Source organism: Nocardioides daejeonensis (assembly GCF_003194585.1).
Taxonomy (GTDB): Bacteria; Actinomycetota; Actinomycetes; order Propionibacteriales; family Nocardioidaceae; genus Nocardioides; species Nocardioides daejeonensis.
Genome location: NZ_QHKZ01000002.1, coordinates 171332 through 284901 on the forward strand (window position 1 = coordinate 171332; position 113570 = coordinate 284901).

113 protein-coding genes and 3 tRNA genes (2 of these 116 running past the window's edge) are annotated in these 113570 nt (G+C 69.6%); 37 read left to right on the forward strand and 79 right to left on the reverse strand.

Translation table 11 applies throughout. From position 1 onward, the window contains the following. The 8 genes from hisF to DNK54_RS05510 form a co-directional block, all read right to left on the reverse strand. Positions 1 to 250, reverse strand: partial view of an imidazole glycerol phosphate synthase subunit HisF gene (gene hisF / locus DNK54_RS05480; RefSeq protein ID WP_110205966.1) — the beginning only. The gene continues 527 nt to the left of window position 1, outside the view; the window shows 250 of its 777 coding nt (coding positions 1-250); its start codon is at positions 248 to 250; its stop codon lies off the left edge, out of view. Next, positions 247 to 984 (reverse strand): bifunctional 1-(5-phosphoribosyl)-5-((5-phosphoribosylamino)methylideneamino)imidazole-4-carboxamide isomerase/phosphoribosylanthranilate isomerase PriA, encoded by a 738-nt coding sequence (gene priA, locus DNK54_RS05485; protein WP_110205967.1) that lies wholly within the window; start codon positions 982 to 984, stop codon positions 247 to 249. The genes hisF and priA overlap by 4 nt, the downstream gene beginning before the upstream one ends. A gap of 14 nt (positions 985 to 998) precedes the next feature. Continuing rightward, positions 999 to 1628 carry an imidazole glycerol phosphate synthase subunit HisH gene (gene hisH / locus DNK54_RS05490; RefSeq protein WP_110205968.1) on the reverse strand — a complete coding sequence of 210 codons (630 nt, stop codon included), beginning with the start codon at positions 1626 to 1628 and terminating at the stop codon, positions 999 to 1001. Continuing rightward, on the reverse strand, positions 1625 to 2257 hold the full coding sequence (gene hisB, locus DNK54_RS05495) for an imidazoleglycerol-phosphate dehydratase HisB (RefSeq protein WP_110205969.1): 633 nt from the start codon (positions 2255 to 2257) through the stop codon (positions 1625 to 1627). Before hisB ends, hisH begins: the two co-directional genes overlap by 4 nt. Continuing rightward, positions 2254 to 3369 carry a histidinol-phosphate transaminase gene (locus tag DNK54_RS05500; RefSeq protein ID WP_110205970.1) on the reverse strand — a complete coding sequence of 372 codons (1116 nt, stop codon included), beginning with the start codon at positions 3367 to 3369 and terminating at the stop codon, positions 2254 to 2256. Before DNK54_RS05500 ends, hisB begins: the two co-directional genes overlap by 4 nt. After that, positions 3366 to 4679 carry a histidinol dehydrogenase gene (hisD, locus tag DNK54_RS05505; RefSeq protein ID WP_110205971.1) on the reverse strand — a complete coding sequence of 438 codons (1314 nt, stop codon included), beginning with the start codon at positions 4677 to 4679 and terminating at the stop codon, positions 3366 to 3368. Before hisD ends, DNK54_RS05500 begins: the two co-directional genes overlap by 4 nt. Before the next feature lie 244 nt (positions 4680 to 4923). Further along, positions 4924 to 5058: a hypothetical protein gene (locus DNK54_RS21655; protein ID WP_275426248.1), complete on the reverse strand. Its 135-nt coding sequence runs from the start codon at positions 5056 to 5058 to the stop codon at positions 4924 to 4926. 12 nt (positions 5059 to 5070) lie between these two features. Beyond that, complete coding sequence (locus tag DNK54_RS05510; protein WP_162602316.1) at positions 5071 to 5385, reverse strand: helix-turn-helix domain-containing protein; 315 nt, start codon at positions 5383 to 5385, stop codon at positions 5071 to 5073. A 205-nt stretch (positions 5386 to 5590) separates the two neighbouring features. Between DNK54_RS05510 and DNK54_RS05515 the strand changes: the two genes are divergently transcribed. Continuing rightward, positions 5591 to 6349 carry an MBL fold metallo-hydrolase gene (locus DNK54_RS05515; protein ID WP_110205973.1) on the forward strand — a complete coding sequence of 253 codons (759 nt, stop codon included), beginning with the start codon at positions 5591 to 5593 and terminating at the stop codon, positions 6347 to 6349. Between the two features lie 10 nt (positions 6350 to 6359). After that, positions 6360 to 7211: a DUF3097 domain-containing protein gene (locus tag DNK54_RS05520; protein WP_239459936.1), complete on the forward strand. Its 852-nt coding sequence runs from the start codon at positions 6360 to 6362 to the stop codon at positions 7209 to 7211. Positions 7212 to 7215: 4 nt separating this feature from the next. Here DNK54_RS05520 and DNK54_RS05525 read toward each other — a convergent pair whose 3' ends face one another. The 3 genes from DNK54_RS05525 to DNK54_RS05535 all read right to left on the reverse strand — a co-directional run bounded on the left by DNK54_RS05525 (position 7216) and on the right by DNK54_RS05535 (position 10747). After that, entirely contained in the window at positions 7216 to 7599 is a 384-nt protein-coding gene (locus tag DNK54_RS05525; protein ID WP_110205975.1) for a TM2 domain-containing protein, read from the reverse strand. Between the two features lie 21 nt (positions 7600 to 7620). After that, the gene (gene hemW / locus DNK54_RS05530) at positions 7621 to 8832 is read right to left on the reverse strand and encodes a radical SAM family heme chaperone HemW (protein WP_110205976.1); all 1212 of its coding nucleotides are present in this window, start codon (positions 8830 to 8832) and stop codon (positions 7621 to 7623) included. A 64-nt stretch (positions 8833 to 8896) separates the two neighbouring features. After that, positions 8897 to 10747, reverse strand: coding sequence for an AMP-dependent synthetase/ligase (locus DNK54_RS05535; protein ID WP_239459937.1), 1851 nt, complete (start codon positions 10745 to 10747; stop codon positions 8897 to 8899). Between the two features lie 267 nt (positions 10748 to 11014). Between DNK54_RS05535 and DNK54_RS05540 the strand changes: the two genes are divergently transcribed. After that, on the forward strand, positions 11015 to 12631 hold the full coding sequence (locus tag DNK54_RS05540) for an ABC transporter substrate-binding protein (protein WP_110205978.1): 1617 nt from the start codon (positions 11015 to 11017) through the stop codon (positions 12629 to 12631). A gap of 283 nt (positions 12632 to 12914) precedes the next feature. Here DNK54_RS05540 and DNK54_RS05545 read toward each other — a convergent pair whose 3' ends face one another. Both DNK54_RS05545 and DNK54_RS05550 read right to left on the reverse strand, forming a co-directional pair. Beyond that, a complete protein-coding gene (locus tag DNK54_RS05545) occupies positions 12915 to 15089 on the reverse strand; it encodes an arylsulfatase (RefSeq protein WP_110205979.1) in 2175 nt (724 codons plus the stop codon). After that, complete coding sequence (locus DNK54_RS05550) at positions 15086 to 16363, reverse strand: MBL fold metallo-hydrolase (RefSeq protein WP_110205980.1); 1278 nt, start codon at positions 16361 to 16363, stop codon at positions 15086 to 15088. Before DNK54_RS05550 ends, DNK54_RS05545 begins: the two co-directional genes overlap by 4 nt. A gap of 97 nt (positions 16364 to 16460) precedes the next feature. Between DNK54_RS05550 and DNK54_RS05555 the strand changes: the two genes are divergently transcribed. Further along, entirely contained in the window at positions 16461 to 17096 is a 636-nt protein-coding gene (locus tag DNK54_RS05555) for a TetR/AcrR family transcriptional regulator (protein ID WP_110205981.1), read from the forward strand. Positions 17097 to 17108: 12 nt separating this feature from the next. On the opposite strand, the gene lepA is transcribed toward DNK54_RS05555, so the two are convergent. Next, entirely contained in the window at positions 17109 to 18992 is a 1884-nt protein-coding gene (gene lepA, locus DNK54_RS05560) for a translation elongation factor 4 (RefSeq protein ID WP_110205982.1), read from the reverse strand. A gap of 164 nt (positions 18993 to 19156) precedes the next feature. Between lepA and DNK54_RS05565 the strand changes: the two genes are divergently transcribed. From DNK54_RS05565 to rpsT, 3 genes are all read left to right on the forward strand, one after another. Beyond that, complete coding sequence (locus tag DNK54_RS05565) at positions 19157 to 19651, forward strand: DUF4189 domain-containing protein (protein WP_110205983.1); 495 nt, start codon at positions 19157 to 19159, stop codon at positions 19649 to 19651. A gap of 82 nt (positions 19652 to 19733) precedes the next feature. Continuing rightward, entirely contained in the window at positions 19734 to 20672 is a 939-nt protein-coding gene (locus tag DNK54_RS05570) for a phosphotransferase family protein (RefSeq protein ID WP_239459938.1), read from the forward strand. Positions 20673 to 20829: 157 nt separating this feature from the next. Then, the gene (gene rpsT, locus DNK54_RS05575) at positions 20830 to 21090 is read left to right on the forward strand and encodes a 30S ribosomal protein S20 (protein ID WP_110205984.1); all 261 of its coding nucleotides are present in this window, start codon (positions 20830 to 20832) and stop codon (positions 21088 to 21090) included. 61 nt (positions 21091 to 21151) lie between these two features. On the opposite strand, the gene holA is transcribed toward rpsT, so the two are convergent. From holA to DNK54_RS05630, 11 genes are all read right to left on the reverse strand, one after another. Then, positions 21152 to 22138 (reverse strand): DNA polymerase III subunit delta, encoded by a 987-nt coding sequence (gene holA / locus DNK54_RS05580; RefSeq protein ID WP_110205985.1) that lies wholly within the window; start codon positions 22136 to 22138, stop codon positions 21152 to 21154. A 10-nt stretch (positions 22139 to 22148) separates the two neighbouring features. Next, a complete protein-coding gene (locus DNK54_RS05585; RefSeq protein ID WP_110205986.1) occupies positions 22149 to 23411 on the reverse strand; it encodes an MFS transporter in 1263 nt (420 codons plus the stop codon). A gap of 7 nt (positions 23412 to 23418) precedes the next feature. Then, positions 23419 to 23631, reverse strand: coding sequence for a hypothetical protein (locus tag DNK54_RS05590; RefSeq protein ID WP_110205987.1), 213 nt, complete (start codon positions 23629 to 23631; stop codon positions 23419 to 23421). Positions 23632 to 23717: 86 nt separating this feature from the next. Then, a complete protein-coding gene (gene mutM / locus DNK54_RS05595; RefSeq protein ID WP_110205988.1) occupies positions 23718 to 24602 on the reverse strand; it encodes a bifunctional DNA-formamidopyrimidine glycosylase/DNA-(apurinic or apyrimidinic site) lyase in 885 nt (294 codons plus the stop codon). Between the two features lie 3 nt (positions 24603 to 24605). Further along, positions 24606 to 25406 (reverse strand): ribonuclease III, encoded by an 801-nt coding sequence (rnc, locus tag DNK54_RS05600; protein ID WP_204164438.1) that lies wholly within the window; start codon positions 25404 to 25406, stop codon positions 24606 to 24608. Further along, positions 25327 to 25512 carry a 50S ribosomal protein L32 gene (rpmF, locus tag DNK54_RS05605; RefSeq protein WP_110205989.1) on the reverse strand — a complete coding sequence of 62 codons (186 nt, stop codon included), beginning with the start codon at positions 25510 to 25512 and terminating at the stop codon, positions 25327 to 25329. The genes rnc and rpmF overlap by 80 nt, the downstream gene beginning before the upstream one ends. A 51-nt stretch (positions 25513 to 25563) precedes the next feature. After that, entirely contained in the window at positions 25564 to 26127 is a 564-nt protein-coding gene (locus DNK54_RS05610) for a YceD family protein (protein WP_239459939.1), read from the reverse strand. Between the two features lie 73 nt (positions 26128 to 26200). Continuing rightward, on the reverse strand, positions 26201 to 26698 hold the full coding sequence (coaD, locus tag DNK54_RS05615; RefSeq protein WP_110205990.1) for a pantetheine-phosphate adenylyltransferase: 498 nt from the start codon (positions 26696 to 26698) through the stop codon (positions 26201 to 26203). 8 nt (positions 26699 to 26706) lie between these two features. Continuing rightward, a complete protein-coding gene (gene rsmD / locus DNK54_RS05620; RefSeq protein WP_110205991.1) occupies positions 26707 to 27291 on the reverse strand; it encodes a 16S rRNA (guanine(966)-N(2))-methyltransferase RsmD in 585 nt (194 codons plus the stop codon). A gap of 13 nt (positions 27292 to 27304) precedes the next feature. Next, positions 27305 to 29557 (reverse strand): ATP-dependent DNA helicase RecG, encoded by a 2253-nt coding sequence (locus DNK54_RS05625; protein ID WP_239459940.1) that lies wholly within the window; start codon positions 29555 to 29557, stop codon positions 27305 to 27307. Between the two features lie 11 nt (positions 29558 to 29568). After that, a complete protein-coding gene (locus tag DNK54_RS05630; protein ID WP_239459941.1) occupies positions 29569 to 31239 on the reverse strand; it encodes a DAK2 domain-containing protein in 1671 nt (556 codons plus the stop codon). Positions 31240 to 31468: 229 nt separating this feature from the next. On the opposite strand from DNK54_RS05630, the gene rpmB reads away from it, so the two are divergent. Beyond that, on the forward strand, positions 31469 to 31654 hold the full coding sequence (gene rpmB / locus DNK54_RS05635) for a 50S ribosomal protein L28 (protein ID WP_110205992.1): 186 nt from the start codon (positions 31469 to 31471) through the stop codon (positions 31652 to 31654). 134 nt (positions 31655 to 31788) lie between these two features. Here the strand turns inward: rpmB and DNK54_RS05640 are convergent, their stop codons facing one another. Next, positions 31789 to 32760, reverse strand: coding sequence for a thiamine-phosphate kinase (locus DNK54_RS05640; protein WP_110205993.1), 972 nt, complete (start codon positions 32758 to 32760; stop codon positions 31789 to 31791). A 130-nt stretch (positions 32761 to 32890) separates the two neighbouring features. Between DNK54_RS05640 and DNK54_RS05645 the strand changes: the two genes are divergently transcribed. Next, positions 32891 to 33127 (forward strand): Lrp/AsnC family transcriptional regulator, encoded by a 237-nt coding sequence (locus tag DNK54_RS05645; RefSeq protein ID WP_110205994.1) that lies wholly within the window; start codon positions 32891 to 32893, stop codon positions 33125 to 33127. Positions 33128 to 33190: 63 nt separating this feature from the next. Further along, positions 33191 to 33628: a DUF3515 domain-containing protein gene (locus DNK54_RS05650; RefSeq protein WP_162602317.1), complete on the forward strand. Its 438-nt coding sequence runs from the start codon at positions 33191 to 33193 to the stop codon at positions 33626 to 33628. A 1-nt stretch (position 33629) separates the two neighbouring features. Here DNK54_RS05650 and DNK54_RS21420 read toward each other — a convergent pair whose 3' ends face one another. After that, the gene (locus DNK54_RS21420; protein WP_239459942.1) at positions 33630 to 34274 is read right to left on the reverse strand and encodes an aggregation-promoting factor C-terminal-like domain-containing protein; all 645 of its coding nucleotides are present in this window, start codon (positions 34272 to 34274) and stop codon (positions 33630 to 33632) included. 32 nt (positions 34275 to 34306) lie between these two features. Between DNK54_RS21420 and DNK54_RS05660 the strand changes: the two genes are divergently transcribed. Continuing rightward, a complete protein-coding gene (locus tag DNK54_RS05660; RefSeq protein ID WP_162602318.1) occupies positions 34307 to 35020 on the forward strand; it encodes an enoyl-CoA hydratase/isomerase family protein in 714 nt (237 codons plus the stop codon). Positions 35021 to 35078: 58 nt separating this feature from the next. Continuing rightward, positions 35079 to 36218: a GGDEF domain-containing protein gene (locus tag DNK54_RS05665; protein ID WP_110205997.1), complete on the forward strand. Its 1140-nt coding sequence runs from the start codon at positions 35079 to 35081 to the stop codon at positions 36216 to 36218. 12 nt (positions 36219 to 36230) lie between these two features. On the opposite strand, the gene DNK54_RS05670 is transcribed toward DNK54_RS05665, so the two are convergent. Then, positions 36231 to 37355: a D-alanine--D-alanine ligase family protein gene (locus tag DNK54_RS05670; protein WP_110205998.1), complete on the reverse strand. Its 1125-nt coding sequence runs from the start codon at positions 37353 to 37355 to the stop codon at positions 36231 to 36233. A gap of 21 nt (positions 37356 to 37376) precedes the next feature. Continuing rightward, positions 37377 to 37919, reverse strand: coding sequence for an orotate phosphoribosyltransferase (pyrE, locus tag DNK54_RS05675; RefSeq protein ID WP_239459943.1), 543 nt, complete (start codon positions 37917 to 37919; stop codon positions 37377 to 37379). Between the two features lie 112 nt (positions 37920 to 38031). Here pyrE and DNK54_RS05680 point away from each other — a divergent pair, with 112 nt between their 5' ends. Further along, positions 38032 to 38514, forward strand: a complete 483-nt coding sequence (locus DNK54_RS05680) for a hypothetical protein (protein ID WP_110205999.1) — start codon at positions 38032 to 38034, stop codon at positions 38512 to 38514. After that, the gene (locus DNK54_RS05685; RefSeq protein ID WP_110206000.1) at positions 38515 to 41037 is read left to right on the forward strand and encodes a helix-turn-helix transcriptional regulator; all 2523 of its coding nucleotides are present in this window, start codon (positions 38515 to 38517) and stop codon (positions 41035 to 41037) included. On the opposite strand, the gene DNK54_RS05690 is transcribed toward DNK54_RS05685, so the two are convergent. The 6 genes from DNK54_RS05690 to DNK54_RS05715 all read right to left on the reverse strand — a co-directional run bounded on the left by DNK54_RS05690 (position 40984) and on the right by DNK54_RS05715 (position 48019). Continuing rightward, complete coding sequence (locus tag DNK54_RS05690; RefSeq protein ID WP_110206001.1) at positions 40984 to 43413, reverse strand: helix-turn-helix transcriptional regulator; 2430 nt, start codon at positions 43411 to 43413, stop codon at positions 40984 to 40986. The two genes, DNK54_RS05685 and DNK54_RS05690, sit on opposite strands and share 54 nt — an antisense overlap. An 85-nt stretch (positions 43414 to 43498) precedes the next feature. Next, entirely contained in the window at positions 43499 to 44629 is a 1131-nt protein-coding gene (locus DNK54_RS05695; RefSeq protein WP_110206002.1) for a hypothetical protein, read from the reverse strand. Next, positions 44626 to 45045, reverse strand: a complete 420-nt coding sequence (locus tag DNK54_RS05700) for a hypothetical protein (protein ID WP_110206003.1) — start codon at positions 45043 to 45045, stop codon at positions 44626 to 44628. The genes DNK54_RS05695 and DNK54_RS05700 overlap by 4 nt, the downstream gene beginning before the upstream one ends. A 49-nt stretch (positions 45046 to 45094) precedes the next feature. Then, positions 45095 to 46177, reverse strand: a complete 1083-nt coding sequence (locus DNK54_RS05705; protein WP_110206004.1) for a trans-sulfuration enzyme family protein — start codon at positions 46175 to 46177, stop codon at positions 45095 to 45097. 67 nt (positions 46178 to 46244) lie between these two features. Next, the gene (locus DNK54_RS05710; RefSeq protein ID WP_110206005.1) at positions 46245 to 47246 is read right to left on the reverse strand and encodes an NAD(P)H-dependent glycerol-3-phosphate dehydrogenase; all 1002 of its coding nucleotides are present in this window, start codon (positions 47244 to 47246) and stop codon (positions 46245 to 46247) included. Next, positions 47243 to 48019: a lysophospholipid acyltransferase family protein gene (locus DNK54_RS05715; RefSeq protein ID WP_110206006.1), complete on the reverse strand. Its 777-nt coding sequence runs from the start codon at positions 48017 to 48019 to the stop codon at positions 47243 to 47245. The genes DNK54_RS05710 and DNK54_RS05715 overlap by 4 nt, the downstream gene beginning before the upstream one ends. Before the next feature lie 74 nt (positions 48020 to 48093). Between DNK54_RS05715 and cofC the strand changes: the two genes are divergently transcribed. Continuing rightward, positions 48094 to 48711 (forward strand): 2-phospho-L-lactate guanylyltransferase, encoded by a 618-nt coding sequence (gene cofC / locus DNK54_RS05720; RefSeq protein WP_239459986.1) that lies wholly within the window; start codon positions 48094 to 48096, stop codon positions 48709 to 48711. Between the two features lie 73 nt (positions 48712 to 48784). On the opposite strand, the gene DNK54_RS05725 is transcribed toward cofC, so the two are convergent. The 3 genes from DNK54_RS05725 to leuC all read right to left on the reverse strand — a co-directional run bounded on the left by DNK54_RS05725 (position 48785) and on the right by leuC (position 51724). Then, on the reverse strand, positions 48785 to 49468 hold the full coding sequence (locus DNK54_RS05725) for an HU family DNA-binding protein (protein ID WP_110206008.1): 684 nt from the start codon (positions 49466 to 49468) through the stop codon (positions 48785 to 48787). Positions 49469 to 49681: 213 nt separating this feature from the next. Beyond that, complete coding sequence (gene leuD / locus DNK54_RS05730; RefSeq protein ID WP_110206009.1) at positions 49682 to 50281, reverse strand: 3-isopropylmalate dehydratase small subunit; 600 nt, start codon at positions 50279 to 50281, stop codon at positions 49682 to 49684. 30 nt (positions 50282 to 50311) lie between these two features. After that, positions 50312 to 51724, reverse strand: a complete 1413-nt coding sequence (gene leuC / locus DNK54_RS05735; protein WP_110206010.1) for a 3-isopropylmalate dehydratase large subunit — start codon at positions 51722 to 51724, stop codon at positions 50312 to 50314. A gap of 89 nt (positions 51725 to 51813) precedes the next feature. Here leuC and DNK54_RS05740 point away from each other — a divergent pair, with 89 nt between their 5' ends. Further along, the gene (locus DNK54_RS05740; RefSeq protein ID WP_110206011.1) at positions 51814 to 52536 is read left to right on the forward strand and encodes an IclR family transcriptional regulator; all 723 of its coding nucleotides are present in this window, start codon (positions 51814 to 51816) and stop codon (positions 52534 to 52536) included. Positions 52537 to 52657: 121 nt separating this feature from the next. Here DNK54_RS05740 and DNK54_RS05745 read toward each other — a convergent pair whose 3' ends face one another. From DNK54_RS05745 to DNK54_RS05760, 4 genes are all read right to left on the reverse strand, one after another. Further along, positions 52658 to 53140, reverse strand: a complete 483-nt coding sequence (locus DNK54_RS05745; RefSeq protein WP_110206012.1) for a methylated-DNA--[protein]-cysteine S-methyltransferase — start codon at positions 53138 to 53140, stop codon at positions 52658 to 52660. After that, a complete protein-coding gene (locus DNK54_RS05750; protein WP_110206013.1) occupies positions 53128 to 54639 on the reverse strand; it encodes an AlkA N-terminal domain-containing protein in 1512 nt (503 codons plus the stop codon). The genes DNK54_RS05745 and DNK54_RS05750 overlap by 13 nt, the downstream gene beginning before the upstream one ends. 61 nt (positions 54640 to 54700) lie before the next feature. Beyond that, positions 54701 to 55381, reverse strand: coding sequence for a response regulator (locus DNK54_RS05755; RefSeq protein WP_239459944.1), 681 nt, complete (start codon positions 55379 to 55381; stop codon positions 54701 to 54703). Further along, positions 55378 to 57015: a sensor histidine kinase gene (locus tag DNK54_RS05760; protein ID WP_110206014.1), complete on the reverse strand. Its 1638-nt coding sequence runs from the start codon at positions 57013 to 57015 to the stop codon at positions 55378 to 55380. Before DNK54_RS05760 ends, DNK54_RS05755 begins: the two co-directional genes overlap by 4 nt. A 93-nt stretch (positions 57016 to 57108) precedes the next feature. Between DNK54_RS05760 and DNK54_RS05765 the strand changes: the two genes are divergently transcribed. The 4 genes from DNK54_RS05765 to DNK54_RS05780 are packed head-to-tail and all read left to right on the forward strand — an operon-like array spanning position 57109 to position 60531. Then, positions 57109 to 58110, forward strand: a complete 1002-nt coding sequence (locus DNK54_RS05765; protein ID WP_110206015.1) for a Bug family tripartite tricarboxylate transporter substrate binding protein — start codon at positions 57109 to 57111, stop codon at positions 58108 to 58110. Beyond that, positions 58107 to 58634, forward strand: coding sequence for a tripartite tricarboxylate transporter TctB family protein (locus DNK54_RS05770; RefSeq protein WP_204164440.1), 528 nt, complete (start codon positions 58107 to 58109; stop codon positions 58632 to 58634). The genes DNK54_RS05765 and DNK54_RS05770 overlap by 4 nt, the downstream gene beginning before the upstream one ends. Further along, entirely contained in the window at positions 58634 to 60139 is a 1506-nt protein-coding gene (locus DNK54_RS05775) for a tripartite tricarboxylate transporter permease (protein WP_110206016.1), read from the forward strand. The genes DNK54_RS05770 and DNK54_RS05775 overlap by 1 nt, the downstream gene beginning before the upstream one ends. Further along, entirely contained in the window at positions 60136 to 60531 is a 396-nt protein-coding gene (locus DNK54_RS05780; RefSeq protein ID WP_110206017.1) for a universal stress protein, read from the forward strand. The genes DNK54_RS05775 and DNK54_RS05780 overlap by 4 nt, the downstream gene beginning before the upstream one ends. A 60-nt stretch (positions 60532 to 60591) precedes the next feature. On the opposite strand, the gene DNK54_RS05785 is transcribed toward DNK54_RS05780, so the two are convergent. The 8 genes from DNK54_RS05785 to DNK54_RS05820 form a co-directional block, all read right to left on the reverse strand. Then, on the reverse strand, positions 60592 to 61809 hold the full coding sequence (locus DNK54_RS05785; protein WP_110206018.1) for a methyl-accepting chemotaxis protein: 1218 nt from the start codon (positions 61807 to 61809) through the stop codon (positions 60592 to 60594). After that, positions 61806 to 62354: a PAS domain-containing protein gene (locus DNK54_RS05790; protein WP_110206019.1), complete on the reverse strand. Its 549-nt coding sequence runs from the start codon at positions 62352 to 62354 to the stop codon at positions 61806 to 61808. The genes DNK54_RS05785 and DNK54_RS05790 overlap by 4 nt, the downstream gene beginning before the upstream one ends. A gap of 258 nt (positions 62355 to 62612) precedes the next feature. Beyond that, positions 62613 to 62685, reverse strand: a tRNA-Glu gene (locus tag DNK54_RS05795). Between the two features lie 116 nt (positions 62686 to 62801). After that, positions 62802 to 62877, reverse strand: a tRNA-Glu gene (locus DNK54_RS05800). A gap of 34 nt (positions 62878 to 62911) precedes the next feature. Next, positions 62912 to 62983 (reverse strand) — tRNA-Gln (locus DNK54_RS05805). A 36-nt stretch (positions 62984 to 63019) separates the two neighbouring features. Further along, positions 63020 to 63964 carry a CPBP family intramembrane glutamic endopeptidase gene (locus DNK54_RS05810; protein WP_110206020.1) on the reverse strand — a complete coding sequence of 315 codons (945 nt, stop codon included), beginning with the start codon at positions 63962 to 63964 and terminating at the stop codon, positions 63020 to 63022. Then, entirely contained in the window at positions 63964 to 65406 is a 1443-nt protein-coding gene (gene gltX, locus DNK54_RS05815; protein WP_239459987.1) for a glutamate--tRNA ligase, read from the reverse strand. Before gltX ends, DNK54_RS05810 begins: the two co-directional genes overlap by 1 nt. Positions 65407 to 65489: 83 nt before the next feature. After that, positions 65490 to 66299 (reverse strand): fumarylacetoacetate hydrolase family protein, encoded by an 810-nt coding sequence (locus DNK54_RS05820; RefSeq protein WP_110206022.1) that lies wholly within the window; start codon positions 66297 to 66299, stop codon positions 65490 to 65492. A gap of 95 nt (positions 66300 to 66394) precedes the next feature. Here DNK54_RS05820 and DNK54_RS05825 point away from each other — a divergent pair, with 95 nt between their 5' ends. Continuing rightward, positions 66395 to 67210 carry a 3-methyladenine DNA glycosylase gene (locus DNK54_RS05825; protein WP_110206023.1) on the forward strand — a complete coding sequence of 272 codons (816 nt, stop codon included), beginning with the start codon at positions 66395 to 66397 and terminating at the stop codon, positions 67208 to 67210. Between the two features lie 73 nt (positions 67211 to 67283). Beyond that, the gene (locus DNK54_RS05830) at positions 67284 to 68489 is read left to right on the forward strand and encodes an MFS transporter (RefSeq protein WP_110206024.1); all 1206 of its coding nucleotides are present in this window, start codon (positions 67284 to 67286) and stop codon (positions 68487 to 68489) included. Positions 68490 to 68504: 15 nt separating this feature from the next. On the opposite strand, the gene DNK54_RS05835 is transcribed toward DNK54_RS05830, so the two are convergent. Both DNK54_RS05835 and DNK54_RS05840 read right to left on the reverse strand, forming a co-directional pair. Beyond that, on the reverse strand, positions 68505 to 69020 hold the full coding sequence (locus DNK54_RS05835; protein ID WP_204164441.1) for a Dps family protein: 516 nt from the start codon (positions 69018 to 69020) through the stop codon (positions 68505 to 68507). A gap of 117 nt (positions 69021 to 69137) precedes the next feature. Beyond that, a complete protein-coding gene (locus DNK54_RS05840; RefSeq protein ID WP_110206026.1) occupies positions 69138 to 69695 on the reverse strand; it encodes a TetR/AcrR family transcriptional regulator C-terminal domain-containing protein in 558 nt (185 codons plus the stop codon). A 94-nt stretch (positions 69696 to 69789) separates the two neighbouring features. Between DNK54_RS05840 and DNK54_RS05845 the strand changes: the two genes are divergently transcribed. Genes DNK54_RS05845 through DNK54_RS05860 form a run of 4 tightly spaced genes read left to right on the forward strand, consistent with a single transcriptional unit; the run spans position 69790 to position 72762 of the window. Continuing rightward, positions 69790 to 70422, forward strand: a complete 633-nt coding sequence (locus DNK54_RS05845) for a biotin transporter BioY (RefSeq protein WP_110206027.1) — start codon at positions 69790 to 69792, stop codon at positions 70420 to 70422. Continuing rightward, complete coding sequence (locus tag DNK54_RS05850; protein ID WP_110206028.1) at positions 70419 to 71114, forward strand: energy-coupling factor ABC transporter ATP-binding protein; 696 nt, start codon at positions 70419 to 70421, stop codon at positions 71112 to 71114. Before DNK54_RS05845 ends, DNK54_RS05850 begins: the two co-directional genes overlap by 4 nt. After that, a complete protein-coding gene (locus DNK54_RS05855; protein ID WP_110206029.1) occupies positions 71111 to 71755 on the forward strand; it encodes a CbiQ family ECF transporter T component in 645 nt (214 codons plus the stop codon). Before DNK54_RS05850 ends, DNK54_RS05855 begins: the two co-directional genes overlap by 4 nt. Before the next feature lie 59 nt (positions 71756 to 71814). Next, complete coding sequence (locus tag DNK54_RS05860; RefSeq protein WP_162602319.1) at positions 71815 to 72762, forward strand: hypothetical protein; 948 nt, start codon at positions 71815 to 71817, stop codon at positions 72760 to 72762. Here the strand turns inward: DNK54_RS05860 and cimA are convergent, their stop codons facing one another. The 5 genes from cimA to DNK54_RS21665 all read right to left on the reverse strand — a co-directional run bounded on the left by cimA (position 72763) and on the right by DNK54_RS21665 (position 78724). Then, entirely contained in the window at positions 72763 to 74370 is a 1608-nt protein-coding gene (cimA, locus tag DNK54_RS05865) for a citramalate synthase (protein ID WP_110206031.1), read from the reverse strand. A gap of 190 nt (positions 74371 to 74560) precedes the next feature. Beyond that, positions 74561 to 76252, reverse strand: coding sequence for a protein kinase domain-containing protein (locus DNK54_RS21660; protein WP_110206032.1), 1692 nt, complete (start codon positions 76250 to 76252; stop codon positions 74561 to 74563). Positions 76253 to 76287: 35 nt separating this feature from the next. Then, a complete protein-coding gene (locus DNK54_RS05875; protein WP_110206443.1) occupies positions 76288 to 77367 on the reverse strand; it encodes a branched-chain amino acid aminotransferase in 1080 nt (359 codons plus the stop codon). 134 nt (positions 77368 to 77501) lie between these two features. Continuing rightward, positions 77502 to 78587 (reverse strand): 3-isopropylmalate dehydrogenase, encoded by a 1086-nt coding sequence (locus DNK54_RS05880; protein ID WP_110206033.1) that lies wholly within the window; start codon positions 78585 to 78587, stop codon positions 77502 to 77504. Positions 78588 to 78598: 11 nt separating this feature from the next. Beyond that, positions 78599 to 78724 (reverse strand): hypothetical protein, encoded by a 126-nt coding sequence (locus DNK54_RS21665; RefSeq protein ID WP_275426249.1) that lies wholly within the window; start codon positions 78722 to 78724, stop codon positions 78599 to 78601. Between the two features lie 385 nt (positions 78725 to 79109). Between DNK54_RS21665 and DNK54_RS05885 the strand changes: the two genes are divergently transcribed. Then, positions 79110 to 79679: an O-methyltransferase gene (locus DNK54_RS05885; RefSeq protein WP_110206034.1), complete on the forward strand. Its 570-nt coding sequence runs from the start codon at positions 79110 to 79112 to the stop codon at positions 79677 to 79679. Here the strand turns inward: DNK54_RS05885 and yczE are convergent. From yczE to DNK54_RS05905, 4 genes are all read right to left on the reverse strand, one after another. Continuing rightward, entirely contained in the window at positions 79618 to 80328 is a 711-nt protein-coding gene (gene yczE, locus DNK54_RS05890) for a membrane protein YczE (protein ID WP_239459945.1), read from the reverse strand. The genes DNK54_RS05885 and yczE overlap by 62 nt on opposite strands. Before the next feature lie 311 nt (positions 80329 to 80639). Further along, complete coding sequence (locus DNK54_RS05895) at positions 80640 to 81833, reverse strand: glycoside hydrolase family 16 protein (RefSeq protein ID WP_110206036.1); 1194 nt, start codon at positions 81831 to 81833, stop codon at positions 80640 to 80642. Between the two features lie 186 nt (positions 81834 to 82019). Beyond that, complete coding sequence (gene serA / locus DNK54_RS05900) at positions 82020 to 83606, reverse strand: phosphoglycerate dehydrogenase (protein ID WP_110206037.1); 1587 nt, start codon at positions 83604 to 83606, stop codon at positions 82020 to 82022. 96 nt (positions 83607 to 83702) lie between these two features. Beyond that, a complete protein-coding gene (locus DNK54_RS05905; protein WP_239459946.1) occupies positions 83703 to 83978 on the reverse strand; it encodes a helix-turn-helix domain-containing protein in 276 nt (91 codons plus the stop codon). 119 nt (positions 83979 to 84097) lie between these two features. Here DNK54_RS05905 and DNK54_RS05910 point away from each other — a divergent pair, with 119 nt between their 5' ends. Further along, positions 84098 to 84418, forward strand: a complete 321-nt coding sequence (locus DNK54_RS05910) for a DUF6907 domain-containing protein (protein ID WP_110206039.1) — start codon at positions 84098 to 84100, stop codon at positions 84416 to 84418. Positions 84419 to 84560: 142 nt separating this feature from the next. On the opposite strand, the gene argG is transcribed toward DNK54_RS05910, so the two are convergent. Next, entirely contained in the window at positions 84561 to 85991 is a 1431-nt protein-coding gene (gene argG, locus DNK54_RS05915) for an argininosuccinate synthase (RefSeq protein ID WP_110206040.1), read from the reverse strand. A gap of 87 nt (positions 85992 to 86078) precedes the next feature. On the opposite strand from argG, the gene DNK54_RS05920 reads away from it, so the two are divergent. Beyond that, positions 86079 to 86999: a hypothetical protein gene (locus DNK54_RS05920; RefSeq protein WP_110206041.1), complete on the forward strand. Its 921-nt coding sequence runs from the start codon at positions 86079 to 86081 to the stop codon at positions 86997 to 86999. A gap of 4 nt (positions 87000 to 87003) precedes the next feature. Here DNK54_RS05920 and efeB read toward each other — a convergent pair whose 3' ends face one another. The 3 genes from efeB to efeU are packed head-to-tail and all read right to left on the reverse strand — an operon-like array spanning position 87004 to position 90340. Next, complete coding sequence (gene efeB, locus DNK54_RS05925) at positions 87004 to 88266, reverse strand: iron uptake transporter deferrochelatase/peroxidase subunit (protein ID WP_110206042.1); 1263 nt, start codon at positions 88264 to 88266, stop codon at positions 87004 to 87006. Further along, a complete protein-coding gene (gene efeO, locus DNK54_RS05930; protein WP_239459948.1) occupies positions 88263 to 89447 on the reverse strand; it encodes an iron uptake system protein EfeO in 1185 nt (394 codons plus the stop codon). Before efeO ends, efeB begins: the two co-directional genes overlap by 4 nt. A gap of 8 nt (positions 89448 to 89455) precedes the next feature. After that, the gene (gene efeU, locus DNK54_RS05935; protein ID WP_110206044.1) at positions 89456 to 90340 is read right to left on the reverse strand and encodes an iron uptake transporter permease EfeU; all 885 of its coding nucleotides are present in this window, start codon (positions 90338 to 90340) and stop codon (positions 89456 to 89458) included. 152 nt (positions 90341 to 90492) lie between these two features. Here efeU and DNK54_RS05940 point away from each other — a divergent pair, with 152 nt between their 5' ends. Together DNK54_RS05940 and DNK54_RS05945 are read left to right on the forward strand one after the other, a co-directional pair. Beyond that, entirely contained in the window at positions 90493 to 91404 is a 912-nt protein-coding gene (locus DNK54_RS05940) for an ABC transporter ATP-binding protein (protein WP_110206045.1), read from the forward strand. Further along, positions 91401 to 92204, forward strand: a complete 804-nt coding sequence (locus DNK54_RS05945) for an ABC transporter permease (protein WP_110206046.1) — start codon at positions 91401 to 91403, stop codon at positions 92202 to 92204. The genes DNK54_RS05940 and DNK54_RS05945 overlap by 4 nt, the downstream gene beginning before the upstream one ends. Here DNK54_RS05945 and DNK54_RS05950 read toward each other — a convergent pair whose 3' ends face one another. Then, positions 92205 to 92915 carry a DsbA family oxidoreductase gene (locus tag DNK54_RS05950; protein WP_110206047.1) on the reverse strand — a complete coding sequence of 237 codons (711 nt, stop codon included), beginning with the start codon at positions 92913 to 92915 and terminating at the stop codon, positions 92205 to 92207. A 230-nt stretch (positions 92916 to 93145) separates the two neighbouring features. On the opposite strand from DNK54_RS05950, the gene DNK54_RS05955 reads away from it, so the two are divergent. Next, entirely contained in the window at positions 93146 to 94741 is a 1596-nt protein-coding gene (locus tag DNK54_RS05955; protein WP_110206048.1) for an ABC-F family ATP-binding cassette domain-containing protein, read from the forward strand. Between the two features lie 103 nt (positions 94742 to 94844). On the opposite strand, the gene DNK54_RS05960 is transcribed toward DNK54_RS05955, so the two are convergent. From DNK54_RS05960 to ilvD, 10 genes are all read right to left on the reverse strand, one after another. Beyond that, positions 94845 to 95576: a hypothetical protein gene (locus DNK54_RS05960; RefSeq protein ID WP_162602320.1), complete on the reverse strand. Its 732-nt coding sequence runs from the start codon at positions 95574 to 95576 to the stop codon at positions 94845 to 94847. A gap of 827 nt (positions 95577 to 96403) precedes the next feature. Next, entirely contained in the window at positions 96404 to 97429 is a 1026-nt protein-coding gene (gene ilvC, locus DNK54_RS05965; protein ID WP_110206050.1) for a ketol-acid reductoisomerase, read from the reverse strand. A 90-nt stretch (positions 97430 to 97519) separates the two neighbouring features. Continuing rightward, positions 97520 to 98062 carry an acetolactate synthase small subunit gene (gene ilvN, locus DNK54_RS05970; RefSeq protein ID WP_110206051.1) on the reverse strand — a complete coding sequence of 181 codons (543 nt, stop codon included), beginning with the start codon at positions 98060 to 98062 and terminating at the stop codon, positions 97520 to 97522. A gap of 4 nt (positions 98063 to 98066) precedes the next feature. Beyond that, positions 98067 to 99821, reverse strand: coding sequence for an acetolactate synthase large subunit (locus tag DNK54_RS05975; protein ID WP_110206052.1), 1755 nt, complete (start codon positions 99819 to 99821; stop codon positions 98067 to 98069). 225 nt (positions 99822 to 100046) lie between these two features. Next, entirely contained in the window at positions 100047 to 100721 is a 675-nt protein-coding gene (locus tag DNK54_RS05980; RefSeq protein WP_110206053.1) for a 4a-hydroxytetrahydrobiopterin dehydratase, read from the reverse strand. Between the two features lie 38 nt (positions 100722 to 100759). Then, positions 100760 to 101464: a GNAT family N-acetyltransferase gene (locus DNK54_RS05985; protein ID WP_239459949.1), complete on the reverse strand. Its 705-nt coding sequence runs from the start codon at positions 101462 to 101464 to the stop codon at positions 100760 to 100762. Between the two features lie 10 nt (positions 101465 to 101474). Further along, positions 101475 to 102494: a S66 family peptidase gene (locus DNK54_RS05990; protein WP_110206055.1), complete on the reverse strand. Its 1020-nt coding sequence runs from the start codon at positions 102492 to 102494 to the stop codon at positions 101475 to 101477. Beyond that, on the reverse strand, positions 102491 to 102922 hold the full coding sequence (locus DNK54_RS05995; protein WP_110206056.1) for a VOC family protein: 432 nt from the start codon (positions 102920 to 102922) through the stop codon (positions 102491 to 102493). Before DNK54_RS05995 ends, DNK54_RS05990 begins: the two co-directional genes overlap by 4 nt. Before the next feature lie 18 nt (positions 102923 to 102940). Continuing rightward, positions 102941 to 104194 carry a kynureninase gene (locus DNK54_RS06000; RefSeq protein ID WP_110206057.1) on the reverse strand — a complete coding sequence of 418 codons (1254 nt, stop codon included), beginning with the start codon at positions 104192 to 104194 and terminating at the stop codon, positions 102941 to 102943. Between the two features lie 98 nt (positions 104195 to 104292). Next, the gene (gene ilvD, locus DNK54_RS06005; protein ID WP_110206058.1) at positions 104293 to 105972 is read right to left on the reverse strand and encodes a dihydroxy-acid dehydratase; all 1680 of its coding nucleotides are present in this window, start codon (positions 105970 to 105972) and stop codon (positions 104293 to 104295) included. A 123-nt stretch (positions 105973 to 106095) separates the two neighbouring features. Between ilvD and DNK54_RS06010 the strand changes: the two genes are divergently transcribed. From DNK54_RS06010 to DNK54_RS06030, 5 genes are all read left to right on the forward strand, one after another. After that, a complete protein-coding gene (locus DNK54_RS06010; RefSeq protein WP_239459950.1) occupies positions 106096 to 106986 on the forward strand; it encodes an EamA family transporter in 891 nt (296 codons plus the stop codon). 1 nt (position 106987) lies between these two features. Next, positions 106988 to 107251 (forward strand): hypothetical protein, encoded by a 264-nt coding sequence (locus DNK54_RS06015; RefSeq protein ID WP_162602321.1) that lies wholly within the window; start codon positions 106988 to 106990, stop codon positions 107249 to 107251. Positions 107252 to 107296: 45 nt separating this feature from the next. Next, positions 107297 to 108235, forward strand: a complete 939-nt coding sequence (locus DNK54_RS06020; RefSeq protein WP_110206060.1) for an alpha/beta fold hydrolase — start codon at positions 107297 to 107299, stop codon at positions 108233 to 108235. Beyond that, positions 108235 to 109356: a PQQ-dependent sugar dehydrogenase gene (locus DNK54_RS06025; RefSeq protein WP_110206061.1), complete on the forward strand. Its 1122-nt coding sequence runs from the start codon at positions 108235 to 108237 to the stop codon at positions 109354 to 109356. Before DNK54_RS06020 ends, DNK54_RS06025 begins: the two co-directional genes overlap by 1 nt. Before the next feature lie 172 nt (positions 109357 to 109528). Further along, positions 109529 to 110470: a type IV toxin-antitoxin system AbiEi family antitoxin gene (locus tag DNK54_RS06030; RefSeq protein WP_162602322.1), complete on the forward strand. Its 942-nt coding sequence runs from the start codon at positions 109529 to 109531 to the stop codon at positions 110468 to 110470. Between the two features lie 337 nt (positions 110471 to 110807). On the opposite strand, the gene DNK54_RS06035 is transcribed toward DNK54_RS06030, so the two are convergent. The 3 genes in view from DNK54_RS06035 to DNK54_RS06045 are tightly spaced (at most 8 nt apart) and all read right to left on the reverse strand, a layout consistent with a single transcriptional unit that may run on beyond the window. After that, the gene (locus tag DNK54_RS06035) at positions 110808 to 111608 is read right to left on the reverse strand and encodes an ECF transporter S component (protein WP_420846368.1); all 801 of its coding nucleotides are present in this window, start codon (positions 111606 to 111608) and stop codon (positions 110808 to 110810) included. A gap of 8 nt (positions 111609 to 111616) precedes the next feature. Then, positions 111617 to 113215: an ATP-binding cassette domain-containing protein gene (locus tag DNK54_RS06040; protein ID WP_110206064.1), complete on the reverse strand. Its 1599-nt coding sequence runs from the start codon at positions 113213 to 113215 to the stop codon at positions 111617 to 111619. Next, positions 113212 to 113570, reverse strand: partial view of an energy-coupling factor transporter transmembrane component T gene (locus DNK54_RS06045; RefSeq protein WP_110206065.1) — the final stretch only. 793 nt of this gene lie beyond the right edge of the window; 359 of the gene's 1152 nt are visible here — the last part of the coding sequence; its start codon lies beyond the right edge, outside the window; the stop codon is at positions 113212 to 113214. The genes DNK54_RS06040 and DNK54_RS06045 overlap by 4 nt, the downstream gene beginning before the upstream one ends.

Below are 113570 nucleotides of genomic sequence, written 5' to 3' on the forward strand. Positions count from 1 at the left end.
CGCCGCCACCCACCGTGAGCGGGATGAAGACCTCCTCCGCGGTGCGCGAGACGATCTCCATCGTCGTGGCCCGGCCCTCGTGGGAGGCCGAGATGTCGAGGAAGGTCAGCTCGTCGGCGCCCTCCGCGTCATAGATGCGGGCGAGTTCGACCGGATCGCCGGCGTCGCGGAGCTCCTTGAAGTTGATCCCCTTGACCACCCGACCGCCATCGACGTCGAGGCACGGGATCACCCGGGTCGCGAGGCTCATCGCTCGCCCGTCCGGGTGAGCGCGAGCGCATCCTCCAGCGTGAAGCGGCCCTCGTAGAGGGCCGTACCCGCAATGGCACCCTCGACGCCGACCGGCACCAGCTCCATGAGCGCTCGGATGTCGTCGAGGGTGGTGACGCCGCCACTGGCGATGACCGGGCGATCGGTGCGGGCGCAGACGTCGCGCAGCAGCTCGACGTTGGGGCCCTGCAGCATGCCGTCCTTGTTGACGTCCGTGACGACGTACCGAGCGCAGCCCTCGGCATCGAGCCGGGAGAGCGTCTCGTAGAGGTCGCCGCCGTCCCGCGTCCAGCCGCGGGCCGACAAAGTGGTGCCGCGCACGTCGAGGCCGATAGCGATCCGGTCGCCGTACGCCGCGATGGCCCGCGCGCACCACTCCGGGTTCTCGATGGCAGCGGTGCCGATGTTGACGCGCCGGCAGCCGGTCGCCAGGGCGGCCTGGAGGGACTCGTCGTCACGGATGCCGCCGCTCATCTCGACCTGGATGTCGAGGCGGCCGACGATCTCGGTCTTGACCTCGGCGTTGCTGCCGTGGCCGAAGGCGCCGTCGAGGTCGACGAGGTGCAGCCATTCGGCGCCGGCCTCCTGCCAGCGCAGGGCCGCCTCGACCGGGTCGCCGAAGACCTTCTCGGATCCGTCGATGCCCTGGACGAGCTGGACGGCTCGCCCTCCCTTGATGTCGACGGCGGGCAGCAGTTGCAGATAGTCAGTCATGTGGCCTCCGAGCCTCAGAGCGAGTCGACCCAGTTGCGCAGCAGCGCAGCACCGGCGTCGCCGGACTTCTCCGGGTGGAACTGGGTGGCGGTCAGCGGGCCGTTCTCGACGGCGGCGACGAAGCGGTCGCCGCCGTGCTCCGCCCAGGTGACCAGGGGCGCGCGCGTGCGGTCGTTGGTGACGAGCGTCCACTCGCGCACGCCGTAGGAGTGCACGAAGTAGAAGCGCTCCCGCTCAACGCCGGCGAAGAGGCTGGTGCCCTCGGGCACCTCGAGCGTGTTCCAGCCCATGTGCGGCACCACCGGCGCCTGGAGGCGCTCGACGACACCTGGCCACTCGTCGCAGCCCGTCGTCTCGACACCGTGCTCGACGCCCCGGGCGAAGAGCACCTGCATCCCCACGCAGATCCCGAGCACCGGACGCCCGCCGGCGAGCCTCCTGCCGATGATCTCCGGGCCCTTGACGCCTTGGAGTCCCTCCATACAGGCCGCGAAGGCACCCACTCCCGGCACCAGCAGGCCGTCGGCGTCCAGTGCCTGCTGCTTGTCGGCGGTGAGGGTGACCTCCGCGCCGGCCCGTTCCAGCGCGCGTACGGCGGAGCGTAGGTTGCCCGACCCGTAGTCGAGCACCACGACGTTCTTCATGAGTTCAGCGTGCCCTTGGTGGACGGCACTCCGGTCTCCCGCGGGTCGAAGGCGATCGCGTCGCGGAAGGCGCGGGCGAACGCCTTGAACTGCGTCTCGACGATGTGGTGCGGCTCCCGACCGGCCAGTACGCGTACGTGCAGTGCGATGTGGGCGTGGAAGGCGATCGTCTCGAAGACGTGCTTGGTGAGCGATCCGAGGTAGCCGACGCCCCCGGCCCCACCACCGAGCGTCACGTAGATCTGGCCTTCCGGCTCGCCGGTGTGCACGCAGTAGGGGCGACCGGAGATATCGACGACGGCCTGCACGAGCGCCTCGTCGAGCGGCACCGTGGCGTCGCCGAAGCGGCGGGTGCCCTTCTTGTCTCCGAGCGCCTCGCGCAGCGCCTCGCCGAGCACGATGGCGGTGTCCTCCACGGTGTGGTGGGCGTCGATGTGCACGTCGCCCTCGGCCCGCACCACGAGATCGATCAGCGCATGCCGAGCGAACGAGTTGAGCATGTGGTCGTAGAAGCCCACTCCGGTGGAGATCTCGGCCCGACCGGATCCGTCGAGGTCGACCTCGACGTGGATCGTCGACTCCTTGGTCTCCCGGTCCAGCGTCGCAGTACGGCGGCCCTGCTCGCTCACGCCGCTCCTCCTTCTTCTTCGGCGGCCCGGACCTCGGTCAGGGCCTGCTTGAACGCGTTCATCTCCTCCGGCGTGCCGATCGACACGCGGAGCCAACCTTCGGGTCCGGTCTCCCGGATCAGTACCCCGCGGTCCACCAACCGCTGCCAGATGCGGTGCCGGTCGGCGAAGCGGCCGAAGAGCACGAAGTTGGCATCCGATTCAGCCACCTCCAGGCCCTGTTCGCGCAGCCAGGACACGGTCCGGTCCCGCTCGACGCGCAGGTCGTCGACCCTGCCCAGGAGCTCCGGTGCGTGACGCAACGCCGCCAGAGCTGTTGCCTGGGTGACCGCGGAGAGGTGATAGGGCAGCCGCACCACCCGCAGCGCGTCCACGATCTCGGGTGCCGCCGCCAGATACCCGAGGCGGGCGCCGGCCAGTGCGAACGCCTTGCTCATGGTGCGCGTGACCACCAGGTTGCGGTGCCGCGGCAACGCCTCAAGCGCGCTGGGTACCCCCGCGCGCCGGAACTCCCCGTAGGCCTCGTCGATGACGACCACGCCGTTTCCGGCCGCCTCGCAGAGGAGGGAGACGGCCTCGACGGGCAGCGCCGTGCCGGTGGGGTTGTTGGGGCTGGGCAGCAACACCACGGCGGGCGCGACCTCCCGGACCAGCTTCTCGGCGGCAACGAGGTCGAGGCTGAAGTCGCTCTCCCGGTGCCCGGCCACCCACGCGGTGATGGAGTTGCGGGCGTACTCGGGATACATCGAATAGGTCGGCGCGAAGGAGACCGCCCGCCGCCCCGGGCCGCCGAAGGCCTGGAGCAGTTGCATCATCACCTCGTTGGAGCCGTTCGCCGCCCACACCTGCGCGCGGGTGAGCCCGGCGCCGCCGTCACGGTTGAGATAGCCGGCCAGAGCGTCACGGAGCGCGGACGCCTCACGATCCGGATACCGGTTCAGCGTCAGCGCTGCCTCACGCACCGCCTCCGCGATGTCGGCAGCCGCCTCCGGCGAGGGACCGTAGGGGTTCTCGTTGGTGTTCAGCTGCACGGGGACGTCGATCTGCGGCGCGCCGTACGGCTCATCCCCCACCAGCGGATCGCGTAGCGGGGGCCAGGGAAGGCCGGTCACGCGGGTGCACCTGCCTGCTGGAAGCGGACCCGGACGGCGGCCGCGTGGCCGGGAAGATCCTCCGCCTCGGCGAGCGTCGTGACGTGGTCGGCGACCTCGCCGAGTGCGTCGCGGTCGTAGCTGACGACGTGCACGGACTTGATGAAGGCACGCACCGAGAGCCCTGAGGAGTGGCAGGCGCAGCCGGCCGTGGGCAGCACGTGGTTGGAGCCGGCGCAGTAGTCGCCGAGCGAGACCGGTGCCCACGGGCCGACGAAGATGGCGCCGGCGTTGTGCACCCGGGCAGCCCACTCCTCGGCGTCGCGGGTGTGGATCTCGAGGTGCTCGGCCGCGTAGGCGTTGACGATCGCCAGGCCCTGCTCGAGGTCGTCGACGAGCACGATGCCGGACTGCTGCCCGGTCAGGGCAGCGCGGATCCGGTCCACGTGCCGGGTCACGGCCACCTGCTTCTCCAGCTCGGCCTCGACGTCGGCGGCCAGCGCCTCCGAGGGCGTCACCAGGACGGCCGAGGCGAGGGGGTCGTGCTCGGCCTGGCTGACCAGGTCGGCGGCCACGAAGGCGGCGTCGGCCGTGTCGTCGGCGAGCACCGCGATCTCCGTGGGGCCGGCCTCGGAGTCGATGCCGACGATCCCCTTGAGGAGCCGCTTCGCGGAGACCGTGTAGATGTTGCCCGGCCCGGTCACCAGATCGACCTTCTCGCAGCCGGCCGCGCCGTAGGCGAACATCGCGATGGCCTGAGCCCCGCCGACGGCGTAGACCTCGTCAACGCCCAGCAGGGCGCAGGCCGCCAGGATCGTCGGGTGCGGAAGACCGCCGAACTCCTTCTGCGGCGAGGAGGTGAGGGCGATGGACTGCACCCCGGCGACCTGAGCGGGGACGACGTTCATGACCACCGAGGAGACCAGCGGCGCGACACCACCGGGCACGTAGAGACCGACACGTCGAACCGGGATCTTGCGGTGTGCGACGGAGGCGCCGGGGGCCAGCTCGGTGAGCACGTCGGACTCCAGCTCGGCCGTGCAGGTGGCACGGAGCCGGCGGATGGACTCCTCCAGGCCGGCGCGCACCTCGGGGTCGAGCTCGGCGAGGGCGCCGGAGAGCGCCTCGGCCGGCACGCGCACCTCGCTCTGCTCGACACCGTCGAACTTCAGCGAGTAGTCGCGGATCGCGTCGAGGCCCCGGTCGCGCACGTCGTCGCAGATCGGACGCACCACATGGATCGCCGCCTCGACATCGAAGTCCGAGCGCGGCACCGCGCTGCGGTAGTCGGTGCCCGGGGCACTCCCCCGGAGGTCGATACGGCGAATCATGGAGCCAAGTCTAGTGGCCGGCGTGCTCCCGTGCGGCCCCGCATCCGCTGCACGGCCGGCGCCCGTCAGGTGGCGGCGCGCCCCGCGAGCCACGCGGCGCGCATCCGCGCCTCGCTCGGCGAAGCCGCGCCGAGGATCTCTCGAATCCAGTAGGCGGCCTCCTCAATGTCGCCGGCGGCATGCTCCCCCAGCGTCTCGATATCGGCGAAGCCCTTGCTTCGCGCGAAGAGGGCCTTGAAGACGATCAGATGTCTGCGGTGAACCGCAGCTCAGCATGTATCGCCAAGGCCAGCGCGCCACCGCGCGCATGATCGAACCCGGCGCGGTCGAGATGTTCATGAACGCTGCGCAGTCGGGCCAGCAGGATCGGACCACTCACCTCAACGTCCGTTCACGCGCCTTCGACCACACCGCGCTCATGTCCGGCAGGGGGCTTGCGCTCCTTCTGGGGGAAGAGCTCACCGAACTCCAGCACGGCGACCAGGCTCTCGGGCACTGGAGGAGCGGCAGACCTGCGGCGCACGCGGGTGACCACTTCGCATCCGGCTGCGGCGGCCAGTCGGTCGATCTGCCGCAGCGTGGGCGATGCACCACCTGCGAGGTAGGCGTCGATGGCCGACCGGCTCACACCGGACTTGCGGCTGAGCTGGGCCTTGCTCATGCCAGAGACTTCCAAGAGCTCTCGGACGATCCTCTGCGCCTCCATGCGCCCACGGTATGTACTGTTTTCGCTACATCCAAGGTCCATCCGGATTCTGGAGGTGACCGTCGAACCACGCGCCTGGGGCGTAAGCGGCTCCGGCTGCCTGCGTTCCAACGCCGTCCTGCCTCGTCTTCACAACCTCCACACCCGACCACCGAGCCCGCGCCGCGAGTTGCCTGGCCGCTGCGGCTTGACCTAGGAGTTACGCATGGGGTTCACCGAGATAGCCGACCGAGTCTGGGTCGACCGACAGGACCGGCTCGATCTCAACATCGTGCTGATCGCGGGCGAACGCGGCCTGGTCCTCGTCGACACGACCGGTTCGGGCGCCGAGGCGAGGGCACTACGGGAGGCCGTACGCCGGATCTCCCGGGCGCCGCTGCTCGCCGTGGTCAACACCCACGATCATTGGGACCACGTCTGGGGCAATGGGGTGCTCGCCGCCGAGGCGACCCACGTGATCTCGCACGAACAGGCGAAGGTGCCCGCGACCGTGAAGTTCTCCTCGGCGCGAGCGCTCGACGTCGGCGACCGGATGCTCGAGCTGGTGCACCCAGGCCGGGGCCACACGGCCGGCGACCTGGTGATCCGGGTGCCCGATGCCGACGTCGTGGTGGCAGGCGACCTCGTCGAGGAGTCGGGGCCGCCGGCGTACGGTCCGGACTCGTTCCCGCTCGAATGGGCCACGAGCCTGGACGTGGTGCTCTCCCTGCTCACCCGGGGTTCGACGGTGGTGCCCGGCCACGGCGACCGGGTCGACCGCGACTTCGTCGAGGAGCAGCGCGCCCACATCGGGGTGGTCGCCGAGACGATTCGCGATCTGGCCGGGCGCGGCGTGGCGGCCCCCGAGGCACTCGCCGCCGCCTCCTGGCCCTTTCCCGCCGACGCACTGACAGATGCCGTCGCCCGGGGGTACGCCGCCCTGCCGCGCGGGTCGCTACGGCTTCCGCTGCTCGGCACGAACTAACCTCGGCACGGTGACTTCCCCGCGTGACCGTTACGGATCCGACGTCCTCTCCACCGACTGGCGCAAGCCGCCACGTGGCCGCTCCACCGAGATGCCGGCCGAAGCCGGGCTGGTGGTCGAGGAGGTCAGCACCGACTGGTGCGGCGAGGTCGTGGCGGTCGATCGCGACCTGCGGACCGTCACGCTGGAGGACCGCCGCAACAAGCGGCGTACCTTCCCGATGGGTCCGGGGTTCCTGGTCGAGGGCAAGCCGGTGGTGCTGGTGCCGCCGGTGCGCGCGAAGGCCCCTGCAGCCCCGACCCGCACCGCGTCCGGGTCGGTGGCCGTCCAAGGCGCCAAGGCCCGCGTCGCCCGCGCCAGCCGGATCTTCGTCGAGGGACGACACGACGCGGAGCTGGTCGAGCGGGTGTGGGGCGACGACCTGCGGATCGAGGGCGTCGTCGTCGAGTTCCTCGGTGGCGTCGACGACCTCTCCGAAGCCCTGCGGGACTTCCGCCCCGGTCCCGAGCGCAAGGTAGGGGTGCTCGTCGACCACCTGGTGCCCGGCTCCAAGGAGAGCAAGATCGCGGGCCGTATCCAGGCCTCCCCGCTGGGGCAGCACGTGCTCATCGTCGGCCACCCCTTCATCGACATCTGGGCGGCGGTCAAGCCCGAGCGGATCGGCAAGCGTGCCTGGCCCGAGGTCCCGCGCCACCTGGAGTGGAAGAAGGGGGTCTGTCAGCAGTTCGGCTGGCCGCACCGCGACCAGGCCGACATCGCCCGCGCCTGGCAGTTCATCCTCTCCAAGGTGAACAGCTGGGACGACCTGGATCCGGCGCTGATCGGCCGCGTGGAGGAGCTGATCGACTTCGTCACCTCCTGAGCCGCTACATCTCGGGACGCAGCGGCCTGCCCTGGGGATCCCGGATGTCGTCGTTGACCAGGATCAGCACGCCGTCGATGAGGCTCCACAGCGAGCCGATGCCACAGGTGAAGATCGCGACCAGGCACTGCGCCACGCCCAGACCCACCTGCCCCGCCACCATCCGGCCCACCCCGAACGGCACCACGATCTGCAAGATCCCGACCAGCAGCTTGGACTTGTCGGAGTACGGGATGCCGAGGACCGGATGCACGCCGTACGGCGCCTGCGGGTCGACGGGCCGCCCGTAGCGGTCCCACCTCGGTTGGCCGTACGCGGGCTGGCCGTACGCGGGCTGGCCGTGCGGGGGCTGGCCGTATTGCTGGGGGTCCTGGGGTCCGTCGCTCACGGTGGCCAGCCTAGGTCGTACTCAGGGCAACAGCGCACGCACCACGGCGTCGGCGAGCAGCCGGCCCGTCGGGGTGAGCAGCAGCCGCTCCGCGTGCTCGACCACCAGGCCGCGCGCAGCCAGATCCGGCACCTGCGCCAGCCCGTCGGGTTCGATCAGGCCCAACGCCAGTCCCTCACGCAGCCGTGACTCCAACAGCACCCGCTCGGTACGTCGACTCTCGGCGTCCAGGACCTCGCGACCGTGGGCTGGCGACTCGCCTGCGGCGATCCGAGCCGTGTACGCCGCCGGGTGCTTGACGTTCCACCAGCGCACGCCGCCCACGTGCGAGTGCGCACCGGGGCCGATCCCCCACCAGTCAGCGCCCCGCCAATAGTGCAGGTTGTGTCGGCAGCGCGCCTCGTCGTCACGTGCCCAGTTGGAGACCTCGTACCAGCCGAGCCCGGCCTCGCCGAGCAGCCGGTCCGCCAGGAGGTACTTGTCGGCCAGATCGTCGTCGTCGGGCATCGGCACCTCGCCGCGGCGTACCCGGCGGGCCAGGGCGGTGCCCTCCTCCACGATCAGGGAGTACGCCGACACGTGATCCGGCGCGGAGGCGAGCGCCGTCTCCAGCGACCTCCTCCAGTCGGCCATGCTCTCGCCGGGCGTGCCGTAGATGAGATCCAGGCTGATCTGCTCGAAGCCGGCCTCGCGGGCCCAGGAGACCGCCTGCGGGACCCGCGCGGGGTCGTGTGTGCGGTCCAGGGTCGCGAGTACGTGCGGCACCGCTGACTGCATGCCGAACGAGAGCCGGGTGAAGCCGGCCGCGCGCAGCCGGGCGAGGCTCTCCGGAGTGACGCTGTCGGGGTTGGCCTCCGTCGTGACCTCGGCCTCGGGAGCGAGACCGAAGCGCGCCTTGATCCTGGCCAGGATCAAGGCGAGCTCCTCGGGCGGCAGCAGCGTCGGCGTACCACCACCGAAGAAGACGGTGTCGACCGAGCGCTCGTCGTCGGCGAGCACCTGCCGCGCGAGCTCCACCTCCGAAGCAGCAGTCTCCGCGTAGGTGGCGCGGGAGACTCCAGGACCCAGCTCCTCGGCGGTGTAGGTGTTGAAGTCGCAGTAGCCGCACCGGGTCGTGCAGAACGGCACATGCACGTAGAACGCGAGCGGCACGGCTGCACGGCCGGTCAGAGCGGAGGCGGGCAGGGCCCCATCACGGGGCGCCGGCTCACCGTCAGGCAGGGCGGAGGGCACCGGACCATCAAATCAGACCGGGGCGCGAACCCCACGGTTCGCGCCCCGGTCCTGCCTCGCCGGCTCAGGCGTACATGGAGTCGATCAGCTGCTGGTTGTTGCTCTCCACGACGTTCCGCTTCACCTTCAGCGACGGCGTCAGCTCACCCGACTCCACCGAGAGGTCGTGGTCGAGGATCGCGTGCTTCTTGATGGTCTCCCAGCGGTTCAGGTCCTGGTTGAGCTCGTCGATGTAGCCCGCCACCATCGCCTTCACCCGGTCGCTGTTGACGATCTCGGTGTAGGTCGCGCCCTCCATGCCGTTCTCCTTGGCCCAGTCGGCCATGGCGTCCGGGTCGAGGGTGACGAGCGCAACGACGTAGTTGCGCTCGGCACCGAAGACCATGAACTGGCTGGCGTAGGGGCAGATGACCTTGAACTTGGCCTCCATCGCGGGCGGGGCGATGTACTTGCCACCGGAGGTCTTGAAGAGCTCCTTGATCCGGCCCGTGATCCGCAGGAACCCGTCGGCGTCGAGTGAGCCCTTGTCACCGGTGCGGAACCAGCCGTCGTCGGTGAGCGCCTTCGCGGTCTCCTCGGGCAGGTTGTGGTAGCCCTCCATCACGCCCGGACCCTTGATCCACACCTCACCTTCGGTGGCGTCGCTCCCCTGCTCGTCGACGACCCGCACCTCACTGCCGGTGAAGACCGGCCCGACGGTGCCGAACTTGTACTGGTCGGGGTGGTTGACGAACGATCCGGCAGAGGTCTCGGTGAGGCCGTAGCCCTCGAGCACCACGATGCCGGCGGCGTGGAACCACTCGGCGACATCCTTGTTGAGGGCAGCGGCACCGGAGATGAAGAAGCGCACCCGGCCACCGAAGCGGTCCCGGACCTTGGAGAAGACGAGCTTGTCGAAGAGACCGTGCTGGAGCTTCAACGGCAGCGGCACGGAGGCGCCACGGGCGTTGAGCTCGTCGACCTTGCGACCGACCTCGAAGGCCTTGTTGAAGATCTTCTCCTTGAGCCCGCCCTCGGCCTCCTGCATGGTGATGATCTTGGCGTAGGCCTTCTCGAAGATGCGGGGGGCAGCACCCATGAAGGTGGGCCGGACGATCGCGAGGTTGTCGATGATCTTGTCGATCCGGCCGTCGACGGCGGTGGCGAAGCCGCAGGCCATCTGCGTGGAGAGCAGCACCTTGCCGAACGAGTGCGCCATCGGCAGCCACAGGAACTGGAGGTCGGTCTCGTCGAGGATCCCCTGGTTGCGGATCGCCTCGCCCTCGTAGACCCATGAGCTGTGCCGGAGTCGGACGCCCTTCGGTCGCCCCGTGGTGCCCGACGTGTAGATCAGGGTCGCCAGCTGGTCGGGGCGGATCGCCTCGGCGTGCTCTTCGATGGTGCCGGGGTGCTCGGCCAGGTAGGACTCGCCGAGCCGGGCGAGATCGTCGAGGCCGATCACCCAGTCGCCGTCCGTCGTACCGTCGAAGACGACCACCTTCTGGAGGTTGGGCAGGTCGCCGCGGTGCTCGAGCAGCTTCGCGACCTGGGTGTCGTCCTCCGCGAAGACGATCCGCGACTCGGAGTCGCCGAGGATGTAGGCCGTGTCACCGGCGTGCGTGCTCGGATAGACGGTCGTGGTCGCACCGCCGGCCACCATGACGGCCAAGTCGGCCAGGATCCACTCGAAGCGGGTTCCCGAGAGAATGCCGATCCGCTGCTCGGGCTCGATACCGAGCGCCAACAGGCCGGCAGCCAGCGTGGTGACGCGGTCTCCGGTCTGCTGCCAGGTCACCGACTCCCAACCCTCCCCCCTGGGGAAGCGGAAGGCTTCGGCAGGACCCGAGGCCCGTACCCGATCGAGGAACTGAACTGCCACGTTGCGCGGCATCGAGTCGATGAAGGAAGCATCGTGATTGATCGGCATTCGGCTCATGCTCATTTCGTTTTTCGGCGGTGGGCTCTGACCACGCGGAACTGACACTCCAGCACGTAACCTAGATCACGCGGGCTACCCGCCGGTAAGAAACGCGCGAGATCCCACCGAACGGACGTGCCCGAGCCGGCCACGACACAACGAAAACCCGCACGTTCTTCCAGTGAGCGGGACAACGCCCGACTGCGAGTCTCATCACGTCCTTAACGTGACCGCCGACACTCGCCGTTCGGGACTGCCCGAGCGGCACCAGCTCATGGAGGACTCATGCTGAACCGCACCGCGACGCGGACCCGCGTCGCCGTTGCTCTGATGGCCGGCGCGTTGCTGATCACCGGCTGTGCCAACTCGGGTGGCGACGACAAGAAGGATGGCGCCGGCAACGGTGGCATGACCAAGGAGGAGATCTACGTCCAGGGCGTAGTCGGCGACACCGCCGCTGGCGAGCCGAAGAAGGGCGGCACCCTCGAGGTCGTCGACTACGGCGAGGCGCGGAGCCTCGACCCGACCAAGACCATCCCGAACGGCGCCGTGGGCGGCAACGCGCTGGCCGCCGTCTACGACACGCTGATGCGCTACGACACCACCCAGGGCACCTACACCCCGGCCCTGGCCGAGTCGCTGGAGACCCAGGACGACATCACCTGGACCCTCAAGCTGCGCGCCGGCGCCAAGTTCTCCGACGGCACGCCGGTCGACTCCGCCGCCGTGCTGGGCAGCATCGGCTACTTCATGGCGAACCGCGGCTTCAACGTCGCCGTCCTCGCCGCGAACATCAAGGACATGAAGCCGCAGGGCGCCGACACCGTCGTCTTCACCCTCAACAAGCCCTGGGCCTCCTTCCCGATGATGCTCACCTCCGGCGCCGGCATGATCGTCGCCCCGGCGGCCATCAAGGGCGGGCCCGACAAGTTCAAGCCGATCGGCGCGGGCCCCTTCACGTTCGAGAGCTACAAGCCCGCCGAGGAGCTCGTGCTCGCCCGCAACGACGACTACTACGGTGACAAGGCCCACCTCGACAAGATCCGCTTCACCTGGATCCAGGCGGACCAGGCCAAGTACGACGCCCTCAAGGCCGGCGACGTCGACGTGATCAGCGTCCGCGCCGCCGCGGTGCTGGAGGAGTCCCGCAAGGCCGGCTGGTCGGGGATCATGAACCCGGTGGGCAACGGCTCCACCATCTGGATCAACAACCGCGAGGGACGTCCCGGCGAGGACGTGCGGATCCGCCAGGCCATCAACGCCGCGATCGACCCGCAGGTCTTCCTCGACCGCACCCAGAAGGGCGCCGGCCTGGCCTCGCGCAACATCTACAGCCACGCCTACCCCTACTTCAAGGACGTCGACACCGCCGACTACGACCCGGAGCTCGCCAAGAAGCTCGTGACCGAGGCCAAGGCCGACGGTGCAGACACCTCGCTGAGCTACATCGGCCAGTCGGACCAGGTCTCGCAGACCGCCGCGGTCACCGTCGAGGCGATGCTCGAGGCCGTCGGCTTCGACGTCGAGCTGGAGCTCCTGCGCGACGTGACCGAGCAGACCAACCGTCTCTACGTCAGCCACGACTTCGACCTGGCGCTGGGCGCGATGAGCATCGCCGAGGACCCGTACACCAGCCTGGCGAACAACATCTACAGCACGTCGCCGTCGAACCCGGCCGGCTACAACAACCCGGAGATGGACAAGCTGATCGACGACCTGCAGTCCAAGCAGCCGGCAGCCGCCATCGACACCCTGCAGCAGATCAACGAGCTGTGGCAGCAGGACGTCCCGGGCGTCGCCATGGCCGAGGCTGGCTTCTTCTCCCCGTGGCAGAAGACCGTGCACGGCATCGTGCCCACCTCGCAGAACATCATGCTGTACGGCGCGGCTTGGAAGGAGTGACCCTCCTCCCCCGCCCTTGAGGTGAACGGCGGAACGGCGCCCGACCCACCCGGTCGGGCGCCGTTTCGCATCTCCGTCGGTCATCGAGGTCCGGCTGTGAAGTGACGTTGATCCCGTCATGCTTGCCACTACCTCGCCGGTGTGCCCATCGGCGGTATGCGACTACACCGCGACCCAGCCTGGGCCACCGCGCCGAGGTGAGGCCGCAGTTCCAGCGCCAAATACACGGCCGGGCCCGCTGGAACCAGTTCCAGCGAGCCCGGCCACAACACCGGTGCCGAAGTCAGCCGTCCAGCTCGAGGTCGACGCGGAGCACTCGGCCGTCCCGGAACGGGAAGTCGACCGGGTGGTCCCCCACCGGCGATCCGGTGGTGCAGCCGATGTCGAACGTCTCGTCGATGGAGAAGACCGCCGGCGGTGTCGCCCGGACCCGAGCGCTCCCGGCCGACTCGCCATCGACCACCAGACTGAGCGTCGCGGGCCGGGCGAAGCCAGGTCCCTCGTAGGCGAAGACGACCTCGACCAGGTGCTCACCCGGGTCGAGCGACTTGCCCCTCACCTCGACCCGATCGATCTCGAACGTCCGGTAGGTCAACACCGGCCGCCGCTCCGGGTCGATCCACAGGGACCATCCTGCGGCACGACCTCCCATCGTCGCGACGACACCACGAACCTCCGGCCCGGCGTCGAGGCGTGCCGCGAGGTGCCAGGAGCGTCCGACCAGCCGGGGCGCCTGCTCCTCCGGCATGCCGACCATGCCTTCGTAGAAGGTGAAGCTGGTCCGTCCCTCGCTCAGGTTGGGCAGTGTCCGGGGCCGGCGGATCCGGGCATCCTGCAACGGCAGGATGCCCACGCGGCCGGCCTCGTCCTCGAACAATGCCGTCAGCTCGGCAAGCAGCTGCGGGTGGTCGGCTGAGACATCATGGGCCTGGCTGAAGTCGGCGCCGAGGTCGTAGAGCTCCCAGACGTCCTCGTCGAACGACCGCTGCTCTCCCGGCAGTCCGACGGTCCACGGAACCCCGCCGTGGTGCGCCGACGCCATCCATCCGTCGCGATAGACCGACCGATGACCGTTCACCTCGAAGTACTGCACTCGATGGTGCTCATCAGCATCCGCACTGGAGAACGACGGCACCAGGCTCGTCCCGTCCATCGGCAGCTGGCGTACGCCGTCGACATACTCGGGAGCCTCGACTCCGGCCACCTCCAAGAAGGTCGGCGCCAGGTCGTTGACGTGACCGAACTGGCTCCGCCACTCCCCGGCGCCGCCGATCCCGGCTGGCCAGGAGACCACCATCGGGTTGCGGGTGCCGCCAAGGTGCGAGGCGACCTGCTTCATCCACTGGAACGGCGTGGTCATCGCCCACGCCCAGCCTGCCGGGTACTGCGCGTAGGAGTCGGCGGTGCCGATCCGGTCAAGCGCGTCCCTCCGCAGCTCGGTGGACTCGGCGAGCCCTTGGAGCGTCCCCATGTAGTTGAGCGCTCCCGACGGGCCGCCCTCCGCGCTGCTGCCGTTGTCGCCGACGACGTAGCAGAAGAGGGTGTTGTCGAACTGGCCGCTCTCCTCCAGCTCGTCGACGAGCCGACCGAGGTGAGTGTCGGTGTGCTCGAGGAAGCCGGCGTAGACCTCCATCAGCCGCGCGGCGACGGTGCGCTCGTCCTCGCTGAGGGTCTCCCACGCCGGGATCTCCTCGGGTCGCGGCGTCAGGCCGGTGCCCTCGGGGATCACGCCGTCAGCCAGCTGCCGGCTCCAGGTCTGGGTGCGGACGGCATCCCAGCCCTGGTCGAAGGAGCCCGCGTACTTCTCCCGCCACCCCGCCGGAACGTGCAGGGGCGCGTGTGTGGCGCCGGGCGGCAGGTAGAGGAAGAACGGCCGGCCCGGCGTCATGGCCCGTTGCACCCGGATCCACTCGATCGCCTTGTCGACCAGATCCTCGGTCAGGTGATAGTCGTCCCGGTCGGGCCGATGGACGGGCCGGGTGCCCTCGTAGAGGGTCGGCTCGAACTGATGCGTCTCGCCGCCGAGGAACCCGTAGAAGTGGTCGAAGCCACGGCCGGTCGGCCAGCGGTCGAAGGGACCCGCCTGCGAGCTCTCCCACGTAGGTGCCAGATGCCACTTGCCGATGCAGGCGGTGCTGTAGCCGGCTCCTGAGAGCATCCGGGCGACCGTGGCGGTCTCGTCACGCAGCACCCCGCGATAGGCAGGGTGGTCGAAGGCCGAGTTCAAGACGGTGCCTACGCCGGTGACGTGGGCGTCACGGCCGGTCAGCAGCGAGGCGCGGGTCGGCGAGCAGATCGCCGTGGTGTGGAAGCGGTTGTAGCGCAGGCCGCGGCTGGCAAGCCTGTCGAGCGTCGGCGTGTGCACCGGCCCACCGAAGGTCGAGGCTGCACCGAAGCCGACGTCGTCGAGCAGGACGACGACGATGTTGGGGCGCCCCTCAGGCTGCCGCGCGTTCATCGGGCCGCCTGCTCTGCGTAGCGGCGGCTCCACCGCAGGCCCACCTGCGCCATGAGCCCGGGCTGCTGCTTGGCGCGCCGTTCCAGGATGTCGACGTACGCCGCCTGGGCGTCGGGGTCTGCGCGGTCGGCCCAGAACGCCCACTCGGCAAGATGGCCGGCGAGCGCCAGATCGGTCTCGGCGAGCTCCCGCGCCCGGTCGACGAGCGCCCCGATGCCGCCGGCGAGGGCAGCGATCTCTCGGGCCCGGGCGGCGTACGGCGCTGGGAGAAGGTTCGCCGGGTAGCCGTCCCACCAACCTGAGTAGCGCCGGATCACGTTGCGGCAGACGAACTCGGGCTGGTCGTAGACCGCCGGGAGCCGCGGGTGGTTGCGGAACTCGGCCGGGATCTCCAGGCTGTCGACGATCTCGTCGTGCATCAACCCGGCGTTGAGGCCGCGCAGAGTGTGGTCCACGATGTGCCGCAGATAACGGGCAAGGGTGGTGAGCTCGTCTTGGAGCTCCTCCTCACCGACGGCCAGGTCACCGTGGCCGGTGATCACCGCGAGCGGCCGCAGGGCAGCCATCTCCTCGGCGGCGTCGGCCCACTCCTCGGCGAAGCGCTGCACCTTCCGAGGGTTGCCGGCGTTGGGGAAGTAGCCGGTGAGCAGATCACCGGCCGCGATGACCCGGCGCTCCGGCGCCCAGACCCAGGTGGCGTCGTCCGTCTCACCCTTGCCGTGCCGGAGCACGAACGGCTCTCCGCCCACGGTGAGTTCCAGCGTCTCGCGGTAGGTACGCGTCGGCCAGTCGAAGTCGCTCTCCTGCTCGGCCCAGCGTCTGCCGTCAGGGCCCGGCCGCTGGCCGTTGATGTGGCCGTTGAGTCCCGCCGTCTTGATGTAGCGCCGGAAATGGGCGACGACGTTCTCATGGGCGACGATCTCGGGCCGCTCGCCCGCCTCCAGGAACGCCCAGAGCCCGAAGCAGTGGTCGCTGTGCCCGTGGGTGTAGATCACGGTGTGCAACGGCCGATCGCTGACGGAGCGTACGGCGCGCAGCAGCGACGGGCCGTCTCCGGCACATCCGGCGTCGACCATCACCAGGCCCTCGTCGGTCTCGAAAAGCCCCACGTTGACCATCCCGGGCTGGATGAACCAGGTGCGGGGAGCCACCTCGACGACGATCGGCTCCTGCTCGGCACTGTGCTCGCGGGAGAAGATGTGCACTCCCTGAGCCGGGTTGAAAAGACCGAAGGCGGCACGCGCCGCCTTCTGCTGGTTCTCGGGGAACGCCACGGTGACTCCTTGGTCGATGAACGGACTCCCGTGAAATTAAGACACTTGTCTTAACCTCGTCAAACAGCCGTCCCGCCCAGGTAGTACCCTCCCGGGCGTGACCGACCAGCCACTCACCCGGAGCTCGACCGCACGGACGCGGATGATCGAGGTCGCCGAGCAGCTCTTCGCGGAGCGCGGCCTCGAGGGCGTCTCCCTGCGCACCGTGGGCCTGGCTGCCGGACAGCGCAACAACTCGGCCGCGCAGTACCACTTCGGCACACGCGACGGGCTCGTCGAGGCGGTGATCAGCCACCGCTCTGCGACCGTCGACCGACGCCGCGCAGAGCTGGTCGGCGCCCTGCTCGACGACGGCAGCACGCCGGAGCTCGCGGCGCTGGTGCGCTGCTTCGTCCTTCCCCTGGCCGAGGTGGTGGCAGGCGGCAGCGTCGACCAGCCCACCTGGTATCTCCGCTTCCTGGCACAGGTCGTCGACTTCCAGGGCGGGCATGCCGTGGCCCGACTCGCACCACGCCCTGCCCATCTGCAGGAGCTGGAGGCCGCGATGCGGGCCCAGGTCCCCGACGTCGCCCCCCGCGACTACGCGCGCCGACAGCGATGGATCGCGCAGACCACCCTGCGCGTGCTGGCGGACCAGGAGTACGAACAGGCCCAAGGGCGTCGTACGTCACCGCTGGATCGGGTCACCGACGACCTGGTCACGATGCTCGTCGCACTGCTCCGGGCGCCGTGACGGGGCGGACGGCTACTTCTTGCCGGTCTTGTCGACCGGGCCGCCACCAGTGGAGAGCGCGGCCACGAAGGCCTCCTGCGGGACCTCGACGCGGCCGACCATCTTCATCCGCTTCTTGCCCTCCTTCTGCTTCTCCAGCAGCTTGCGCTTCCGGCTGATGTCGCCGCCGTAGCACTTGGCGAGCACGTCCTTGCGGATCGCACGGATGTTCTCCCGCGCAATCACGCGGGCACCGATGGCGGCTTGGATCGGCACCTCGAACTGCTGCCTCGGGATGAGCTCCTTGAGCTTGCCGGCCATCATCACGCCGTAGTTGTAGGCGGCGTCGCGGTGCACGATGGCGGAGAAGGCATCGACCGGCTCTCCCTGGAGCAGGATGTCTACCTTCACCAGGTCGGCAGCCTGCTCGCCCGAGCGCTCGTAGTCGAGCGAGGCGTAGCCCTTCGTGCGCGACTTCAGCTGGTCGAAGAAGTCGAAGACGATCTCGCCCATCGGCAGCACGTAGCGCATCTCGACGCGGTCCTCGGAGAGGTAGTCCATCCCCTGGAGCGCGCCGCGCTTGTTCTGGCACAGCTCCATGATCGTGCCGATGAACTCGGACGGACTGAGGATCGTCGCCTTCACCACCGGTTCACGCACCTCGGCGATCTTCCCCTCGGGGAACTCGCTCGGATTGGTGACCTCGTTCTCGCTGCCGTCCTCCATCAGCACCTGGTAGACCACGTTGGGCGCGGTCGAGATCAGGTCGAGGTTGAACTCGCGCTCCAGGCGATCACGGGTGATCTCCATGTGCAGCAGGCCGAGGAAGCCGCAGCGGAACCCGAAGCCGAGCGCACCCGACGTCTCCGGCTCGTAGGTGAGGGCGGCGTCGTTGAGCTGGAGCTTCTCGAGGGCCTCGCGCAGCTCGCCGAACTGGTCGCCGTCGATCGGGTAGAGGCCCGCGTAGACCATGGGGTTCGGGTGCTTGTAGCCCCCGAGCGGTTCGGTCGCTCCGCCGTGCTGTGTCGTCACGGTGTCACCGACGCGGGACTGCCGCACGTCCTTCACGCCTGTGATGAGGTAGCCGACCTCGCCGACCCCGATCTCACCGGCCTTCACCGGCTCGGGGCTGATCACGCCGACCTCGAGCATCTCGTGCACGGCATTGGTCGACATCATCTTGATGCGGTCACGGTGCGTGAGCTTGCCGTCCACCACCCGCACGTAGGTGACCACGCCGCGATAGGTGTCGTAGACGGAGTCGAAGATCAGCGCCCGCGCCGGAGCGTCGGGATTCCCGACCGGTGCCGGGGTCTGCTTGACGATCTCGTTGAGCAGTGCCTCGACGCCCACCCCCGACTTCGCGCTGACCCGGAGCACGTCCTCAGGCTCACAGCCCACGAGGCCGGCGAGCTCGGCGGCGTACTTCTCCGGGTTGGCACTGGGCAGGTCGATCTTGTTGAGCACCGGGATGATGTGGAGGTCGGCCCCCATCGCCAGATAGAGGTTGGCCAGCGTCTGCGCCTCGATGCCTTGGGCAGCGTCGACCAGCAGGATCGCCGCCTCGCACGCCTCCAACGATCGGGATACCTCGTAGGTGAAGTCGACGTGGCCGGGCGTGTCGATCATGTTGAGCACATAGGTGCCTGGCCCGGAGGTGACACCGTGGGCGGTCGCCGCCTCGTCGGTCACCGTCCACGGCATCCGCACCGCCTGGCTCTTGATCGTGATGCCGCGCTCCCGCTCGATGTCCATGCGGTCGAGGTACTGCGCCCGGGCGGCGCGCTCGTCGACCACGCCGGTCAGCTGGAGCATGCGGTCGGCGAGGGTCGACTTGCCGTGGTCGATGTGGGCGATGATGCAGAAGTTGCGGATGATCCCGGCGTCGGTCTTGCCGGGCTGTGGAGCGTTGGTCACGTGGCGTTCTTCCAGGCGTCAGGGCGTCAACGTTGCAAAAAGTCCCTCCATCCTCCCATGCTTGCGGGACTGGCCGTGCATCCCTGGTTTCGTTCTCAGAACACCCGGGTAGGCCGAGGGTGGCCGGCGACCGACGTCGGCCCAATGTGAGGGGAGAGAGACACATGACCAGGATCGGGACTGGACGTCTCCGCACCGTCGGTCTGCTCCTGACCGCCCTGCTGCTGGCGGTCGGCATGATGAGCGCCCTGTCTCCGGCGAACGCCGCCGGTGCCGACGGCGCGCAGGCCGCCGAGGCGAGCACGACGGCCACGCGCACGGCTGCACGCCGGGTCAACTACGGCGCGATCGCGCTGAACGTCAAGACCGGGTGGAGTGGCTGGAGCTACGACAAGGCCTCCAAGGCCAAGGCGAAGAAGGCGGCCAAGAAGCACTGCAAGGCGCGCACGCCCAGCGGGGTGAACACCTCGTCCTGCAAGCCCGTCGTCTGGGTGCGCAACGGATGCGCCGCCGTCGCGGTGCGGGTGAAGAACAACAAGATCACCAAGGTCGGCTGGGGCGTCGCCTTCACCAAGAAGAAGGCGAAGTCGCTCGCCAAGAAGAAGGCGGGCAAGAAGGCCAGGGTGCACACCTGGGTCTGCACCACGCGCTACCGCTGAGCCCGCGGCTCACTTCCTGGTGGGGTGCGACGACCGAGCAGGTCGTCGTACCCCACTTCCGTCTCCTGTTGGATGGATCCCCGTGACCCCTGTCGATGACCCTCTCCCCCACGGCCGGACGGCTCGTCGACTGCCCTGGGCCCACCTCCCGCCCGCGCTGCGCGAACAGGTGGAGCAGCGCCTGGGCGGCCGCGTCGTGGGTGCCGAGTCGCAGAACGCCGGGTTCACTCCCGGCTTCGCCTCCGTGCTGACCCTCGCGGACGGCAGCAGGCACTTCGTGAAGGCGGCCTCCACCAAGGCGCAGCGGCCGTTCGCCTCCTCCTACCGAACCGAGGGTGAGCGCCTGGCCGCCCTCCCCGCCGGGGTCCCGGTGCCCCGGCTCCAGTGGATGCTCGACGCGGACTGGGTGGTACTGGCCATCGAGTACGTCGACCACACCCGTCCCGCCCGTCCCTGGCAGCCGGCCGACCTGCATCGCAGCCTCGACCTGCTGGAGGAGGCGGCCGACGCCCTGACCCCGAGTCCGCTCCCCGACGTCGCCGAGCTGGCCGACGACCTGGAGCCCATGGCCCGGCTCTGGCACGGCCGTGTCCTGCGCGACACACCGGGGCTTCCGCACGGCTACGACGCGGCCGACCTGGCGGCCCGGGTCGACGAGCTGGTCGGCGACACCCTCCTCCACACCGACGTGCGCGACGACAACGTGCTGCTCACCCCCGACGGAGGCGCACTCCTCTGCGACTGGAACTGGGCGGCGCGTGGACCAGCCTGGTTCGACAGCCTGAGCCTGCTCGTCGGAGCGCGCGGCGACGGCCTCGACGTCGAGCAGCTGATCCGGGAACGCCGCCTGCTCCGAGCTGCCGATCCCGAGCTCCTCGACGTGGCCCTCGCCGTCCTCAGCGGCTACTTCCTCGCCATGTCCCGCGACCCGATCCCGTCAAGCTCCCCGTGGCTTCGGGTGGCGCAGGGCTGGCAGGCCGAGGTCACGTGGGGCTGGCTCCGGGAGCGTCGGGGCTGGTAGGCGCGACGTCGACGCCAACGCCCTGGATTTGGGACGCTCCACCGCCAGCGGTAGAGTTGCTGGACGCGTGTGCTGTGCCTGCCCTCCGGGCGTGAGCACGCGCATGCAGACTCTGAACTTCTCATCCCGTCCGACGACAAGAAAGATCGCAGCTCAAGTGGCCAACATCAAGTCCCAGATCAAGCGGAACCGGCAGAACGAGGCCGCCCGCGAGCGCAACAAGGCCGTCAAGTCCGGCCTGAAGACCGCCATCCGCAAGTTCCGCGAGGCTGTCGCCGCGGGCGACAAGGACACCGCGGTGAGCGCCGGTCGCGAGGCCAACCGCAAGCTCGACAAGGCCGCCTCCAAGGGCGTGATCCACAAGAACCAGGCCGCGAACCGCAAGTCGGCGATCAGCAAGGCGACCGCCGGCCTCTGAATCGGCCACACCAGCCTCACACGTTGGGCGTCACCCGTGCCGGGTGGCGCCCAACGTGCATTCAGCGGGCGTCGCGCAGCGCGGCGATGGTGAGCACCAGACGCTCCAACGTGTAGGCCGGGTCGTGGGCCGCACCCTTGATGTCGGCATCCGCCTGGGCGACCGCGTTGATCGCAGCGGCAAGCCCGTCTCGGCTCCAGGCGCGGGACTGGTCGCGCAGCGTGCGGAGCTTCCACGGCGGCACCCCGATCTCGCGCGCCAGATCGGCCTCGCGCATGCCGCGCGGCGCGGAGACGTAGCGGGCCAGGCCACGGGCACCGGTCGCGAAGGCCGACGTCACCAGCACCGGCGCCGTGCCGCCGTCGAGCGCCCAGCGAAGCTCCTCCAACGCGACCGCTCGACGGCCGTGGAACGCCGCGTCAGCGACCGCGAACGACTTGGCCTCGGCCCGCCCCCCGAAGTAGCGGCGGACCCGCTCGGTGTCGAGGGGCTGCCCCGGGAAGTCGTTGACCAGCTGGTCGACGGCTGCGGCCAGGGCTCGGAGATCCTGCCCCACTGCCTGCACGAGGAAGGAGGCCGCCTCGTCGTCCATCCGCGCGCCCGCCGTACGAGCCTCTGACTGGACGAAGCGGGGGTACTCCGACGCCTTGAGCGCCGCGGACTTGACCTCTGCCACGGCGGGGAGCTTGCGCAGCTTGGCGAGCGTGCCGCTCCCCTTCTGGCCGCCGGAGTGCAGCAGCACCAGGGCGACCTCCTCGGCGGGTGCGGCGGCGAAGTCCAGCAGCCCGTCGACGGACTCGGACGGCACGTTCTCCAGGGCGCGGACGACGACACACCGGGTCGCGGAGAAGAGCGACGGGGCAGAGAGCTCTCCCATCGAGGCCGGCGTGAGGTCGCCGCCGAGAGCGTCCGTGAACTCGACCTCGGGATCCTGTGCCAGAGCGGCCTCGCGCACCTGCCTGACTGTGCGCTCGTTGAGGAACTCCTCAGGACCGGTCACGAGCGTGACGCGACCGAGCACCTGAGCCTGGGATCCGCGGGCTGCCATGAGCCGCAGCCTACGTGGCAGCCCCGACCGTCTCGTCGTCCGCGTCGCCGTCAGGATCGTCGGTGTGGGCGATGTGCGGCATCTGGCCCCAGACCAGCACCACCAGGACCGCGCTCCCGACGAAGGCGAACCAGAAGGGCGCCAGCAGGCCCCATGCGGACGCCAGGACGCCGCCCAGGGCGTTGCCCACGACGATGGAGCCGAAGACCCCGACCAAGTAGACACTGCCGACCCGGCCCTGGAGCTCCTCCGGCACTGCGCGCATGCGGACGGTGCGGGAGGTGACTCCCCAGACGAAGGCGTGCGCGCCGAAGACCACCATCACCACGAGGGCGACCCCTCCGCTGCGAGTGAGGGCGAGAGCCAGGTGGGTCAGCGTCTCCAGGATCAGGCCCACCCGCATGATGTCACCGAGCCGGAAGCGTCGCTCGAGCCAGTCGTAGCCGGCGACACCGATCATCCCGCCCACCGCCCCGGCAGAGGTCAGCAGGCCGAAGCCGACCTCGCCCATGTCGAGCACCTCCGTGGCGTAGAGCACCAGGACCGACCACGCGGCACCGTAGGTCACGTTGAAGGTGACGATGGTCAGGGTGAGCGTGCGGACGGCCGGGCTCCGCCAGGTCCAGACGAGACCGCTGACCATCTCGGTCCAGGTGCTGCGACCGACCGCAGCCGGGGTGGAGCGACGAACCCGGATCCGGCTCAGCATCAGCACCGCGCAGCCAAGCACCACCGCCTGGGCAACGAAGGGCCAGAGCAGGCCGAGCGCGAAGAGCCCGGCCCCGATCGGCGGGCCGATCAACTGGTTCACGGTGAGGAAGCCCGCGGTCAACCGGGCGTTCGCGACGCCGAGATCCCGTTTCTCGACGAGCATCGGCAGCAGCGTGCCCGCCGTGGTGTCGGCGAAGACCTCGGCCACTCCGAGCAGGAAGACCACCGCCAAGATCAGGCCGATGCCGATCCGGTCGGTGGCGATGCAGCCGAGCAGACCGACGAGCACCAGTATCCGCAGCAGGTCGACCGCCACGGAGAGCCGGATCCGGTCCAGGCGGTCGGCGAGCACGCCGGCGTACAGCCCGAAGAGCAACCAGGGCAATCGCTGGAGGAGAGCGGCGAGCGCGACCAGCCTCGGGTCGGTGGTCTGCGAGGCGATCAGCAGCGGTCCGGCAGCCAGGACGATGCCGTCCCCGAGGTTGCTGGCCCACGAGGAGCCGAGCAACCACCGGAACTGCGTGCCGAGCCGGGACGGAAGAAGAGTTTCGAGTAGGCGCACCGCCGGCTCAGGCCGGCTGCATGTCCTCGATAGGCTCGAGGAGCACGGCCGCCTGGGCGGTCGTCAACTCCTCGTTCTCGACGGACAACCGGTCGACCCGTGCCTCGAGCTCAGCGACGAGCTCCCGGAGTCGACGGTTCTCCGCCATCAGCCTCTCCACTGTCTGACGAGCGGTGTACCGCAGGTCGCTGCTCATGTGACCGAGAAGCGCCTTGGCCATGCAATTGCCTCCGAGTGAGTGAGGATGCGGGAGGCCCGACGGCTTGTCGGGCCGTCTTCAAGAGTCCCACGCAGGAGTGGTTGCAGTCAATCTGAGGTCGTGGTATGAGCACGCCTCGGGGTCCGCGGCACAGGCTGACAGCGGCCGCAGAAGTACGAGGATCGGTTCATGAAGGAGATCCGCCGGATCGGGCGCCCGCAGCGCGCGCAGGGCTCGCCCTCCCGGCCGTAGGCGTTGAGCGACCGATCGAAGTAGCCGCTCTCCCCGTTGACGTTGACGTAGAGCGCGTCGAATGAGGTGCCGCCCTGGTCGAGGGCCGCCAGCATCACTGCTCGAGCATGCCCGAGCAGCTCACGGACCTGTCGGGCGGTCAGCCGCTCACCGGGGCGCTCCCCGTGGATGCCGGCGCGCCAGAGAGCCTCGTCGGCGTAGATGTTGCCGATGCCGGAGACCACCGCCTGGTCGAGGAGGATCCGCTTCACCGCGGAGCCTCGACGCCGTACGGCCGCAACGAAGGCGTCCTCGTCGAACTCGGCATCGAGCGGGTCTCTGGCGATGTGCGCGATCTCGGACGGCAACTCGGCACCACCGCGTGAGACCGCCAGGCCGCCGAACATCCGCTGGTCGACGAAGCGCAGCTCGCGGCGCTCGCCCGACGGAGCCAGCAGCCCGAACCGCACCCGCAGGTGTCGCTCGTCGGGCGCACCCGGCGGCTGCACGAGCATCTGGCCGCTCATGCCCAGGTGTCCCAGGACGGCATCGCCGGAGTCGAGGGGAAACCACAGGTACTTTCCGCGGCGACGCGCAGCCGTCACGGTACGGCTGGTCAACGCCTCGACGAAGCCGGCCGGGCCGGTCGGCTCGCGGCGTACCGGCCGGGGGTGGAGCACCTCCACCGACTCCACCTGGCAGCCGACGGCATGCGTCTCGACGCCCCGGCGGACCACCTCGACCTCAGGCAGCTCGGGCACGGCCTAGGCGGACTGGTCTGCGGCGGCGTCCGCGATCTCGCCGTACGCCGTCTCTGCGGCCTGCTGCTCGGCTTCCTTCTTCGAGCGCCCGACGCCGTGGCCGTAGAGCCGCTCGCCGACGCGCACCTGGGCGGTGAAGGACTTCATGTGGTCGGGACCTGATGCCTCGATGACGTACTCGGGTACGCCGAGGCCTCGCTCTGCCGAGAGCTCCTGGAGCGAGGTCTTCCAGTCGAGCCCGGCGCCCAGGCTCGCCGCCGTCTCCATCAGCTCGTCGAAGAGCTGGTGGACGACGCGAGCGGCGTTCTCGAAGCCGCCGGTGATGTAGATCGCACCGATCACCGCCTCGACGGTGTCGGAGAGGATCGAGGCCTTGTCACGGCCGCCAGTGGCCTCTTCACCGCGGCCGAGCTTGATGTGCTCGCCGAGGCCGATGGCGCGCGCGACGCCGGCGAGCGCGCGCGCGTTGACCACCGCCGCGCGGAGCTTCGCCAGCCTGCCCTCGGAGAGGTCGGGGTGGGAGCGGAACAGAGTCTCGGTGACCACCACGCCGAGTACCGAGTCCCCCAGGAACTCGAGTCGCTCGTTGGTGGGCAGGCCACCGTTCTCGTAGGCGTACGAGCGGTGGGTCAGGGCGCGCTCCAGCAGCTCGGGGTCCAGATCAGGATCCCCGAGCGCTGTGCGCAGCCCTTCGTAGCCGGTCAGGGTTCTAGGACCCGTGGGCTCAGAGGACCTGACGACGGTCGGCGCGCGCGCCGTACTGACCGCACTCGCCGCACGCACGGTGCGGAAGGTGCTGGGCACCGCAGGCGGGGTTCGCGCAGGTCACCGTGGACGGCACGGCGGCCTTCCACTGCGAGCGACGGTGACGCGTGTTGCTGCGCGACATCTTCCGCTTCGGGACAGCCACTGTTTTCTCCTCTAGGCCAGGTCGGCCCTCGCGGGCCGGCCGTGTGCTTTCTCAGTCTTGGTCTTGCTCGGTCGCCAGCCCTGCCAGGCCGGCCCACCGGGGGTCGATCGGCGCCTCGTGCGAGTGTTCCGGATCATCCTTCAGCCGCACACCGCACTCGGTGCACAGCCCCGGGCAGTCCTCCTCGCAGAGAGGCTGGAACGGCAGTGCGAGCACCACCGCGTCACGCAGTGTCGGTTCGAGGTCGAGCAGGTCTCCCACGAGTCGACTGACACCGCTCTCCTCGTCGTCCTCGGGTCGGTGCTCACCGTCATCGCTGACGAACAGCTCCTGGAACCGGGCTTCGATCTCGTCGGAGATCGGCTCCAGGCACCGCGAACACTCCCCCGCCAGCGCGGCCGTAGCCACGCCGGTGACGAGGACGCCCTCCATGACCGCCTCCAGGCGCAGGTCGAGCTCGACCTGCGCACCTTCGGGGACACCGAGGACCTCGATGCCAAGATCTGCCGGCGCAGGCACGGAGCGTTCGAACTCACTCATGGACCCCGGGCGGCGGCCGAGCTCGCGGGTGTCGAGCACGAGCGGCGCTCTCGGGTCCAGGTGTGTGTTGGTCACGTCTCCACGTCCACTACGACAAATCGGTGAGAGTTTAGCGGGGCCCGGGGCCCAGCAGCAAAACGCATCGGCTTCAGGCCTCGCCCGAACGCCGCCGCTCCTCCAGTCGGGCTGCCAGACGCTCCCTGACGAAGTCGGGCACCAGACCGGAGACGTCGCCGCCGAAGGTCGCGACCTCCTTGACGAGGCTGGAGGCAAGGAACGAGTACTCCGGGCTGGTAGGCACGAAGACCGTCTCGATGTCGGCGAGTGAGGAGTTCATCTGCGCCATCTGCAGCTCGTAGTCGAAGTCCGACACCGCGCGGAGGCCCTTGACGATCGCATGCACGTCGCGTTCCTCGCAGAAGGCGGTGAGCAGACCGGAGAAGCCGTCGATACGCACGTTGGGGAACTCCCGGCACGCCTCGCCGAGCATCTCCATCCGCTCCTCAGCGGAGAAGAGGCGATTCTTCGACTTGTTGACCCCGACCGCCACGATCACCTCGTCGAAGAGGAACGAGGCCCGCGCCACGATGTCGATGTGACCGTTGGTGACCGGGTCGAATGATCCGGGACAAACCGCTCTGCGCACTACTGCTCCTACTCCCCTGAGGTCGATGTGTCGGGCGCAGCGTGACCATATCCCAGCACCGTCTCGCCGTACTTGCGCTCCCGCAACGGCGAGATGCCGACGGGCCACGCGGGAAGGCCACCGCGTTTGGACCGCTCGACCACGACCAGCGCGTCGTCGCCGAGCCAGCCCCGGTCGACCAGCAGAGCCAGGTCGTCGGCAACCCGGTCGTTGGCCAACGGGTACGGCGGGTCGAGGAAGACCACGTGACACGGCACCGGCTCGCTCTGGCCCAGGTACGTCGCCACGGAGGCCGTCACCACCCGCGCCTGAGCGAAGCCCAGCGTGCGTGCATTGCGTCCGATCAGCTCGGCGGTCCGGCGGTCCTGCTCGACCAGGATCGCCTCCTCGGCTCCACGCGAGATCGCCTCCAGCCCCACTGCCCCGGTGCCGGCGTACAGGTCGAGCACCCGCAGGCCCTGCCAGGAGCCGCACCACGACTCCACGGCGGAGAAGAGCGCCTCGCGGACCCGGTCGGAGGTAGGACGGGTGTTGCTGCCGCGAGGCGCCTCCAGCCGCCGGCCTCCGGCGCTGCCTCCGATGATCCTGGTCACTGACCGGCTCCCTTCACGATCGCTCCATGAAGTCACTGTGGACCGACGCCTCGAGCCGCCGTACCGACTCCCGCAGCACCGGCTCCCCCGCGAGGTCCGGATCGGTGGCCAGGAGCTCGTCGGCGGCGGCCCTCGCGGCCAGGATGGTCTTCTCGTCGCGGAGCACCCGCAGGTGCACCAGCGAGGTACGGCGCCCCGACTGACCAGCGCCGAGCACATCTCCCTCGCGCCGCTGCTCGAGGTCGACGACCGAGAGCTCGAAGCCGTCGGTGGACGCCTCCACGGCGGCGAGTCGCTCGCGCGCAGGGCTGCCCTGCTCCGCATGGGTCACCATCAGGCAGAGCCCCGGCAGGCCGCCACGCCCCACCCGGCCGCGCAGCTGGTGCAGCTGGGAGACGCCGAAGCGGTCGGCATCGAGGAGCACCATCGCGGTGGCGTTGGCGACATCCACGCCGACCTCGATGACCGTGGTCGCGACAAGCACATCGACCTCGCCTGCGGCGAAGGCGCGCATCACCCGGTCCTTCTCGTCGGCCGGAAGCCGCCCGTGCAGGGCGGCGACCCGCAACCCGGCCAGTGCCCCCTCGGCGAGCTCCGGCGCCACCGTCTCGACCGCGGCCAGCTCGCCCTCACGGACACCCGGCAACGCCTCCCCGGCCTCGTCGACGTCGACCTGGTCGACCTGTCCCTCCTCGGCGTCGTCACCGCCGATGCGGGGCGCGACCACGTAGACCTGGTGCCCCTTCTCGACCTCCTCGCGCACTCGGGCCCAGACCCGATGCATCCAGTCCGGCCGCTCGCGCAGGGGCACCACGCTGGTCTGGATCGGGGCCCGGCCCGCCGGGAGCTCGCGCAGGGTGGAGACCTCCAGGTCACCGAAGACGGTCATCGCGACGGTCCGCGGGATGGGAGTGGCGGTCATCACCAGCACGTGCGGGACGGCCGCGGACTTGTCTGTCAGCGCGGCACGCTGCTCGACCCCGAAGCGATGCTGCTCGTCCACGACGACGAGGCCGAGGTCGGCGAACTGCACGTTCGGCTCCAGCAGCGCGTGGGTGCCGATGACGATGCCGGCCTCACCGCTGGCCATCACCGACATCGCCTGCGTGCGCTGGGCCTTCGTCATCGATCCGGTGAGCAGCGTGACCGTGGTGGCGTGCTCGGCGCTGCCCAGGTGGCCCGCCTCGGCGAGGTCTCCCATCATCGCGACGATCGAGCGATGGTGCTGCTGCGCAAGCACCTCGGTCGGCGCCAGCAGGACCGCCTGCCCGCCCGAGTCGACGACCCGCAGCATGGCGCGCAGCGCGACCAGCGTCTTGCCGGAGCCGACCTCCCCCTGGAGCAGCCGGTTCATCGGGTGCTCCCCGGCGAGCTCACGCTCCAGAAGCTCGCCGATCTCGCGCTGGCCTGCGGTCAGCTCGAAGGGGAGCCGCGCGTCGAAGGCGGCCAGCAGTCCCCCACCACCGGTCCAGCGGCGACTCGGCTGCGACCGCGCCTCCAGGCGACGGCGCCCCAGCACCAACTGGGTCGTGAGCGCCTCGACGAACCGGAAGCGGTAGCGGGCCCGGCTGAGCTGGGACCAGTCGTCGGGGGTGTGGACCCAGCGCAGCGCGGTCTGCAGGTCGAGCAGGTCGTGGGTCGCCAGGAACTCCTCGCTCAGCGGGTCGGTCAGGTCGTCGACCACGTCGAGGGCGAAGTCGACCACCCGCGAGATGTCCCACGACTCCACGCCCGCGGTGGTGCGATAGACCGGGAAGAGCCCACGCAGCGAGTCGGCCAGGTCGAGTGCCGCCTCCTCCTCGCCCGCATGCTCGCCGGTGATCCGCACCATCTGAGGATGGGTGAGCTGCCAGCCGTTGCCGAACCAGCTCACCTTGCCGGTGAAGACACCCGTCGTGCCGGGCTGCCACAGCTTGCTCCAGTAGGTGGCGAGATGCTCGCGGGTGGCGAAGAGCGTCAGGGTGAGCCGGGTGGTGACGGTCCGGATGGTCAGCATCACCCGCCAGCCCGGACGTCCGGTCTTGCGGTTGGTGAACCGCTTGGTCGCCACCTGGTCGACCTCGGCGACCACCACGATCAGCTGCCCCTCGCGCAGGTTGCCGGGGTCGGTCAGCTCGCCGGTCTCCAAGTAGGTGCGCGGGAAGTGCCACAGCAGGTCGCCGACCGTGTGCATGCCGAGCCGGTCGGCGAGCGCATCGACCTTCTTGCGGTCCTTGCCGCTCCCCAGCACCGTGGCGATCGGCGAGTCGAGCTTGATCCCACTCACACCCGGTCCTCTCACTCCACCGCGATCAGCAACGGATAGCGCTCCTGCCCTCCGTCGTACACCACGACGTCGACAGTGGCATGCTGCGACTCGACCCATCCGGCGCAGTGCGCGGAGAGCTCCTCGCCTCCCACGCCGGCAACCAGCGTGACCAGCTCGCCACCGCCACCGAGGAGCCGGTCGATGATGCGGGTCGCGACATCCGCGAGCTCGGTGCCGACGATCGCGAAGTCGCCGGCGATGACGCCGAGCACGTCACCGGGCTCGCAGGGGCCGGCCATGGTGATCGCCTGCTTCGCCGCCACCGTGACCGCGCCGTGCCGGGCATGGCTCGCTGTCGCCGTCATGTGCAGGACGTCCTGGTCGAAGGAGCGGCCGGGCTCGTGGACGGCGAGCGCCGCCAGTCCCTGCACCTGAGCCAGGCTCGGGATGACCGCCGCGCGCACCCCCAGCTCGACCTCGGCGCTCCGCACCGCGATCTCGGCCGAACGCACCGTATCGGGGTCGTTGGGGAGCACGATGGCCTCGGCCGCGCCGCTCTCGCGGATCGCCTCCAGCAGCATGCCCGCACTGGGGCGACGCCCCGGGCCACCCGAAACGACCACCGCACCCGCCTCACCGAAGATCGCGCTCAGCCCGTCGCCCGCGGAGACCGCGACGACGACGCGCCCCCTCCGTGCCGAGGGGGTCGACGCGGAGGAACGGCCCGAGACCTGCTCGGCGAAGTGCGTCACCCGCACCCGATGCGGCCGACCGCTCTCGATGCCCACCTCGATCGCTGCGCCGACATCGTCGACGTGGACGTGGACGTTCCACAGGCCCTCGCCCCCGACCACCACCAGGGAGTCACCCAGAGCGGCAAGCCGCCGACGGAGCTCCGGGATCACGGCGTCCTCGGCGTCCAGCAGGTACATGACCTCGTAGGCAGGTCCCTCAGCCGTGAGGTCGTGGGTGGGCAGCGGCACCGGGATGTGGCGGCGTACCGGACCACCCGGGTCGTGGATCGCCCGGCGTCCGGTAAGAGCGGTCTCCAGGGCGTCCAGGAGGACGCAGAGGCCGCGGCCCCCCGCATCCACCACTCCGGCGTCCGCGAGCACCTGGAGCTGTGACGGCGTGCGCAGCAGCGCCTCGTGCGCGGCCCCGGCAGCAGCAGCGACAACCACAGCGACGTCGTCCTGCTCCGGCGGCAGCGCGTCGGCGGCGGCCCTGGCCGCCTCGGATCCGGCGCGCGCGACGGAGAGGATCGTCCCCTCCACCGGCGTGCCGACAGCCTCGTAGCTGGCAGCAGTCGCCTGCACCATCGCGTCGGCCCACCTGTCCACGGAGCGCTCGCCCGGGAGCCGACCCGCGATGTGCTTGGTCATCGCGCCGAGCATCTGGGAGAGAATCACGCCGGAGTTGCCGCGAGCGCCCAGCAGGGCACCGCGCGCGAAGGCGGCGAAGGCAGACGCGCGGTTCTCGGCGGTCTCCTCGACCGACTGGTCGACCGCTTGGTGCAGCGCGTCACGCGCCGCCGAGAGCGTGAGGAACATGTTCGTGCCGGTGTCGCCATCCGGCACCGGATAGACGTTGAGGGCGTCGATCTCCTCACGCGCCGCTGCCAACGCACCCGTCGCGACCTCGATGAACCGGAGCAGCGTCGCCACGTCGCTGGGCGCCTGACTGGATGCCTGGTCCACCACGCTCGGTCCTCGCTGTCGTCGGTCACTCCCGGGCCTGCGCCCGAGGCACACACATTATGAGGGTGCGCCCGCAGGGTGCATGCTGGGACGGCAAGCGAACCGCAGGACGCCCGATTTCCTCCGAGGCGCCAGCATCGGCTACGCTTGCGCGGTTGCCCGAGTGCCCCACCGACGGTGCGTTGCCTCTGGCTCTCACGTTTCCCAACCTCGATCGTTCCAGGAGTTCACGGTGGCTGCCGTCTGCGACATCTGCGCCAAGAAGCCCGGCTTCGGCAACAACCGCCCGTGGTCGCGCAAGATCACGAAGCGTCGGTTCAACCCCAACATCCAGCGAGTGCGGGCCACCATCAACGGTGCCCCCAAGCGCGTCAACGTCTGCACCGGCTGCCTGAAGGCCGGCAAGGTCAGCCGCTGAGCCCGGTCACGACTTCTCAGAAGGCCTCCGCCCCACGGGGTGGAGGCCTTCTGGATTTCGGTGCGTGGTGAACGACGGCTCGTTCGTGCAGCAGGCCATGGCCTTCTTCAGCACCGACTGCTTCACCACCAAACTCAGAAGTGCGTCCAGCCGGCGCTGCCCTCGTAGACGCCGCCGTCGACGGTGACCGGCGGCAGTTCGGGATCCGCCTCCATCGCTACACCGATCGCCGACCACCCCTCCGGCAGCGAAACCTCTGCCGGGAAGCACGCCAGGAGGGGATGGTCCTCACCGCCGCCCAACACGAACTGGATCGGGTCCGCACCCAGCGCGCCCGCTACCGCGTGCAACGGCTCGGCGATCTCGAGCTGACCGGTCCGCAGGTCGATCCGGACGCCGGAGGCGCGAGCGATGTGCCCGGCGTCGGCGACCAGTCCGTCGGAGACATCGATCATCGCGGTCGCACCCGCCTCGGCAGCCACCCGGCCGGCGGCGTACGGCGGCTCGGGCCGCCGGTAGGCCTCCACCAGCACCCGGGGCGAACGGAAGCCCCGGCCCAGGACCGCGAGTCCTCCCGCCGCCCAGCCCTGGCGACCGCAGAGCGCGACGACGTCGCCGGGCTCGGCGCCGGAGCGCAACACCGGCGATACCGTGCAGCCGCCCATGACGGTGACCGCGACGACGATCTGGTCGGCACCGGTCAGATCGCCGCCGACGATGCTCGCGCCGACCTTCGCGCACTCCGCCGCGAAGCCTCGCGCGAAGCCCAACACCCAGTCGGCGGTGAGATCGGAGGGAAGCGCGAGCCCGACGGTCAGTGAGGTGGCCGTACCGCCCATCGCGTTGATGTCGGAGAGGTTCTGAGCCGCGGCGCGGGCACCGATGTCCTCGGCGCTCGCCCACTCGCGCCGGAAGTGCCGGCCCTCGACCATCAGGTCGGCGGAGACGACGGCGTGGCCATTGCGGATCCGCAGCACCGCTGCGTCGTCGCCGGGGCCGACCAGCACCTGCTCGCCCTGCGGGAACAGCGCGGTCAGCGCGTCGATCAGGGCGAACTCGCCGACCTCGGCCAGCGTTGACTTCGGGTCGATCTCGGGTGTCGCCATGACTCCATCCCACCAGCCCCCGACAATCCCGCTCCTTCCGACACGCAGAGCCAGGAAGGTAGGTTGGTGAGCGTCCGCACACCGATCGGTGAGGCGGAGGACCGGATCCCCCAGAGATCGAGGAGCCACCGTGGCTGTCCAGGCATACATCCTGATCCAGACCGACGTGGGCAAGGCCGCCGAGGTGGCGCGCGCCGTACGCGAGGTGGACGGCGTCACCCTCGCGGAGGACGTCACCGGCCCCTACGACGTCATCGTGCGCGCGGAGGCCAGCAGCGTCGACGAACTAGGGCGGATCGTGGTCGCGGGGGTGCAGAACCTCGACGGGATCACCCGCACCCTCACCTGCCCCATCGTGCACATCTGACTCCGAACTCCGTTGCATCGCCTTGCCTTGCGGTGCCGGCACGCCCTCCTCGCCGGCACCGTCGTGAGCCTGTTCGCTGCCTGTGGCGGCGGCGTCGAGGTCGACAGTCCGCACCTGGACCGGAGCGAGCGCGCCGCCTGTGACGGCTTCCTCGACGCCCTGCCGAGCACCCTGGAGGGTCTGGACGAGCGTGACGACGTCTCCCCCGACGACGCCCCCGCGCGAGCCTGGGGCGACCCCGCCGTCGTGGTGGTCTGCGGAGCGGGCATGCCGGACGACTTCACCGAGGTCTCGCCCTGCGAGCAGATCAACGACGTGGGCTGGTACGTGCGTCCCGAGGAGTTCGCCGACCAGGACGCCTCGCTCGACATGACCACCATCGGCTTCCGTCCGGCCGTCCGGCTCCAGGTACCCGCCGAGCACCGCCCGCCCGCGGATGTGCTGGTCACGGTCTCGGAGGCGGTCAAGGCCCAGCTCACCCGCGTCGGCCGGTGCAGCTGACTCAGTACCAGCGATGGCGTTCGGAGTGGGCCCAGGCCTTCTGCGGAGTGCCGTAACGAGCCGCGATGTAGGCCAGTCCCCAGCTGATCTGCGTCTCGGGGTTCGTGCGCCAGTCCGGTCCGATGACGGCCATCTTCTCGCCCGGCAGCGACTGAGGGATGCCATAGGCACCCGAGCTCGGGTTCTCTGCCAGGTGGTTCCACCCCGACTCGCGCTGCCACAGCGCATCGAGGTAGCCCCACTGTTCGGCAGCGAAGCCGAACTCCAGCATCATCCGGTAGCCGAGGCCGCGGTTCGTGGCCGGGTCGAGGTCGGCAGGCGTCGGCGACGGCGACTCCACGGGCAGCTGCTGCGCCAGACGCTCGGCCTTGCGGCGCAGCTGCTCCAGGATCACCGCGTCCGGCACCTGGGCTGCCGCGCCGGTGCGGACGCGCCGGTGCGGGGTTGCGCCGGGAGGCCCGGAAGCGCCGGGTGTGGCCGTACGGGACTCGGGCCCGCCGGGCGCGGATGCCGCACTCGGCTCCCGCTTCGCGTGCCCGGGACCCTCCGCACCGGTCGACGCGGCGCATGCGGTCAACGGCAGGGCCACGAGGAGGCCTGCCACCAGCGCGCTGGCCGTACGGCGAGATGAACGGAGCCGGGTCACTCGCGCCACCGTAGTCGAGCACAATGGCCCGCGTGAACATCGTGAGAGAACGGCACCAGCACGGCATCGAGATCCTCCGCATCGATCGCCCCGAGCGCCGCAACGCCCTCGACACCGCGACCCTCCAGGCGCTGAACGCGGCACTCGCCGAGCTCGCCGCGGACGACGAGCTGCGCGCTGTGGTCCTCTCCACCACCTCGACCTCCGCCTTCTGCGCGGGTGCGGACGTCTCCGAGCCGCTGGACGCGGACGGCGGAGTGGCGCGGATGGAGGCTTTCGCCGAGCTCTACCAGCGCGTGGAGGGAACTCCGGTCCCGACGATCGCGGTCTGTGTCGGCAACTGCGTCGGCGGCGGCGCGGAGGTCGTCGCGGGCTGTGACCTCCGCGTCGCCGGCGACAACCTGGCACTGGCCTGGTCCGGTGCCCGCCTCGGGGTGCCCGTCGGCCCCGCCCGCCTGACCCAGCTCGTGGGACTGGCACGGGCGAAGGAACTGGTCTACACCGGGCGGGCGATCGGCGCCGAGGAGGCTCGGCGGATCGGCCTGGTGGAGCACGTCGTCCCTGCGGAGGAGGCCGAGACTACGGGCCTGCGGTTGGCCGAGCAGATCGCGCAGCAGTCACCCTCCGGCGTACGCACCTTGAAGACGATGTTCCGCGAACTGGAGCAGACCGCCGAGCGCGTCGACTACGAGAACGCGCATCTGCTCGAGTTCCAGCGCAGCGGCGCGGGCCTGCCGCAAGGCTGATTCCACCACCCGGGAGACGGCCTCATGTCATGCTGGCGTGGGGAGGAGTGACGGAGCAATGGGCCTGGACGTGTTGAGCCTGCGGGTCGCCTTCGTGATCACGGCGGTCATCATGGCTGCCCTCTTCTACTTCATCTCGTTCCGGTCGACCCGTTCGGCCTACAGCCGCTGGTGGTGCCTGAGCCTCGTCCTCTTCCTGGCCGGCTCCTCGGGCTTCCTGCTCAACGGCACCGACCATCAGGTGTGGGCGAACCCGGCCGGCAACACCCTCACCGTGGCAGGCTGCGTGCTGGCCTGGGCGGCGGCGCGCTCGCTGCGTACGACCGTGCGCCCGCTACGGCTGGGAGCGGTGCCCGTGCTGGTGACCCTGGCCGCGGCTGTGGCGGGCGACCCGGCACACGACACGTGGTCGGGTGGGGCGGTGTTCCTGCTCTGCATGGCCTCGCTCTTCGCCGTCATCGCCACCGACCTCTGGCGCCTCGACCGCGGAGACCCCGAGGCGGCGGCACGGTGGCTCGCCGTCCTGGCGGCACTCAGCAGTGTGTTCTACGTCGGCCGCTGTGGGGGGTTCCTGGCGTGGGGTCCCCACAGCGACCGCTTCCAGACCTGGTTCGGATCCCAGCCGACGATCCTGCTCAACCTGGTCTTCCTGATCGCGGTCTGCTTCACGATGTCGGCGCTCTCCACCGAGCAGTCGCTGCGTGATCTCCAGCGTCGAGCCACCCACGACGCGTTGACCGGGCTGCTCAACCGCGACGGCTTCGAGCGTCTGGCCACTGCCGAGCTCGCCCGGCTCCGGCGGTCCAGGAGCTCCGGGTCGCTGCTCCTGGCCGATCTCGATCAGTTCAAGGCGATCAACGACACCCAGGGGCACGCCGTCGGGGACGAAGCACTCCGGAGGTTCGCCGAGGTGTGCATGCGCGTCGGCCGCTCCACCGACCTGATCGCCCGGTACGGCGGCGAGGAGTTCGCCGTTCTCCTGCCCGGAGCCGACCTGGACCGGGCAGCCGAAGCCGCCGGCCGGGTGGCGGATGCCCTACGCCGGACGACCCTCTCTGTGGGCATCGCGATGCCCACGGTCAGCTGGGGCATCGTCGCAATCGACCCGGACCGGACCTTGGAGGAGCTGCTTCTCGCTGCCGACCAGGCCCTGTACGACGCCAAGCAGCAGGGGCGTGACCGCGTGGTTCGCCGCTGACGTGGCGACTGCTCAGCGCAGGCCCGTGTCGCGGGCGAGAGCGAGCTGGATCAGCCGCTCGACGAGCTGGGGATAGTCGAAGCCGCTGGCCGCCCACATCTGCGGGTACATGGAGGTCGGTGTGAAGCCCGGCATGGTGTTGATCTCGTTGACCAGAAGCTCCCCGGACGGCATCAGGAAGAAGTCGACCCGCGCGAGTCCCTCACAGCCCACAGCGCGGAAGACCTGCGCGGACATCTCGCGCACCCGAGCGATCACCTCGTCCGGCAGATCGGCCGGCAGGTCGATCGTGGTGCTCTCCTCCGGCAGGTACTTGGCTTCGAAGTCGTAGAACTCGTGGTCGCCGCCGACCTTGATCTCGGCAGGGAGGGTCGTCTCGACGCCGCCGTCGAGGGCGCCCAGGACGCCGCACTCGATCTCACGGGCGCCGGCGGCGAACGCCTCGACCAGCACCTTCGGATCGTGCGCCTGAGCGGTCTCGATCGCCGCGGCGAGCTCTTCGGGGCCACGAACCTTGGAGATGCCCATCGACGACCCGGCGCGAGTGGGCTTCACGAAGACCGGGTAGCCCAGCGCGGCGATCCGCTCTCGGCAGTCGGTCTCGTCGGCGCGCCAATCGTGTGCGGTGACCACCACGGAGGGGACGGTGGGCAGGCCGGCACCGGCGAGCACCACCTTCGTCACGGCCTTGTCCATCCCGATCGCCGAGGCCAGCACTCCGGACCCGACGTACCGCACGCCCGCCATCTCGAGCAGGCCCTGCACGGTGCCGTCCTCGCCCCAGGGGCCGTGCAGCAGAGGAAAGACGACGTCGACCGAGCCGAGCACGCTCGGCGGCGCACCAGCCGCGGATACGACCAGCTCGGCGCCGCCTGCAACGGCGTTGAGGCTCACCAGGTCCCCGGAGCCGTCGACCTCGGGCAGCTCCTCGGCGCTACGGATCCGCAGCCGCTCGGGATCGCCGTCCGCAAGCACCCAGCGCCCGTCGGTGGCGATCCCCACCGGGATCACGTCGTACGCCGCCCGGTCGATCGTCGCCAAGACGCTTCCGGCGGTCGCGCACGAGATCACGTGCTCGCTCGAGCGACCCCCGAAGACGACGGCGATCCTGGGCTTGGGCTGCTGCTGTGAAGTCATGACGGGGACCGACCCTAACCCCTAGACGGCGTCCAGCTGTGCCTTGGTCAGCACGGGCCGGACCTCGAGCTCGACGTCGGCGAGCGGGTTGACGCCCTCCGGGCTGCGGTCGATGGCGCAGACGACCGTCTCGACGATCGCTCCCGCGGCCCTCAGCTCCCGGGTGGCGTCCCGGACCGCCCCGCCGGTGGTGATGACGTCCTCGATCAGCGTGATCCGGCGACCCTCGACCGCCGGGCCCTCCGCCAGCTTGCAGGTGCCGTACTCCTTGGCCTTCTTGCGCACGAAGAGCGCCGGCAGACCGGTCTTGGCGCTGACCATGGTGGCGATCGGCACACCGCCGAGCTCGAGCCCGCCGAGCAGCTCGGTGCCCTCGGGCAGCAGCGCCACCATCTGGGCGGCGACGCGCTCCAACAGGTCCGGGCGCGACTCGAAGAGGTACTTGTCGAAGTACTCGCTGGCGACCTGGCCCGAGCGCAGCGTGAAGGTGCCGGTCAGACGGCAGCACGCATCGATGTCGGCGGCGAGGGTGGCGTCGGTCGGAGGGGTGGTCTGCGCGTTCACGCAGGCCATCATTCCGCATTGTTCGCTGCCTTCGGCCGGCAGGAGGAATTACTCATGGTCGAGATCACCGCCTCGGTGCTTGGCTCGGGCGCATCGTCACGAGGAGATCGCCATGCCCTACACCCCTCTCGCTGTCGCGCGCCGCCTGAGCGTCGCGCTCGCCGCTGCTGTTCTCACTCTCTTGTCCGCGTGCTCGGGATCGACCGGTGAGGACGCCCTGCATCTCGACACGGACGGCGACACCCAGACCTACCGTCAGGGTGAGGACGAGCTCGTGGTCGGAACGGGTCTTCCCGACGGCTTCCCCGCGCAGATCCCCGTCATCGACGGCGCCCTCTCCGGCGGTAGCCGTGTGGTCACCGGGCAGGGAACAGCCTGGACGGTGGCCGTCACGACGGACAAGGCGCTGGCCGCTGCCGTCGACGAGGTCCGTGCCGGGTTGACCGGCGCCGGTCTCGACGAGGTCCTCGCCTCGACCGGTCCCGAGGGCGGTGTGTTGGGCTACGAAGGGACGGACCATCTCGTTCAGGTGGCCATCACCCCGGCAGACGTCGGCACAGCCCTCACCTACACGGTCGCGGAGAAGGCGATCTAGGTGCCAGGCGGTCTACGGGGGCGCGAGGGCCTCCTCCGTGCCATCGAGGACGAGATCGGCCGGGGCAGACAGGTCCTCCTGACCGGCCCGCGCGGCAGCGGGCGCACCGCGCTTCTACGGCTGGTCTCGGAGCGCTCCGAGAGCCCGGTCCTTCTCGCCACGGGGATGGCGCAGCTTGCCGATCATCTCGGCATCGCCGCCACCGGACTCGACGCCTACACCAGGATCCCGAAGGAGTTGCGCGCCACCGGCACCATGCTGTTGGTCGACGACGCCGACCAACTGGATCGACGCTCGGCAGTGCTGCTCGGTCAGCTCAGCCGAGCGGGCGTCGCTCTCGTCATGGCCTGCGTCCGCCTCGGCCACCTCGCCGACCCACTGCACGAGGAGGTACGCCGCCCCACCTGGCGTCACCTCGCGTTGCCGCCGCTTGACGATGACGACCTCCTGGCGCTGGCAGCGGACCTACTCGGAGACGAGCTGTCCGCTCCGGCCGCCGCCTACCTCCTCACTCGCTCCCGAGGAGTCCCCGGCATAGCAACCGAGCTGATCTCGGGGGCCGGCCCGGCCTTGCACACGCCGTGGGGCACGGAGCTCGGTACGCCGGAGCCGACCGACCGCCTGATCGAACTGCGCGGCGCGGCGCTGCAAGCACTCGATCCCGTGGAGAGCGAGTGGCTGATCCGCCTCTGCGTGGCCGGGCGGCTGCCGACAAGGCTGCTACCTCGCCACGTGCTGGCGCACCTGTCCGCCGTCGACGCGGTGACCGACTCGGACGGGGTTGTCACCGCGTCCGACGAGCTGTTGTCAGACGTGGTCAGCGCACAGCTCACGCCGCAGATGTGGCGAACCGTCTGCGCCTCCACAGCAACGCAGCTGACGAGCATGGAGAACGCCGAGAGCACTACCTGGACCGCGCTGGCTGCCCTACTTCGCGTCCGCGCCGGTGAGTCGTTGTCGGCCGCCGAGGCAGTGGCTGCGGCGAGCCACGAGGTCGGGCATCAGCGCTACGCGGAGGCGTCCGATCTGCTTGCCGCAGCCGACCCGGCGACGCTCGACGCACGCCACGAGGCGGAGCTCATGCTCCTGCGCGGTGTCGTCTCGTCCGCCACGGGCGAGCACGAGGCGGCACATCGGCTTCTTCTGGCCCTATCCCGGGATCCTGCGACACCCTCCCCTCTCCTGCCTCGGATCGGCCGCGAGCTGGGCCTGCTCCATGCGGTGCGTCGACGCGATCCGCTCACGGCCATTCGCGAGGTCCAAGAGGTGGTCGACTGCGTGTCGTCCGAGCAGCGCGGCGCCCTCGAAGCCGACCTGGTGAAGTGGCATCTCATGGCGGGCCTGCCCGCGCCCGCGCTGCCCGGGGCGCGGGAGGCAGCGGCACTTGAGGAGCGCATCGGCATCGTCTTGATCGAGGCGATGATCAGCTCACTCGACGGCTCTCCCGCGCGCACCCGTGAGCTCGTCGCCGACGGGTTCGCGATGCTTGCCGCTGCCGAGAGCCCTTCGCCACATCACGGCTCACTGCTCCAGCTCTCCCACTATCTGTCCCTGGCCTTCGAAGGGCGTCTCGGCGATGCCGAGGAGTGGGCGGTCTCCCGCCGCGACAGTGCCGCGCGTGCCGCTGACCCGAGCCTCGGCATGTGGGAGTACGCCGCCGCGGAGCTCGGCCTTCACGCGGGGCGACTCTCCTGGGCACAGGGTCTGGCGCAACGTGCCGCACGCCACCTCGCTTGGCAAGACTTCACCGGCTTGTTCACCACGGCAACCGCACTTCAAGCGGCGGTCGAAGCGCGCACCGGCGACCTGGACCGCGCGGTGATGCGGCTCGACGCCTTGGGCGGCGACGCAGAGTCGGATGTCAAGGTGGCCCTGCACGCCGCACGGGTACGCGCCGAACGCCATCGACTCGCCGGTGCCCCGGAGCTCGCCGCTGCCGAGCTGCTCCACGTAGCTCGGCGAGCTCGGGCGGAGGCACATGGGCACTTGGCCACGCTCGCGTTCGATGAAGCGTGGATGCTCTGGCCGAACGCCGTGAGCGATCTCCAGGAAGGCGAGGCGGGCGCGGCCGGAACGCTCGCTGAGCTGTTGCGTGACCGACGGCGCGCTTGGGAGTGCGAGGAGCCTGCATCCTTGATCGCGGTTGCCGACACCCTGGCGGAGCGGGGCTTCGGATCGCGTGCGCTCCATTGCTGGGTCGAGATCGGACGCCGGGCCGATGCTCTCGGCAACGAACGCCTGTCAGCTCGCGCTCGACGATCGCGTGCTGCGATCCTCACTGCGACGTCCTGCAGTCGGTGGCCGTCGGGAGGCGATCTCAGCAGCCTGACAGCGCGCGAGTCCGAGATCGCCACGCTCGCAGCGGCACGAGTGCGGAGCCGGGAGATCGGCACGCGCCTGGGCCTCTCTGTCCGCACCGTCGACAACCACATGGCACGGATCCTCCGCAAGCTCGGCATGAGCCGCCGCTCAGAGCTCGAGCAGCTCGACTGGCACACCGATCGGCGCGACCGAGACGTCTAGCCTCCCACGAAGGTCCTCGCGGCGGTTCACCCCGAGCTTGCGAAAGACGGCGGCCAGGTGGTTGTCGACGGTCCGCGGGGAGAGTCCAAGGGCCGCGCCGATCTCCCGACTCCGCTCGCGGTTCGCAGCCCGCATCGCGATCTCCCACTCGCGCATCGTCAACCGCATCGGGTCGGGCTCACGTGTCGGCCATCCGGTCAGGTGCCACAGACGAGTCAGCTCATCGCGCCGTCGCCGCAACCGCCGGGCATGGATCTCGCGTCCGGCATCGGCCGCGAGCTCGGCTGCCAGGGCGAGAGCATGCGCGGCCCGGCCGGCGATGGGCAGCGTGGCCAGCTCCTCCCCCACCTCCTCCAACCGCAGGGCGTCGCCGCTGAGCACCGCTCGCGCACGGCTCACACACAGATCGAGAAGGTGCGAGCGCCCGGCATGACCGGAGAGCTGCTCGAGGAGGTCGGCACGCGGATGAAGCATGAATGCCTCGTCGAGTGCGAGCAGGCCCGAGTAGACCTCGCCGTCGTCGAGGGCATGCCGGGCAGCTACGAGCATCAGATCGGCAGCCCCCGGACGGTCCCCCGCCCAGCGGCGCCGTTCAGCGCCCATCCGGGCGAGCCCGATACGGACGCGGGGAAGCGCCTCATCCTCCGCCCCGAACGTCCGAGCGAGGCTCTCGGCCTCCGCCAGTCTGCCCAGTCGAGCAAGGCTTGCCACCTGGAGCGCACGCGCCGGAACAAGGAGTCCGGTCGAGTCCCGCCACTCCAGATGCTGGCAGGCAAGCACAGAGAGCGCCAGGGCATCATGGAGGCGGCCCGCATGGAGGGCGATCTTCGCACGGTTGTATCCCCACAGACCTGCGCCCGGGTCATCGGCCGCCGCTGCGGCGCGGTACTGGCTGTCTGCGAGGTCAGAGGCAGCAGCGAGCTGCCCGTCGTAGACCAAGGGAAGGAACCTGGCGAGCATGCCCATGTGATGCTCGAATCCGGACTCGTCACCGCCGTCGGCAGCATCAGCGAGTGTCGCGGCTGCGTGGAGCTCCCCTCCCATCACCAAGCGCAGCGCTGAGGAGGTCGCATCGTCTGCGGGAAGGGTTTCGCCACCTGAAGCCGCGCGCTCGCCGAGGAGCACCTCGCGGCGGAGCAGCCCGGCGAGCACCTCTCGCCGACTCTGTCCCTCCGGCAGTCGATGCCTGACGGACCGAATCCGGCGGGCAAGCTCCTGCTGATCCGCCATTCCGTCGCGCAGCACTTCCAGCCATGCACGAGCGACCCGCAGGAGTACCTCGGGCTCTTCGGAGGCGGCGGCGAGCACGTCGAGTATCTCCAGCGCCTCGGGGCGGTGCCCGAGGGCTGCCAGTGCTTCAGCACGCAGCAGATCCTCGTCGGCCCGCCCGGTCGGCGTGGTCCCGAGAAGACCGAGGATCTCCGTCGATCTTCCTGACCTGAGCAACCAGGTGCCGACCGCGACCAGCTGGTCGCGGTCGTCGGCGGCGCCACGCAGAACCTTCGCCCGGAGTGATGCAGGACCGTTGAACTCGTCGTGGTCCACCGTTCGCAGGCGCCATCGATGCCGGTCCGCATGCGTGAAGACCGCATCGACCGCCAGCCCTCCTGCCGCGACGAGCTTGTCCTGGGCCACGACAGCGACGCCGCGCCCCAGCAGCTCGTCGTACGGCGCTCGGTCGCGGATGCCTGCGGGCATCCCGTCGGCGAGGACCAGGGTGACCAACGCCTGCCATGCGGACTCGTCCATGCCGTCGATCGACTGGCCACCGGCACGGAGAGCGGACCGGACGGTGTCGCGCGCCCAGGTCGTCTCGCGCGCCAGTGTCGACGCCACCGCCGGGAGCCCACGGCTCCGACTCACCAGGCTGACCGCGAGCGGGGCGGAGAGCTGATGCCCCACCACGCTTCGCGCGAGCTCGAGCAGGGCGGTCTCCCCCAACGGTTGCAGCTCCACGGCCGGCCAGGCCCGCGCCAGCGAGACCAGTGACGGCGGCAGTGACTCCGACGAACGACAGCCGAGCACGACGAGCCCGCCCTGACGTGCCACCTGCGCTACCAGCGTCTGCGAGGCGAGATCGAGCTTCTCCATGTCGTCGACGACCAGCGGGCCTGCACCGGGCACAGCGAACTCCCGATAGATGCGTCCCGCCCCTGCCTCGACCAGGCCAGCAGCCGCGAGGGTGGGCGCGAAGGGGACGAACGGCGTCCCCGGCACTGAATCAGCGCCACGGACCAGCGGCACGTCGAACTTCGCGGCACAAGCCTCGAGCACGGCACTCAGGCCGACTCCACGCGGGCCGGAGACGTAGGTCGACCGGGCAGCCCGAATGTGGGAGACGATCGCAGCAACCTCGTCGGTCCGTCCGATCAACACGCACGAAGACTAGTGCGACCACGCCGAGGGTGTGGCTGGAATCGGGAGTTCTCCCCCGATTCCAGCCACACGGAAGGCGATCGGCCTACTTCACCTTGAGGTTGGCTCTCGCCGACCGCTTGCTCGACGAACCGATCGCGCTGACCTTCCACTTCCCGCGAGCAGCCTTCTTCAGCTTGATGCTGGCCTTGAAGGTTCCGTCGGCCGAAGCAGTGACGCTCTTGGCGAAGGACTTCCTGCCCGCTCTGCTGCCGCCCTTCAGCGACACCGTGACCCGCTCGCCCGGCCGATAGGACGACCCGGTGACGGTCACGGCCTTGCCGCTCCTGACCTTCTTCGGAGCGACGCTCACCCGTCCCTTTCCGGCGAGGACCTCCAACGCGGCGGTTGCCGACTTCGTGCCGTTGACGGCACGAACCGTCACCGACCCTGGCGAGGCGAAGGGTGGCACCGGGAGGACACCGGCGAAGCTTCCTGAGGCGTCGAGGGGATACCGACCCATGACCGTGCCGCCCACAGCGACCTCGACCTGAGCCGGAGGTTGGGTCGGGGCGGCCGCCAACATGCCAGTACCCGTGATCCGCACGCTGCCGCCCTGTCGCACCGTGCCCTGGGACAACGTGATCGCCGGCGTTGCAGCGAGGTCGTAGACACCGAGGGTGAACAGCGGCCGCGGATTCACGATCTGGTCGCATCGGTAGGCGTACTCGGCGAACTCACCGTTGAGATCCTCGCCGGTGAAGAGAAGGTCAATGCTCTTGACGCGGTAGTCGTAGATACCCGGGTCACCGTAATCGGTGTCGTACTCCATCTCAGGGAAGGCCAGCGACTGCGTGTGGTCCAGCGCAGGAACAGTGAACTCTGCATAGAAGCGCAGCGGGTTCCAGTGCTCGCTCTTGAACTCCAGGTAGTCCACCGAGACCCTGACGTTCTTCAAGCTTTCGGGGAGTGTGTTGCCCGGGAGAGCGCCCAACTCAACCTCGGTCGTCACCATGTCGTTCGTCGGAATCGGGGTCGGATGACGGAAGGTGAGAGAGGGCGACCAGGTGCTCTCCGCACCGACCCGGGTGTTCTCTGCGTAGGGCCGGTAGCGGACCTCGCAGCCGGCGAACTCCACGGTCGTGGAGACCTCCGCCGCGGTGGTCGGCGGTGCCAGCGCAACCCCGGTCAGCGCTCCAGCGACGAGGGCAAGTGCGGTCGCTGCGGCGCGCCTCATCGGGCATCCTCGCAGACCGTCGTCCCGCTGGGGTTCCGGACCGACAGCGGAACCGTGGCCTCGACGCCGACTCCGTCCAGGATCATCCGTGCGGTGGTGCACTGGAGCTCGAACTGGCTGGCGTCGTCACTCTCCACGATCAGGCCGCCGTCAGCCACCTCGTAGCCGGTGATGCCGAACTTCCCAACCATCTGCTCGCCTGCGATGTCGAGCACCCCTTCGGTGCCGACCGCGTCGATCGCAGCATCGACACCGTCAGCGCGGGTGCCATCGGTCGTGGGCTGTTCTGTCGTGGCCCGGCCCTGCGAGGCGTCGGCCTGGTCGTCGTCACCGTCGGTGCCGCAACCCACGAGTACGAACGCCGCCGAGAGAGCCAGGGAGGCGGCGAGACCGGAGAATTGTCGTCGTCGTTTCATGCCCGAAGCGTCGCGCGCAGGCGCCGCCCGGTCACTGAGCAAGAACTACTCAGCCAAGCTGATCCAGCGCCTTGGCCAGGTCCTCCCACAGATCTTCGACGTCCTCGATGCCGACCGACATCCGCACCAGGGCGTCCGGGATCGTGGCGGGCTCGGTCTTCCACCGTCGACGCCGCTCGAAGGTCGACTCCACCCCGCCGAGGCTGGTCGCGTTGACCCACAGCGCCGTCTTGTGCGTCAGCAGGTCGGCTGCCAACGCGCCCTGAGCCAGCACGATCGAGATGATCGCCCCGAAGCCGGGGTAGCGCACCTCCCCCACCGCGGGATGCTCCCGCAGCCGGCGGACCAGCTCCTGGGCGTTGGCCTGCGCCGCTCCCACACGCAGGTGCAGCGTGCGCAGACCGCGCAGCGCCAGCCACGCCTCGAACGGCCCGGGAATAGCACCGAGCAGATCGCGCCGCCCCTTGAGGACGTCGTACAGCTGATCGTCGTTGGTGAGGACCGCGCCCATGAGCACGTCGCTGTGACCGGCGATGTACTTCGTCGCCGAGTGCACCACGATGTCGACGTCCAGCTCGAGCGGTCGCTGCAGGACCGGGGTGGCAAAGGTGTTGTCGACCACGAGGTAGGCGCCCGCAGCGTGTGCGGCGTCGCGGATCGCCGGGATGTCGGCGACCTCGAGGGCCGGGTTGGTGGGGCTCTCCAGCCAGACCAGCGCGGCGCCGTCGCAGGCCTTCAGCACCGCATCGGTGTCGGTGAGGTCGACCAGCCGCGCCTGCAGCCGTCCCCGGGACTCCAGGTCGGCGAGCTGCATGATCGTGCCGTTGTAGGAGTGCCGCGCGGCCACCACCGTCTGGCCCTGGCCGACGAGGTCGAGCACGGTCGCCACGGCCGCCAGGCCGCTGGCGAAGCTGAGGCAGCGGCCGCCCTCCAGTTGGCCCAACGCATCCTCGAACGCGGTCCAGGTCGGATTGCCGAAGCGCCCGTACTCCAGGTCGCCACCGGCGACGTACGTCGAGGTGAGGGTGACCGGCACGTTCATCGGCGCGTCGGGAGTCACCGGGGGGCGACCCGCGTTGACCGCGACGGTGGCCGGACGATAACGAGAAGCCGAGGGGTGTGCGTCAGTCATGTCAGCAGGCTATGCCCGCCCACCACGGCGGCGCCGACCGTCTCAACCTCTCCGCCACCTTCGAGGCTCAGTCCAGCTCCGCCTTCGTCACCCGGGTGACGAAGGCTTCCATCAGCTCGGGTGCGGTCATGCGGCCATCGACGACGGCGTCGACGGCAGCCGCGATCGGCGCGTCGATGCCGTGCTGTTCGGCCAGCGCCAGCAGGGACTTGCACGACTTGGCACCCTCCGCGACCTGGTTGGTCGAGGCGTAGATCTCGGCGACGGTCATGCCCTGACCGAGCTTCTCTCCGAACGTCCGGTTGCGCGACAGCGGAGAGGAGCAGGTGGCGACGAGGTCACCGAGGCCGGCCAGGCCCATCAACGTGATCGGGTTGGCGCCCAGGGCGACCGCCAGCCGGGCGGTCTCGGCCAGGCCCCTGGTGATCAACGAAGCCGTGGTGTTGTCTCCGAAGCCCAGGCCGACCGCCATCCCCACGCTGAGCGCGACGACGTTCTTGTAAGCGCCCCCCAGCTCGCACCCCACCACATCCTCGGAGGTGTAAGGGCGGAACGCCTTGCTGTGCATGAGCCCCTGCAGGCGCTTCGCCACCTCGTGGTCGGAGCAGGCGACGACGGAGGCAGCAGGCTCGCGCTGGGCGATCTCGCGGGCCAGGTTGGGGCCGCTGACGACGGCGATCCGCTCCGGCGCCAGACCCGCGACCTCGGCGATGACCTCGCTCATCCGCTTCAACGATCCGAGCTCGACGCCCTTCATCAGCGAGACGACGGTGGCATCGCGAGGCAGGATCGGCGCCCAGCCGCCCAGGTTGTCGCGCAGGGTCTGGGACGGCACGGTCAACACCACGACCTCGGCGCCGGCCATGGCCTGCTCAGGGTCGTGGGTCGCGCGAATCGACCCGGGCAACGTGATGCCGGGCAGGTAGTCGGTGTTCTCGTGTCGCTCGTTGACGGTGGCGCAGACCTCCGGTCGCCGTGCCCACAAGTGCACATCGCAGCCGGCGTCCGCCATCACCATTGAGAACGCAGTCCCCCACGATCCGGCGCCGAGCACCGCCACCTTGGTCATCTGTCGCTCCTGCCCTGCTCGCGGTTCTTCTTGTGTGGGTTGCCGATCTGGCTGATGCCGTGCGCACGCGGGTCGAATCGCTCGGCAGGTGGCGCCTCGCCGCGCAACTGCGCGAGCTGCTCGGTGATCGCCGCCATGATCCGATCGGTGGCGATCCGGATCTCCGCCGCGCTGGGCGGACGCGAGGTGAGATCGGAGAGGTCGACCGGTGCGCCGACCTTGTAGCGCACCCGGTGCCGCGGCAGCAGGTGCACCCGCTTGGCATAAGGCGCCAGCATCTCCTGCACGCCCCAGTGAGCCACGGGGATCACCGGGCAGCCCGTCTCCAGAGCGATCCGCGCCGCGCCCGTCTTGCCCACCATCGGCCAGAGGTCGGGGTCGCGGGTCAGCGTGCCCTCGGGGTAGACCACGAGGCATTCGCCCGCACGCACAGCATCGACAGCTGCGTCGTAGGCGCCGTGGGCGCCCACGGTCTGTCGCTCCACGGGGATCTGGCCGACCGCCTTGAGGAAGCCGGAGAGGACGGCGATATCGAAGAGGCCCGCCTTGGCGAGGTAACGCGGCAGCCGGCCGTGGTCATAGACGAAGTGCGCGGTGGTCAGCGGGTCCAGGTGTGACACGTGGTTGACCACAACCACGCAGCCGCCTGTGGCCGGAATCCGCAACCCGTCGATCCAGTCGGGCTTGGTGGTGGCCGCCAGCAGCGGCTTGAGAATGCTCGCCCCGACGACGAAGCCCCAGCCACGTGGTTGGTCGAGCTTGCGGACCCTCACCCGTGCTTCCTCCTCATCGACGGCGACCGGCGCCCATGCAGGCTACTCAGGATGCCAGACTTCTGCGGGTGAGCATGTCCCGTGTCGTCGTCATCATTCCGGTGAAACCACCCGCCGTGGGCAAGTCCCGCCTCGATCTTGCCGCACCCCGGCGCATCGCCCTGGCCACCGCCTTCGCGCGTGACACCCTCGAAGCGGCTCTCCGCGCCGAGACCGTCGAGCAGGTGCTGGTCGTGACCGACGACTTCCGGTTCGCTGCTCTGGCGCAGGAGTCCGGGTGCGCGGTGATTCCGGACGGCGTCACCGGCGACCTCAACGCCAGTCTCGTGCAGGCCGCACACGAGGCTGCTCGACGCTGGCCAGGCCTGCGGATCGCGGCATTGTGCGCCGACGTACCGGCGCTCCAGGCGGAGGATCTCGACACTGCCCTCACCGAGGCGAACGATCACCGGTCCTCGTTCGTCCGGGACGCGCACGGCACAGGAACCTCCTTGTACGTCGCCGCAGAGGTCGAGCTGTTCGCTCCGCGCTTCGGCGTCGGCTCTGCGGCGGCCCATCGCGACGGAGGAGCCAGCGAGCTGGGCGGCGACCTGCTGACCCTGCGCCAAGACGTCGACGATGCCGGCGATCTCGGCCGGGCTCTGGCACTGGGAGTCGGCGCGCATACAGCCCAGGCGCTGGTGGAAGGCTGACGACCTCACCAGGAGAGTCACAAGACGACGCTGCCCGGTCCGATCGGACCGGGCAGCGTCGTCAACGAGTCGCTCAGGAGGTCGCCTTCTTGGCCGGCGCCTTCTTCGCAGTGGTCTTCTTCGCGGTGGTCTTCTTCGCCGCCGTGGTGGCCTTCTTGGCGGGCGCCTTCTTCGCCGCCGTCGTGGCCTTCTTCGCGGGCGCCTTCTTCGCGGCGGCCTTCTTGGTCGTCGCGGCCGTCGTGGCCTTCTTGGCCGGCGCCTTCTTCGCGGCGGTGGTCTTCTTCGCCGCCGTCGTGGTCTTCTTCGCGGGCGTCGCCTTCTTGGTAGCGGTGGTCTTCTTGGCCGCAGCCGTCGACGTCTTCTTCGCCGCCGCCTTGGCCGGAGCCTTGGTCGCGGTGGCCTTCTTCGCTGCCGGCTTGGCGGCAGTTGCCGCCTTCTTGGCGGGCGCCGCGGCCTTGGCTGCGAGCTTGGGCAGCTTCTTGGCCCCCGAGACGATGTTCTTCAGGTCGGCACCCGGTGTGAACTTCGGCACCGCCTTCTTCTTCGCCTTCATGCGCTCCCCGGTGCGGGGGTTGCGTACCCAGCGCGCGTCACGCACCTTCTTCTCGAAGGAGCCGAACCCGGTGATCGCCACCTTCTCTCCACGAGCGATCTCGCGAGTGATGGTGTCGAGGACCTTGTCGAGCGCCTCGGCGGCTGCCTTGCGGTTCCCCTCGTAGCGCGCAGTGAGCGCGTCGATGAGCTGAGTCTTGTTCACTGTCTTCCCTTCCAATGAACTCCCGGAGTCGGGCTCGTGCCTGACCTCTGCCCATGCACGCTAGGTTTTGGTGACGCTCACCACAATCGCCACGCCGGTATTTCTGCGGTTTTTTCGCGCAGGCACAGGGATTTCGGCCCAGAAACGCCTCCGAGCGCCTCTCCCCAGGGGAAAGGCGCTCGGAGTTGGCGTCGCGCGAAAGGCGCTCAACACCTAGAGAGTTGCGGGCTTCCAGGCCGGACGCGCCGCCTCGTACGTCGCGATGTCGGCCTCGTTGCCGAGCGTGATGCCGATGTCGTCGAGGCCGTTGAGCAACCGCCAGCGGGTGTAGTCGTCGATCGCGAACGAGCCCTCGACGACGGTGCCCGCCGCCTCGGCGCGGATGCTCCGCTCCTCGAGGTCGACGGTGATCTCCGTGCCGGGGTGGGCCTCGACGAGTGCCCACAGCTCGTGCACGAGCTTCTCGTCGGCCTGCGCCGCCAGCAGACCTGCCTTGCCGGAGTTGCCGCGGAAGATGTCGGCGAACCGCGGCGAGATCACAACCTTGAAGCCGTAGTTCTGCAAGGCCCAGACCGCGTGCTCGCGCGAAGAGCCGGTGCCGAAGTCCGGACCGGCGACGAGCACCGAACCGGCGCCGTACACGGGCTGGTTGAGCACGAAGTCGGGATCGTTGCGCCACGCGGCGAAGAGTCCGTCCTCGAAGCCGGTGCGCGTGACGCGCTTGAGGTAGACGGCCGGGATGATCTGATCGGTGTCGACGTTGCTGCGGCGCAGCGGGACGCCGATGCCGGTGTGACTGGTGAACTTCTCCATGGGATTCTCCGGTGATCGAGCTTGTCGAGATCAGACGCTGGCGGGCACGAGATCGGCGGGCGAGGAGAGCGTGCCGCGCACCGCGGTGGCGGCAGCGACGGGCACGGAGACCAGATGGGTCCGGCCCCCCTTGCCCTGCCGTCCCTCGAAGTTCCGGTTCGAGGTGGAGGCGCTGCGCTCGCCCGGGGCGAGCTGGTCGGGGTTCATGCCCAGGCACATCGAGCAGCCTGCTCCCCGCCATTCGGCGCCGGCAGCTACGAAGACCTCATGCAACCCCTCGGCCTCGGCCTGCATCCGCACCCGGACCGAGCCCGGGACGACGAGCAGGCGGGTGCCGTCGGCGACCGTGTGCCCCTTGAGGATCTCGGCTGCGAGCCGCAGATCCTCGATCCGGCCGTTGGTGCACGAGCCGACGAAGACGGTGTCGACCTTGATGTCGCGCATCGGGGTGCCTGCTTCGAGGCCCATGTACTCGAGGGCCTTCTCGGCTGCGACGCGGTCCTGCTCGTCGGCGAAGTCCGCAGGGATGGGCACATCGGCGCCCAGCGGCACGCCCTGGCCCGGGTTGGTGCCCCACGTGACGAACGGCGTCATCGTCGCGGCGTCGAGCACGATCTCCTTGTCGAAGACGGCGTCCTCGTCGGTGACCAACGTCTTCCAGTGCGCGACGGCAGCATCCCAGGCAGCGCCCTTCGGTGCCTCCGGCTTGCCCTCGATGTAGTCGAAGGTGGTCTGGTCGGGGGCGATGAGCCCCGCCTTGGCGCCCCACTCGATCGACATGTTGCAGACGGTCATGCGGCCTTCCATCGAGAGCTCCTCGATGGCCTGGCCGCGGTACTCGACGATGTAGCCCTGGCCGCCACCGGTGCCGGTGTGCGCAATCAGCGTGAGCACCAGGTCCTTGGCGGTGACGCCCTCCGGCAGGCTGCCGTTGACCGTGACGGCCATCGTCTTCGGCTTGGCCTGCATGAGGGTCTGCGTGGCCAGCACGTGCTCGACCTCGGAGGTGCCGATACCGAAGGCGATCGCCCCGAAGGCGCCGTGGGTAGAGGTGTGGGAGTCGCCGCAGACGATCGTCATCCCCGGCTGGGTCAGGCCCAGCTGCGGGCCGACGACGTGCACGATGCCCTGCTCGACATCGCCCAGCGGGTGCAGACGCACGCCGAACTCGGCGGCGTTCTTGCGCAGCGTGTCGACCTGGGTCTTGCTGACCGGGTCGGCGATCGGCTGGTCCCAGTCGAGCGTCGGGACGTTGTGATCCTCGGTGGCCAGGGTCAGGTCGGGACGACGTACCGCCCGGCCGGCCAGCCGCAGGCCGTCGAAGGCCTGGGGCGAGGTGACCTCGTGAATGAGGTGAAGATCGATGTAGAGCAGGTCGGGCTCTCCCTCGGCACTGCGGACGACGTGCTCGTCCCACACCTTCTCGACCAGGGTCTTGCCCATTCCTACCTCCCGCAGCTGCACACGTTCGTTTTCGGTGAGATCACACGATAACCCTTGCATCCCATGATCTGAGACGGCAGTATTGCCATATGGACAACTCTAGCGGAGTCGGAGTGCTCGACAAAGCGGCCCTGGTGCTTTCCGCACTGGAGGCGGGACCGGCCACTCTCGCCGGCCTGGTGGCCGGCACCGGCCTGGCCCGGCCGACGGCACACCGCCTGGCGGTCGCCCTGGAGCACCACCGTCTCGTCGCCCGAGACATGCAGGGACGCTTCGTTCTCGGCCCCCGCCTGGCCGAGCTCTCCGCCGCGGCGGGCGAGGACCGACTGCTGGCAGCGGCCGGCCCCGTTCTGGCGCGACTGCGCGACATCACCGGCGAGTCGGCGCAGCTGTGGCGACGCCAGGGGGAGCACCGCGTCTGCGTGGCGGCTGCCGAGCGACCGAGCGGCCTGCGCGACACGATCCCGGTGGGGTCGCAGCTCACGATGCGAGCCGGCTCCGCAGCCCAGGTGCTCCTCGCCTGGGAGGACCCGGAGCGAATGCACCGCGGCCTGCAGAACGCCGCCTTCTCCGCCACGGCTCTCTCCGGCATCCGTCGTCGGGGCTGGGCGCAGTCGATCGGCGAGCGCGAGCAGGGCGTCGCCTCGGTCTCCGCGCCGGTGCGCTCCCCCAGCGGCAAGATCATCGCCGCCGTCTCCGTCTCCGGACCGCTGGAGCGACTCTCGCGCCAGCCGGGCCGGATGCACGCCCCCGCCGTCATGGCCGCCGCCGAGCGGCTCTCGGAGTCACTGCGGCGCGCCGCCGCGGAATAGCAGGGCGGCGCGGCGGCTGTCGAGACGCTTCGATGGAGCGCCAGGGCTCCTTCTCCGCGTTCTGCCAGCCCTCACGCTCCATCGAAGGCGAGGGGCGGCGTACGGCGGAGCGGGGGTGGGCTCAGAAGAGGACGTCGGCCTCGATGTCGAGGAGCACCTGCTTGCGGTCCATCCCTCCTGCATAGCCGGTCAGCGTGCCGTCGGCGCCGATGACGCGGTGGCAAGGCACCACGATTGGGATCGGGTTGCGCCCGTTGGCCAGGCCGACGGCGCGCGAGGCGGCATTGGTGCGGCCGAGCCGGTGCGCGATCTGCCCGTAGGTCGCCGTCTCGCCCCACGGGATCTTGCAGAGCTGGGCCCAGACCTGTTGCTGGAAGTCGGTGCCGATCGGCGCCAGCGGGAGTGTGAACTCCTTGAGCTCACGGGCGAAGTACGCCGCCAGTTGTGCCCGCGCCTCGACGAGGAGCGGGGCGTCGTCACAGCACTCGCCTACTGGCCGGCCGTCCTCCGGACGGCGGTGGGGACTGAACTCGACGCGCGTGATCGCGTCGTCCTGCGCCACGATGCGCAGATCTCCGACGGGTGACTGCATCACTGTCCACATGGGTGGATCCTCTCCTCGCTCAACGAATGCCACAGGTGCTGCTGGGCGTAGGAACGCCAGGGACGCCACCGGCCAGCCAACCCGCCGACCTCCTGTCCCGGCGCGAGACGGCCGAGCGCCTGCCGGGTGCCGGCGTCGCCGCCCAACAGCACATCCGGGTGTGCCAGTGCCCGCATCAGGATGTAGTCGGCGGTCCAGGGGCCGATCCCGCGGAGGCCGAGCAGGCGCGCCCGCGACTCCTCACGATCCATGGCGTGGTCGAGTGGGAGCGTGCCGTCGGCGATCGCCCGCGCGATCCCCGTCAGCGCCTCCGCGCGGGCGCGCGGCATGGCCAGCGCTGCCGGGTCGTGACCGGCGAGCGCACCGGGCCCGGGGAAGAGGTGGGTCAGCCCCTCGTCGGTCGGCTCGGGCAGCGACTCCCCCAGGTCGACGGCAAGACGCGCCGCGAGCGTCCGGGCAGCCGCAACGCTCACCTGCTGCCCCAGCACCGCCCGCACCGCAAGCTCGGGCCCGGAGACATGGCCGGGAACGCGGAGGCCGGGGTGGCGGCGTACCAGCGCGGCGAGGAGCGGGTCGGCACCCAGCTCGTCGTCGACGGCCACCGGGTCGCAGTCGGCATCGATCAGGCGGCGTACCCGCTCCGTAGCGGCCGCCAGGTCGCGTAGATCGCCCAGCCGGAACGTCGCCTCGACCTGGGCGACCCCGCCCACGTCGAGGTGGTCGCGCAGCTCGAGTCGCACGGAGCCAGGTCCGTGCGGAAGATCGAGCGTGCGGGCGTACCAGCCAGGGCCCGCCGCCTCGACGCCGGGCACCGCACGGACCGCCAGGAACGCCAGAAGGGCCGACCCGGCGAAGGGCGTGCGCACCGGCAGCCGGTGGTGCACGACCAGTGCGGCTCCCGGCCGGGGCACGTCGGCGGCGGTGCGGGATCGCTGCGGGGAGCGCCGTTGCCGGAGTCGGCTCGGTGAGCTCGCGTAGACCTCGGCGAAGGTGTCGTTGAACTGGCGCACGCTGGAGAAGCCCGCGGCGAAGGCGACGTCCGCGAGCGGCAGCTCGGTCGTCTCGACGAGCACGCGCGCCGTCTGGGCGCGCCGCGCTCTCGCGAGAGCGAGCGGGCCGGCACCGAGCTGCGCCGTCAGCAGCCTGCCGAGATGGCGCGGCGTATAGCCGAGCCGAGCCGCCAGGCCGGGTACGCCCTCGCGATCGACGATGCCATCGGCGATCAGGCGCATCGCCCGGCCGGCGACGTCGGCTGCCAGGTCCCAGTCGGGGTCACCCGGTGTGGCGTCCGGCAGGCAGCGCTTGCAGGCACGGAACCCCTCGGACTGGGCGGCGGCAGCGGTCGGATAGAAGCTGACGTGAGCGAAGGCCGGGGTACGTGCCGGGCAGGAGGGGCGACAGTAGATGCCCGTGGTGTGCACCGCGGTCACGAAGCGTCCGTCGAACCTGCGGTCCCGACTCTTCACGGCCCGGTAGCAGGCCTCCCGATCTCGGTGCATGTCCCTATGGTGCCCGACTCCCCCGACATCTTCTCGCGGGAATCGGACATGACCGTCGTGCTCAGTTCCGGTGATAGCGCCGCTCGGGCCGCCCGGCCCCGCCGTACCTCAACCGCACTCCGGCCGTGCCGGTCTCCACACAGTGCTCGAGGTAGCGCCGTGCCGAGACGCGCGAGACCCCGACCCGCTCTGCACACTCGGCCGCGGAGAGGTCGGCCTCCTCCGGCAGCCCGGCAAGCACCTCGAGCACCGCCTCCAGCGTCGGCTGGCTCAGCCCCTTCGGAAGCGCCGCACGTGCGGGGCGCATCCCCGCGGCGAAAACCGCATCGATCGCGACCTGACCGGACTCGGCCTCATCGAGCGCCTGCAGCTGAGCGGCGAACGCCTCCATGCGCACCCGGAGGTCTTCGAAGTCGAACGGCTTGACCAGGTAGTGGGTCGCACCGCCGGCGGCGGCGGCGCGCACCGTCTCCGCCTCGCGGGCAGCGGTCACCATGAGCACACCGACGTCGTTGCCGGCCCCCCGGAGGCGCCGGAGTACCTCGATCCCGGTCAGGTCGGGCAGGTGGACGTCGAGCAGCACGAGATCCGGGCCCAGGCGGTCGATCTCGCTCAACGCCGTCGCCCCGGTCCCGGCGGTGCCGACCACCTCGAAGCCCCGCATCCGCTCCACGAATCGGGTGTGGATGGAGGCCACCATGAAGTCGTCGTCGACCACCAGCACGCGCAGCGGAGGGTTCACGAGGTGCTCCTGCTCGTCATCGGGAGGACGGCGGTGAAGACCGCGCCCTGCTGATTGTGCACCGAGACGTGACCGCCCCGCCGAGCGCACACCACCTGCACCAACGCCAGTCCCACGCCACGACCGCTGGCGTCCGAAGGCTTGGTGCTCCATCCACGCCGGAAGATCTCGTCGACCGCTTCCGGCGGCACTCCGCTGCCGGTGTCGAGGACCTGGACGGCGACGGCGTCCTCGGTCACTGCCAGTTGTACGTCGATCCTCCGGCCTCCCGCCGCGACCGTCGCGTCGATCGCGTTGTCGACCAGGTTGCCGAGCACGGTGCCGACGTCGGCCGACAGGTCGGGGTCCAGGTGAGGCAGGACGGTGTCGGCCAGCACCACCTCGATGCCCCGCTCGGCCGCGAGACTGATCTTCGCGATGAGCAGTGCGGCCACGGCGGGATCCAAGACACGGGCAGTGACCAGCTCGTTGATCTCCGCCCGCCGTCGGGTGAGGGTGCCGATCAGCGCCGACACCTCGTCGTAGGCCTCCAGCTGCACCAGTCCGGAGATCATGTGGAGCTGGTTGCTGAACTCGTGGGTCTGCGCGCGCAGCGTCTCGGTGATGCTCTCCCGCGCGGTCAGCTCGCTCTGCATCGCCAGCAGCTCGGTCCGGTCGCGCAGCGTGGTCACGGCACCGACCTGTCGGCCGCCGTACCGCACCGGGTTGCGGTTCGCCACCAGGACCCGCTCCCCCACCACGAGCACGCGGTCGTGCTGGTCCCCACCGCCGGTGAGTAGGTCCAGGACCTGCGGCTGCACGGGGAGATCAGCCACCGGCGTGCCCTCCGCCCCGACAGCGGCGTCGAGGTCGAGCAGCTTCCGCGCGCTGTCGTTGAGCACGGTGATCACGCCGTCGGCGCCGACCGCGACGACGCCCTCGCGGACCGACCGGAGCAGCGCCTCGCGGTGATCGGCGAGCGCGGCGATCTCCACCGGCTCCAGACCGCGGGTACGTCGCTTCACCAGACGTGACAGCAACCAGGCGCCGATCAGCCCGAGCGCCAGGCCGAGGCCCAGGAAGCGCACCAGGTCCGGAAGCAGGTCGGCGGCACGGTCGGCGAGCGAGGGGTAGTCGTCCATCACGACGACGATGCCGACCTGCGCCGGCGGCCGCGGTCCGTCAGGCGTGCCGGTCGCGGCCCCGGCGTCGAAGACCGGTGCGTGGGCGGCCAGAGCGGTGCGACCGCGCTCTTGGACGTCACCGCTCCAGGTGCGACCCTGATCGGCGCCACTCTCGTCCAGGCGCACCCGCCTCCCGACGGCCGTCGGGTCCGAGCTGACCAGGATCCGGCCCTGTGCATCCGTCAGGTGCACGACGGTGGCGCCGCTGCGCCTGCGGAACTGCTCGGCGTACGACGTCAGGGACTGGAGCACGGGCCGCTGGCTGAGCTGCGTGCGTACCACCTCGAGGTTGGCCAGGTCCTGGGCCGTCACCCGCAGCGGAACGGCGCGCTGCGCCCGGAAGTCGGCCTCGCTCTGCCGCAGCGAGGCGACGCTGGCGACCGCCAGCGCGATGAGCAGGATCGTCAGCTGGAGGAGCAGGAACTGCCCCGCCATCGAGAGCCGTGGCCGGGTGCTCCGCGGTGACCACAAGTTCCATAACCTCCTTTGCTTCCGCAACGGTGACGCTCACCACATCATCGCCGCAGTATCACCCTGTACACACTCCCGACCTGAGGAGAGACGATGACCCTCCCCGGCCCACGCCGACGGCACCGCGTGATCGCGGTCGGCCTCGGCCTCGTCCTGGCAGCCCTCAGCGCCACCGGATGTGGCGTCACCAGGGGTGACCCGTCGAAAGACATGACGATGTACATCCCGAACAGCCCCGGCGGCGGCTACGACCAGACGGGCCGAGCAGCGGTCGCCGTCCTCGAGGCCGAGAAGATCACCGGTGGCACGTTCCAGGTCACCAACATCATGGGAGCCGGCGGCTCGGTGGCCCTCACCAGCCTGATGAACGCCGAGGGCGACGGCAACGTGATGATGACCGTCGGGCTCGGCGTGGTCGGCTCCTCGTACTCCTTCGGCCTGCCGCACAAGCTCAAGGACGCCACCCCGCTCGCCCAGCTGATCGAGGACCAGGAGGGCGTGCTGGTGCCGGCCGACTCCCCGTACCGGACGATCGACGACTTCATCGAGGACTGGCGGAAGCGACCAGACCGGATCGCGGTGGGCGGCGGCTCCTCGCTCGGCGGGCCCGACCACCTCTTCCCGATGCAACTGGCCAGCACCGTGGGCGTCGAGCCCAAGAAAGTGCGCTACGTGCCCTACGACGGCGGCGGCCCGCTCACCAGCGCGCTGCTCGGCCACAAGATCGCTGTCGGCTTCAGCGGCCTCGGCGAGTTCGAGGGGCAGATCGAGGCTGGCGAGCTGCGCGTGCTGGCCGTCTCCGGCGAGGAGCGGATGGACGGGTTCGCCGAGGAGATTCCGACGCTGGTCGAGTCGGGTGTCGACCTGGTCTTCACCAACTGGCGCGGTGTGGTGGCCCCGCCCGGCATCTCGGAGAAACGCCGTCAGGAGCTGATCGGCTACCTCGAGCGGATGCACGACACCCCGCAGTGGAAGCAGGCGCTGGAGGACAACAAGTGGATCGACGCGTTCAAGACCGGCGATGAGTTCGGCACGTTCCTGGAGGAGCAGGACGAGCGCGTGGCGACGACCCTGGAGGAGTTGGGACTGCTATGAGTGAGATCTCAGAGGTCGGCATGGCCGAGCTGGAGTCGCCCGAGCAGGGTGGCGACCGTGCACAGTTCGGTCTCGCCGCGCTGCTGGCGCTGATCGGCGGCTACACGCTCTACGACGCCCAGTCGCTCCGGGTCGGCTTCGGTGACCCGGTCGGCCCCCAGGCGTTCCCCTACGTGATCGGCAGCGTGATGCTGCTCCTCTCCGTCCTGCTCGTGGTGGCCACCCTGCGCGGGGATCGGGGCACCGTCGAGGGCGGTGAGGACGTCGACCTCAGCCAAGGCACCGACTGGGTGACCGTGCTCAAGCTGGTGGGAGTGCTGGTCTTCACCATCGCCACGATCAAGCCGCTGGGCTGGGCGATCACCGGCGCGCTCCTCTTCGCCGGCAGCGCCTGGGCGTTGGGCAGCCGCACGCTGATCCGTGACCTGATCGTCGGCGCGGTGCTCTCCGTGGGGAGCTTCTATGCCTTCTACTCCGGCCTGGGCATCGCGCTCTCCCCCGGCATCCTGGACGGGATCCTGTGATGGACAACGTGAACCTGCTGCTCGACGGACTCGGCGCCGCCGCCAGCCCCGAGAACCTCATGTACGCCGCCATCGGCGTCATTCTGGGCACCTTCGTCGGGGTGCTCCCCGGCATCGGGCCCGCCATGGCGGTGGCACTGTTGCTGCCGGTCACCTTCGGGCTGGGACCGACCCAGTCGTTCATCATGTTCGCCGGCATCTACTACGGCGGCATGTACGGAGGGTCGACGACCTCGATCCTGCTGAACACCCCGGGCGAGTCGGCGTCGGTGATGACGGCGCTGGAGGGCAACAAGATGGCGAAGAAGGGCCGCGCTGCCCAAGCGCTGGCCACCGCAGCCATCGGCTCCTTCATCGCCGGCACCATCGGCACTCTTCTAGTGGCGTTCTGCGCTCCCTGGCTGGCTGACATCGGGGTGGAGATCGGCGCGCCGTCGTACTTCGCGATCATCGTGCTTGCCATGGTGCTGGTCACCAGCGTGCTCGGAGACTCCAAGCTGCGCGGCTTCATCTCGCTCTTCCTCGGCCTCACCATCGGGCTGGTCGGGATGGACCTCAACACCGGGCAGCCCCGGCTCAGCTTCGACCAGCCACTGCTGGCCGACCGTCTCGACATCGTCGTGGTCGCAGTCGGTATCTTCGCTCTCGGCGAGGCGCTCTGGGTGGCCGCACACCTGCGCCGCAAGCCGCTCGAGGTCATCCCGGTCGGACAGCCCTGGATGGGCAAGGAGGACTGGAAGCGCAGCTGGGGCCCGTGGTTCCGGGGCACCGCACTCGGGTTCCCGTTCGGCGCCGTACCGGCAGGAGGAGCCGAGACGCCCACGTTCCTCTCCTACGTGCTCGAGCGCCGGCTGCGCAAGGGCGAGGAGTTCGGGGAGGGTGCGATCGAAGGCGTGGCCGGCCCCGAAGCCGCCAACAACGCCTCCGCAGCGGGGACCTTCGTGCCGCTGCTGGCGATGGGCATCCCGGTGACGGCGACCTCGGCCGTCATGCTGGCCGCGCTTCAGGGCCAGGGCATCCAGCCCGGACCGCAGCTGATGAGCGAGCATGCCGACCTGGTGTGGACGCTGCTGGCCAGCCTGCTGATCGGCAACGCGCTGCTGCTGGTCCTCAATCTTCCGCTGGCCCCGCTGTGGGCGAAGCTGCTGGTCATCCCCCGGCCCTACCTGTACGCCGGCATCCTCTTCTTCGCCTCCCTGGGCGCCTACTCGGCGAACCTGCAGCCCTTCGACGTCTTCCTGCTGCTGGTCTTCGGCCTGCTCGGACTGACGATGCGCCGGTTCGGTCTCCCGGTGCTGCCCCTGATCCTCGGCGTCATCCTCGGGCCGCTGGGCGAGAAGAGCTTCCGCGAGGCCCTCATCATCTCCGGCGGCGAAGCCTCGGGGCTCTTCAACGAGACACTCGCCATCGTGCTCTACGTGGTCGCTGTGTTGGCGATCGTGACCCCGCTGGTCCTGGGTGCCCTGCGCCGACGGACCCCGACCGATGTGGAGGTGCGCGCATGAGCCGCACGATCGTCGTTGCCTACACCCCCGACCAGTTCGGCCAGGCCGCGGTCGAGGCCGCCGTCGCCGAGGCGCGGCTGCGTGACGCGGAGCTTCTGGTGGTCAACGGCACCCGGGGCGACGCGCTGGTCGACGACAGCTTCGCCGGCAGCGCACAGCTCACGGAGCTGACCGCCCGGCTGGCCGCCACCGGTGTCAGCGCCGAGGTGCGTCAGGTGGTCGGCGCCGACGTCGGCGACCTGGTGGTCGAGGTCGCCCAGGAGCGTGGAGCCATCCTGGTCGTCGTCGGCGTACGCCGCCGCAGCCCGGTCGGCAAGCTGCTGATGGGCAGCGTCTCGCAACGGATCCTGCTGACGGCCGACTGCCCGGTGCTGGCGGTCAAGCCGGACTGACTTCGGCTCAGCTGCACGGCACCGCTGGTGAGCGATCACCGACGGTGCCGTGCGCGTGTCTCACCGGATCTGGCTGAGGAACTCCCCCACCTGCATCCGGAGGTCGGCAGCCAGCCGGGACAGCTCCAGTGAGGCGGTCGTCATCTGTGAGGCTCCGGAGCTGGTCTCCTCCGTGGCGCTGCCGATCGCCCCGATGTCCTCACCTACCTGGGTCACCGCGAGCGCGGCCCGGCTGGTGGTCTCGCTCAGCTCCGCAGACGCCTGGCGCTGCTCGGAGACGGATCCGGCGATGGTGCTGATGTTGTCACCCATGCCGCGCACGGTGGTGGTGATCGTCGAGATCGCCTCGATGACGCCAGCGGTCGCATCCTGCATCGACTGCACCTGCGACTCGATCCGCTCGGTCGCCTCAGAGGTCTGGCCGGCCAGGGACTTCACCTCGGCCGCCACCACGGCGAAACCCTTGCCGGACTCGCCGGCGCGGGCGGCCTCGATCGTCGCGTTGAGGGCGAGGAGCCGGGTCTGGCTGGCGACCTCGTTGATGAGGTTGACCACCTCGCCGATCTCCTTGGAGGCGACCGCCAGTCCGTCGATGGTCGCCATCGTCGCCTCGGCCTCCCGTACGGCGTCCGCACCGGCCTCGTTGGACGCGCCGGCCTGCAGCTCGATCGCCTTTACGGTGGCGGCGAGCTCCTCGACGGCGGCTGCGGCGACGGTGACCGCCTCCGTCGCCGTACCTGCGCCGTGGGCGACCTGACTCGCGCGCCCCGCGGTCTCCTCGGCTCCGGTGGCAAGCGTGCGCGATGCGGCCTCCATCTCCGTGGCGGCAGCCGCGACCTGCTCCGCCAGGCCGAGCACGGCCTCCTCGAAGGAGTCGGCGAGCTCCCGACGGCGTTGATGTGCCTGCTCCAGCGCCTGCTGTCCCTGGGCCATGGAGTCGATGGCCTGGTTGATGGTGCCGGCGCCGGCACGGAAGCTGCCGAGCATGCCCCGCTGCAGGAACCTCCGGTGGAACTCCGAGTGGCTCGCCGCACTCAGCGAGGCGCTCGACTCCCGGACGTAGGCGTCCGTGAGGTCGAGGAGATGGTTGATGGCGTCACGGGCCCGCACCAGCTCCGGATCGTCGCCGAGGGTGGGGACACGAGGCTCCAGGTCGCCTCTGGCTGCGGCGGAGCAGACCTGGGTGATCTCGGCGAGGGCACGGCGCAGCGCGACGACCTCGTCGGGGTCGCCGGCCCGGTGCTCCTCGGCGGCCGGGGTCAGTTCCATGGTGCTCATGCTGCAGCCTCCTCGGTCCCGGCCAGCGACCAGACGAACTCGTCGTAGGACATCCCGGTCTCGGCCAGGATCTCGTCGAGCCGGCGCCGGCCGGCCTCGATCGCGGTCGGGGTGTGGTCGTGCCGACGCTCTTCACGCAGGATGTCCCGATAGATCGCGGTGATCCGCGCGACGGTCTCCTTCGAGACGGTCCGGCGGTTCGAGTGGTAGCCCACGACGCGGCCCTGCCCGTCGAAGGTCGGGGTGACATGCGCAAGCACCCAGTAGTGACCCCCGTCGGCCGCCATGTTGACGATGTAGCCGAAGAGCTCCTCTCCGGCCTGGATCCGCTCCCACAGCAGCGCGAAGACGGCCCGCGGCATGTCAGGATGCCGAATCACGTTGTGGGGCTGGCCGATGAGCTCATCCTCCGGATAGCCACTGATGGTGACGAAGAGCCGGTTGACGTAGGTCAGCCTTCCCTTGAGATCGGTCTTCGACACGATGATCTCGTCGTCCAGGAACGGACGCTCCACCCCGGTCGGGGTCACGTTGGTCGCGCGCACGGGCCCTCCTGCTGGTTGCCTTGTGCCGTCCTCATCGGCAGACGGCACGAGGAGTTGAGCGCATCGGGACCAGGACCCCGCCTGCCCGACCGTTCGGCAGCACCAGGGGGTACGCCGGCAACTGTGGCGGCGAACACCACCCGCGTGTCACCCGGCCCTCGAGCGAGCAGCAACAAGGCACTCCAGGGCAGAAATGCAGTAGGCCCGGTCCCGCAGAAGCGGGACCGGGCCTACTCGTGATCATGGCGACCACCTGGGTACCCCGGAAGGGATTTGAACCCTCGCTACCGCCGTGAGAGGGCGGCGTCCTAGGCCGCTAGACGACCGGGGCAGGTTCCCGCCTTGGCAGGAACGACGGTTACTTTAGCAGGACGATCCGGTGACCGCGAAATCGGCCAGGCGGCGGAAATGCAGCGGACTCCCCCAGCATGCTGAGGGAGTCCGATGTGGTACCCCGGAAGGGATTTGAACCCTCGCTACCGCCGTGAGAGGGCGACGTCCTAGGCCGCTAGACGACCGGGGCAAGGCGAGAAGACTCAGGCGAGCGACTCGCTTCGCTGGGATACAAGGACTCGAACCTTGACTAACTGAACCAGAATCAGTCGTGCTGCCAATTACACCATATCCCAAGGTGTCTCCGGCATTGCCGGCAACGAGAGATGACCTTACACGTGACCTCGCGGGCCCGCCAAAACGGCTCCTCCGGTCTGCCTCCGGACCCCCATGCGCGGCGCCAACCACAGTGCGAGACCGAGGTAGACCAGGGACTGGGTGAGCGTGACAGGGAGGCTCCACCAGCTGCCGCCGGCCGGTGTCAGCACGTCGTCCATGTGTCCCAGCAGCAGGGCCAGACCGAACGCGAACCAGTTGTTGAGCACGTGCATCGCCACGGCCGCCTCGAGGCCACCGGTACGGATCACCAACACCCCCGCAACCAGACCGAAGGCGAACCGGTCGACGAAGACCGGGGCGTCTTGAGCTCCGTGCGCGAAGGCGAAGAGCAGGGCAGGCACCAGCACCGCGGCAGCCGTGCCGAACCATCCGCCGAAGACCTGGGTCAGGTAGCCCCGGAAGGCGTACTCCTCCCCCGCGGCCTGGAACGGGATCAGCAGCAGGATGACGGCCAGGAACCACCAGGTCGTCGCGTCTGCGCTCACGACCGAGCCGTCGAGGGCGGTTGCCGTGTTGTCACTGGGCACCAGCGCACTAACGATCAGCGTGGCGAACAACGCCGCGACTGCGAGCCCGGTGCACGCCGCGAACCAGCGCCAGCGCACCCGACCGGCGACTGACATCAGCGTGCCCGGACGCAAGCCGTGCAGCAACCGCTGCGCACCCATCGCCAGAGGAATGAGGACGGCGAGCGACAGAGCCAGGTACGCCAGGCCCCAGGGACTCAGGGTGTCGTCGGGAAGGATCGACTCCTGGAGCGCCTCGTCGAAGCTCCCACCGCGTTGCGCCTCCACGACGGCGTGCAGCAGGCTCAGTCCGACGGTCAGGATCACGCCGAGGGTGAAGAAGAGCGACCCGAGGAACACCACCCCGACCAGCGGCCGCCACCAGCCGGGGGCTCCCAGCCGGTGGATCCGGGCGTAGTCGACCTCCGTCATCAATCGAGGGCGCTACGCAGCCGGGCGAGCGAACGCTCCCGGCCGAGGAGCTCCATGGACTCGAAGAGCGGCGGCGAGACGCGACGCCCACTGACCGCCACCCGCACTGGCCCGAAGGCGTTGCGCGGCTTCATGCCGAGCTCGTCGATGAGCTTGGCGCGCAGCGCCGCCTCGATGTCGGCCGTGCCCCACGTCGTCAGAGGATCGAGTGCGTCGATGCTGGCCCCGACCACCTCGCGTCCGGCCTCGTTGAGCAGCTTCTCGACATCCGCCTCGTCACGGGTGAACGCCGTCTCGTCGACGAAGAGGAAGTCGAGCATCGCCGGTGCCTCGGTGAGCTTGTTCATCCGTTCCGCGACCAGCGGCATCGCCTGCTCCAACAGCTGTGCGTCAGCCTCCGAGACCGGATCACCCACCACCCCACTCGCCTTGAGCAGCGGCAGCACCCGGTGGGTGAGCTCGTCCAGGGAGAGCATCCGCATGTGGTCCGCGTTGATCGCCTCGGCCTTCTTCAGGTCGAAGCGGGCCGGGTTGGGGTTCACGTCGGCGATGTCGAACTTCTCCACCATCTCCTCGAGGGTGAAGATGTCGCGGTCGGCGGCGATCGACCAGCCGAGCAGTGCCAGGTAGTTCAGGAGGCCCTCGGGCAGGAAGCCCTGCTCGCGGTAGAGCGCCATGTGCGCCTGTGGGTCTCGCTTGGAGAGCTTCTTGTTTCCCTCCCCCATCACGTAAGGCAGGTGCCCGAACTCAGGCGTCGTCTTCGCGACGCCGATCTCCTTGAGCGCCTCGAAGAGTGCGATCTGGCGCGGGGTGCTGGAAAGAAGGTCCTCACCACGCAGCACGTGGGTGATCTCCATCGTGGCGTCGTCGACCGGCGCGGTCAGCGTATAGAGCGGATCGCCGTTCGCCCGGCAGAGCGCGAAGTCGGGGACGAACTCCGTCTGGAACGAGATCTCGCCCCGCACCAGGTCGGTGAAGGTGATCTCGCCGTCCGGCATCCGGAAGCGGACGACCGGCTTGCGTCCCTCGGCGACGAACGCGGCCCGCTGTTCCTCCGAGAGCTCCCGGCAGAAGCCGTCGTACCCCATCACCTTGGAGCCGGCCGCCTTGCGGCGAGCGGTCGCCTCCTCGGTCGTGCAGTAGCAGTCGTAGGTGGCAGAGGTGGCGCGCAACCGCTCGAGCACGTCGACGTAGATGTCGGTGCGCTCGCTCTGGCGGTAGGGCCCGTACGGCCCGCCGACCACCACGCCCTCGTCCCACTGCAGGCCGAGCCAGCCCATCAGGTCGATGAGCGAGTCGTAGGACTCCTCGGTGTTGCGCTCCTTGTCGGTGTCCTCGATCCGGAAGACGAACGTGCCACCGTGGTGGCGGGCGAACGCCCAGTTGAAGAGCGCCGTACGTGCCAGGCCCACGTGCGGGCTGCCTGTCGGCGAGGGGGCCATCCGGACCCGGACCGTCCCGTTGGTCGAGCCTGCGCCCTCGTTGGTCGAGCCTGCGCCCTCGTTGGTCGAGCCTGTCGAGACCATCAACGCGTTGCCACCTTGTTCGTGAGTGAGCCGATGCCGGCGATGGAGACCTCAACCTCGTCGCCGACGTTCATGGCACCGACACCCTCCGGGGTGCCGGTGAGGATGACGTCGCCGGGCAGCAGCGTCATCACGCTGCTGATGTGGGCGACCAGGGTGGGGATGTCGAAGACCATGTCGGCAGTGCTGCCGTCCTGGACGAGCTCCCCGTTGAGATGCGTCTGGATCGCCACTCCGTCGTTGAAGGTCTGCGGGTCGAGGTCGGTCTCGATCCACGGGCCGAGCGGGCAGAAGGTGTCGAAGGACTTCGACCGGGTGAACTGAACGTCGCTGCGCTGCAGGTCCCGCGCAGTCACGTCGTTGGCGATCGTGTAGCCGTGGATCACGTCGGTCGCCTGCTCTGCGGGGACGTCGCGGCAGATCCTGCCGATCACGACCGCGAGCTCGCCCTCGTAGTGGACCTCGTTGCTCTGCGCCGGGTACTGGATCGCGTCGCCTGGACCGATCACCGAGGTGTTGGGCTTGAGGAACATCAACGGCTCGGCCGGCACGTCCCCTCCCATCTCGGAGGCATGGGCGGCGTAGTTCTTGCCGATCGCCACCACCTTGCTGCGCGGCAGCACCGGCGCGAGCAGCCGGACGTCAGCGAGCCTGTACTCCGCCTCCAGCAGTTTGATCCCCACATAGAGCGGGTCCCCGGCGAGGCCGACGATGACCGCGTCCTCCTCGGGCTGGCCGAACTGGTCGAGTTCCCCGGTCAGGACGCCGTAGAGCGGCTCCTCGCCGGTGGTGAATCTGCAGATGCGCACGGTTTCCAGTCTATGGGCAGGCTCCTGCACGTCCTGCGCCGCCGAGTGACTGCCCATATTTCGCCTGGGATTGCCGGCCGACTTACCGTGTCCAAGTGAACGAGCAGGCGAGACACGAGGCACGCTTGTCGCCGTACGTCGCGCCGCACTTGGCTCGTCGCCAAGCCGGTCAGAAGCACCCGATCCACGACTTCCTGTTCCAGTACTACTCGTTCCGACCGGCCCAGCTCATGCGATGGCGCCCGCCGGGTCGACTCGACACGAAGACGCGCCCGATCGCGGAGACGACCCTCCGTCTACTCAAGGCGACGATGGCACGCGAAGGCAACTTCAGCTGTTTCGGACTCCACGAGTGGGCGATGGTCTACCGAGATCCCGCGACGCGGCATCCGCAGCCCTTGCGTCTCGGCAACGAGGGGACCGACGAGGTTGTCGAGGCGCACCGCGTGCGCTGCAGTCACTGGGATGCGGTCAGGTTCTTCACGCCCCCGGCGCTGCCCCTCAACACCCTGAAGCCCCGTGCGCACGACCGGCCCGCGTTCGAGCAGCCGGCCTGCCTCCACGGCAACATGGACCTCTACAAGCACGCGTACCGGCTGGCCGATGTCGTCGGAGCCGACCTGGTCGCCGACGCCTTCGAGCTCGCCTGGGACGTGCGGATCGTGGACATGCGCGCCGCGCCCTACGACATGAGCGGGATCACGATCGACCCCTACGGCATCGCGTGGACGCCCATCAGGATCGAGACCGCCGAGGGCAAGCGCGTGTACGCGGACCTGCAACGGCAGTTCGCCGACCGAGCTGCACCCCTCCGACAACGCCTCGTCGAAGCCATCGAGCGCTCCCTGAGCTGTGCCGCTGAGGGGCCTGCCGCCAGAAGCAGTGAAAATACGTCTGGCCCTGTAGATTGACGACCCTGCACAGGGTCTCCGGCGTGTCTGAAGGGTGGGAAGACACGCAGTCCGTCAACCCCGGAGGTTCCGCGTGTCCGCGCTCGCGAGCTACCGCGCCCTGCTCTCCCTCACCGGCCCGGGCTATGTGCTCGGGACGTTCCTCGCCCGACTGCCGCTCGCGATGAGCCAGCTCGGCGTGCTGCTGCTGGTGAGTGACAGCGCCGACAGCTACGGCGCAGGGGGCGCCAGCGCGGGTGCGCTGGCAGTCGCCAACGGGCTGACCGCGCCGGCATGGGGCGCCCTCGCTGACCGGATCGGCCAGCGACCCGTGCTGGTCGCACAGTCGCTCGGCGGGGCCGCCGGCTTCGCCGCGATCCTGCTCCTGACCGACGCCGGCGCATCCTGGGGATGGGTCGCCGTCGCCTGCGCCGCGGCAGGCGTGATGATGCCGCAGGTCGGGCCGATGTCACGGATCCGGTGGCGCCCGATCGCCGCCGGCCACCCGCGGGAGGACCGCCTCGTCCAGACGGCGTTCTCGTACGAGGGCGCGGCCGACGAGGCGGCCTTCGTGATCGGGCCCGCCCTGATCGGGGTCGGCGTCTCGTTGCTCTCCCCCACCGCCGCGCTCGTCGGCGCTGGTGTCCTGCTGGGCGTCTTCGGCACGTGGTTCGCCCTGCACCCGACCGCGCCGCCTGCCCACGATCGACCCGCTTCAGCCGGGAACGACGAGCCGCTCTGGTCGCTGCCGCTGGCCCTGCTCTGCTTGAGCCAACTGGTGATCGGCACCATCTTCGGCTCGGTCCAGACCGGCACGTCGGTGCTCGCAACCGCTGCCGGCCATCCGGGTGCCACCGGCTTCCTGCATGCGCTCCTGGGCGTCGGGAGCGTGATCGCAGGACTCACGGTTGCCGCGCTGCCCGATCGCTTCGGTCTGGCCGATCGACTCCGCTGGTTCGCCCTGGGCCTCTTCCTGCTCTCGGCCCCTCTGCTCCTGGTCGGCTCGGTGCTCAGCCTGGTCCCAGTGCTCCTGGTGCTCGGCGTCAGCGTGGCGCCGTACATGATCACCACCTTCACCCTCGGCGAGCAGATCACACCTCCGTGGCGGCTGGCGTCGGTGATGACACAGTTGGCCGCCGCCACGGTGCTCGGCTACGCCCTGGGCGCAAGCATCGCCGGCCAGGTCGCGGACCTCGGCGGCCATCGTCCGGCGTACGCCGTCACGGTGGCGGCAGCTGCGGTGGCCGTGCTCGTCTCCTGGAGCGGCCGGCGCACCCTGGAGCGCGCCCGCCGGCCGTGAGGATCCGCGTCCCGCTCAGGCGTTGACCGGCCGCGGGATGCTGCTGTTGGCGACCCGGTTCTCCGAGTCGATCAACCAGGCGAGCTGCTCGATCCGCTCGAGGATGGCGTGCAGCATGTCTGCCGTGGTCGGGTCCTCGGCGTCGACGTCGTCGTGGATCCGCCGTGCGGTGCCGGCAACCGCGTAGAGGGCGGCCGTGATCGCGTCGACGGTGTCGGCGGTGTCGATCTCATCCGCAGCCACGGCGGGGAGGCTGGACTGCTCGGCGACGGTCGCCGAACGCGCGTCGGGCGTGGCGTAGACGGCCCGCATCCGCTCGGCGATGGTGTCGGAGAACTCGCGCGCCGCGTCGACGACCTCGTCGAGCACCAGGTGGGTGTCGCGGAAGTTCTTGCCGACCACGTTCCAGTGCAGCTGCTTGCCCTGCAGGTGCAGGTCGGTGAGATCCACCAGCATCTGCTGCAGGTGTCCGGCCAAGCGGGGCGAGGCCTGGAAGGCGGGGTGCGAGGTGTGCTTCAGGGTCTTGCTCATCGGTGCCATCCTTGTCTCTTCGTCTTTGTGGATGGCACCATCATCCCGCCTTCTTTGGAATGATTCAAGAAAGGGGAGCCTGCCCTCAATGAGGGTCGACTATCCCGCTGGACCGCCCTACTGCCCGCGACCCAGGCGCGCCCGGATCCCGTCGACCACCAATTGGAGGCCCACCTCGAAGTCGTCGGCAGCACCGTCGTCGGGAATCGCCCCCAGGCGCAGCGCCTGCTCCCGCGCCTGTTGCGAGACAGCGTGTCCGTAGACGTAGTGGAGCAGTGTCCGCGCCGCAGCCGGGGCCACCTCGGGCGTCAGCCCCGCCTCTCCGAGCAGTCCCTCCAGACTGCAGAAGGGCGCCGCACCACCGAGACCGAAGGCAAACATCGAGGAGACGACGTCGGCACCGTCCGGGTAGGCGAGCACCGCCGTACGCAGGTCTCGGCAGCAGGCGCGCACTCTCTCCTCCCACCCAATCTCCGCTACCGAAGCGCTCTGCGGCCCTCGAGCGAGGATCTCGTCGGCCACCGCACCAAGGAGCGCCTGCTTGTTGGCGAAGTGGTGATAGAGCGCGCTCTGCTGGACGCCGAGCTCCGTGCCCAGGCGCCGCATGGTCAGGTCCGGCAACCCGACTGCGCCGAGCACCTCCAACGCCTTGTCGACCACATCGCGACGATCCACACCCCTGCCTCTCGTTTGACGGACTCGTCCCACCGACCCTACCCTGAACACTGTTCACTGAACACCGTTCAGACACCCTCCAGGCAGGAACACCATGACGACCACCGGAAGCCCGGCCGAGACCGGGACCTCTACCCAGGCGGCTCCGATGCGCAACGCACGCTCCTCCGGCACTGACATCGCCCTGATCGCCGCCTTCGCAGCACTCATCTCCGCGTGCGCCTACGTCGGCGCCATCCCGGTCGGCGGCGCGGGCGTTCCGATCACGCTGCAGACCTTCGCCGTGATGCTGACCGGTTGCCTGCTCGGCCCGGTCCGCGGCTTCCTTGCGGTCGCCCTCTACCTGGGCCTCGGAGCGATCGGCCTGCCCGTCTTCGCCGAGCACTCCTCGGGCCTGGGCGTGTTCACCGGCCCGAGCGCCGGCTACCTGTACTCCTTCCCGCTCGCCGCCCTCCTGGCCGGCTTCCTGGTGAAGTACGTCGCGGGGCGGCAACGCACCCGCGCGATCGTCGTCTTCGCCTGCTCCATGGCCGGGAGCGTGCTGGTGATCCACCCACTCGGCATCGCGGGCATGAAGCTCTACTTCGACGTCTCGTGGCACGAGGCCTTCACCTACGACACGCCCTTCTGGCTCGGCGACCTGGTCAAGACCACCCTCACCGCGCTGATCGCGGCCGAGGTGCATCGCGCGTTCCCGCGCCTGTTGGAGCGTGACCGCGCAGCGTGATCGAGTTCGACAACGCCGCGGTCGTCGTCCCCGATGCCTCCGGGGACGGCGACCGCGTGGTCCTCTCCCCCACCACCCTGACTCTCCCGGAGCCGCGGATCGCGGTCATCGGGGCCAACGGCTCGGGCAAGTCCACGCTCGCCCGCATGGTCAACGGCCTGGTCGTCCCCACGACGGGCACGGTGCGGGTCGACGGCCTCGACCTGCGCCACGACGCATCCGCCGTACGACGTGCCGTCGGCTTCTGCTTCACCGACCCGGCTGCCCAACTCGTCATGCCCACCTGTGTCGAGGACGTCGAGCTCTCCCTGCGTCGCAGCATCCGCTCCGGCGCCGCTAGGCGCACCAAGGCGCTGGAGATCCTGGCCGAGTTCGGCCTCGAGGCCCACGCCCACGACTCGGTGCACTCGCTCTCCGGAGGCCAGAAACAGATGTTGGCCCTGGCCGGAGTGCTCGCTGTGGAACCACAGGTGCTGGTGGCCGACGAGCCGACCACGCTGCTCGACCTCGCCAACACCCGCAAGGTCGGAGACCTGCTGCTGGGGCTGCGGCAGCAGCTACTGCTCGTCACCCACGACCTCGAGCTCGCCGCACGCTGCGACCGGGTGCTGGTCGTCGACGATGCGGCCGTGGTCTTCGACGGGCGCCCGGAGGACGGGGTGGCGCACTACCGCGACCTGGTGGCGTCGTGAGCCAGGTGCTCGTCGGCCTGCACCGGCCCGGCACCACCTTGCTGCACCGGCTGCCCGTCGGCGCCAAGGTCGTCGGCCTCGGCGTCTTCAGCCTGGCGGTCGTGCTGGTGCGCGACGTACGCGCCTCGTTCGTGTACCTGGCGGTGGCCCTGCTGCTCGCGGCGGTCGCGCGGGTGCAGTTGCGCAGCCTGTGGCGGGCCGCCCGCGCGATCCTGCTGCTCGCCGTCTTCGTCGCGGCCCTCCAATGGTGGTGGTACGGCGCCGCCAAGGCGATCGAGACCCTGGTCGACCTGCTCGCCCTGGCTCTCGCTGCGGTGGTGCTCAGCACCACCACGTCGGTGAACTCGATGCTGGACGCACTCGTCCGATGGCTGCAGCCGTTCCGCCGTGTCGGGGTCGACCCGGAGCGGGTGGCCCTGGCCTTCTCCCTGGCGATCGGAGCACTGCCCGGCACCGTCGCCCTGGCCGTGGAGACGCGCGATGCAGCGCGAGCACGCGGCCTGAGCCGGCAGCCACGGGCCTACCTGACGCCGTTCGTCGTGCGCGTCGTCGCCCGGGCACTGGAGACCGGCGACGCCCTGCATGCCCGTGGCATCACGGATCGCGACGAGGCCGCCGGCAACGGGGCCCGGCAGGAGTGAATCGGCGCCTCGGGTGGTAGAAGAGCGGTGCCACTCCCCCTGAACCGGAGCAGAGATCGATGTCTCACGAACCGCCCGCCGGCCAGCAGCCGAACCCCTACGGCCCGCCCCCGGGGTCACCCCCACCGCCGGGCACGTCGCCGTACTCCCAGCCGCCGTTCCCGCCGCAGGGCGCGCCGACCGCGGGCCCGTGGCAGCCCGGCCCGCCGCCGACGGGCCCCCACGGGGGCGGCCCGGGCGCAGACCCCGGCCGACCGCGGCGCCGGGGCGGGCTGATCGCACTGCTCGTCGTGCTCCTCCTCCTGGCCGGCGGCGGCACGGCGATCGCCTTCGCCACCCGTGGCGGCGACGATGAGAAGAAGAAGGACGCCGACACGTCGGCGCCGAGCGGCCAGCCCAGCGGCTCACCGACCGGCGAGCCCAGCGAGGCCTCCACCGAGGGAGCACCGACCGAGGGAACGAGCCCGAGCGGCCCGGCGACCGAGAGCGCCGGCCCGGACGGCCCGCAGGCACCGGGCGAGGGCCCGGACACCAGCCTCTGGCGCGGATCGCCCCGCGCCTCGGAGTTCCAGGACGACTGGGAGTTCCGTTGGGAGGAGCACACCTACAAGGCCCGCGCGGTGGTCGCTCGCGACCACGCCGACTGCGCGGAGATCGCTGCCGACGACCGGCTGACGGGCCTGGACTGCACGCGCGCAGTCACCGCGACCTACGTCAACGAGCGCGACCAGGTCACGTTCACCAACTACTACGTGAAGTTCGATGATCGCGCCAACGCACGCAAGGTGGCCGCCATGAAGGACGCCGACACCCTGGTCACGATCGACGGCGACGCGGTGTGGGACGACTGGACGCAGGGCAGCTGGCGCACCACCCAGGTGAAGCGGATCGTGGTGCTCACCGTCGCCACCGCCCCCAAGAGCGCCAAGGCCCAGACCGTGCAGGACTACCTGAGCTGGGCCCACAAGGACTTCGCGCTGGCGCTGCGCTTCAGCAAGAGCTTCTGATCAGCCCCGGTGCTGGCGTCGGAGGCCGAAGGTGAACCCGTCGACCAGCGCCTCCCAGGACGCCTCGATGACGTTGTGGCCGACACCGACCGTCACCCAGGAGGTCGTCCCGTCGGAGGTCTCGATGAGCACGCGCGTGATCGCGTCGGTGCCATGGCCCTGGTCGAGGATCCGCACCTTGTAGTCGATGAGCTCCAGCTTCGTGACCTCGGGATACGCCTGGCCGATCGCCTGCCTCAGCGCCTGGTCGAGGGCGTTGACCGGCCCGTTGCCCTCACCGGTGCTGATGATCCGGGCATCACCGGCACGCAGCTTGACCGTCGCCTCGGAGACCGCCTCCTCACCGGGCGCAGCACGGTCGAGGGTCTCCGTGATCACCCGCCAGGACTCGGTCTCGAAGTAGCCGACCCGACTGCCTTCGACCTCCTCGACGAGCAGCAGCTCGAAGGAGGCGTCCGCCGCCTCGAACGTGTAGCCGCGCGACTCCATCTCCTTCACCCGGTTGGTGACTCGCGTGATCAGCTCGCGGCCGTCCTCGGTCTCGCTGGTGAGCTCGAAGCCGAGCTGGCGTCCCTTCAGCTCGATCGACGCCCGGCCGGCCATATCGGAGACGAGCAGCCGCATGTCGTTGCCGACCGCCATCGGGTCGAGGTGCTGATAGAGATCGGGGTCGACCTTGATCGCCGATGCGTGCAGCCCGGCCTTGTGGGCGAACGCTGAGGTGCCGACGTACGGTTGGCGGGACGACGGGGGCACATTGGTGACGTCGGCGACCGCATGCGCGATCCGGGTCGACTCCGCCAGCAGGCCGGACGGGAGCACCTGGCGGTCGAGCTTCAGCTCGAGGTTGGCGACGACCGTGATCAGGTCCGCGTTGCCGGTGCGTTCGCCGTACCCGTTGACCGTGCCCTGCACATGAGTGGCACCGGCGTCGACGGCGGCGAGGCTGTTGGCCACCGCGCATCCGGTGTCGTTGTGGCAATGGATCCCGACTCTGACGCCGGTGGTCTCGATGACGTCGTGCACGACCTCGCTGACCCAGGTCGGCAGCATGCCGCCGTTGGTGTCGCAGAGCGCGACCACCTCCGCCCCGGCCTCAGCGGCCGTGCGCAGCACCTCGAGCGCGTAGGCACGATTCTCCCGGTAGCCGTCGAAGAAGTGCTCGGCGTCGAGGAAGACCCGCTGCCCCTCGGCCCGCAGGTGGGAGACCGTGTCGCGCACCATCGCAAGGTTCTCCTCGAGCGTGGTGCGCAGCGCCAGGTCGACATGGCGGTCGTGGGACTTGGCGACCAGCGTCACCACTGGCGCGCCGCTCTCGCGCAGCGCCGCCACCAGTGGATCGTCGGCCGCCTTGAGCCCGGCCCGCCGGGTGGCGCCGAACGCCGCGAGCTGAGCGTGCTGCAGCTCGAGCTCCTGGACGGCGCGCCGGAAGAACTCGGTGTCCTTCGGGTTGGCGCCCGGCCAGCCTCCCTCGATGAACCCCACCCCCAGCCCGTCGAGATGGCGAGCAATGGTGAGCTTGTCCGCCACAGAGAGGTTGAGCCCCTCCTGCTGGGCGCCGTCACGCAGCGTCGTGTCGTAGACGTGGAAGGAGCCGTGCAGATCCATCGGTCGCTCTCGTTTCGCATGGGTGCGGACAAACAAAAAAACCCCTCGCGGACGAGAGGTTGCGCGTCGGGCCGGAGCCGGACGCGCTAGGGAATGATGATCGTGGTGGACACGCCCCTGAGTCTGCCACGTACGCCGCCCGCGCGTCCGGCGAGTCCCACGATCCGACACCCGCGATCCGGAGCCGGAGTCAGAGCCAGCGGCCCAACCAGGTGCCGTCGGCCCACGGTGACGCGGTAGTCGGCCACCACTGCGGCCCGGCCGTGGCGCCCGCGAACAGTCCTGCGGCGACGAGGACCAGCACAGCGGTCCAGATCGCCCAAGGCAGGGCCCTGGCCGCCATCGGCAGGCCGACGCGACGCAGCGGCGAGCGGATCCGCGACGAGCCCGGGCCCGTCCACAAGGACGCGGCCAGCACCACCCCGGCGCCGGTCAACGCGACATGGTCGGCAGCCCCGAGGGCCAGCAGCACCAGGAGCGCACAGGCCACCAGCAGGCCCGCCCAGACCAGCAGCGCCCCGGTGCCGATGAGCGACACCACGAAGTGCCAGGGCGCTGCGAGCACAGCCAACGTGCCGTCGTACCACTTGCGGCCACGGGCCTGACGACGCGCCGCCAGTGAGGAGCCGGCCAGGGAGCCGGCTCGCAGCAGGCAGACGGCCGCGACGACCAGGAACGCCGCAACCCACGGCAGAAGCGCGGTGAGGCCGGCAAGCACCCCGACCGCTGTCCCCGCGAGTACGCCGCGACGCAGTCGCTCGACCCAGGTCACCCGCTCGGCCCACGGGCGTTCCGGCTGGGTGCCGAAGGGGGAGGTCGCCGCTTGCGGCGGCCGGGGCATGGCGGTGGCCGCAGGTGGCTGCTGGTAGGGCTGGTTGGTCGCGGCGATCGTCGGTGGCTCCCACGGCGGCGGCACCGGTGGCGCGGGCGCGGGTCGCGGCGCATCGACCAGCGTGGGCGGCTCGGCCTCCTCGACGAGCGTGACCGGCTCCGCGGAGTCCCGGGGATCGGCTGTCGGGACCGCGGCGAACGGGAGGGTCGGCGGCACGTCGGCCAGGGGCGCCGTCCTCGGGTCGGCACCGAGCACCCCCAGCACCTCGTCCAGGCGGGGACGCTGGGCCGGCGTGGGGTCAAGTGCGGCAAGCAGCAGGCCCCTCAGCCCGGGCTCGAGGCCGTCCAGGTCGTGCTCTCCGCGCCGCACCCGGTCCATCACGACCAGCGCGTGGCCAGATCCGAAGGGCGGCCGACCCAGCCCCGCGAAGGCGACGGTGGCAGCCCACGAGTGCACGTCGGCAGCAGGCGTCGGCTCCTCGCCGAAGAGGATCTCGGGTGCGATATAGCCGGGGGTGCCGAGCAGGTAGCCGGTGCGGGTCACCTTCAGGTCGTCGTCGAGACGCGCCAGGCCGAAGTCGATCAGCACCGGGTTGCGCCCCTCCATCAGCACGTTGGAGGGCTTGATGTCGCGGTGCAGCACGCCGACCTCGTGCACTGCGGCCAGCGCCTGCGCCAGGCCGGAGGCGAGGTGTCGCAACTCCTCCCCCGCGAGGACGCCCTCCTCACGGACGTGGCGGTGCAACGGCAGCCCGGGAACGTAGCGGGTGGCGACGTACGGGATGGGTCCCCAGGGGTCGGCCTCCACGATCTCGGCGACCCGCGGGCTGCGGACCCGGCCGAGCGAGTTGACCTCGCGCGCCAGGCGTGCGCGCGCCTCGTCGTCGGAGACCACGTGCGGCCGCAGCACCTTGATCGCGGCGCGCTCGCCCGTCTCCCGCTGGCCGAGGTGCACCACCCCCATGCCGCCCTCGCCGATCCGGGCGACCAGGCGGTAGGGGCCGACCCAGAGCTCGCTCGGGGGCGAGTGGTCTCCAGCGGTGGCGGTCACCCCTGAACGGTACCTGCCGTCGGCACCCGAACCGGTCAGCAGATCCGGTGCATCCAGCCGAAACTGTCCTCGGCCCGACCGAACTGGATGTCGACGAGCTCCTGCCGGATCCGGCCGGTCAGCTCGCCGGTGCCCTCCGTGGCACCCGGCACCTCGCCGCCCTCCCAGACCAGGCGGCCGACGGGCGTCACCACTGCGGCGGTGCCACAGGCGAAGATCTCCTTGATCGAGCCGTCGCGGACACCGTCACGCCATTCGTCGATCGCGAACTTGCGCTCCTCCACAGGGTGGCCGAGACGCTCGGCCAGCTCGATGATGCTGGCTCGGGTGATCCCCTCGAGGATGGTCCCGGTCTCGGGCGTGACGATCCGCCCGTCGGCGTAGAGGAAGTACATGTTCATGCCGCCCAGCTCCTCGACGTACGTGCCCTCCTGGGCATCGAGGAAGACGACCTGGTCGCAACCCTGGCTGATGGCCTGCTGCTGCGCGACCAGGGAGCTCGCGTAGTTGCCGCCGGTCTTGGCGGCGCCCATGCCGCCGCGGCCGGCGCGCGTGTAGTCCTCGGTGAGCCACAGCGAGATCGGCTTGATGCCGCCCTTGAAGTACGAGCCGGCCGGCGAGGCGATCACCATGAAGGTGACGTGCTGGCTGGGCCGGACACCCAGGAACTTCTCGCTGGCGAACATGAAGGGCCGCAGATAGAGGCTCTTCTCCCCCGCGCCCTCCGGGACCCAGCGCTGGTCGATCTCGACCAGGGCGTCGACTGCTTGCACGAAGTCCTCGACGGGCAGCTCTGGGAACGCCAGGCGCTGACTGGAGCGGAGCATGCGCTGCGCGTTGGCCTCAGGGCGGAAGGACCAGATCGAACCGTCGTCATGACGGTAGGCCTTCATTCCCTCGAACGTCTCCTGGGCGTAGTGCAGCACCGCGGTGGCCGGGTCCAACGTGAGCGGGCCGTAGGGCGTGATGCGTGCGTCGTACCAGCCACGCTCGGGCGTCCACTCCACGGTGAACATGTGGTCGGTGAAGTGCACCCCGAAGCCTGGGTCGGCCAGGATCTCCGCCAGACGTGCGTCGTCGACCGGCTGGGGGTTGCGCGTGATGCTGATCTCCATGGACATCAAACTATCCGACCTTCACTGAGGACTTGGCGGGGAAAACTGTTGCTTGTGTGCTGTTGCTACGGCATACAAGTGACAGTTTCCCCGCCCGGGCGGGGAAACTGGGCTACTCCCGTGGCGCGGAGGCGTCAGCCGGCGAGGATCTTAGCGATCGAGTCGCCGACCTGGGAGGTGCTGCGCTGCTGGCCGGGGGTCCGGGCAGCGAGGTCGGCCAGGACGGCCTCCTCGATCCGCTGCGCCGCCTCGGGGTGACCGAGGTGGTCGAGCAGCAGGCCGGTGGACAGGATGGCCGCGGTCGGGTCAGCGATCTGCTGACCGGCGATGTCGGGAGCCGAGCCGTGGACGGGCTCGAACATCGACGGGGCGGTCCGGTCGGGGTTGACGTTGCCGGAGGCCGCCAGGCCGATGCCGCCGGTGATGGCGGCGGCGAGGTCGGTGATGATGTCGCCGAAGAGGTTGTCGGTGACGATCACGTCGAAGCGGGACGGGTTCGTGGTCAGGTGGATCATCGCCGCGTCGATGTGCATGTAGTCGGTCGTGACGTCGGGGTACTCCGCGCCGACCTGCTCGAAGAGCCGCCACCAGAGGGTGCCGGCGTTGACCAGCACGTTGGTCTTGTGCACCAGGGTGAGGTGCTTGCGGGGCCGGCGAGTGGCCCGCTCGTAGGCGTCGCGGACGACCCGCTCCACGCCGTACGCCGTGTTGACGGAGACCTCGGTCGCGACCTCGGCGGGGGTGCCCACCCGGAGTGCGCCGCCGTTGCCCGTGTAGGGGCCTTCGGTGCCCTCGCGCACGACGATGAAGTCGACGGGGCCCTGGCCGAGCACCGCGTCGGAGAGCGGCGACACCGATCCGGGATAGATCCGCGACGGCCGCAGGTTCACGTAGTGGTCCAGCTCGAAGCGGATCCGCAGCAGCAGGCCACGCTCCAGGATGCCCGGAGGCAGGTTCGGGTCGTTGGGCTTGCCGCCCACCGCTCCCAGGAGGATCGCGTCGTGTCCGCGGATCTCCTCCAGCACCGAGTCCGGCAGGACCTCCCCGGTCGCCAGGTAGCGCTCAGCGCCCAGGTCATAGCGGGTCTGCGCGAAGGTCACGCCCGCGGGTGCGGCGACCTCAAGGACCTTGAGCGCCTCGGTGGTGACCTCCTGGCCGATGCCGTCGCCGGGGATGACAGCGAGCTGCACCTGGCCGGTGCTGGGGGTGTTGTTCGTCATGGACGCAGAGCCTAGTTGTCGTCCGGCCTTTGGGCGCCGTTGTCTCGCAGGTCAAGAGCGGCCCGGACCGCCTCGTGACTGTAGGGGTTCTCCGGGTTGTGCATGGCCGGGCCCCACTCGGGATACATGTCGTACATCGGTCTTTCCTCTCGGGTTTCGGTGGCCGCGTCGTGCGGCCGATCCACCGAGGGCGCCGGGCGGGATCGGCGACACCGTCGTCACGGATCGCGTGACGGGGTGGACCGATCGGGCCGGTGAACTGCGGATCGCGCTGTCAGCGCCTACGCCACCGCGGAGCCCTCGAGTGTCGGATCAGAAGTGATCAACAACAGAAGCGAAGGCCCACACGCCGAACACCGCGGCGAGGTGGCCTTCCTCAGGCCTCGCCGCGGCAGTCGATGAGTACGAAGACGCTCCGCATGGTGCAGCCACTGTAAGCCACCGCACCAGCCCCTGTCTCGCGATTCAGCAGAATCGTCCGCGATGCAAGACGGTTGTGTGGCTGATGCAAGACTCGACCCCATGAGTGCGCCGCCGGACCTCCCCGAGATCGTCTCTCGCGCGTTCGACGTCTCCCGCCGCGCGGGCTACGTCTCGTTCTGCCGCAACGAGACCGGCCGGCTCCTGGCCACCCTCGCCGCCACACGCGGCGGAACGATGGCCGAGTTCGGCACCGGGACGGGCGTAGGCACCGCCTGGCTGCGCTCCGGCGTACGACGCGACGACGCGCGGATCCTCTCCGCAGAGCTCGACCAACTGCTCGCCGGAGCGGCCGCCGAGATCTTCGCCGACGACCCGCAGGTGCAGGTGCTGGCGGCGGACTGGTCGATCCTCTCCGACCATGCGCCGTTCTCGTTGCTCTTCCTCGACTCCGGCATTCCCTCAGAGGTCACCGTCGACCGGATTGCCGACCTGGTCGAGCCCGGCGGCATCGTCGTCCTCGACGACTTCGTGCCGTGCGAGATGTGGCCACCGATCAGCAACGGACGCGTCGACACGCTGCGGGAGGAGTGGCTGACCGACGAGCGCTTCACCGCCGTCGAGCTGATGATCGCCTCGGACGCCTCGGTGGTCGTCGCGACCCGTCGCTGACGAGCGCGACGACCAACGGCGGCAACAACAGCTGCGTGAGCGGCCCGAGGGCGAACGCGTAGAGCAGGGTCCCTACCCCCAGTGTGCCGCCGAGCAGCACCCCGAGGAGCACCACCGTCACCTCGATGCCGGTCCGCACCGGCGCCAGGCGCCAACCGGTCCGGCGGACCAGGCCGGTCATCAGGCCGTCACGGGGACCGCGGCCGAACTGGGAGCCGATGTAGAGCGCGGTGGCGAGGCCGTTGAGGAGCACGCCGGAGAGCATCAGCGCAACCCGGGCCGCCAGTGCGTCGGGACGGTCGAGCAGCGCCAGCGTCACGTCCGCCGAGATACCTACCAGGAACGCGTTGGCGACCGTGCCGATCCCCGGGACCTCCCGAAGCGGGATCCAGAGCAGCAGAACGACGAGGCTCGCCGCCACCACCATCTGCCCGAGGCTGATCGGGATGTGCCTGATCAGGCCGCTGTGCAGCACGTCCCAGGGCGCCAGCCCGAGGTCTCCGCGCACCATCAGGGCCAGCGAGAAGCCATAGAGCCACAGGCCCACGAGCAACTGCGTCAGGCGTCGGACGAGGCGCCCGGCGCGCAACTGGGCCATCGGCGTCAGATCCGTCAACAGCGGCGTCGCGGGCGGCACGGGAGTGGTCACGCTCCCATCGTCGGGCATCGACCGGCGGTCGGGACCGGCGCCCCGGGTCGAAATGCGAAGACCGCCGCCCCGACCGCAGCTGCTCGGCTGGCGGTCCCGCTCCCTCCGCGGGACCGAGCTACCGGCAGTGCTGGTCGGGACGGCGGCGTCGGTTCTTCTCATGCCCCCCGGCGTTCCCAAGAACAGTTCTATCCGGACCGAGGCCCACACGGGAGCCGAGAAGGCGTCTTTGACTAGGAGTGGCCACGACCTTCTGACCGATCGGCCACATCTACATCGGCCGATCGGTCAGCCGGGGATCGGCCGATCGGTCAGCTCCAGACGCGGATGTAGTCGACCTCGTAGGTGGCCGGGATCGGCGTGCGGTCCGTGAACCTGTTCGGCGCCGCACCGATGCCTTGGGTGAGGGCCACGATGTACGGCGCCTGGAACGCCTGGTCGCGGCCGTTGGCACGCAGGCAGAGTCTCCCGTTGACGAAGATCTCGATCTTCGCCGGCGTCCACTCCACGGCGTACGTGTTGAAGACGCCCCGCTGCGCCGCACAGGTCCAGGCGGTGTTGATCCCGGGCAGCGGCCCGAAGGCGTCCCACGAGGTGTGCAGGAACGGGATGGCGAGGGTCGGGTACTGCGAGTAGGTCTCGACCACGTCGATCTCACCGGAGGCTGGCCACTTCGTCACGTCCACGTAGCGGTCGTCGGGCCACAGCCAGAAGGCCTCGTGGAGTCCGCTGACCGATGCCGCTGTGTTGCGAGTACGTGCCTCGAAGCGCCCGTACTTCTGTGAGAAGAGCCGGTACGTCGACACGGAGCCCGAGGAGAAGCTGGTGACCTTTCCGCGCAGCCCTGGGCACGGCTCCGCGGCACCCTGCGTCAGGGACAGGCGCAGCGCCCCACCGCTGACGGCGACGTTGCGCGGGTCGTCCTTGTAGCAAGCGAAGTTGGTGTCGTCCCCGGTCGTGAAACCGGTCGTCTGCGGCAGCCACTTGGTCCGGTCGAGCGTGGTGCCCTCGAACTCGTCGGAGAAGGTGCAGGCCCATAGGGTGCCGTCCGCCTTCGTCGGACGCACGCCGCAGGCGTCGGAGAGCGCTACGACCTGGCGTGGCTCCTTGGCGGCCTTGACTCGCAGCGTCGTGGTCGCGACGCCGTCGGTGACGACGCGAGCCTGGTAGGTGTGCTTCTTGGCACGCACCTTCGCCAGGGTCACCCAGCGGTTCCGCTTCTCCTGGTAGCCCCTGATCTTGACGATCGGTCGCGCCTGACGCGTCCGGCCACGTACGACGACCTCGTGGGCAGACTTCGCGACGATCCGCGCCGCCGAGCGCGCATGCCCCCCACCGTCCGCGCCGATCGCCGCCAGGTTCGCAGCCTCGGTGTCGTCGTCGATCGCGCTGGCGCCGGGCACCTGCTCCACCGGCGCGCTGCCGAATGCCGACGGTGCGAGCAACCCCAGCCCGACGAGCGCGGCAGCCAGGCCCCACCTGACGTGCCTCGTTGTCCTTGCCATGACTTTCCTCCCCTGATGCCCCGAGTGGCATGCGTCATTGCTTCGGGTACCCGCTCCCCCACGAGGTGACCCGCCTGCGTTGCAGACTAGAGCGCAGAGACGACGGAAGGGATCGGCCGAACAGACATTTGTCGACGGCCGATCCCAACCATGCTCGGTTGCCCGATCGTTCAGTGGCGCTCCGGGTCAGACCAGGTTGACGCCCCGCACACTGGAGGCGGCGATCACGCCTTCGATCTCAGCCAGTGCCTCTGCCGGGATCTCGCTGTCGACCGACAACACCACCAGAGCCTGGCCTCCCTTGGCGTCCCGCGAGACCTGCATGCCTGCGATGTTGACGCCGGCGCCACCCAGCACGCCGCCGAAGGTGCCCACCACGCCCGGGCGGTCCTCGTAGCGCAGGAACGCGAGGTGGTCGGTCAGCTCGAGGTCGAGGTCGAAGCCGTCGACCTCAACCAGCCGCTCCTTCTGAGCAAGCCCGACGAGCGTGCCCGAGACGGAGACCTGCGAGCCGTCGGCGAGCGCGCCGCGCAGGGTGATCAGGTTGCGGTGGTCGGGGCTCTGGCTCTCGACGAGAAGACGGACGTCGATCCCGCGCTCGGTCGCCAGGAGCGGAGCGTTCACGTAGGAGACGGCATCCTCGACGACGTCGGTGAAGACACCCTTGAGGGCGGCCAGCTCGAGCACCTTGACGTCGTACTCGGCGATCTCGCCGCGCACCTCGACGTCGATGCTCTGCGCAACCTCACCGGCGAGGGCGGTGAACACGCGGCCGAGCTTCTCGGTGAGCGGGATGCCGGGACGTACGTCCTCCGCGATCACGCCGCCCTGCACGTTGACTGCGTCGGGGACGAGCTCACCGGCGAGCGCGAGGCGTACCGACTTCGCGACGGCGATACCGGCCTTCTCCTGGGCCTCCTCGGTGGAAGCGCCGAGGTGCGGGGTGGCGACCACGTTCTCGAGCTCGAAGAGCGGCGAGTCGGTGCAAGGCTCCTTGGCGAACACGTCCAGCCCGGCAGCGCCGATGCGACCCTCCTTGAGGGCGTCGTAGAGCGCGGCCTCGTCGACGATGCCGCCACGAGCCGCGTTGACCAGCACCAGGTTCGACTTGGCCTTGGCGAGCTGTTCGGCACCGATGAGGCCGACGGTCTCGGGGGTCTTGGGGAGGTGGACGCTCATGAAGTCGGACTCGGCAAGCAGGGTGTCGAGGTCAACCAGCCGCACCCCCATCTGCGCGGCCCGACCGGCCTGGACGTAGGGGTCGTAGGCGATGACCTTCATACCGAAGGCGCTGAGACGCTGCGCGACGAGCACGCCGATCCGGCCGAGCCCGACGATGCCGACGGTCTTCTCGTAGAGCTCGATCCCCGAGTACTTGCTGCGCTTCCACTCGCCGTTGCGCAGCGCAGCGTGGGCCGGGCTCACGTTGCGCGCCGCGGCCAGCATCAGCGCGACGGCGAGCTCGGCGGCCGAGACGATGTTGGAGGTGGGAGCGTTGACCACCATCACGCCGGCCTGGGTCGCGGCCGGCACGTCGACGTTGTCGAGCCCGACGCCGGCACGGGCAACGACCTTCAGCGACTTGGCGGCAGCGAGCGCCTCGGCGTCGACCTTGGTGGCAGAGCGCACCAAGATGGCATCGACGTCAGCGATGGCCGGCAGCAGCTCGGAGCGGTCCGCGCCGTTGCAGTGGCGGATCTCGAAGTCCGGACCCAGCGCCTCGACGGTCGCGGGGCTCAACTCTTCGGCAATGAGTACGACGGGCTTGCTCACGGCGACTTTTCCTCGTTCACGGTCGTGGATGGACGTGCCGACCCTAGCGCGGGCCGCCGACGCGACCGGCCCCGGTCCACCCCTTGGGTGGGTGGATCACCGGCCCTGCGTCATGTCCGGAAAGTCGCCCAGCAGCTCGGAGAGATCGACCTCCAGGACCTGGCTCAGCGCCACCAGCGTGATCAACCGGGGATTCATCGGGGTCCCCGGCTTGGACTCGCCCTTCTCGAACTTCTGGTAGGTGTAGCCCGAGATGCCGGCGGCGTGCGCCACCCGCTCCTGGCTCAGCCCCAGTCGTTGCCGTGCCCGGCTCAGGCGATTGCCCAACGCGGCGGCGTAGTCGTCCCATGCGGGATTCCTGGTGGAAGACACCCGAGCATCCTCGACGGCAGACCAACCAGAGATGGCCATACTTGTGTGGGATTCTTCGGAGCCGCGAAGTGTCGCCCGTGCCACCTAGAGTCACCGCACACGCCTACCTGGAGTCATCGATGAAAGAAGACCGAAGCACGATTCAGCCGCCCCTCGCCCCGTGCCCGCCGTGGTGCGTCGTCGATCATCGCGGCGCACATCCGGAAGACCTGATCCACCAGGACACCGGCGTCCTCGTGGCGGCCGTCGTCCGACCACCAGGCCTCGCGCGCACCGGCGAGCCGGAGACGCTCATCGTCCAGCGCAACCGCCATCTGAGCGACTCCACGGAGTGGGTCGACATCCAGTCGGCAGACGAGGGCTCCAGTCGCCTGGTCCTCTCCTACGAGAGTGCCGAGCGCCTCCTCCTCGCGCTGGGCGAGGTTCTGGCACGCTCCTGATGCGGATCACCCGACGCCTTCGGCACGACCGATGAGAGCCCGGCTGGGTTCACCTGCAAGACCGTCAACGTCGAGACGACGTATCCGGCAATGCTCGAAGGCTCCCCCGCGCAACGCCTGGGGAGCCTTCGAGCGCTGCTTCTCAGTCGCTGCCGAACTCCATCGCGGCGCTGTCCAACGCCACTTCGGCTTCGGCCTCGGCAGCGGGATTGGAGGCGATCCGCTCGGCGCCGCCGGCAGGAAGGGCTCCCAGCAGGTGCCCGTGCTCGACCAGGACCTGGCCCTGGTTGAGCGGCTGGGTCGCGTAGAGCTCGAGCTTCTCGCGCGAGTCGGCGATGTCGAGGTTGCGCATGGTGAGCTGCCCGATGCGGTCGGTCGGGCCGAAGGCCGCGTTCTCGGTGCGCTCCATGGAGAGCTTGTCGGGATGGTAGGAGAAGGCCGGGCCGTCGGTGCGCAGGATCGTGTAGTCCTCGCCCCGGCGCAGCCGCAACGTCACCTCACCGGTCACCAGCGAGGCGATCCAGCGCTGGATGGATTCACGGATCATCAACGCCTGCGGGTCGAGCCACCGCCCCTCGTAGAGGAGTCGACCGAGCTTGCGGCCCTCGTTGTGGTACTGCGCGACCGTGTCCTCGTTGTGGATCGCGTTGACGAGCCGCTCGTACGCAGCCCACAGCAGGGCCATGCCCGGCGCCTCGTAGATGCCCCGGGACTTCGCCTCGATGATGCGGTTCTCAATCTGGTCGGACATGCCCAGGCCGTGCCGGCCGCCGATCGTGTTGGCTTCGTGGACCAACGCCACCGCGTCGGCGTACCGGGTGCCGTTGATGGTCACCGGCCGGCCCTGCTCGAAGCCGATCGTGACGTCCTCGGCGGCGATCTCGACGAGGGGGTCCCAGAAGCGAACCCCCATGATCGGCTCGACCGTCTCCAGCGAGACGTCGAGATGCTCGAGCGTCTTCGCCTCGTGGGTGGCACCCCAGATGTTGGCGTCGGTCGAGTAGGCCTTCTCCGCGGAGTCGCGGTAGGGCAGGCCGTGCTCGGTCAGCCACTGGCTCATCTCCGCCCGCCCCCCGAGCTCGGTGACGAAGGCATCGTCGAGCCAGGGCTTGTAGATGCGGAGCGACGGGTTCGCCAGCAAGCCGTAGCGGTAGAACCGCTCGATGTCGTTACCCTTGAAGGTGGAGCCGTCACCCCAGATGTCGACGCCGTCCTCGTGCATGGCCCGCACCAGCATCGTGCCGGTGACCGCACGCCCCAGAGGAGTCGTGTTGAAGTAGGCGCGCCCGCCGGAGCGGATGTGGAAGGCGCCGCAGGCGAGGGCGGCGAGCCCCTCCTCCACCAGGGCGGCCTTGCAGTCGACGTGCCGGGCGATCTCGGCACCGTACGCCGTCGCACGGCCCGGCACCGACGCGATGTCGGGCTCGTCGTACTGGCCGATGTCAGCGGTATAGGTGCACGGAATCGCACCCTTGTCGCGCATCCACGCGACTGCGACGGAGGTGTCGAGACCTCCGGAGAAGGCGATGCCGACGCGCTCGCCGACGGGCAGTGAAGTCAGGACCTTGGACACGGCTCAACTATATACAGAACCATGCATAACCATGCAATCGGCTGATACGCAGGTTTCAGCATCGGCCCAGGATGGGACGCTGCCACCATGACTCAGGAAGCCTGCGCCCGCTGCGGCGCGCCGCGTGCCGCAGCGGCGACCCCGTTCTGCACCAACTGCGGCACCCCGTTCGCCGCCTCGCAGCCGTCCGCCGGCGCCGAGCCGCCCACCATGATGGCCGGCGGCAGCAACCCGACCCCCGCCCCAGGCTGGGGCCCACCCGGGATGCAGCAGCCACCGCCGGGGATGCCGCCCCAGAGCGGACAGTGGGGACCACCGCCGGGCGGCCCGATGGGACCTGGCGGGCCTGGCGGGCCTGGCGCACAGTGGGCCCCGGGCCCGCCGAACAGCGGCGGCGGGGGCGGCTTCAATGCGCGGATCGCGATCATCGTCGGCCTGGTGGTGCTGCTCCTCGCTGGCGGCGGCATCGCGGCAGCCGTGGTGCTCGGTGGCGACGATGACGACGACTCCAAGAGCGGCAAGGATGCACCGACCTCCGCATCCGAGGAGGAGTTCTGCAAGCAGTGGGAGACCCTCGACTCGCTCGATGAGGACGACGCAGAAGACTTCGAGAAGGCGAAGCAGCTCTTCGTCGACCTGGGCAAGCTCGGCACCCCTGAGGACATGCCGGCCGAGGCGCGGGAGGGTTTCGAGGTCTATCTCGACTTCGCCAAGAGCCTCGACTCGCCGGAAGACACGGCGCGCCTCGAGGACGAGGTGACAGCCGAGCAGGGCCAGAAGATGCAGGCGTTCTTCGTCTACATGGCAGAGACCTGCACCGGGCTCAGCGAGGGCGACAACCCGATCGAGACGCCGACCGGCGCCCCCACGCTGGACATCGACCCCAGCGAGTTCCCGTCGTTCAACCCGTCTGACATGCCCTCCATCGATCCCAGCGACTTCGGCCTCGACGAGGACAGCCTGCGCGAACTCGAGTCGCAGCTGTCCGAGCTGGCCAGTCCCCGGTGACCCGTCAGGCGAAGAGCCGCTGCCCGACGTACTCCCCAGGGCGGACGCCGGGCGGCACGGCGAAGAGCGCCGAGCCGGTGAACTTGAGGTACTCCATCATCGCGTCCTGGCGCGACATGCGCTCCTGCACGGGGATGAAGTGAGTGTCGGGATCCCGCACGTAGGCCAGGAAGAAGAGCCCGGCATCCAGTGCTCCCAGGTCGGTGGAGCCGTCGACGAAGTTGTAGCCCCTCCGCAGCATCCGCACGTCGCCGTTGTGCTCGGGATGGACGACGGCGACATGGGAGTCCGCCGGGATCACCGGGCCGTCGCGTCCGGGCATGGCGAAGTCCGGCGCCGAGAACTCGTCGCCGCCGCTGAGCGGTGCTCCTGTGCGCTTCGTCCGCCCGATGAAGCCCTCCTGGTCACCCAGTGGCTGTGCGTCCCAGATCTCGACGCGCATGTTGATCCTGCGCACGCAGAGGTAGGAACCGCCGGCCAGCCACTCCGCCCGAGGATCGTCTCCGGGCGCGATCCAGACATGGTCACGCAGCGCCTGCCCCTCTTCGGCGGCCACGTTGGCGGTGCCGTCCTTGAAGCCGAAGAGGTTGCGGGGCGTCTCCTGACTCCGGGTGGTCCGAGACGTCCGCCCGAAACCGAGCTGGGACCACCGCACGGAGGCGGCGCCGAAGCCGATCCTGGCGAGGTTGCGCACGGCATGCACCGCGACCTGCGGGTCGTCAGCGCAGGCCTGCACACACAAGTCTCCTCCTGAGCGAGCCGCCTCCAGGGCATCCGCCGGGAAGTGCGGTAGCGGTCGAAGCGCCCGCGGACGCCGATCGGCCAGTCCGAAGCGATCCTTCCCCTCGGCATCGGCGAAGAGTCCTGGGCCGAAGCCGAAGGTGAGCGTCAGCCCCGAGGGACCGAGGCCGATCGCCTCTCCGGTGTCGTCCGGTGGGAGCCGGGTGTCGCCCTCGGTCGGTCCGACCGGCCCCGCCGCCTCTCCCTGCGTCATCCGCGCGGCGGCATCCGTCCAGGCACGCAGGAGCTCCTGCAGTTCCTCGCGGGACGACGTACGCACGTCGAATGCAGCGAAGTGCAGCCGGTCCTGGACCGGCGTGACGATGCCCGCTTGGTGCTCGCCGTGGAACGGGTACGCCGTCGCCTCGGCGGAGGAGCCCGCAGCAGCGTGATCGGGACGGCCGGCCACGTTGGCGGCCACGCCGACGCCCAGCGCTGCCGCCGCCCCGCCGCCGAGCAGCGCCCTTCGACTCAGGCCGGCGCTCAGGAGAGCACCGCCGCGGTCAGCTTCGACAACGGGTTCAGCAGCGCGTTGACCGCATCGGAGAGCGCCTTCACCTGCTCGTCGTTCAGCTCGGTGTAGAGCACGAAGCCGTCCTCACCCACCTTGTGCTGGTCCAGCAGCTCCTGAAGCTCACCGAAGCGGGTCTCGAGCTCGCCGGCAAGCTCAGGGTCCTTCTGCTCCAGCACCGGCCGCACACCCTCGAAGGCGACCCGGGCACCGTCGACGTTGCCCTGGAAGTCCCACAGGTCGGTGTGCGACCAGTACTCCTCCTCACCGGTGACCTTGCCGGTCGCGACCTCCTCCAACAGGCCGCGGGAACCGTTGGCGATCTTGTCGAGCGGGTAGGTGGTCGCGGGGTCGTCGACGAGCTCGTCGAGCTCATGCGTCTTCTCGACCAGCTGGTCAACCATCGCGGCACGCTCGTCGGGCGTCATCGGCGTGTAGTCCTCAGCGCGCTGCGGCCACAGATCCTTCTCGATGCGGTGCCAGCCGGTGAACTCGTCGCCCTCGCTGAGATCGGCCTCGCGAGCGTCCATGATCGGGTCCAGCTCTCCGAAGGCCTCCGCGACCGTCTCGATCCGCTCCCAGTGGAGTCGGGCACGCGGATAGAGCTCGCGCGCCTCGTCGTCCTTACCCGCCTTGTAGAGCTGCGCGAACTCGTCGGTGCGCGCCACCAGCTGATCCGTCTGGTCCTGCACGTAGGACCGGTAGTTGGCATCGGCGGCCGCGACGAGCGCCTGCTCGTCGGCCGAGACCTCGGCCTGCTCGTCGGAGGCGGTGACGGTGAAGTCGCCGCGGATCCCGTCGCCGGTCATCCCCGGCTTGCAGGCGGTGACGTAGCTGCCCTCGGGCACGGAGACGGTCAGCGTCCGGTCCACCCCGGGACCGACGTTCTCGATCTCGCCGAGAATGCGCAGGCCGTCCTCGGCCAACAGATAGAACTCGGTCACCTTGTCGCCGGTGTTGGCAACCGTGAACGACAGCTTGCCGGCTGGCGCCTTCGTGGCCGAGAGCTCGCAGGCGTCGGCACTCGAGTTGACGCTCAGCGCACGCGGGTCGCCACTATCGGAGGGGTCGGCGTTCTGCGTGCACGCCGCCAGCGTAGGTACGGCGACCAGCAGGACAGGCGCGAGCAGACGGGCGGGAAGGGGCCGACGGGCCATGGTTCTCCTCATTCCTCGGTGGACGTGGCGGCCGGCACCTGACCGGGCCTCGCGACAGATGTGGTGCGCCGACGGCGAGCGCTGAGCAGGAAGACCGTCATGACCGGGACGGCGTAGGCCACCCAGGCGATCGCCTCCAGCACCGTGGTGCGGGGCGAGAAGTTGAAGATTCCCTTCAGGAGGGTTCCGTGCCAGGAGTCGGGCGGAATCGTCGCGGAGACGTCGAAGGCCAAGGTATGCAGCCCCGGCAGGAAGCCCGCCTCCTGCAGGTCGTGGATGCCGTAGGCGAGAACGCCTGCGGCCACCAGGATCAGGAAGGCACCTGTCCAGGTGAAGAAGACCGTCAGGTTGATCCGCACGGCTCCGCTGTAGAAGAGGTAACCCAGCACGACCGCGGTGGCGAGGCCGAGCGCAGCTCCGGTCAGCGGCTCCCAGGTCGGGGTGATCGACCCGACAGCCTCGCGGGTGCCGGCGCGTGTGGCAGCCCAGAGGAAGAGAGCGGTCTCCAAGCCCTCACGGCCCACGGCCAGCATCGAGATCAGCACCAGCGACCAGCGACCAGCGTCGGAAGCATGGTCCACCTGATCGCGCAGCTCGCCGCTGATCGAGCGAGCCGCGCCCGCCATCCAGAAGATCATCCAGGTCACGAACCCGACCGCGACGATGGAGAGGCTGCCGCCGATCAGCTCCTGCGCCTCGAAGGTCAGGCCACGTGGCCCGTAGGTGAGCAGCGCTCCGAAGCCGAGGCTGATCGCCACCGCCGCGCCGACGCCGGCCCACACCCGGGGTAGCAGATGGCGGCGGTCGCTCTTGACCAGGTAGGCGACGAGGATGCTCACCACGAGCGCGGCTTCCAGGCCCTCGCGGAGCCCGATCAGGTAGTTCGCCAGCACGAGGACAGCGTACGCCTCTGTCTTAGGGGTGCCTAACCTTGCCTCGCATGCTGATCACGGGGCATCCCTGAGACGACCCCGAGGCCGGCTCAGGGTCGCTTCCAGCGTTTCCCCCGATGCGGGAGCCGCCTCGCAGGGCCGAGGCTGGTCGCATGATCACCATCGACGCACTCACCAAGACCTACGGCGGGTTCACGGCCGTGGACGACGTGACCTTCACCGCCGAGGCGGGCCGGGTGACCGGCTTCCTGGGGCCCAACGGCGCCGGGAAGTCCACCACCATGCGCATCATGGTCGGCCTCACCCCGGCGTCCAGCGGCTCCGCCACGATCCTCGGCCGCCACTTCGCCGAGCTTCCCAACCCGGGACGCGAGGTGGGCGTCCTGCTGGACGCCTCCGCGCAGCACGCGGGGCGAACCGGCCGGGAGATCCTCACGATCGCGCAACGCACGATGGGTCTCCCTCGCGGCGCCGTCGCCGAGACGCTCTCCCGGGTCAGCCTCACCGACGAGGAGGCTGATCGCCGGGTCCGCAACTACTCGCTCGGCATGCGTCAGCGGCTGGGCATCGCCACCGCGCTGATCGGTGACCCCGAAGTACTGATCCTCGACGAGCCCGCCAACGGCCTCGACCCCGCCGGAATCCGGTGGATGCGCGATCTGCTGCGTGACTTCGCCGACCAGGGTGGCACCGTGCTGCTCTCCTCCCACCTCCTGCACGAGATCGAGGTCATCGCCGATGACCTGGTGGTGATCGGCAACGGCCGCATCGTCGCGCAGGGCAGCAAGCAGGAGCTCCTCGCTGCCGCCGGCACGCTCGCCCGCGCCGAGCAGCCCGGTGCCCTTCATCGCGCCCTGGCGGACAAGGGCATCACGGCCTCGACCTCTGCCGATGGCGCCGTCCGTACCGAGGCCGACCCCGCGGTGGTCGGCCAAGTCGCGCTGGCCGCCGGCATCGCCCTCACCGAACTCCGCCCCGCCGACGGCGCGGGCCTCGAGGAGATGTTCCTCGAGCTGACCGCCGCCTCGCAGCGCGAGGGCAACACCGAAGGAGCCGCAGCATGAGCACCACCACCGCACCCACCTCTGCCCACCGACGTGAGCGAAGCACACCGGGGCCGATCCCGATGACACGGCTGCTCGACACCGAGCTGCGCAAGATGTTCGACACCCGGGCCGGCTTCTGGCTCATGGCCAGCATCGGCATCGCCGCCGTCCTGGCGAGCGCCGCGACCATGCTCTTCGCGCCGGACTCCGCCCAGACCTACGAGAGCTACTCCACCGCGATCGGCTTCCCGATCGCCGTCATCTTGCCGATGATCGCGATTCTCTCCGTCACCGGGGAATGGAGTCAGCGCACCGGACTCACCACCTTCACACTGGTGCCGAGCCGTGGACGGGTGATCGCTGCCAAGCTGCTCTGCTCGCTCGGCATCGGTGTGGCGTCGATGTTCGTCGCGCTTGCCATCGGCGCGGTCGGCAACCTCCTCGGATCGACGCTGAACGGCGTCGACACCTCCTGGAACGTCGACCCCACCCAGTTCGCACTGATCGTGCTGGCCAACGTGCTCGGCATGCTCATCGGCTTCATGCTCGGCGTGCTCGTGCGCAACTCCGCGGGGGCGATCGTCGGCTACTTCGTCTACTCCTTCATGATCCCGACGGTCTTCGGCCTGCTCTGGACTTTCCAGGACTGGTTCCGCGACATTCAGCCGTGGGTCGACTTCCAGTCCGCGCAGACCGTGCTCTTCGACAACACACCGTCGGGCGAGCAGTGGGCCCATCTCGGAGTGACCGGCCTGATCTGGCTGATCGTCCCGACCCTCATCGGCTTGCGCATGGTGATGCGCGCCGAGGTGAAGTGATCAGAGCGCGCAACCGTCGGGGCCGCAGACCCCGTCCGCCCCTCCGTCGAGGATCTCGACGGAGGGGTGCTTCTCGTCCCACGCCTTGGTGAGCGCCTGAGTGAAGAGCTCGGTGGGCTGCGCCCCGGAGACGCCGTATTTCTGGTCGATCACGAAGAACGGCACCCCGCTCGCGCCGAGCTCCTGCGCCTGCGCCATGTCCTGGTGGACGGCACGGCTGTGGATGCTGGTGTCGAGCACCGTGGCCACCCGCTCGGGCGACATCCCCGCCGACACCGCGAGTGGGGCGAGCACCGCGTGGTCCGAGACATCCTCGGCACGGAGGAAGTACGCCGCGAGCAGCGCCTCCTTCACCGAGCCCTGAAGCTGCGGTCCACCCTCGGCGAGGGCAGCATGGAGCAGACGATGCGCGTCGACGGTATTGACCCGGAGGGTCTCGCCCAGCCGGTAGATCAGGCCCTCCTCGGCCGCGACCGCCTCGACGCGATCCATCATCTGCTGCGCGCCGGAGGCGCCTCCGCCGTACTTGCGGGCCAGGTGGTCGCGCATCGGCTCGGCAGAACCGGCGGGCGTGCTCGGGTCCAGGAGGTAGGAGTGCCAGACGACCTCCACCGCGTCGGCATGCGGGAACGCCGCCAGGGCCTTCTCCAAGCGGCGCTTGCCGATGTAGCACCACGGGCACACCACGTCCGACCACACATCGATCCTCATGTGGACGCCAACACTCCGCCTGGCCCCCTTGTTCCCGGCGTCCGCCCCACCCGGCGTTCAAGGGGCACCGCGAAATCGGCTTGCGGCCGCCGCGATCGCCTGACTACCGTCGTCCCTGTCCCACTGCCGACGACAGGTGACTTCTTGCTCCGTTGAGCCATGCCTCTCCCCCGCCGACCTCCGCGCCCCGCGGACAGTCGGCCACCTTCACGCATGCTCAGGAGCTCCCCATGGCATCCGCCTCCATCACCTTCCACGACGTCGCCTGGCGCTGGCCTGACGGCGACCCCCTCCTCCAAGGACTGGACCTGCAGGTACCGGCTGGCACGACCGGCCTGGTCGGCGCCAACGGAGCCGGCAAGACGACACTGCTGCGCCTCGTCGCGGGCGACCTCAGCCCGGTAACGGGCTCGGTCCAGGTCGTCGGCACCGTGGGCTGGCTCCGGCAGGATCTGACGCTGCATGCCGAGACACCCGTGGACGAGCGACTCGGCATCGCCTCCGTGCGAGCGGCGATCCGGGCGGTCGAGTCCGGCGACCCGGATCCTCGGCACTTCGACACGATCGGCGACGCCTGGGACATCGACGAGCGGGCCACCGCCGAGCTCGCCCGAGTGGGGCTGCCGCACGATGTCCTGGACCGGCGCATCGGCGAGCTCTCCGGGGGCGAGGCCACGCAACTGAGCCTGGCCGCTCTCCTGCTGGCGCGCCCGGACATCCTGCTCCTGGACGAGCCGACGAACAACCTCGACCGCGTTGCCCGTCACCGCGTGCACGACCTCGTGGCCGGGTTCCGAGGCACTTTGGTCGTCGTCAGCCACGACCGCGAGCTGCTGGAGCTGGTCGACCGAATCGCCGAGCTGCGCTCCGGGCCCTCGGGAACCCGAGGCGTGAGCTGGTACGGCGGCGGGTGGAGTGCCTACCGCGAGCAGGCGGAGGCCGAGCAGGCCCTGGCCGAGCAGGCGGTGGTGGCGGCCAAGGCCGACGTGCGCCGCCAGCACCAACAGCTCATGGACGCACAGACCGCGATCGCGCGACGCGCCAACCAGGGTCGGAAGGTCCAGGAGAGCGGATCGCTGCCGAAGATCCTCGCCGGCGCACGGAAGCGCTCGGCCGAAGAGTCGGCCGGGCGGCTCCGCGGTGTCCACGAGCAGCGCCTCGACGACGCCCGTGGGCGCTTGGAGGAGGCGCGGGACGGCGTGGCGGCCGACCGGGAGATCTCGATCGATCTGCCGGAGACCGCGGTCCATCGCGGCCAACACGTGCTCACCCTGGAAGCCGTCGAGACACGGGTCGCCGGCCCCTTCGACCTCGCTGTCGTCGGTCCGGAGCGCGTCGCGGTCACTGGGGCGAACGGCAGCGGCAAGACGACCCTCCTGCGCACCATCGTCGGCGAACTCGAGCCGGTCGCAGGCTCCGTTCGGGTCACCGTCCCGGTCCGCTTCCTGCCCCAACGCCTCGATCTGCTCGACCCCGGCCTCTCGGTGCTGGAGAACGCCCGACTTCAGGCTCCCGGCACCGAACTCCAGGAGATCCGCAGTCGGCTTGCTCGTTTCCTCTTCCGCGGCCGCGCCGCAGACCGGCGCGTCGGCGTACTCTCCGGAGGCGAGCTGTTGCGCGCGACCCTCGCCTGCGTGCTGCTAGCCGCTCCGCCGCCGCGCCTTCTGGTGCTCGACGAGCCGACCAACAACCTCGATCTCGCCAGCCTGCGGCAACTCGTCGAGGCGCTCACGGCCTATCGTGGCGCGCTGATCGTCGTCTCCCACGACGAGACCTTCCTCGCCGAGTTGGGTATCACCCGGCGTATCGACCTAGGGAAGCGCTGATCGATGGCGCCGCCGCGAGCGTTGCGAGGCGCTCTGGTTGAGCGTCGATCGAGGCCAACGCAGCCAGCGCGCGTGCATCGCGGCGCACAGCAGGCGGAATTGATCAGCGCTTCCCTACGGCGCGCTCATCACGGAGTTGCTGAACCAGGTCCACAAAGGTGAGAGTCGGCCACGAGCTCAGCGGCTGCTCACCCTGGTCGGTGACGAAAGCCTGTGGATGCATGCCGCTCAGCAGTGTCTCCCCCTCGGGTAACGGCTGCGTCCACTTGTCGCGGGTGACCGCAGGACTTGTCAGGAGCTCTCGGTCATCGCGCGCACGGGCGACCACCACAACCTCCAAACCCGCGGGAAGACTTCGGCGCACGTCGGAGACGGGCACCGCGGCGTCGTTCGGGGCGACCTCCCCGAACTCATCCAATCCGGTGACTCCGCGAGGCAACGAGACATAGACCCTGTCGCCTCGGATCAACGACTCCTGGTCCTTGAACACCTCGCGAACGCGGACCGCTACGACGACGCTGCGATCGCGGGTGGCAAACGGCTCTGACTTCGACGTGAACGACGGTCCGTCCCAGACGTCAACGACAGTCCCCCGGACCGCAACGGGCTGATCTCGAAGCATCGCGCGGGGATCCGCGTAGGCGAACGCCTCGACTCCCTCGCGCAACCGGTCCAGCATGGCCACGGCCTGGTCCGGCGCCAGCGAGCTTGCGGCATGAGCCCGGCCGCTCGGGTCAGTTTCGCCGACCTCGTCCCCGCCTGTGGTCGAGCACGCTCCAAGTAGAAGAGCGACGGCAAGAGAGACAACGGCCGAAATCGTTCGCAACATGCGCATCCTGTTCAGTTGAAGTAGCCGTTGATATGGCTGACATGGTCTGGCCCATACCGATGCGCCATCGAACTGCTGGTATCTGCCACCGCGCTGATCATGCACGTCTGCGGATACCAGGCACCGTCAGGATTGTCGAGAAAGATCGATTGGAAGTGACGTGCCCCCCAAGGTATGACCCACCTCGTGACAAAGCGTCGCACGAGCTTGGAACCCGTGATTCACAGTTTGGCGCTTGATCTCAGCCCAGTAGATCCTCACCTGCCGGACATCGCACTTCGAGCTCCCCGCGACTCGCTTGACGCACGGTGCGTAACCGACCTGTCCCTCCCATGGGGAGCCAACCGGGCGTTGCTGGTACACGACATCTGTCCGCGGACCGCACTCCGACTTTCTGACTGTCGTTACGAAAGTTTGCGCATCGACATTGTCCATCGCCTGAATCGCACGAGAATGAACCGCCTCAACCATCGCAAAGGCGGGATCGAAACAGGAGGAGTGTTTACCCCGGTCAGGGCCACCATCCACCGGGTACGGATCGGCCTGCGCAGCCACAGGCAGAATCCCGACGAGCGCAACGGCCGCCGCAATCACGCAGCTCCGGCCAACGCGATGTCTCTGCAAACACCTTCGGTCGAAGCTCATGGCCGACAGATAAACACCGGGAGGAGTCGTGCGCCACAGCCAGGACAGCACGGCCACAAGAAATCACCGGAACTTGTCACGTAGGTGACAAAATTCCGCGATGGGACGCGTCGAGCTATGAGACGCGTAACGCCGTACTGCGGAGCCATCAGGCGACTCCGGAGTACGGCGTAACGTCAGTGCAGAGGTCAGCGAGCGGCAGAGCCCTCGGTGTAGTCCGAGTCCTGCTGCTTCCACGAGAAGTGGGCACGCAGGGTCTTGCCGGTGGCCTCGATCGGGTGCGCGGCGCCCTTGGCACGGAGCTCCTGGAACTCCTTGGCGCCGTTGTCCTGGTCGTCGATGAAGCGCTTGGCGAAGGCGCCGCTCTGGATGTCCGCCAGCACGGCCTTCATGTTCTCCTTCACCCGCGGGTCGATGACGCGGGGACCGGAGACGTAGTCGCCGTACTCCGCGGTGTCGGAGACCGACCAGCGCTGCTTGGCGATGCCGCCCTCCCACATGAGGTCGACGATGAGCTTGAGCTCGTGGAGCACCTCGAAGTAGGCGATCTCCGGCTGGTAGCCAGCCTCCGAGAGCGTCTCGAAGCCGTACTGCACCAGCTGCGAGACCCCGCCGCAGAGGACGGCCTGCTCACCGAACAGGTCGGTCTCGGTCTCCTCGGTGAAGGTGGTCTTGATGACGCCGGCGCGGGTGCCGCCGATGCCCTTCGCGTAGGACTTGGCCAGGTCCCAGGCGCTGCCCGAGGCGTCCTGCTCGACTGCGATGATGTCGGGGATGCCCCGACCGGCGACGAACTCGCGGCGGACGGTGTGGCCCGGCGCCTTCGGCGCCACCATGATCACGTCGACACCGGCCGGCGCCTGGATGTAGCCGAAGCGGATGTTGAAGCCGTGGCCGAAGACCAGGGTGTCGCCCTCAGCCAGGTTGGGCTCGATCGACTCCTTGTAGAGACCGCGCTGGTGCTGGTCGGGCGCGAGGATGACGATGACGTCGGCCTCCTCGGCAGCCTCGGCGGGCGTGAGCACGCGGAAGCCCTCGTCCTCCGCCTTCGGGCGGCTCTTCGAGCCCTCCGGGAGGCCGATCCGGACGTCGACACCGGAGTCGCGCAGGTTGAGCGCGTGCGCGTGGCCCTGGCTGCCGTAGCCGATCACCGCGACGTTCTTGCCCTGGATCAGGGTCAGGTCGGCGTCGTCGTCGTAGTACATCTCAGCCACGAGGGCTCTCCTTAGGTTTTGGTCGGTGTGCTGCTGGGTTCCATTGTCGCCACCTGCTGGTGGCTGTGGGTCGGTGGGTACGCCGCGGCGTCAGCCGGCGGCCGGCGGCGGGGCCGGCACCGCAACCGGGCGCAGCGAGCGCTCGGTGATCGATCGGGAGCCGCGGCCGATGGCCACCACGCCCGACTGGACGAGCTCGCGGATCCCGAAGGGCTCCATGACCTTCAGGAAGTCGGCGAGCTTGTCGGAGTTGCCGGTGACCTGGATGGTCAGGGCGTCGACGGCGACGTCGACGACCTTCGCCTTGAAGATCTGAGCGGCGTCGAGCACCTGGCCGCGGTTCTCGACGTCGGCGCGCACCTTGACCAGCAGGAGCTCCTTGCTGATCGAGGACGACTGGTCGAGCTCGACGATCTTGATCACCTCGACCAGCTTGTTGAGCTGCTTGGTGACCTGCTCGAGCGAGTTGCTCTCCACGTTGACCACAATGGTCATCCGGGAGATGTCCTCGTGCTCGGTCGGGCCCACCGCGAGGCTGTCGATGTTGAAGCCGCGGCGGCTGAAGAGTCCGGCGATCCGGGCAAGCACGCCCGGCTTGTTCTCGACCAGGACCGACAGGGTGTGGGTGGTCATCGGTTCAGAGCTCCACGTCGTCGAAGTCCGGGGCCAGGTCCCGGGCGTACTGGATGTCGTCGTTGCTGGTGCCGGCGGCCACCATGGGCCAGACCATGGCGTCCCGGTTCACCCGGAAGTCGATGACGACGGGAGCGTCGTTGATCTCCATCGCCTTCTCGATCGTGGCGTCGACCTCGGCCGGCGACTCACAGGCGAGACCGACGCAGCCCATCGCGTCGGCGAGCTTCACGAAGTCGGGAATCCGCTTGGAGTGGAGGTCGGTGTTGGAGTAGCGGGAGTTGTAGAACAAGGTCTGCCACTGCCGCACCATGCCGAGCGACTCGTTGTTGATGATCGCGACCTTGATCGGGATGTTGTTGATCGCGCAGGTGACCAGCTCCTGGTTGGTCATCTGGAAGCAGCCGTCGCCGTCGATCGACCACACCGTGTGGTCGGGCATGGCCACCTTCGCGCCCATCGCGGCCGGCACCGAGAAGCCCATGGTGCCCAGACCGCCCGAGTTGATCCAGGTGTTGGGGCGCTCGTACTTGACGAAGTGGGTCGCCCACATCTGGTGCTGTCCGACGCCGGCGCAGTAGATCGACTCCGGGCCGGCGATCGCGCCCAGCCTCTCGAGGACGTACTGCGGAGCCAGCCCGTCGGCCGCAGCCTCGTAGCCCAGCGGGTACTTAGCCTTGACTCCGACCAGGAACTCGACCCAGCCCTCGTAGTCACCCTGGTGTCCCTGGTCGGCCTCCGTCTTGAGCACCGTCAGCAGGTCGGCCAGCACCTCGCGGCAGTCGCCGACGATCGGCACGTCGACCGCCCGGTTCTTGCCGATCTCGGCCGGGTCGATGTCGGCGTGGATCACCCGGGCGCCCGGCGCGAAGGACTCCAGCAGACCGGTGACCCGGTCGTCGAAGCGAGCGCCCAGGCTGATGATCAGGTCGGACTTCTGCATGCCCGCGACCGCGGCCACGGTGCCGTGCATCCCCGGCATGCCGAGGTGCTGCGGGTGGCTGTCGGGGAAGGCACCGCGGGCCATCAGCGTGGTGACGACGGGCATCCCGGTGAACTCGGCAAGAGCAAGGAGCTCCCTGCTCGCGCGACTGCGGATCACACCGCCGCCGACGTACAGCACCGGCTTGCGGGACTCGAGGATGAGCTTGGCTGCCTCGCGGATCTGCTTGCTGTGCGGGCGGGTCACCGGCCGGTAGCCCGGCAGGTGCAGCTCGGTCGGCCAGGAGAACGTGGTCATCGACTGGAGCGCGGACTTCGCGACGTCGACCAGCACCGGGCCAGGGCGGCCGGTGGAGGCGATGTGGAAGGCCTCGGCCACCCGCCGTGGGATGTCGGCAGGGTCGGTCACCAGGAAGTTGTGCTTGGTGATCGGCATGGTGATGCCACGGATGTCGGCTTCTTGGAACGCGTCGGTACCGATCATCGAGGCGCCCACCTGCCCGGTGATCGCAACCATGGGCACGGAGTCCATGTGAGCATCGGCAAGCGGCGTGACGAGGTTGGTGGCTCCCGGGCCCGAGGTGGCCATGCAGACGCCCACCTTGCCGGAAGCTGCGGCGTACCCCTGCGCGGCATGGCCGGCGGCCTGCTCGTGGCGCACCAGGATGTGCCGGATCTTGCTGTCGTAGAGCGGGTCGTACGCCGGAAGGATGGCGCCGCCCGGGATGCCGAAGATGTCCTCGACGCCCGCCGCCTCCAGCGCATTGATCAGGCTCTGGGCTCCGGTCACCTGACCGGCTGCGTCCTGCTCACTCATGTCTCTTCTTCCTCAGTTCAACGACTTGCCGCTACTCCGGCCAACAAAAAACCCCTCGGCCAGTTCAGGCTGACGAGGGGTCGACGCGTGTGATCAGGCCTGAGGCCGTCACCACCCGCGCCGGGTGCGTACGAGAATCTGGGAACGCATGGTCCCTAGGGTTCCCCGCCGCCCGACCGTCGTCAACTCAAGTCTCCCACTGTCCCAGGATGCGGGACAGTCGTATCACCCTGTGGGCGCCGGGCGATCGGCCGAGGTGCAGACGCAGGCCTTGTTGCCGTCGGCGTCGGCCAGTACCCAGAACCGTGGCGCAGCCTCGTCGGAGACGAGTGTCCCGCCCACCGCGAGTGCCTCGGCGACTCGCTGCTCGGCCACGTCGGCGGGCACCCAGATGTCGAGGTGGAAGCGCTGCCGGGGAAGCGGATGGTCCTCGGTGTCCTGGAACCACAGGGTCGGGAGCTGGCCGGAAGGATCGACCACCTCGTCGTCCACTGCGCCGTCCTCCGCGCGGAGCAAGGCGCGCCAGAACGCCGAGATCCGGCTGAGGTCAGCGGTGTCCAACGCCACCTCCACGACAGCCGCGTCGGTCGGACGCGGCGTGGCACCGAGCTCGGCGGCGAGTGCACTGATCCGCCGGGCGAGGCGCACGTCGCGCTGGGTCACGCCACCGGTGTCATGGCTGGTCAACCGGATGCCGACCATGCCCCACCCCAGCTCGACGTCCGGGTGGTGGTTGGCCTCCTCCGCCACCTCGGCGATCCGCTCGACGAGTCGGAACGCGCTGACGAAGTCGGTGGTCGCGAACCGACCGTGCAGCGTCTGCAGCAGCAGCCGCCAGTCGGGTAGGTCGGCCGCGACGATGTCGCTGTGGGTCAGGGTGCCGTTCTCTTCGGTCTCCATCGCTCCAGCATGGCGCGCTCGGGCGGTGCGGCCAACCCTCAGAGGTCGCCCCGCAGCTCCTCGAGTCGGCGCACCTGGCCCGCCTCGGTGTGGTTCTCGGGCGCCAGCCAGGCCTCCAGCGCGGTGCGGCGGTTCGGCCATTCGTCGTCGGTGATGGAGAACCAGGTGGTGTCGCGGCGCCGGCCCTTCGTGACGATCGCCTTGCGGAACGTGCCCTCCTCGACGAAGCCGAGGCGGAGCGCGGCACGCACGGAAGGAGCGTTCAGCGAGTCGCACTTCCACTCGTAGCGCCGATAGCCCAGCGCGAAGACATGGCGGGCCGCCAGGTAGAAGGCCTCGGTCGCCGCCGCCGTCCGTTGCAGAGCGCGCCCGAAGAGCACCGCGCCGATCTCGACGGCGCCGTTGGCGCGATCGATCCGCAAGTAGCTGAAGAGACCACGTGCCCGGCCGTCCGGCGTACGCACCACGACCGTGACGCGATCGGTGGCCAGCGCCCACTCCTCGACAAGGTCGGAGAACTCGCCCTCGTCGGCAGGCATCTCCTGGGCCAGGTAGGTCCAGAGACTTCCCTCCTCGGGTCCGCAGAGCTCGGCATAGAGCTCCTCAGCGTGGTGCTGCATCAGCGGCTCGAGCCGGCACCATCGGCCGGTCATCACCGTGACGTCGGGGAACGGCGCCGGCGACCAGTCCGCGACCTCGGGTCCGAGCGGCTGGCCGTATGCGTTGCGACGGGGATTGCTCACCACTGAAACCCTACCGATCTGGAAGGGATTGCCTGACGATCCCCGCTCCGTCTCGCACCGTGACACGCGTCGGCACGCCCGTGACCATCGGCAGGTACGGCGCGACGTGCCCGCAGTCGACATCGAGCAGCACCGGGACCTCCAGGTCACCGAGTGCGTCGGCCACCGCGTCGCGCTGGCTCCAGCGGTCAGCGTCCGGCGCCGAGGGTCGGCCGATCAGGACTCCCCGAGCGTGCTCGAACCACCCGGCGAGACGGAAGGCGTGCAGCGCCCGGGCGACGTCGTACGGCGCCCACTCGCAGGCCTCGAGGAAGACCAGGACGCCGTCCTCCTGCTCACGGGCGAAGCCCGACACGTCGGCGTACGGCGTGGCCGCCAGAGGCGACAGCACCTCGACGCACCCCCCGACCAGCGTGCCGCTCACCTCGGCGTCGCCACCGCCGAGAACACTCCAGCCGCCCGGCTCGGCGAGGTCGAACCGGTCGACCCCGGGGTACTGCGCGTAGTCGACGTAGCCGCTACGGAACCGGCCCGGTGCTCGCTGCTCCACCTCGCCGACGGCCGCGGCCACCTCCACCCAGTGGGCCACGCCGTCGGGCGCGCGGTAGGGGGTGTCCATCAGGTTGGAGCCGTGCAGGGTGGCCCAGCCCGAGCGGAGCATGAGCGGCAGCATCACCGTGGTGAGGTCGGAGTAGCCGACGAGCCAGCACGGCTCCGCCTCCGCCAGCATCTCGAAGTCCAGCAGATCGAGCAGGTCGATCCCGGTCTCACCACCCCACGGCGGCACGACGGCGGCGATGTCGGGGTCGAGCAGCATCCGCATCAACTCGTCGGCCCGATCACGCCGGGGCGCGGAGACGTGGCTGTCATCGCCCATGCAGGAGCCGACCTCCACCTCGAAGCCGCGCTCGGTCAGGCTCCGGATCGCCACGTCGAGCCGTTCCCCGAGCACCTCCGGCACGCCGCTGGACGGACTGGTGACGCCGATCCGCATCCCTGGCCGCAACGGTTGCGGCACCCGGATCGTCATCGGGGCCCGCCAACGTCGGGCAGCACCAGGCTGCCGATCTCCCCCGGGTTCCAGGCGATCTCCCAGCGGAAGCCGTCGGGGTCGGCGAAGTAGCCGGTGTAGCCGCCCCAGGCGCGCGACTCTGCCGGATGCACGGTGGCACCCGCCTGCGCAGCTCGGGAGAGCACAGCGTCGACCTCGTCACGCTCGTGGACGTTGTGGGCGAGCGTGACCGGCACGACGCCCGGCCCTCGGACGATCGGACCCACCTCGGCCTCGAACTCGTCCACGTTCCACAGTGAGAGCACCAGGTGCTGACCGGCCTTGATCATCAGCACCTCGCCCGGCACATCCAGCTCGGGCACCCAGCCGAGCCCAGCGCAGTAGAACTCCCGCGTGGTGTCGAGATCGCGCACTGCCAGGGTGATGAAGCTGATCCGCTGGTCCATGGCAGAGAGTCTGCCGGATCACTCGTGACCGGCGCGCGCCTGGCTGCCCAGCACCTCGGCGACCGCCAGCAGGCCGGTGCGCACCTCCGCGAAGCTGGTCGAGAGCGGCGAGAGCCCCACCCTCAGGCCGTCCGGATTGCGGAAGTCCGGGATCACGTCCCGCTCCCACAGCGCCGCGACCGCCTCCCTCATCCGCGGGTGCCGCAGGAGCACGTGACCACCGCGCTCCGTGGCCGCCCGCGGTGAGGCCACCGTGACGCCGTACGGTGCGAGGGCCTCGTCAACGACCGCGATGGCGTAGTCCGTCAGCGCCACCGACTTGGCGCGGATCGCCGGCATTCCGACACCTTCGATGAGCGCGAGCATGTCGGCGATCGGTTGCATGGCCACGATCGGAGGGGTCCCCGTGAGGAACCGGCGCATGCCGGCAGCGGGACGGTAGCCGGGGCCCATCGCGAACGGATCGGCATGGCCCATCCATCCCTGCAAGGGCTGCGTCAGCGCGTCCTGGTGGCGTTCGGCGACGTAGCAGAACGCCGGCGAGCCGGGGCCTCCGTTGAGGTACTTGTAGGTGCAGCCCACAGCCAGGTCGACACCCCAGGCGTCGAGAGCCAAGGGCACCGAACCCACCGAGTGACAGACGTCCAGCACCACCAGCGCACCGTGCTCATGGGCGAGAGCGCTGATCGCAGCCGCGTCCGCGAGGTACCCGGACTGGTAGGCAACGTGGCTCAGCAGGACGACCGCGGTCCTCTCCCCCAGCACCTCCCGCAACGCGTCGACGTGCAGCCCCGTGTCGGTAGGTGCCTCGACCCAGCGAAGCCGGAGACCCCGCTCCGCGGCAATGCCCTCGACCAGGTAGCGATCGGTCGGGAAGTTGTCGCGGTCGACCACGATCTCGACCCGTTGCTCATCCCGGGCGCGCTGATGGTCGACCGCAGCCCGAAGGATCTTGTAGAGGAGCACCGAGGTCGAGTCACCGATCACGGTCTGCCCTGCCGCCGCCCCCAACGTCGCCGCTGCCAGGCGGTCCCCCAACAGCAGTGGGGCGTCGAACCACTCCTCGTCCCAGCCTCGGATCAGCCGCTCGCCCCAGGCATGCTCGACGAAGTCGCTCATCCTCGTGGTCGTCGCCCGCAGCGGCCGGCCCAGCGAGTTTCCGTCCAGGTAGGCGAGCGCCGCGTCCGAGCCGACGAAGGCGTCGCGATGATGCGCGAGCGGGTCAGCAACGTCCAAGGCGGCGGCGTGCTCGACGGAGGTGACGGCGGTCATGACGTCACTGTGCCACGAGCCCGTTGGGACAGGCTCGCAGACGACCGGCGGAGCAGCCGGGCTCCCATCAACGGAGCCCGGCTGACTCGACCCGACACTCAGACGGTGATCGCACCCTTGCTGGCCGACTGCACCAGCTTGGAGTACTTGCCGAGCACACCGTGGGTGAACTTCGGCGGCTCCGGCACCCAGCCCTCCTTGCGCCGCTCGATCTCGTCGGCGTCGACGTGGAGCTCGAGGGAGCGGTTGGGGATGTCCAGGGTGATCTGATCGCCGTCGCGGACGAAGGCGATCGGGCCGCCGTGGCTCGCCTCAGGGGCAACGTGGCCGATACACGGTCCGGTGGTTCCACCAGAGAAGCGACCGTCGGTGATGAGGAGGATGTCTTTGCCCAGGCCCGCGCCCTTGATGGCGCCGGTGATCGCCAGCATCTCGCGCATGCCAGGCCCACCCGAGGGACCCTCGTAGCGGATGATGACGGCGTCACCCTTGACGATCCGCCCCTCGGCGAGCGCGTCCAACGCGGCACGCTCACGGTCGAAGACCCGCGCCGTGGCGGTGACGACCTCGGCGTCGAAGCCGGCCGACTTGATGACCGCGCCCTCGGGGGCGAGGGTGCCCTCGAGGATGGTGAGGCCACCGGTCTTGTGGATCGGCTGGGTCACGGGGTAGATCACGGAACCGTCGACACTCTTCGGGTTCAGGGCCTCGATGTTCTCGGCGAGGGTCTTGCCGGTCGCGGTGAGCACGTCGCCGTGCATCAGGTTGGCGTCGAGGAGCGCCTTCATGACCACCGGGATGCCGCCGATCTTGTCGACATCGGTCATCACGTACTTACCGAAGGGCTTCATGTCCGCCAGGTGCGGCACCTTGTCGCCGATCCGGTTGAAGTCCGCCAGCTCCAGGTCGACGTCGGCCTCGCGGGCGATCGCCAGCAGGTGCAGCACGGCGTTGGTGGAACCGCCGAGCGCCATCGTGATCGCGATCGCGTTCTCGAACGCCTCGCGCGTCATGATCTGCCGAGCGGTGATGCCCTGCTTGAGCAGGTTGACCACCGCTTCGCCCGAACGGTGCGCGAACCCGTCGCGGCGGCGGTCCACGGCCGGCGGCGCGGCGGAGCCGGGCAGGCTCATGCCGAGTGCCTCACCGATGGAGGCCATCGTGTTGGCGGTGTACATACCGCCGCACGCGCCCTCCCCCGGGCAGATCGCCTTCTCGACCCGCTTGACGTCCTCCTCGGTGATCTTGCCGGCCAGACAGGCGCCGACCGCCTCGAAGGCGTCGATGATCGTGACGTCCTTGCCGTCCACGTTGCCCGGCATCGTCGAGCCGGCGTAGAGGAAGACGCTGGAGAGGTCGAGGCGCGCGGCAGCCATCAGCATGCCCGGCAGCGACTTGTCGCACCCAGCGAGCAGCACGGACCCGTCGAGCCGCTCCGCGCTCATCACGACCTCGACGGAGTCGGCGATCACCTCGCGGCTCACCAACGAGTAGTGCATGCCGTCGTGGCCCATCGAGATGCCGTCCGAGACGGAGATCGTGCCGAACTCGAGCGGATACCCGCCAGCAGCATGGACGCCGTTCTTGACCGCCTTGGCCAGCCGGTCCAGGGACAGGTTGCACGGCGTGATCTCGTTCCACGACGAGGCGACCCCGATCTGCGGCTTGGCGAAGTCGTCGTCGTCCATGCCTACCGCGCGAAGCATGCCGCGGGCGGCTGCCTTCTCGACACCGTCGGTGACGTCGCGGGACCGGGGCTTGATGTCGACTTCGCTCATGGCTCTCAGGGTAGTCCTGGCCGCTCGGCGCGGTGACGGGGATCCGGTGATCGAGAGGAACGCCACGTCTGTGGCAGGCTCGCTCCGGCGGCGTACGGCGTCGCCCGGGTGAGGAGGTGGCCGGTGCGCCGATCGGTGTGGCTGGTGCTCGGCGGGATCGTCTCCGTGCAGGTCGGTGCCGCCATCGCGAAGGGCCTCTTCGATCGGGTCGATCCGACCGGCATGGTCTTCCTGCGACTCGCCACGAGCGCGCTGATCTTCCTCGCCGTAGCGCGGCCGGCCCTGCGCGGGCGCACCCGAGCCGACTGGTACGTCGCACTGGGGTTCGGCGCCAGCCTGGCGACGATGAACTGGGCGATCTACCAGTCCTTCGCGCGGATCCCGCTCGGGCTCGCGGTCACCATCGAGTTCATCGGGCCGTTGACGATCGCGGTGCTCGGATCGCGGCGGGCGCGGGACCTGCTCTGGGTCGCGCTGGCCGGCCTTGGCGTGCTCCTGCTGGGCTTCGACCCGAGCGGAGTGACCATGGTCGGCGTGCTCTTCGCGCTGCTCGCCGGGGCCGCGTGGGCGTCGTACATCCTGTTGAGCGCCAGCACCGGCCGGCGCTGGCAGGGCCTCGACGGGCTCACCGTGGCGAGCGTCTTCGCCGCACTCGCACTGACACCCGTGGTGATACCGCTGACCGGCGACAGGCTGCTCGACCCGACCGTGCTCGCGCTCGGAGCAGCCGTGGGGCTGCTGAGCTCCGTCGTGCCGTACAGCCTGGAGCTGGTGGCGCTGAGAACCCTGCCCACCTCCACCTTCGGAATCCTGATGAGCATGGAGCCGGCCGCAGCAGCGCTGGCGGCGATCCTGATCCTCCACGAGCACCTGGGGCCGCTCCAGTGGCTGGCAGTCGGCTGCGTGGTGGCCGCCTCGATCGGCGCGACCCGGAGCGCCGCGCAAGCCACGCCCGATGCCGAGTTAACGAAGACGTCACACGGCGTTGACGCAGGTGTCGATCCACTTCCCTAGCGTGGTTGCTCCCACCCCCACCCTCCCCGGGACGGCACCGATGCTGACCACCCTCGCTGGCCTCCTCCCCTCCGACCTCGCCGTCGCTCCGCTGCGTCGTTGGGCCGTCTCCTCCCAGCAGCGTGCGCGCCGCAACGCGATGCTGGCGGCGACAGAATGCGCCACTCGTCGCGCTGTCCGCGACGAGGTCGACTCGTTCCTCGTCCGCACCCAAACCGCCGTCGCCACCGTGGCCGACGTGAGGCAGATCGCGGCACACGGCTGACCGCGGTACCCCCACCCCGGGCACGGGTGCGGCAGGATTCGTCCTATGGCCGCACGCTCCCTACCGATCGACCCACGCTCCGACGACCGTACGCCGGCACTCGTCGAGCCGTTCTTCCACGACGTCGTCTCCGCCGATGGCACGGTGCTGCAGGCATGGACGAACGACCCTGACTGCCTGATCGACGGACCCGTGGTGCTGCTCTGCAACGGACTCGGCACGAACGCGTGGACGATGCCGGCTCTGCTCCGGCCCGACTGCGGACTGCGGGTGATCTCCTGGAACCACCGCGGCGTCGGTGGCTCGGAGCGTCCGGCAGACCCCGACCACGTCGGCGTGGACTCGTTCGTCGAGGACGCCGTCGCGGTGATGGACGCCTCCGGCGTCGAGTCAGCCGTGGTGATGGGCTGGTCGATCGGCGTCAACACGATGTTCCAACTGGCCGCCGACCACCCCGAGCGCGTCAAGGGCCTTTTCGCCCTAGCCGGTGTGCCGGGCGACACCTTCTCGACGATGCTGGAGTTCCTGCACCTCCCCCGCCCCGTCGCGCGAGCCTTGACGGTCAACGTCTCCCGCGCGGTCAGCTCGCTGGGCTGCCTGCTCACCCCCGTGGCGCGGCGGCTCCCGATGGGACCGGCCTCGCTGGCTGTGCTCGGGCACACTGGCTTCATGTTTCCGCCCGCCGATCCGGAGACCGCGAGCCGGGCACTGCGGGAGTTCCTGCAGACCCCGATCGACTGGTACTTCCACCTGGCGGTCCGGACCTCGCTGCACGGCCGTGTCTCGCTCAGTGCGATCGACCGACCTGCCATGTTCGTGGCCGGATCGTGGGACGTGCTCGCCGGGCCGAAGGCGATGCGCAGCGCTGCCGAGCGGATGCGCGATGCCACCTACGTCGAACTGCAGGGCAGTCACTTCATCGCGATGGAGAAGCCGGACACCGTGCATGCGCTCCTGATGGAGTTCCTGGAGCGGATCGACTGATGCGCCGTCCCGCCGCCCTGCTCGCCGTGACCCTCTTGGTGGTCTCTGCGGCAGCGTGCGGTGAGGAGTCGTCGAGTGACGGCGTACCGCGCTACCAACAGCCCACCGACACCCCGACCCCGACGGCCACTGCCGAGCCCGGCCGGGACAGGGGCCGCGTGCGGGTGGCCGAGACGATCGCGACCGGCCTGGCGGCGCCCTGGGGACTCGCGTTCCTCCCCGACGGCACGGCGATCGTCACCGAGCGCGACACCCGACGCGTGGTCGCGATCGGACCGGACCGCAAGGTACGGCGGATCGGCGACTTCGGCGAAGCCGCGCAGCAGGGCGAGGCCGGCCTGCTCGGAGTGGCCGTCTCGCCCACGTTCGACGAGGACCGGCTGCTCTTCTTCTACGTGACCTCGCAAACCGACAACCGGATCGTGCGCGCGGAGTACCGCGACGGACGGCTCGGCGTCCCCGAGCCGATCCTCACCGGCATCCCGAGCGGGGCCGTGCACGACGGCGGGCGGCTGGCGTTCGGGCCCGATGGCTATCTCTATGCCTCGACCGGCGAGACCGGCGACCGCCCGCTCGCCCAGGACCCGGCCTCGCTGGGCGGCAAGGTGTTGCGGATCGACTCCGACGGCAATCCCGCCTCCGACAACCCCGACCCTTCCTCGCCCGTCTTCACGCTCGGCCACCGGAACGTGCAGGGTCTCGCGTTCGATGACGACGGCAACCTGTGGGCGAGCGAGTTCGGAGACCAGGAGTTCGACGAGCTCAACCTGCTGCGGGCCGGGCGCGACTACGGCTGGCCGGAGGTGGAGGGCACCGGCGGGGCTCCCGCGTTCGAGGACCCCCAGGTCACCTGGCGCACGTCCGAGGCCTCCCCGTCGGGACTCGCCTGGCTCGACGGCCGGCTCTGGATGGCCTCGCTGCGTGGCGAGCGGCTGTGGTCAGTCCGCGTCACCGACGGGGAGGCAACCCATCGGCGTGCGTGGTTCGTCGGAAGGTTTGGCCGGTTGCGCACCGTGGCCGTCGCCCCCGACGGCACCCTCTGGGTGACCACCTCCAACCGCGACACCCGCGGCGACCCGCGCAAGGGCGACGACCGGATCCTCGCCCTCGCCGTCTCCTGACCGCCGACTTCGCGCAAACCACACCTCGACTTCGCCCAAATAACGCGTTGACTTCGCGCGTATGGCGCGCTGTGGCCCGCTGTAGGTCGGCGCGCTTGTGGAATCGGCCCGTTGTCCACAGAGCACAGGAGAGCCGGTTGTCGCGCGTCGACTGGTGGGGACCAATGGCCACATGCTCCAGTTGCCGACAACTCCCTTCCTCCGCTCAGATGCGCTCGCAGTCGGTCTGACGCCTGGCTCGCTGCAGAGCGCGTTGGCTCGCAACGAGATACGGCGTGTGTTCCATGGGGTCTACGCACCGACCTCGCTCACCGACACGATCGACCTGCGCGCCGCCTGCGCGGCCCTGGTCCTACCACCTCACTGTGTCGTCGTTGAGCGCTCGGCAGCGTGGCTGCACGGTGTGGATCTCCACGCTCCGGAGGAGCGGTTCACCGTCCCGGATCTTGAGGTGGTGTCACTGCCCGGCCACACGACCATCCGCCGGCCCGGCGTGTATGCGGGCGTCCGCGATCTGAAGGATCGCGACCTTGTCACGCTCGGCGGCATCCGCGTGACCAGCCCCCTTCGGACGGCGCTGGACCTCGCCTGCTTGCGCGGCGTTCTCCCTGCGCTTGCAGCTCTGGACAGCTTCATGCGGCGGTTTCAGATCTCCCGCGAAGAGTTCGAACAAGAACTCCCGCGGTTCCGGCGACGTCGAGGCGTCGTACAGCTACGCCGACTCATCCCGCTGGCCACGCCACTTGCCGACTCCCCCGGCGAATCCTGGTTGCGTGGCCGCCTGATCGAGGATGGATTTCCGCCGCCCGAGCCCCAGATCGAGTTCCGGGAGAACGGCGAGCTCATCGCCAAGGTCGACCTGGGATACCGCCAGCTGCGCATCGCCATCGAGTACTTCGGCGATGAGTTCCATGGGCCGAAGCAGCGCGAACACGACGCTACTCGGATCGCGTGGCTCAACGCGAATGGCTGGCTGGTGATCGTGGTGAGAAAAGAGGACCTGCGCGAGCCTGGGTGGACGCGCGTGCGGACCGAACTCGCGAACGCTATCGCGAATCGGAGGCGGCCTCGGGGCAAGCGGCGGTACCCCCGGGGCGAGCAGTTCCAGCGCTGACCTCTCTGCCACGCCCTGTGCGTAGCCACTCAACGTGGGACTTGCGCGCGCTCAACGTGGGACTTGCGCGCACTCAACGTGAGATTTGCGCGCACTCAACGTGGGACTTGCGCGCACTCAACGTGAGATTTGCGCGCACTCAACGTGGGACTTGCGCGCACTCAACGTGGGACTTGCGCGCACTCAACGTGGGACTTGCGCGCACTCAACGTGAGATTTGCGCGCACTCAACGTGGGACTTGCGCGCACTCAACGTGAGATTTGCGCGCACTCAACGTGGGACTTGCGCGCACTCAACGTGAGATTTGCGTGCAGTCAACGTGAGATTTGCGCGCACTCAACGGCGGACGATGACGGCGCGGCGGGAGGCGCGACGCAGGGTGACCAGGATGGAGGGGCCGAGGAGGGCGATGGCGGCGGCGTTGGTGATGGCGCGGCCGAGGTCCCACCCCATCGAGGTGAGCAGGACGTAGGCGCCGAAGCGGTGCAGGTTCTCCAACACCGGCGCGCCGGCGACGTACGAGAGCTGGGTCTGCTCATGCCCGGGCACCTCGACGCCGAGGAGGAACGGCCAGCCCGAGAGGTTCATGAAGATCCCGTAGGCGAACGCCGAGACCACGCCGTAGGCACAGAGCATCCAGATCTCGGCCCGGCCGGCGACCCGCTTGGGCAGCAGCCCCGCGCCCAGACCGACCCAGCCGGCTACCAGCATCTGGAAAGGGAGCCAGGGCCCGACCCCCGCGGTGACCAGCGCCGAGACGAAGAGAGACATCGCGCCGAGCACGAACCCGAAGCCGGCTCCGAAGACCCGGGCCGAGAGGATCAGCAGGAAGAAGACCAGCTCGAGCCCCGCTGTGCCCGCGCTGATCCCGCGGAGCACGCCGTTGATCGCGGCCAACACCCCCAGGATCGCAAGCACTCGCGCGTCCATCCCGCCCTCGCTCATCTCCGCGAGCACCACCACCAGCACCAACGGCAGGAGCAGCAGGAAGAGGAACGGCGGATCCAGCCGGCTGCCCTCGCCCGGCTCGAGCAGCAACGGCCAGCAGAGCATCATCAGGCCGGCCAGCGAGGCCACGCCCAGCACCAACGCCGTACGCCGGCCCACCGGCAGCGCAGCGACCGAACGGCTCCTCAGCTGCGCACTCATCCGGCCGCCTCCAACGCGGAGGCGACCTCGTCGACCCTCAGCCAGTCCGGGCCGAGGACCTTCATCACCTGAGGTGCGAACGCCGGTGACTCCGCGACCACGCGGCGTACCGGGCCGGCAGAGACGACCTCGCCCTCGGCCAGCACCACCACGTCGTCGGCGACGCGGGCCACGAACTCGACATCATGAGTGGCAAGCAGCACGGCATGTCCGAGCTCGGCGAGCTCCGCGAGCACGGCGGCGAGCGCCGTCTTGGCCGCATAGTCGAGTCCGCGCGTGGGCTCGTCCAGCAGCAGCACCGGCGGACGGGCGGTCAGCACGATGGCCACGACGAGGGCCAGTCGCTGCCCCTCGGAGAGGTCGCGGGGATGGGTGGCCGGGTCGATCCCCGGTGCCATCCGCGCGAGCAGCCCAGCACATCGACCGGCGGGCGCGTCGGCGGACTGGTCGGCGGCAGCACACTCCTCGGCCACGGTCTCCAGATAGAGGAGGTCGGCAGCCGTCTGCGGCACCATTCCCGCGTGAGCCCGGCGCTGCTCGCGCTTCAGCTGATGCGGGTCGGCACCGCCCACCGCCAGCCGTCCGGAGGTTCGCGCCAGCCTGCCCTGCAGGGTCCACAGCAGCGTGGACTTGCCGGAGCCGTTGCGTCCCATCAGCGCGGTGACCCGCCCCGCGTGCAACGTCAGCGAGACACCGCGCAGCACAACCCGGCGACCGTGCGCAACCACGAGCTCAGCGGCCTCGACCTCGGTCGGGCCCGGGACTCGCTCCGGCGAGTGGGCCGGCCCGCGGTCGAGTGCGCTCCGCAGCGACGAGGTACGGCGACGCGCATCACGCACGCTCAACGGAAGCGGCTGCCACCCGGCCAGTCGCCCCAGCTCCACCAACGGCGGCGCGATCGGAGAATCGGCCAGCACCGCGGCCGGCTCATCGACCAGCACGGTCCCGTCGGACCGGAGCAGGCACATCCGGTCGGCGAACGGAACCACCCGCTCCAGGCGGTGCTCGGCGACGAGCACCGACAGCCCCAGATCGTGCACCAGCCGCGTGATGGTGGCCAGCACGTCCTCGGCCGCCGTGGGATCCAGCGCAGAGGTGGGCTCGTCGAGCACCAGCAGCCGCGGGTGCATCGTCAGCACCGCACCGATAGCGACCCGCTGCTGCTGGCCGCCCGAGAGGGTGCGCAGGTCGCGGTGGCGCAGGTCGGCGATGCCGAGCAGGTCAAGCGTCTCCTCGACACGGCGGCGCATCGTCTCCGGCGGCAGGCCGAGTTGCTCCATGCCATAGGCGAGTTCCTCCTCCACGGTGTCGGTGACGAACCATGCCGCTGGGTTCTGGCCCACATAGCCGATGGCGTGTGCGCGCTCCCGGGCAGGCTGCTCGATCACGCTCACGCCGTCCAACAGCACGTCGCCGCGTAGGACACCCCCGGTGTAGCCGGGCACCAAACCCGCGACGACGCCGAGCAGGGTGGACTTTCCGACCCCGGTAGGGCCGGCGAGCAGCATCAGCTCACCTTCGTCGATCCGCAGGTCGATGCCGCCGAGGATGGTGCGGTCGTCGTAGCCGAACCGCACCTCGCGCAACTCGATCACGACCTCAGCCTCTCTTCTGCAACGTCCTCATCCGACTCGACCACACTCTCCAGCTCACGGGACTCCCGGGTCAGCGGCGGCGGCGCCGCGAGCAGCGGGACGAGTCCCAGCAGACAGGCGACCAACGCCGCGAGGCTGACCTGGGGCATCTCTGCGACGGGCGGATTGGCCACCTGCACCTGCTCCTGGGCGACCCACCAGGCGACCGCGCCGGAGGCCACGCCAGAAAGTGCGATCAGCACTTCGGGTGGCCGCCACCGGTCCGCGCGGTAGCGGCTCCGGACGACGCGGCGCCCGGCCAGCACGAAGCCCGCAAGGGCGACCGCGATGCCGGCTCCCATCATCGGCATCCCCA

Excerpts from the sequence above, each read along its gene's own strand:
- cimA (WP_110206031.1), bottom strand. The coding sequence starts at position 74,370 with ATGGATCTGCACGGCTCCTTCCACGTCTACGACACGACGCTGCGTGAC.
- cofC (WP_239459986.1), top strand. The coding sequence starts at position 48,094 with ATGTCCCGTGTCGTCGTCATCATTCCGGTGAAACCACCCGCCGTGGGC.
- DNK54_RS05540 (WP_110205978.1), top strand. The coding sequence starts at position 11,015 with ATGCTGAACCGCACCGCGACGCGGACCCGCGTCGCCGTTGCTCTGATG.
- DNK54_RS06030 (WP_162602322.1), top strand. The coding sequence starts at position 109,529 with ATGCTCCAGTTGCCGACAACTCCCTTCCTCCGCTCAGATGCGCTCGCA.
- DNK54_RS05960 (WP_162602320.1), bottom strand. The coding sequence starts at position 95,576 with ATGCGCATGTTGCGAACGATTTCGGCCGTTGTCTCTCTTGCCGTCGCT.
- DNK54_RS05775 (WP_110206016.1), top strand. The coding sequence starts at position 58,634 with ATGGACAACGTGAACCTGCTGCTCGACGGACTCGGCGCCGCCGCCAGC.
- DNK54_RS05980 (WP_110206053.1), bottom strand. The coding sequence starts at position 100,721 with ATGGAGACCGAAGAGAACGGCACCCTGACCCACAGCGACATCGTCGCG.
- DNK54_RS05515 (WP_110205973.1), top strand. The coding sequence starts at position 5,591 with ATGGGGTTCACCGAGATAGCCGACCGAGTCTGGGTCGACCGACAGGAC.
- DNK54_RS05765 (WP_110206015.1), top strand. The coding sequence starts at position 57,109 with ATGACCCTCCCCGGCCCACGCCGACGGCACCGCGTGATCGCGGTCGGC.
- DNK54_RS05640 (WP_110205993.1), bottom strand. The coding sequence starts at position 32,760 with ATGGCGACACCCGAGATCGACCCGAAGTCAACGCTGGCCGAGGTCGGC.
- leuC (WP_110206010.1), bottom strand. The coding sequence starts at position 51,724 with ATGGGCAAGACCCTGGTCGAGAAGGTGTGGGACGAGCACGTCGTCCGC.
- DNK54_RS21665 (WP_275426249.1), bottom strand. The coding sequence starts at position 78,724 with ATGTACGACATGTATCCCGAGTGGGGCCCGGCCATGCACAACCCGGAG.
- DNK54_RS06025 (WP_110206061.1), top strand. The coding sequence starts at position 108,235 with ATGCGCCGTCCCGCCGCCCTGCTCGCCGTGACCCTCTTGGTGGTCTCT.
- priA (WP_110205967.1), bottom strand. The coding sequence starts at position 984 with ATGACTGACTATCTGCAACTGCTGCCCGCCGTCGACATCAAGGGAGGG.
- DNK54_RS05920 (WP_110206041.1), top strand. The coding sequence starts at position 86,079 with ATGACTCAGGAAGCCTGCGCCCGCTGCGGCGCGCCGCGTGCCGCAGCG.
- DNK54_RS06000 (WP_110206057.1), bottom strand. The coding sequence starts at position 104,194 with ATGACCGCCGTCACCTCCGTCGAGCACGCCGCCGCCTTGGACGTTGCT.
- DNK54_RS05945 (WP_110206046.1), top strand. The coding sequence starts at position 91,401 with ATGAGCACCACCACCGCACCCACCTCTGCCCACCGACGTGAGCGAAGC.
- DNK54_RS05950 (WP_110206047.1), bottom strand. The coding sequence starts at position 92,915 with ATGAGGATCGATGTGTGGTCGGACGTGGTGTGCCCGTGGTGCTACATC.
- DNK54_RS05955 (WP_110206048.1), top strand. The coding sequence starts at position 93,146 with ATGGCATCCGCCTCCATCACCTTCCACGACGTCGCCTGGCGCTGGCCT.
- DNK54_RS05835 (WP_204164441.1), bottom strand. The coding sequence starts at position 69,020 with ATGAGCAAGACCCTGAAGCACACCTCGCACCCCGCCTTCCAGGCCTCG.
- efeO (WP_239459948.1), bottom strand. The coding sequence starts at position 89,447 with ATGGCCCGTCGGCCCCTTCCCGCCCGTCTGCTCGCGCCTGTCCTGCTG.
- DNK54_RS05670 (WP_110205998.1), bottom strand. The coding sequence starts at position 37,355 with ATGACTTCACAGCAGCAGCCCAAGCCCAGGATCGCCGTCGTCTTCGGG.
- DNK54_RS05665 (WP_110205997.1), top strand. The coding sequence starts at position 35,079 with ATGGGCCTGGACGTGTTGAGCCTGCGGGTCGCCTTCGTGATCACGGCG.
- DNK54_RS05695 (WP_110206002.1), bottom strand. The coding sequence starts at position 44,629 with ATGAGGCGCGCCGCAGCGACCGCACTTGCCCTCGTCGCTGGAGCGCTG.
- DNK54_RS05895 (WP_110206036.1), bottom strand. The coding sequence starts at position 81,833 with ATGGCAAGGACAACGAGGCACGTCAGGTGGGGCCTGGCTGCCGCGCTC.
- DNK54_RS05845 (WP_110206027.1), top strand. The coding sequence starts at position 69,790 with ATGACGACCACCGGAAGCCCGGCCGAGACCGGGACCTCTACCCAGGCG.
- DNK54_RS05565 (WP_110205983.1), top strand. The coding sequence starts at position 19,157 with ATGACCAGGATCGGGACTGGACGTCTCCGCACCGTCGGTCTGCTCCTG.
- DNK54_RS05990 (WP_110206055.1), bottom strand. The coding sequence starts at position 102,494 with ATGACGATCCGGGTGCCGCAACCGTTGCGGCCAGGGATGCGGATCGGC.
- DNK54_RS05885 (WP_110206034.1), top strand. The coding sequence starts at position 79,110 with ATGAGTGCGCCGCCGGACCTCCCCGAGATCGTCTCTCGCGCGTTCGAC.
- DNK54_RS05740 (WP_110206011.1), top strand. The coding sequence starts at position 51,814 with ATGGACAACTCTAGCGGAGTCGGAGTGCTCGACAAAGCGGCCCTGGTG.
- DNK54_RS05860 (WP_162602319.1), top strand. The coding sequence starts at position 71,815 with ATGTCTCACGAACCGCCCGCCGGCCAGCAGCCGAACCCCTACGGCCCG.
- hisH (WP_110205968.1), bottom strand. The coding sequence starts at position 1,628 with ATGAAGAACGTCGTGGTGCTCGACTACGGGTCGGGCAACCTACGCTCC.
- leuD (WP_110206009.1), bottom strand. The coding sequence starts at position 50,281 with ATGGAGAAGTTCACCAGTCACACCGGCATCGGCGTCCCGCTGCGCCGC.
- DNK54_RS05780 (WP_110206017.1), top strand. The coding sequence starts at position 60,136 with ATGAGCCGCACGATCGTCGTTGCCTACACCCCCGACCAGTTCGGCCAG.
- ilvD (WP_110206058.1), bottom strand. The coding sequence starts at position 105,972 with ATGAGCGAAGTCGACATCAAGCCCCGGTCCCGCGACGTCACCGACGGT.
- holA (WP_110205985.1), bottom strand. The coding sequence starts at position 22,138 with ATGGCAGCCCGCGGATCCCAGGCTCAGGTGCTCGGTCGCGTCACGCTC.
- DNK54_RS05940 (WP_110206045.1), top strand. The coding sequence starts at position 90,493 with ATGATCACCATCGACGCACTCACCAAGACCTACGGCGGGTTCACGGCC.
- DNK54_RS05810 (WP_110206020.1), bottom strand. The coding sequence starts at position 63,964 with ATGACGGAGGTCGACTACGCCCGGATCCACCGGCTGGGAGCCCCCGGC.
- DNK54_RS05875 (WP_110206443.1), bottom strand. The coding sequence starts at position 77,367 with ATGGAGATCAGCATCACGCGCAACCCCCAGCCGGTCGACGACGCACGT.
- DNK54_RS05975 (WP_110206052.1), bottom strand. The coding sequence starts at position 99,821 with ATGAGTGAGCAGGACGCAGCCGGTCAGGTGACCGGAGCCCAGAGCCTG.
- DNK54_RS05535 (WP_239459937.1), bottom strand. The coding sequence starts at position 10,747 with ATGAGCCGAATGCCGATCAATCACGATGCTTCCTTCATCGACTCGATG.
- DNK54_RS05545 (WP_110205979.1), bottom strand. The coding sequence starts at position 15,089 with ATGAACGCGCGGCAGCCTGAGGGGCGCCCCAACATCGTCGTCGTCCTG.
- DNK54_RS05700 (WP_110206003.1), bottom strand. The coding sequence starts at position 45,045 with ATGAAACGACGACGACAATTCTCCGGTCTCGCCGCCTCCCTGGCTCTC.
- DNK54_RS05745 (WP_110206012.1), bottom strand. The coding sequence starts at position 53,140 with ATGTGGACAGTGATGCAGTCACCCGTCGGAGATCTGCGCATCGTGGCG.
- DNK54_RS05680 (WP_110205999.1), top strand. The coding sequence starts at position 38,032 with ATGCCCTACACCCCTCTCGCTGTCGCGCGCCGCCTGAGCGTCGCGCTC.
- DNK54_RS05785 (WP_110206018.1), bottom strand. The coding sequence starts at position 61,809 with ATGAGCACCATGGAACTGACCCCGGCCGCCGAGGAGCACCGGGCCGGC.
- gltX (WP_239459987.1), bottom strand. The coding sequence starts at position 65,406 with ATGGCCCCCTCGCCGACAGGCAGCCCGCACGTGGGCCTGGCACGTACG.
- DNK54_RS05910 (WP_110206039.1), top strand. The coding sequence starts at position 84,098 with ATGAAAGAAGACCGAAGCACGATTCAGCCGCCCCTCGCCCCGTGCCCG.
- DNK54_RS05880 (WP_110206033.1), bottom strand. The coding sequence starts at position 78,587 with ATGACGAACAACACCCCCAGCACCGGCCAGGTGCAGCTCGCTGTCATC.
- ilvN (WP_110206051.1), bottom strand. The coding sequence starts at position 98,062 with ATGACCACCCACACCCTGTCGGTCCTGGTCGAGAACAAGCCGGGCGTG.
- DNK54_RS05710 (WP_110206005.1), bottom strand. The coding sequence starts at position 47,246 with ATGACCAAGGTGGCGGTGCTCGGCGCCGGATCGTGGGGGACTGCGTTC.
- hisD (WP_110205971.1), bottom strand. The coding sequence starts at position 4,679 with ATGATTCGCCGTATCGACCTCCGGGGGAGTGCCCCGGGCACCGACTAC.
- DNK54_RS05750 (WP_110206013.1), bottom strand. The coding sequence starts at position 54,639 with ATGCACCGAGATCGGGAGGCCTGCTACCGGGCCGTGAAGAGTCGGGAC.
- DNK54_RS05510 (WP_162602316.1), bottom strand. The coding sequence starts at position 5,385 with ATGGAGGCGCAGAGGATCGTCCGAGAGCTCTTGGAAGTCTCTGGCATG.
- DNK54_RS05770 (WP_204164440.1), top strand. The coding sequence starts at position 58,107 with ATGAGTGAGATCTCAGAGGTCGGCATGGCCGAGCTGGAGTCGCCCGAG.
- DNK54_RS06020 (WP_110206060.1), top strand. The coding sequence starts at position 107,297 with ATGGCCGCACGCTCCCTACCGATCGACCCACGCTCCGACGACCGTACG.
- DNK54_RS05705 (WP_110206004.1), bottom strand. The coding sequence starts at position 46,177 with ATGACTGACGCACACCCCTCGGCTTCTCGTTATCGTCCGGCCACCGTC.
- DNK54_RS05995 (WP_110206056.1), bottom strand. The coding sequence starts at position 102,922 with ATGGACCAGCGGATCAGCTTCATCACCCTGGCAGTGCGCGATCTCGAC.
- DNK54_RS05590 (WP_110205987.1), bottom strand. The coding sequence starts at position 23,631 with ATGGCCAAGGCGCTTCTCGGTCACATGAGCAGCGACCTGCGGTACACC.